The organism is Spongiivirga sp. MCCC 1A20706 (assembly GCF_046524175.1).
Lineage (GTDB): Bacteria > Bacteroidota > Bacteroidia > Flavobacteriales > Flavobacteriaceae > Spongiivirga.
In genome coordinates this window covers 173,014-288,356 of sequence record NZ_JBEFZF010000006.1, presented here as the reverse complement: position 1 = coordinate 288,356, position 115,343 = coordinate 173,014, and the positions used below count along the sequence as shown (strand labels likewise).

120 protein-coding genes and 1 tRNA gene (2 of these 121 only partly in view) are annotated in these 115,343 nt (G+C 36.4%); 59 read left to right on the top strand and 62 right to left on the bottom strand.

All coding sequences use genetic code 11. From position 1 onward, the window contains the following. Positions 1–27: the 5' end (the start) of a GPW/gp25 family protein gene (locus tag ABN763_RS15600; protein ID WP_410486426.1), read on the bottom strand. 405 nt of this gene lie to the left of the window's left edge; the window shows 27 of its 432 coding nt (coding positions 1–27); its start codon is at positions 25–27; the stop codon falls past the left edge of the window. Between the two features lie 180 nt (positions 28–207). Here ABN763_RS15600 and ABN763_RS15595 point away from each other — a divergent pair, with 180 nt between their 5' ends. Genes ABN763_RS15595 through ABN763_RS15585 form a run of 3 tightly spaced genes read left to right on the top strand, consistent with a single transcriptional unit; the run spans position 208 to position 2,641 of the window. Then, positions 208–846: a C40 family peptidase gene (locus tag ABN763_RS15595; RefSeq protein WP_410486425.1), complete on the top strand. Its 639-nt coding sequence runs from the start codon at positions 208–210 to the stop codon at positions 844–846. An 8-nt stretch (positions 847–854) separates the two neighbouring features. Continuing rightward, positions 855–1,778 carry a hypothetical protein gene (locus ABN763_RS15590; protein WP_410486424.1) on the top strand — a complete coding sequence of 308 codons (924 nt, stop codon included), beginning with the start codon at positions 855–857 and terminating at the stop codon, positions 1,776–1,778. Further along, positions 1,775–2,641, top strand: a complete 867-nt coding sequence (locus ABN763_RS15585; RefSeq protein WP_410486423.1) for a TssN family type VI secretion system protein — start codon at positions 1,775–1,777, stop codon at positions 2,639–2,641. The genes ABN763_RS15590 and ABN763_RS15585 overlap by 4 nt, the downstream gene beginning before the upstream one ends. 183 nt (positions 2,642–2,824) lie before the next feature. Here the strand turns inward: ABN763_RS15585 and ABN763_RS15580 are convergent, their stop codons facing one another. The 4 genes from ABN763_RS15580 to ABN763_RS15565 all read right to left on the bottom strand — a co-directional run bounded on the left by ABN763_RS15580 (position 2,825) and on the right by ABN763_RS15565 (position 9,123). Then, a complete protein-coding gene (locus tag ABN763_RS15580) occupies positions 2,825–3,922 on the bottom strand; it encodes a DUF4407 domain-containing protein (protein WP_410486422.1) in 1,098 nt (365 codons plus the stop codon). Positions 3,923–4,042: 120 nt separating this feature from the next. Then, positions 4,043–7,408, bottom strand: a complete 3,366-nt coding sequence (locus ABN763_RS15575; RefSeq protein WP_410486421.1) for a M56 family metallopeptidase — start codon at positions 7,406–7,408, stop codon at positions 4,043–4,045. Positions 7,409–7,410: 2 nt separating this feature from the next. Then, entirely contained in the window at positions 7,411–7,776 is a 366-nt protein-coding gene (locus tag ABN763_RS15570; RefSeq protein ID WP_410486420.1) for a BlaI/MecI/CopY family transcriptional regulator, read from the bottom strand. A 102-nt stretch (positions 7,777–7,878) separates the two neighbouring features. Continuing rightward, positions 7,879–9,123: a DoxX family protein gene (locus ABN763_RS15565; protein ID WP_410486419.1), complete on the bottom strand. Its 1,245-nt coding sequence runs from the start codon at positions 9,121–9,123 to the stop codon at positions 7,879–7,881. 167 nt (positions 9,124–9,290) lie between these two features. Between ABN763_RS15565 and ABN763_RS15560 the strand changes: the two genes are divergently transcribed. Beyond that, positions 9,291–10,880, top strand: a complete 1,590-nt coding sequence (locus ABN763_RS15560; protein ID WP_410486418.1) for a DUF4139 domain-containing protein — start codon at positions 9,291–9,293, stop codon at positions 10,878–10,880. A 25-nt stretch (positions 10,881–10,905) separates the two neighbouring features. On the opposite strand, the gene ABN763_RS15555 is transcribed toward ABN763_RS15560, so the two are convergent. Both ABN763_RS15555 and ABN763_RS15550 read right to left on the bottom strand, forming a co-directional pair. Then, positions 10,906–12,294 carry a dipeptidase gene (locus ABN763_RS15555; RefSeq protein ID WP_410486417.1) on the bottom strand — a complete coding sequence of 463 codons (1,389 nt, stop codon included), beginning with the start codon at positions 12,292–12,294 and terminating at the stop codon, positions 10,906–10,908. Between the two features lie 4 nt (positions 12,295–12,298). Continuing rightward, positions 12,299–13,702 carry a pyridoxal phosphate-dependent decarboxylase family protein gene (locus ABN763_RS15550; protein WP_410486416.1) on the bottom strand — a complete coding sequence of 468 codons (1,404 nt, stop codon included), beginning with the start codon at positions 13,700–13,702 and terminating at the stop codon, positions 12,299–12,301. 193 nt (positions 13,703–13,895) lie between these two features. Here ABN763_RS15550 and ABN763_RS15545 point away from each other — a divergent pair. From ABN763_RS15545 to ABN763_RS15535, 3 genes are all read left to right on the top strand, one after another. Then, positions 13,896–13,977 (top strand) — tRNA-Leu (locus ABN763_RS15545). 220 nt (positions 13,978–14,197) lie between these two features. Then, positions 14,198–14,962 (top strand): GNAT family N-acetyltransferase, encoded by a 765-nt coding sequence (locus tag ABN763_RS15540; protein WP_410486415.1) that lies wholly within the window; start codon positions 14,198–14,200, stop codon positions 14,960–14,962. 142 nt (positions 14,963–15,104) lie between these two features. Beyond that, positions 15,105–15,563 carry a pyridoxamine 5'-phosphate oxidase family protein gene (locus ABN763_RS15535; RefSeq protein WP_410486414.1) on the top strand — a complete coding sequence of 153 codons (459 nt, stop codon included), beginning with the start codon at positions 15,105–15,107 and terminating at the stop codon, positions 15,561–15,563. A gap of 49 nt (positions 15,564–15,612) precedes the next feature. On the opposite strand, the gene ABN763_RS15530 is transcribed toward ABN763_RS15535, so the two are convergent. The 3 genes from ABN763_RS15530 to ABN763_RS15520 are packed head-to-tail and all read right to left on the bottom strand — an operon-like array spanning position 15,613 to position 18,175. Then, entirely contained in the window at positions 15,613–16,602 is a 990-nt protein-coding gene (locus tag ABN763_RS15530) for an MlaD family protein (protein WP_410486413.1), read from the bottom strand. Between the two features lie 11 nt (positions 16,603–16,613). Beyond that, positions 16,614–17,360: an ABC transporter ATP-binding protein gene (locus tag ABN763_RS15525; protein WP_410486412.1), complete on the bottom strand. Its 747-nt coding sequence runs from the start codon at positions 17,358–17,360 to the stop codon at positions 16,614–16,616. Positions 17,361–17,392: 32 nt separating this feature from the next. Continuing rightward, positions 17,393–18,175 (bottom strand): MlaE family ABC transporter permease, encoded by a 783-nt coding sequence (locus tag ABN763_RS15520; RefSeq protein ID WP_410486411.1) that lies wholly within the window; start codon positions 18,173–18,175, stop codon positions 17,393–17,395. Between the two features lie 190 nt (positions 18,176–18,365). Here ABN763_RS15520 and ABN763_RS15515 point away from each other — a divergent pair, with 190 nt between their 5' ends. The 8 genes from ABN763_RS15515 (at position 18,366) to ABN763_RS15480 (ending at position 24,477) form a co-directional block, all read left to right on the top strand. Next, positions 18,366–19,178: a patatin-like phospholipase family protein gene (locus tag ABN763_RS15515; protein ID WP_410486410.1), complete on the top strand. Its 813-nt coding sequence runs from the start codon at positions 18,366–18,368 to the stop codon at positions 19,176–19,178. Between the two features lie 109 nt (positions 19,179–19,287). Next, positions 19,288–19,716 (top strand): hypothetical protein, encoded by a 429-nt coding sequence (locus ABN763_RS15510; RefSeq protein ID WP_410486409.1) that lies wholly within the window; start codon positions 19,288–19,290, stop codon positions 19,714–19,716. Positions 19,717–19,736: 20 nt separating this feature from the next. Beyond that, complete coding sequence (locus ABN763_RS15505; RefSeq protein WP_410486408.1) at positions 19,737–20,729, top strand: 2-hydroxyacid dehydrogenase; 993 nt, start codon at positions 19,737–19,739, stop codon at positions 20,727–20,729. Between the two features lie 23 nt (positions 20,730–20,752). Next, the gene (locus ABN763_RS15500) at positions 20,753–21,286 is read left to right on the top strand and encodes a DUF4136 domain-containing protein (protein WP_410486407.1); all 534 of its coding nucleotides are present in this window, start codon (positions 20,753–20,755) and stop codon (positions 21,284–21,286) included. Between the two features lie 64 nt (positions 21,287–21,350). Next, a complete protein-coding gene (locus ABN763_RS15495; protein ID WP_410486406.1) occupies positions 21,351–22,082 on the top strand; it encodes a sulfite exporter TauE/SafE family protein in 732 nt (243 codons plus the stop codon). A gap of 103 nt (positions 22,083–22,185) precedes the next feature. Next, on the top strand, positions 22,186–23,178 hold the full coding sequence (locus ABN763_RS15490; protein ID WP_410486405.1) for an Acg family FMN-binding oxidoreductase: 993 nt from the start codon (positions 22,186–22,188) through the stop codon (positions 23,176–23,178). Positions 23,179–23,273: 95 nt separating this feature from the next. Continuing rightward, positions 23,274–24,170: a DnaJ C-terminal domain-containing protein gene (locus tag ABN763_RS15485; protein ID WP_410486404.1), complete on the top strand. Its 897-nt coding sequence runs from the start codon at positions 23,274–23,276 to the stop codon at positions 24,168–24,170. A 10-nt stretch (positions 24,171–24,180) separates the two neighbouring features. Continuing rightward, positions 24,181–24,477 (top strand): chaperone modulator CbpM, encoded by a 297-nt coding sequence (locus ABN763_RS15480; protein WP_410486403.1) that lies wholly within the window; start codon positions 24,181–24,183, stop codon positions 24,475–24,477. On the opposite strand, the gene ABN763_RS15475 is transcribed toward ABN763_RS15480, so the two are convergent. Genes ABN763_RS15475 through ABN763_RS15465 form a run of 3 tightly spaced genes read right to left on the bottom strand, consistent with a single transcriptional unit; the run spans position 24,474 to position 25,342 of the window. After that, positions 24,474–24,758: a heavy-metal-associated domain-containing protein gene (locus ABN763_RS15475; protein ID WP_410486402.1), complete on the bottom strand. Its 285-nt coding sequence runs from the start codon at positions 24,756–24,758 to the stop codon at positions 24,474–24,476. The genes ABN763_RS15480 and ABN763_RS15475 overlap by 4 nt on opposite strands. 7 nt (positions 24,759–24,765) lie before the next feature. Beyond that, on the bottom strand, positions 24,766–24,945 hold the full coding sequence (locus ABN763_RS15470) for a hypothetical protein (RefSeq protein WP_410486401.1): 180 nt from the start codon (positions 24,943–24,945) through the stop codon (positions 24,766–24,768). A 16-nt stretch (positions 24,946–24,961) separates the two neighbouring features. Further along, a complete protein-coding gene (locus ABN763_RS15465) occupies positions 24,962–25,342 on the bottom strand; it encodes a hypothetical protein (protein ID WP_410486400.1) in 381 nt (126 codons plus the stop codon). 144 nt (positions 25,343–25,486) lie between these two features. On the opposite strand from ABN763_RS15465, the gene ABN763_RS15460 reads away from it, so the two are divergent. After that, positions 25,487–26,332: a universal stress protein gene (locus tag ABN763_RS15460; protein ID WP_410486399.1), complete on the top strand. Its 846-nt coding sequence runs from the start codon at positions 25,487–25,489 to the stop codon at positions 26,330–26,332. On the opposite strand, the gene ABN763_RS15455 is transcribed toward ABN763_RS15460, so the two are convergent. From ABN763_RS15455 to ABN763_RS15440, 4 genes are all read right to left on the bottom strand, one after another. Beyond that, positions 26,333–27,007 carry an ABC transporter ATP-binding protein gene (locus ABN763_RS15455; RefSeq protein ID WP_410486398.1) on the bottom strand — a complete coding sequence of 225 codons (675 nt, stop codon included), beginning with the start codon at positions 27,005–27,007 and terminating at the stop codon, positions 26,333–26,335. Positions 27,008–27,017: 10 nt separating this feature from the next. Then, the gene (locus ABN763_RS15450; protein ID WP_410486397.1) at positions 27,018–28,280 is read right to left on the bottom strand and encodes an ABC transporter permease; all 1,263 of its coding nucleotides are present in this window, start codon (positions 28,278–28,280) and stop codon (positions 27,018–27,020) included. A 2-nt stretch (positions 28,281–28,282) separates the two neighbouring features. Further along, positions 28,283–29,353, bottom strand: coding sequence for an efflux RND transporter periplasmic adaptor subunit (locus tag ABN763_RS15445; RefSeq protein WP_410486396.1), 1,071 nt, complete (start codon positions 29,351–29,353; stop codon positions 28,283–28,285). A gap of 70 nt (positions 29,354–29,423) precedes the next feature. Further along, complete coding sequence (locus ABN763_RS15440) at positions 29,424–30,533, bottom strand: site-2 protease family protein (RefSeq protein WP_410486395.1); 1,110 nt, start codon at positions 30,531–30,533, stop codon at positions 29,424–29,426. 129 nt (positions 30,534–30,662) lie between these two features. Here ABN763_RS15440 and ABN763_RS15435 point away from each other — a divergent pair, with 129 nt between their 5' ends. The 3 genes from ABN763_RS15435 (at position 30,663) to ABN763_RS15425 (ending at position 33,864) form a co-directional block, all read left to right on the top strand. Beyond that, positions 30,663–31,910: an ATP-binding protein gene (locus tag ABN763_RS15435; RefSeq protein ID WP_410486394.1), complete on the top strand. Its 1,248-nt coding sequence runs from the start codon at positions 30,663–30,665 to the stop codon at positions 31,908–31,910. Continuing rightward, entirely contained in the window at positions 31,888–32,940 is a 1,053-nt protein-coding gene (locus tag ABN763_RS15430) for a response regulator (RefSeq protein WP_410486393.1), read from the top strand. The genes ABN763_RS15435 and ABN763_RS15430 overlap by 23 nt, the downstream gene beginning before the upstream one ends. A gap of 84 nt (positions 32,941–33,024) precedes the next feature. Further along, a complete protein-coding gene (locus ABN763_RS15425; RefSeq protein WP_410486392.1) occupies positions 33,025–33,864 on the top strand; it encodes a universal stress protein in 840 nt (279 codons plus the stop codon). Between the two features lie 572 nt (positions 33,865–34,436). Here ABN763_RS15425 and ABN763_RS15420 read toward each other — a convergent pair. Next, positions 34,437–34,898 (bottom strand): DUF2267 domain-containing protein, encoded by a 462-nt coding sequence (locus tag ABN763_RS15420; protein WP_410486391.1) that lies wholly within the window; start codon positions 34,896–34,898, stop codon positions 34,437–34,439. 10 nt (positions 34,899–34,908) lie between these two features. Then, positions 34,909–35,520, bottom strand: a complete 612-nt coding sequence (locus ABN763_RS15415; RefSeq protein WP_410486390.1) for a WG repeat-containing protein — start codon at positions 35,518–35,520, stop codon at positions 34,909–34,911. Between the two features lie 111 nt (positions 35,521–35,631). Between ABN763_RS15415 and ABN763_RS15410 the strand changes: the two genes are divergently transcribed. Continuing rightward, the gene (locus ABN763_RS15410) at positions 35,632–36,468 is read left to right on the top strand and encodes a universal stress protein (protein WP_410486389.1); all 837 of its coding nucleotides are present in this window, start codon (positions 35,632–35,634) and stop codon (positions 36,466–36,468) included. Here the strand turns inward: ABN763_RS15410 and deoD are convergent, their stop codons facing one another. The 4 genes from deoD to ABN763_RS15390 are packed head-to-tail and all read right to left on the bottom strand — an operon-like array spanning position 36,469 to position 38,585. Beyond that, positions 36,469–37,167: a purine-nucleoside phosphorylase gene (deoD, locus tag ABN763_RS15405; protein ID WP_410486388.1), complete on the bottom strand. Its 699-nt coding sequence runs from the start codon at positions 37,165–37,167 to the stop codon at positions 36,469–36,471. Next, on the bottom strand, positions 37,164–37,817 hold the full coding sequence (gene deoC / locus ABN763_RS15400) for a deoxyribose-phosphate aldolase (RefSeq protein ID WP_410486387.1): 654 nt from the start codon (positions 37,815–37,817) through the stop codon (positions 37,164–37,166). The genes deoD and deoC overlap by 4 nt, the downstream gene beginning before the upstream one ends. Before the next feature lie 47 nt (positions 37,818–37,864). Next, on the bottom strand, positions 37,865–38,164 hold the full coding sequence (gene trxA / locus ABN763_RS15395) for a thioredoxin (RefSeq protein ID WP_410486386.1): 300 nt from the start codon (positions 38,162–38,164) through the stop codon (positions 37,865–37,867). A 4-nt stretch (positions 38,165–38,168) separates the two neighbouring features. Next, the gene (locus tag ABN763_RS15390) at positions 38,169–38,585 is read right to left on the bottom strand and encodes a hypothetical protein (RefSeq protein WP_410486385.1); all 417 of its coding nucleotides are present in this window, start codon (positions 38,583–38,585) and stop codon (positions 38,169–38,171) included. 166 nt (positions 38,586–38,751) lie between these two features. On the opposite strand from ABN763_RS15390, the gene ABN763_RS15385 reads away from it, so the two are divergent. From ABN763_RS15385 to cls, 7 genes are all read left to right on the top strand, one after another. Further along, positions 38,752–39,603, top strand: a complete 852-nt coding sequence (locus ABN763_RS15385; protein ID WP_410486384.1) for a universal stress protein — start codon at positions 38,752–38,754, stop codon at positions 39,601–39,603. Positions 39,604–39,618: 15 nt separating this feature from the next. Then, the gene (locus ABN763_RS15380) at positions 39,619–40,464 is read left to right on the top strand and encodes a universal stress protein (protein ID WP_410486383.1); all 846 of its coding nucleotides are present in this window, start codon (positions 39,619–39,621) and stop codon (positions 40,462–40,464) included. 50 nt (positions 40,465–40,514) lie between these two features. Further along, on the top strand, positions 40,515–41,357 hold the full coding sequence (locus ABN763_RS15375; protein WP_410486382.1) for a universal stress protein: 843 nt from the start codon (positions 40,515–40,517) through the stop codon (positions 41,355–41,357). A 12-nt stretch (positions 41,358–41,369) separates the two neighbouring features. Then, positions 41,370–41,792, top strand: coding sequence for a hypothetical protein (locus ABN763_RS15370; RefSeq protein WP_410486381.1), 423 nt, complete (start codon positions 41,370–41,372; stop codon positions 41,790–41,792). Then, positions 41,789–42,625, top strand: coding sequence for an ATP cone domain-containing protein (locus ABN763_RS15365; RefSeq protein WP_410486380.1), 837 nt, complete (start codon positions 41,789–41,791; stop codon positions 42,623–42,625). Before ABN763_RS15370 ends, ABN763_RS15365 begins: the two co-directional genes overlap by 4 nt. Before the next feature lie 3 nt (positions 42,626–42,628). Then, a complete protein-coding gene (locus ABN763_RS15360) occupies positions 42,629–44,008 on the top strand; it encodes an MBL fold metallo-hydrolase RNA specificity domain-containing protein (RefSeq protein WP_410486379.1) in 1,380 nt (459 codons plus the stop codon). Between the two features lie 63 nt (positions 44,009–44,071). Next, positions 44,072–45,496: a cardiolipin synthase gene (cls, locus tag ABN763_RS15355; RefSeq protein WP_410486378.1), complete on the top strand. Its 1,425-nt coding sequence runs from the start codon at positions 44,072–44,074 to the stop codon at positions 45,494–45,496. A 12-nt stretch (positions 45,497–45,508) separates the two neighbouring features. Here cls and ABN763_RS15350 read toward each other — a convergent pair whose 3' ends face one another. Continuing rightward, positions 45,509–46,342 carry a universal stress protein gene (locus tag ABN763_RS15350; protein WP_410486377.1) on the bottom strand — a complete coding sequence of 278 codons (834 nt, stop codon included), beginning with the start codon at positions 46,340–46,342 and terminating at the stop codon, positions 45,509–45,511. Positions 46,343–46,465: 123 nt separating this feature from the next. Here ABN763_RS15350 and ABN763_RS15345 point away from each other — a divergent pair, with 123 nt between their 5' ends. From ABN763_RS15345 to ABN763_RS15310, 8 genes are all read left to right on the top strand, one after another. Continuing rightward, complete coding sequence (locus tag ABN763_RS15345) at positions 46,466–47,194, top strand: energy transducer TonB (RefSeq protein ID WP_410486376.1); 729 nt, start codon at positions 46,466–46,468, stop codon at positions 47,192–47,194. Positions 47,195–47,458: 264 nt separating this feature from the next. Continuing rightward, the gene (locus ABN763_RS15340) at positions 47,459–48,052 is read left to right on the top strand and encodes a Crp/Fnr family transcriptional regulator (RefSeq protein WP_410486375.1); all 594 of its coding nucleotides are present in this window, start codon (positions 47,459–47,461) and stop codon (positions 48,050–48,052) included. A gap of 148 nt (positions 48,053–48,200) precedes the next feature. Next, entirely contained in the window at positions 48,201–48,845 is a 645-nt protein-coding gene (locus ABN763_RS15335; RefSeq protein ID WP_410486374.1) for a hypothetical protein, read from the top strand. 12 nt (positions 48,846–48,857) lie between these two features. Next, on the top strand, positions 48,858–49,415 hold the full coding sequence (locus tag ABN763_RS15330) for an NADPH-dependent FMN reductase (protein ID WP_410486373.1): 558 nt from the start codon (positions 48,858–48,860) through the stop codon (positions 49,413–49,415). A gap of 129 nt (positions 49,416–49,544) precedes the next feature. Next, entirely contained in the window at positions 49,545–49,895 is a 351-nt protein-coding gene (locus ABN763_RS15325) for a hypothetical protein (RefSeq protein ID WP_410486372.1), read from the top strand. Position 49,896: 1 nt separating this feature from the next. Beyond that, positions 49,897–50,394: a DUF1772 domain-containing protein gene (locus tag ABN763_RS15320; protein WP_410486371.1), complete on the top strand. Its 498-nt coding sequence runs from the start codon at positions 49,897–49,899 to the stop codon at positions 50,392–50,394. Positions 50,395–50,481: 87 nt separating this feature from the next. Next, positions 50,482–51,321 carry an NmrA family NAD(P)-binding protein gene (locus ABN763_RS15315; protein ID WP_410486370.1) on the top strand — a complete coding sequence of 280 codons (840 nt, stop codon included), beginning with the start codon at positions 50,482–50,484 and terminating at the stop codon, positions 51,319–51,321. A gap of 268 nt (positions 51,322–51,589) precedes the next feature. Next, on the top strand, positions 51,590–52,246 hold the full coding sequence (locus ABN763_RS15310; RefSeq protein WP_410486369.1) for a hypothetical protein: 657 nt from the start codon (positions 51,590–51,592) through the stop codon (positions 52,244–52,246). Between the two features lie 29 nt (positions 52,247–52,275). Here the strand turns inward: ABN763_RS15310 and ABN763_RS15305 are convergent, their stop codons facing one another. Together ABN763_RS15305 and ABN763_RS15300 are read right to left on the bottom strand one after the other, a co-directional pair. After that, positions 52,276–53,130, bottom strand: a complete 855-nt coding sequence (locus tag ABN763_RS15305; protein WP_410486368.1) for a helix-turn-helix domain-containing protein — start codon at positions 53,128–53,130, stop codon at positions 52,276–52,278. Positions 53,131–53,246: 116 nt separating this feature from the next. Next, entirely contained in the window at positions 53,247–54,359 is a 1,113-nt protein-coding gene (locus ABN763_RS15300; RefSeq protein ID WP_410486367.1) for a LytTR family transcriptional regulator DNA-binding domain-containing protein, read from the bottom strand. A gap of 260 nt (positions 54,360–54,619) precedes the next feature. On the opposite strand from ABN763_RS15300, the gene ABN763_RS15295 reads away from it, so the two are divergent. The 10 genes from ABN763_RS15295 (at position 54,620) to ABN763_RS15250 (ending at position 61,110) form a co-directional block, all read left to right on the top strand. After that, positions 54,620–54,985 carry a cytochrome c gene (locus ABN763_RS15295; protein WP_410486366.1) on the top strand — a complete coding sequence of 122 codons (366 nt, stop codon included), beginning with the start codon at positions 54,620–54,622 and terminating at the stop codon, positions 54,983–54,985. Between the two features lie 26 nt (positions 54,986–55,011). After that, a complete protein-coding gene (locus tag ABN763_RS15290) occupies positions 55,012–55,584 on the top strand; it encodes a YceI family protein (protein ID WP_410486365.1) in 573 nt (190 codons plus the stop codon). Then, entirely contained in the window at positions 55,574–55,969 is a 396-nt protein-coding gene (locus tag ABN763_RS15285) for a hypothetical protein (protein ID WP_410486364.1), read from the top strand. Before ABN763_RS15290 ends, ABN763_RS15285 begins: the two co-directional genes overlap by 11 nt. Before the next feature lie 22 nt (positions 55,970–55,991). Further along, positions 55,992–56,840 (top strand): DUF5777 family beta-barrel protein, encoded by an 849-nt coding sequence (locus ABN763_RS15280; protein ID WP_410486363.1) that lies wholly within the window; start codon positions 55,992–55,994, stop codon positions 56,838–56,840. 11 nt (positions 56,841–56,851) lie between these two features. Beyond that, positions 56,852–57,142 (top strand): heavy-metal-associated domain-containing protein, encoded by a 291-nt coding sequence (locus ABN763_RS15275; RefSeq protein ID WP_410486362.1) that lies wholly within the window; start codon positions 56,852–56,854, stop codon positions 57,140–57,142. A gap of 118 nt (positions 57,143–57,260) precedes the next feature. Further along, positions 57,261–58,454 carry a hypothetical protein gene (locus tag ABN763_RS15270; protein ID WP_410486361.1) on the top strand — a complete coding sequence of 398 codons (1,194 nt, stop codon included), beginning with the start codon at positions 57,261–57,263 and terminating at the stop codon, positions 58,452–58,454. 92 nt (positions 58,455–58,546) lie between these two features. Continuing rightward, the gene (locus tag ABN763_RS15265; RefSeq protein WP_410486360.1) at positions 58,547–58,972 is read left to right on the top strand and encodes an OB-fold protein; all 426 of its coding nucleotides are present in this window, start codon (positions 58,547–58,549) and stop codon (positions 58,970–58,972) included. Positions 58,973–58,974: 2 nt separating this feature from the next. Then, a complete protein-coding gene (locus ABN763_RS15260; RefSeq protein ID WP_410486359.1) occupies positions 58,975–59,520 on the top strand; it encodes a YceI family protein in 546 nt (181 codons plus the stop codon). Continuing rightward, complete coding sequence (locus tag ABN763_RS15255; protein WP_410486358.1) at positions 59,510–60,406, top strand: DUF5777 family beta-barrel protein; 897 nt, start codon at positions 59,510–59,512, stop codon at positions 60,404–60,406. Before ABN763_RS15260 ends, ABN763_RS15255 begins: the two co-directional genes overlap by 11 nt. 95 nt (positions 60,407–60,501) lie before the next feature. After that, positions 60,502–61,110: a hypothetical protein gene (locus ABN763_RS15250; protein ID WP_410486357.1), complete on the top strand. Its 609-nt coding sequence runs from the start codon at positions 60,502–60,504 to the stop codon at positions 61,108–61,110. Here the strand turns inward: ABN763_RS15250 and ABN763_RS15245 are convergent. The 13 genes from ABN763_RS15245 to ABN763_RS15185 form a co-directional block, all read right to left on the bottom strand. Next, entirely contained in the window at positions 61,107–62,201 is a 1,095-nt protein-coding gene (locus ABN763_RS15245) for a hypothetical protein (RefSeq protein WP_410486356.1), read from the bottom strand. The genes ABN763_RS15250 and ABN763_RS15245 overlap by 4 nt on opposite strands. Positions 62,202–62,204: 3 nt before the next feature. Then, positions 62,205–63,260: a hydrogenase expression/formation protein HypE gene (hypE, locus tag ABN763_RS15240; protein ID WP_410486355.1), complete on the bottom strand. Its 1,056-nt coding sequence runs from the start codon at positions 63,258–63,260 to the stop codon at positions 62,205–62,207. 116 nt (positions 63,261–63,376) lie between these two features. Further along, positions 63,377–64,474 (bottom strand): hydrogenase formation protein HypD, encoded by a 1,098-nt coding sequence (gene hypD / locus ABN763_RS15235; protein WP_410486354.1) that lies wholly within the window; start codon positions 64,472–64,474, stop codon positions 63,377–63,379. Between the two features lie 12 nt (positions 64,475–64,486). After that, a complete protein-coding gene (locus ABN763_RS15230) occupies positions 64,487–64,762 on the bottom strand; it encodes a HypC/HybG/HupF family hydrogenase formation chaperone (RefSeq protein WP_410486353.1) in 276 nt (91 codons plus the stop codon). After that, entirely contained in the window at positions 64,734–67,004 is a 2,271-nt protein-coding gene (hypF, locus tag ABN763_RS15225; protein WP_410486352.1) for a carbamoyltransferase HypF, read from the bottom strand. Before hypF ends, ABN763_RS15230 begins: the two co-directional genes overlap by 29 nt. Positions 67,005–67,009: 5 nt before the next feature. Continuing rightward, entirely contained in the window at positions 67,010–67,711 is a 702-nt protein-coding gene (hypB, locus tag ABN763_RS15220) for a hydrogenase nickel incorporation protein HypB (RefSeq protein WP_410486351.1), read from the bottom strand. 13 nt (positions 67,712–67,724) lie between these two features. Continuing rightward, positions 67,725–68,072: a hydrogenase maturation nickel metallochaperone HypA gene (locus ABN763_RS15215; RefSeq protein WP_410486350.1), complete on the bottom strand. Its 348-nt coding sequence runs from the start codon at positions 68,070–68,072 to the stop codon at positions 67,725–67,727. After that, positions 68,073–69,557: a hypothetical protein gene (locus ABN763_RS15210; RefSeq protein WP_410486349.1), complete on the bottom strand. Its 1,485-nt coding sequence runs from the start codon at positions 69,555–69,557 to the stop codon at positions 68,073–68,075. Beyond that, positions 69,532–69,798, bottom strand: coding sequence for a hypothetical protein (locus ABN763_RS15205; RefSeq protein WP_410486348.1), 267 nt, complete (start codon positions 69,796–69,798; stop codon positions 69,532–69,534). The genes ABN763_RS15210 and ABN763_RS15205 overlap by 26 nt, the downstream gene beginning before the upstream one ends. After that, positions 69,798–70,118 (bottom strand): hypothetical protein, encoded by a 321-nt coding sequence (locus tag ABN763_RS15200; protein ID WP_410486347.1) that lies wholly within the window; start codon positions 70,116–70,118, stop codon positions 69,798–69,800. Before ABN763_RS15200 ends, ABN763_RS15205 begins: the two co-directional genes overlap by 1 nt. Then, on the bottom strand, positions 70,119–70,598 hold the full coding sequence (locus tag ABN763_RS15195; protein WP_410486346.1) for a hydrogenase maturation protease: 480 nt from the start codon (positions 70,596–70,598) through the stop codon (positions 70,119–70,121). It lies immediately after the preceding gene. Between the two features lie 97 nt (positions 70,599–70,695). Continuing rightward, the gene (locus ABN763_RS15190; RefSeq protein ID WP_410486345.1) at positions 70,696–72,288 is read right to left on the bottom strand and encodes a nickel-dependent hydrogenase large subunit; all 1,593 of its coding nucleotides are present in this window, start codon (positions 72,286–72,288) and stop codon (positions 70,696–70,698) included. 16 nt (positions 72,289–72,304) lie between these two features. Beyond that, positions 72,305–73,264, bottom strand: coding sequence for a hypothetical protein (locus ABN763_RS15185; RefSeq protein ID WP_410486344.1), 960 nt, complete (start codon positions 73,262–73,264; stop codon positions 72,305–72,307). Between the two features lie 243 nt (positions 73,265–73,507). On the opposite strand from ABN763_RS15185, the gene ABN763_RS15180 reads away from it, so the two are divergent. Genes ABN763_RS15180 through ABN763_RS15170 form a run of 3 tightly spaced genes read left to right on the top strand, consistent with a single transcriptional unit; the run spans position 73,508 to position 78,634 of the window. Beyond that, on the top strand, positions 73,508–74,536 hold the full coding sequence (locus ABN763_RS15180) for a ligase-associated DNA damage response exonuclease (protein ID WP_410486343.1): 1,029 nt from the start codon (positions 73,508–73,510) through the stop codon (positions 74,534–74,536). Positions 74,537–74,567: 31 nt separating this feature from the next. Next, positions 74,568–76,169: an ATP-dependent DNA ligase gene (locus ABN763_RS15175; protein WP_410486434.1), complete on the top strand. Its 1,602-nt coding sequence runs from the start codon at positions 74,568–74,570 to the stop codon at positions 76,167–76,169. Next, complete coding sequence (locus tag ABN763_RS15170; protein ID WP_410486342.1) at positions 76,169–78,634, top strand: ligase-associated DNA damage response DEXH box helicase; 2,466 nt, start codon at positions 76,169–76,171, stop codon at positions 78,632–78,634. The genes ABN763_RS15175 and ABN763_RS15170 overlap by 1 nt, the downstream gene beginning before the upstream one ends. A gap of 5 nt (positions 78,635–78,639) precedes the next feature. Here the strand turns inward: ABN763_RS15170 and ABN763_RS15165 are convergent, their stop codons facing one another. The 4 genes from ABN763_RS15165 to ABN763_RS15150 all read right to left on the bottom strand — a co-directional run bounded on the left by ABN763_RS15165 (position 78,640) and on the right by ABN763_RS15150 (position 83,337). Next, the gene (locus ABN763_RS15165; RefSeq protein WP_410486341.1) at positions 78,640–80,043 is read right to left on the bottom strand and encodes an ankyrin repeat domain-containing protein; all 1,404 of its coding nucleotides are present in this window, start codon (positions 80,041–80,043) and stop codon (positions 78,640–78,642) included. Positions 80,044–80,177: 134 nt separating this feature from the next. Beyond that, positions 80,178–81,116, bottom strand: coding sequence for a hypothetical protein (locus ABN763_RS15160; RefSeq protein ID WP_410486340.1), 939 nt, complete (start codon positions 81,114–81,116; stop codon positions 80,178–80,180). Positions 81,117–81,201: 85 nt separating this feature from the next. Beyond that, complete coding sequence (locus tag ABN763_RS15155) at positions 81,202–82,683, bottom strand: serine hydrolase (protein WP_410486339.1); 1,482 nt, start codon at positions 82,681–82,683, stop codon at positions 81,202–81,204. 15 nt (positions 82,684–82,698) lie between these two features. Further along, entirely contained in the window at positions 82,699–83,337 is a 639-nt protein-coding gene (locus tag ABN763_RS15150) for a GntR family transcriptional regulator (RefSeq protein WP_410486338.1), read from the bottom strand. A gap of 425 nt (positions 83,338–83,762) precedes the next feature. Between ABN763_RS15150 and pdeM the strand changes: the two genes are divergently transcribed. Next, entirely contained in the window at positions 83,763–84,392 is a 630-nt protein-coding gene (gene pdeM, locus ABN763_RS15145; protein WP_410486337.1) for a ligase-associated DNA damage response endonuclease PdeM, read from the top strand. A 73-nt stretch (positions 84,393–84,465) separates the two neighbouring features. Here the strand turns inward: pdeM and ABN763_RS15140 are convergent, their stop codons facing one another. From ABN763_RS15140 to ABN763_RS15130, 3 genes are all read right to left on the bottom strand, one after another. Further along, positions 84,466–86,427, bottom strand: a complete 1,962-nt coding sequence (locus tag ABN763_RS15140; protein ID WP_410486336.1) for a tetratricopeptide repeat protein — start codon at positions 86,425–86,427, stop codon at positions 84,466–84,468. 147 nt (positions 86,428–86,574) lie between these two features. Next, positions 86,575–86,970: a hypothetical protein gene (locus ABN763_RS15135; RefSeq protein ID WP_410486335.1), complete on the bottom strand. Its 396-nt coding sequence runs from the start codon at positions 86,968–86,970 to the stop codon at positions 86,575–86,577. Positions 86,971–87,076: 106 nt separating this feature from the next. Further along, positions 87,077–88,318, bottom strand: a complete 1,242-nt coding sequence (locus ABN763_RS15130; protein WP_410486334.1) for a 3-deoxy-D-manno-octulosonic acid transferase — start codon at positions 88,316–88,318, stop codon at positions 87,077–87,079. Positions 88,319–88,377: 59 nt separating this feature from the next. Between ABN763_RS15130 and ABN763_RS15125 the strand changes: the two genes are divergently transcribed. The 4 genes from ABN763_RS15125 to ABN763_RS15110 all read left to right on the top strand — a co-directional run bounded on the left by ABN763_RS15125 (position 88,378) and on the right by ABN763_RS15110 (position 95,294). After that, entirely contained in the window at positions 88,378–89,511 is a 1,134-nt protein-coding gene (locus tag ABN763_RS15125; RefSeq protein ID WP_410486333.1) for a DegT/DnrJ/EryC1/StrS family aminotransferase, read from the top strand. A 9-nt stretch (positions 89,512–89,520) separates the two neighbouring features. Then, positions 89,521–90,546, top strand: a complete 1,026-nt coding sequence (galE, locus tag ABN763_RS15120; RefSeq protein ID WP_410486332.1) for a UDP-glucose 4-epimerase GalE — start codon at positions 89,521–89,523, stop codon at positions 90,544–90,546. Between the two features lie 77 nt (positions 90,547–90,623). Continuing rightward, entirely contained in the window at positions 90,624–91,898 is a 1,275-nt protein-coding gene (locus tag ABN763_RS15115; protein ID WP_410486331.1) for an amidohydrolase family protein, read from the top strand. Between the two features lie 123 nt (positions 91,899–92,021). Continuing rightward, a complete protein-coding gene (locus ABN763_RS15110) occupies positions 92,022–95,294 on the top strand; it encodes a PDZ domain-containing protein (RefSeq protein ID WP_410486330.1) in 3,273 nt (1,090 codons plus the stop codon). A gap of 19 nt (positions 95,295–95,313) precedes the next feature. On the opposite strand, the gene ABN763_RS15105 is transcribed toward ABN763_RS15110, so the two are convergent. The 6 genes from ABN763_RS15105 to ABN763_RS15080 form a co-directional block, all read right to left on the bottom strand. Next, on the bottom strand, positions 95,314–95,712 hold the full coding sequence (locus ABN763_RS15105) for a pyruvate kinase (RefSeq protein WP_410486329.1): 399 nt from the start codon (positions 95,710–95,712) through the stop codon (positions 95,314–95,316). Between the two features lie 227 nt (positions 95,713–95,939). Next, positions 95,940–96,440, bottom strand: a complete 501-nt coding sequence (gene lspA / locus ABN763_RS15100; RefSeq protein WP_410486328.1) for a signal peptidase II — start codon at positions 96,438–96,440, stop codon at positions 95,940–95,942. Positions 96,441–96,461: 21 nt separating this feature from the next. Further along, the gene (gene fabD / locus ABN763_RS15095) at positions 96,462–97,355 is read right to left on the bottom strand and encodes an ACP S-malonyltransferase (RefSeq protein WP_410486327.1); all 894 of its coding nucleotides are present in this window, start codon (positions 97,353–97,355) and stop codon (positions 96,462–96,464) included. A 72-nt stretch (positions 97,356–97,427) separates the two neighbouring features. Continuing rightward, positions 97,428–98,279, bottom strand: a complete 852-nt coding sequence (locus ABN763_RS15090) for a fructosamine kinase family protein (protein WP_410486326.1) — start codon at positions 98,277–98,279, stop codon at positions 97,428–97,430. 6 nt (positions 98,280–98,285) lie between these two features. After that, entirely contained in the window at positions 98,286–98,768 is a 483-nt protein-coding gene (locus ABN763_RS15085) for a dihydrofolate reductase (protein WP_410486325.1), read from the bottom strand. Then, a complete protein-coding gene (locus ABN763_RS15080) occupies positions 98,734–99,171 on the bottom strand; it encodes a 2TM domain-containing protein (RefSeq protein WP_410486324.1) in 438 nt (145 codons plus the stop codon). Before ABN763_RS15080 ends, ABN763_RS15085 begins: the two co-directional genes overlap by 35 nt. 45 nt (positions 99,172–99,216) lie before the next feature. Between ABN763_RS15080 and ABN763_RS15075 the strand changes: the two genes are divergently transcribed. Together ABN763_RS15075 and ABN763_RS15070 are read left to right on the top strand one after the other, a co-directional pair. After that, the gene (locus ABN763_RS15075) at positions 99,217–100,284 is read left to right on the top strand and encodes an aminotransferase class V-fold PLP-dependent enzyme (protein ID WP_410486323.1); all 1,068 of its coding nucleotides are present in this window, start codon (positions 99,217–99,219) and stop codon (positions 100,282–100,284) included. Positions 100,285–100,446: 162 nt separating this feature from the next. After that, a complete protein-coding gene (locus tag ABN763_RS15070) occupies positions 100,447–100,743 on the top strand; it encodes an isoamylase early set domain-containing protein (protein ID WP_410486322.1) in 297 nt (98 codons plus the stop codon). Positions 100,744–100,826: 83 nt separating this feature from the next. Here the strand turns inward: ABN763_RS15070 and ABN763_RS15065 are convergent, their stop codons facing one another. The 10 genes from ABN763_RS15065 to ABN763_RS15020 all read right to left on the bottom strand — a co-directional run bounded on the left by ABN763_RS15065 (position 100,827) and on the right by ABN763_RS15020 (position 109,978). After that, complete coding sequence (locus tag ABN763_RS15065; protein ID WP_410486321.1) at positions 100,827–101,108, bottom strand: DUF427 domain-containing protein; 282 nt, start codon at positions 101,106–101,108, stop codon at positions 100,827–100,829. Positions 101,109–101,117: 9 nt separating this feature from the next. After that, a complete protein-coding gene (locus tag ABN763_RS15060; RefSeq protein ID WP_410486320.1) occupies positions 101,118–101,672 on the bottom strand; it encodes a hypothetical protein in 555 nt (184 codons plus the stop codon). After that, a complete protein-coding gene (locus ABN763_RS15055; RefSeq protein ID WP_410486319.1) occupies positions 101,669–102,640 on the bottom strand; it encodes an L-histidine N(alpha)-methyltransferase in 972 nt (323 codons plus the stop codon). The genes ABN763_RS15060 and ABN763_RS15055 overlap by 4 nt, the downstream gene beginning before the upstream one ends. 13 nt (positions 102,641–102,653) lie before the next feature. Continuing rightward, the gene (egtB, locus tag ABN763_RS15050; protein ID WP_410486318.1) at positions 102,654–103,814 is read right to left on the bottom strand and encodes an ergothioneine biosynthesis protein EgtB; all 1,161 of its coding nucleotides are present in this window, start codon (positions 103,812–103,814) and stop codon (positions 102,654–102,656) included. Between the two features lie 83 nt (positions 103,815–103,897). Beyond that, entirely contained in the window at positions 103,898–104,761 is an 864-nt protein-coding gene (locus ABN763_RS15045) for an energy transducer TonB (protein ID WP_410486317.1), read from the bottom strand. A gap of 9 nt (positions 104,762–104,770) precedes the next feature. After that, entirely contained in the window at positions 104,771–105,595 is an 825-nt protein-coding gene (locus ABN763_RS15040) for a thymidylate synthase (protein WP_410486316.1), read from the bottom strand. A gap of 185 nt (positions 105,596–105,780) precedes the next feature. Then, the gene (locus ABN763_RS15035) at positions 105,781–107,538 is read right to left on the bottom strand and encodes a NupC/NupG family nucleoside CNT transporter (protein WP_410486315.1); all 1,758 of its coding nucleotides are present in this window, start codon (positions 107,536–107,538) and stop codon (positions 105,781–105,783) included. A gap of 10 nt (positions 107,539–107,548) precedes the next feature. Beyond that, a complete protein-coding gene (locus tag ABN763_RS15030) occupies positions 107,549–108,166 on the bottom strand; it encodes a bifunctional nuclease domain-containing protein (protein WP_410486314.1) in 618 nt (205 codons plus the stop codon). A gap of 80 nt (positions 108,167–108,246) precedes the next feature. Continuing rightward, the gene (locus ABN763_RS15025; protein ID WP_410486313.1) at positions 108,247–109,215 is read right to left on the bottom strand and encodes an electron transfer flavoprotein subunit alpha/FixB family protein; all 969 of its coding nucleotides are present in this window, start codon (positions 109,213–109,215) and stop codon (positions 108,247–108,249) included. A 16-nt stretch (positions 109,216–109,231) separates the two neighbouring features. Further along, the gene (locus tag ABN763_RS15020) at positions 109,232–109,978 is read right to left on the bottom strand and encodes an electron transfer flavoprotein subunit beta/FixA family protein (RefSeq protein ID WP_410486312.1); all 747 of its coding nucleotides are present in this window, start codon (positions 109,976–109,978) and stop codon (positions 109,232–109,234) included. Positions 109,979–110,148: 170 nt separating this feature from the next. Between ABN763_RS15020 and ABN763_RS15015 the strand changes: the two genes are divergently transcribed. The 4 genes from ABN763_RS15015 to ABN763_RS15000 all read left to right on the top strand — a co-directional run. After that, positions 110,149–111,126, top strand: coding sequence for a pyruvate dehydrogenase complex E1 component subunit beta (locus tag ABN763_RS15015; protein ID WP_410486311.1), 978 nt, complete (start codon positions 110,149–110,151; stop codon positions 111,124–111,126). Between the two features lie 133 nt (positions 111,127–111,259). Then, positions 111,260–113,782, top strand: a complete 2,523-nt coding sequence (locus ABN763_RS15010; protein WP_410486310.1) for a DUF5686 family protein — start codon at positions 111,260–111,262, stop codon at positions 113,780–113,782. A gap of 144 nt (positions 113,783–113,926) precedes the next feature. Further along, the gene (locus ABN763_RS15005; protein ID WP_410486309.1) at positions 113,927–114,454 is read left to right on the top strand and encodes an inorganic diphosphatase; all 528 of its coding nucleotides are present in this window, start codon (positions 113,927–113,929) and stop codon (positions 114,452–114,454) included. A gap of 165 nt (positions 114,455–114,619) precedes the next feature. Continuing rightward, a protein-coding gene (locus ABN763_RS15000) for a sodium-translocating pyrophosphatase (protein WP_410486308.1) crosses the window boundary here: on the top strand, positions 114,620–115,343 show its beginning. It continues 1,670 nt past the right edge of the window; only the first 724 of its 2,394 coding nucleotides appear in the window; it begins with the start codon at positions 114,620–114,622; its stop codon lies off the right edge, out of view.

The following is a 115,343-nucleotide window of genomic DNA, read 5'->3' as shown; positions in this document are numbered from 1 at the left end:
GGGAATTTGATAGTAGTTTGAAGCCATATAGAAAAGTCCTGTTAGACTGTATGTAACGCAATTTAATAAGATTTATTAACCAATCTACACAAAAAACTGCATATAGAATGATTACCTGTACTTTTATCGAAGCTTTTCATCAACATATCTTATCTTAACACTTGGTTTACAATGAAGTTTTATATTTGAGTTCCAAATTTTATGAAAATGAACAATAGATTTATACTGCTCTTAATAGTGGTGGGTTTGTGCATAAGCTGCGGAAATCGGAATTTTATTCCTGAGCCTGAAGAGGTTATTTCTAAAATCCCGATAAAACCAAAACAAGATACCGTTAAGCAAATTAAGAAGGCTCCTATTTTGCCTATACAAAAAAAGTATGCTAAGTCTTTAGGGGTTGAGCCAAATCGCGTAAAACCCGTTGCACTATATAATTTTATAGATAGATGGATTGATGCTCCTTATCGCTTAGGTGGTGAGGACAAACGCGGTATTGATTGTTCATACTTTACATTGTATCTATATCATGACGTTTTTAATAAGCTAATTGAACGTACTGCAAGTAAGCAATATCACGCACCTGATACTGATTTATTTATTGGGCAAGAGCATATTCGTATGGGCGATTTATTATTTTTTAATATAGAAGGGTCAGAATTTGAACCGATTACTCATGTTGGAATTTATCTGTCAAATGATCGTTTTGTGCATTCGACTGCAAAAAGAGGTAGCGACGGAAAAAATGGGGTGCAAATAAGTAATTTTAAAAGTAAGCACTGGCAAAAACTGTTTGTAGCAGCAGGCAGGAAACCAGGAATTGCAAAGGCGATACAATCGCTTAAATAGATGATTTAATGAAGGAGAAAGACCTGCAAAAAATGTACGATTCACTTCAAGCTGTTTTTAACAACTTGAAGGCCGAGGTATTGTTAGCAGAGTTAATGGAGAATACTGATCTGGATTTATCCAACTTCAATATTAAAAATCAAAGCACCTTTGCACGATCACATAGACGCGACGTGATGAACGTTAAGCTTGTTGAAAATACAGATTCACAACGCGTTCTCAATTTTGATCTTGCTCGTAATGGACTTTATGATAATTTACCAGAGGGTATATTTCATGACCCAATAAGTATTAAAAGTAACATTAGTTATAAAGCATTACGGCAAAAGCAAAAGAAACAAGAACGCGAAGCGCGAAGCTTTTTCGCACCATTAGAAAACGAATTTTTTACGCAACGCTTAAAAATTGAACAAAATGAGCGTGAGCTTAACGAGCAGTTTAGTAATCTGAAAAATGATTTTTTGGTCGATTTTTGGAAAATAGGAGGAAAACTGCCCAAAAAATACACAATCAAACTACTTAGTTTGCTTCCTCAAGCATATAAAATTGCTGGAAATCTCCGTTTAACAGCTCGATGCTTACAACATGCATTAGGTTGCAAGGTGCAAATGATAAGTTCATTTAAACATCCGGAGCAGAGCATAAAATCGGAGGCTGATGGCAAACAGCTGGGAGTCGATTTTGTATTGGCTCTGGAAACAACTCAGACAGCATACCCACATATAAAAATTATAGTGGGCCCAATAAACAATAAGGACATTTCAAAGTACGTTGAAGGTGGTGTGGCAAGAAAATTTATTAGTATCTTTTGCGACTATTTCGTACCGATTGAATATGATACTGAAATAGAGATTATTGCGGCTAACAATAAAAATACTTTTGCTTTAAGTCAAGAAGAGCAACCAGTAATGGGAATAACGACAACTATATGAAACTAGCTTTACTTTTTCTTATTGGGGCTGGACCACTAAAACTAGGAGTGATTGTATTCGCTCTTAGTGGGTTGATTATGGGACTTGTTGGTGGTTTGCGTAAGTTGTTTATGAAAAACAAAGGAAAGTTTTTCATATACCTATTAGTTACTGCGGTACTTTTTGCTGCAGTGGCACTTCTAAGTAACAAGAAAGTTTTAGATAATATTCCACTAAATAGTTTTATTGGGTTTCAAATAATACTGTTCTTATTAGGTTTTCTTCATGTGTTTGCAATGCGCAGAATTTTTCCGGATTTGTCTGAAAAAATTACTGATTTCTGGTTAGAGCTACTATATACCGTTGTTATCACATGTATTGCCCTAATTGCATTTATGTTGGTGGTCGATTTGTATAAGCCCGAGTTTAAGTATATGTTCTTGTCAGCTGGTATCGCTTTTCTCATTCCGTACTTTATTGTGAAGTTATATGAATATGCTATTGCGGTTCCTGTAGCTGTATATAAAAAATGGTTTTACCCAGTTGGTCAAAATATAAAAGACCCAAAGGAGGCTGAACTTCGAAATCCATTGGTCATCTCATTCCAATTTAGTAAAGATAAAGGTACTAATGAACTTAGTAACTTTAGATTGAAAGCCCCGGAGTCTATGGAGTTTGGAAAGCTTTTCTATTATTTTATAAACGATTATAACGATAGGCATCCCGAAGGAGAGATTAGTTTTGTTGATAGAAATAATGAGCCCTTTGGTTGGATTTTCTATCGTAAAACTTGGTTTGGTCTATTAAGACATGTAGATTTTGAACGCACAGTAAAAAGCAATCGTATTAAGGAAGATACTGTTGTTATTTGTCAAAGAGCTTGAGTTAAAGACGCTGTTAAGTGTAGCAGCTAGCAGTACTTAGCTTCTTAACATCTCACCAAAATCTAATTGATCAGTTACTTGTAAATTTCTGGAGAACCCATATATTATTTAAAGTAGCAGGGTTAACAACTACAAGCAAGAAAAAGTGCTTTGAAAAACAAACATTTTAATGCCCCGTTAGTCTCAAAGAATCTTCTTTTGATTCTCATAAAAGGCATCTGCCTGCAGTTGCATTAACTCGCGCGCTTTCTTTTTTTTGTAGTCGTACAGCTCATCTTCCTCAGCAATATCCTCGTATACCTTGTTATTTAACCCCGTATCTGTATTAAGTATTTGCTCACGCTGATCAATTTTTTGAGCTACCCATGTTTTAATTGAGTTTTCATGATCCTCTAATCGTAGATCGTATTCCCCTTTTGGAGCTAATAACTTTGCAATTATCGGAGCTGTTTCAATAGCAAGAAAAAGCAGGAAAATAAAAAATGAAGGTAACCATGGAAGTTTATCCAAGGCGTTAATTCTTGCCATGAGTCCGTCAAATCCATCTATAATGGGCTGAGAAGTTTTGATTTTGTCATTATATTCTGCCCCTATAGCGGCTATGCTAGCTTCGTTCGCCGCGATTTTTTGGTTATTAGCATTTCGAAGTTCTTGTAATGCCTGAAGTTCGGCATCGTGTTTTTCTCGTTTCTCTTTATATACAGGACCTTTTCCTAGTTTCATTGTTCCTGCTGTGCCTTCGGCTTCAGTGATATATGTGTTATATAGGGCATTTACTTCGGCTTCTTTATCTGTTACTTCTTTTTTAAGCTTTTCAATATCCTGATTTAACGCATCAATTGTAGGATTATATTGCAATGCAATTTGGGCCTTGTTATCTAGGGTGAGTTGATTTTTTTCTTCTAATAGAACTTGATCAATCTCCTTCTCAAATATTTTTAATTCTAAGGGTTTCGCTATTACAATAGCAATAATAATAGCGAGGAGTATTCTTGGTGTTGCTTGGAAAATTTCAGACCATTTACTGTCTCTTTTTTTGATAGTGGAGACTATAAATCGGTCGAGATTAAATATGAGCAGCCCCCAAACTAATCCGAAAAAAATTGCGGCAAAAATGTTATCAAAAACTGTATATAAAGCATAGCTGGCGGCAATTGTTGCCATGATTGCGGTGAAGAAAACAGTGCCACCAATACCAGCTTGTTTTATTTGTTCAGCTTTAGAACATTGTTCTAAAACATCTTGATCAGCACCGGAGCACATCCAGAAAAAACGTTTCATAGGGAGTAGTTTTTGATTGAGTAATACCTATGAAACGCTATTTTGAACATTTTGTTACACGTAAATACCGTGGAATATTAAGGTTTAACAACCCTTTGTGTTTTAATTCATCTCAGTTTGTTAAGTTCCTTCAACCGAAAATTTATTATTTAACGTGATCATGACCACGGCTGATGAAGATAATGCTTTAGGCTTTCCATCTTTAAAATAACGCTCCCATTTTTGTTTAGAATATAGGTTCACCTGATAATAATGTTTACCATAATTCTTTGCATTTTTCATGAGCTTACTTTCATGATAATGAACAAAGTAATCGCCTGCAAAGTCTGCAATTTTAATATTTGAGGTTGGTTTTCCATCTATCCAAATGCCATATTTTGTGTCAGAACTCCAATCATTCAGCTGTTTTTTAGATGGTTTTCTTTTTATGGGAGGTGGCGGAGGTAGTAAGAGTCGGGATTTTTCTTTAGGGGTCAATTCATAAAAGGTTTTGGTAATAAATTTACCCGGCTCCGTCTCAATTTTAAACGTTGCGTTTTTAAAGTAAGTTTCTACTTTTTTTGAGTCTTGAGTTAATGTACCAACATGGGACCTTGCTTTCTTTTTGCCATTTGATGAGGTTCCTTTAATTCCTACTTTGGGAGAATAAATATTTTTACCCTTTTTTCCAATTAATGATTTAATCTTAACAACTGGGGGTTCGATCGTTGAACTAACATCCCAATATGGATTTTGACGTACGCGCTTTAGTGCCTCTTTGTAAGTGATTTCGTCTTCATTAAAGTAAAATGTAGCGTTGTGCCGATTCATTACTTTGATGTGGTTTACCTTATTTTTTGCAGTAGGCTTTGATAAATTTTGTTGTATTGGCACTTCAATTATTTCTACTTTTCCATTTGAAGGCCCTCTGTTGTCAGAGTCTTCCAAAATCTCAATAACCTTTTTTTTCTTTTGAGATTTCGAAATATATACAGAGGGTCTTTGTGAGTTTATTTCTTTAGTTTTAAGCTGAAGGTGCTTATGCTCCTTTGCGTACTTAATGGCTTCATCAGAAGAAACTCTCTTTCCCTCAACATAGAATGTAGCCCCCTTTTTTGCCATATCAACAATATGATCTAAAGGGCTTTTCGGTGGTGGCGGTGGTGGAGTTTCTCTAATTTCTTCCGGTTCCTCAACAACTTCAATCACCTCAATATCTTTTATGTTTTTCAAGACTGAGTTTGGACTTTTTACCTTTTTTTTCTGCGAAGCATTCATATCGCCATACAATTTTTTTAAGTAGATGATATTTGCCTTTCTGTTTCTGGGAATAGTTTGAATCCGCCATGCTAGCCGGTTGTAGGTGAAAATAGTGTCCATTGGTGGCGGAGGTGGAATACTGGGGAACGGCGGCGCGTCATCCCGTTGTGAATGACTCATTTTATCATGAATTGCCTTAATCTTTTTAAAGTCTTTCATTTTGATAATCCGTTCGTTTTCGGAGACAGCATTTAGTTTTTGTACAATACGGTTGTATTCTTCAATTTCTGATGGAGTTGCTTTTAATTCTTCATACACATAAACAACTTCTTTATCAGAAGAAGGCATTGGCACCTCAATAACTTCTCCGACCTGAGACGGTGGTGGGGGAGGATCGGGAATGAGACCATGTTTTACAGGATTCGCTTTATATAATCTGGTTTTTTTGTATTCGATATTTAGTTTTTCCAGAAAATCGTCAGGAACATTTCGTAATTGTACATCTTGTTTAAAATTTTTCAATTCAGCTGCCGTCCAGTTTGCAGTAAGTTTATCGAGGGAAGAAGCAAATTTTTCAAGCGTTGTTGCTTTGCCATTAATAACGATCTTTTTTCCGTTAATTCGGATTCGGATCCATTTGGCTATAGCCTTCATACTCTCTAAATCTTTTTCATGGTGAAAGTTGTTTACACCATATCCATCCTGGGAAGGCCACCTCATAGGCTCATTACCCTTTGCACGAACAATCTCTTGAAAAGGTGTTACAATACGATGATACCCGTATTGTGCCATTACTTTTTGAATGAATTTTAATTCATCAAATTCGATTTTGGTATCCGTTTTAATATGCAAATTAATCACTTCATCTCGTTGAACTTTACTAAGATCCCTGTGGAGTCGTTGAAGTGATTTTAGTAAATTATTTTTTGAGACTTTTTGGCCATCAACTTCGATATCATCTTTGCTCAGTATTTTTAATTCTATGCTTCGGGCATATAAAGGTTCAGGTTCTAGCGTATTTATTTCTGAGGCATCCCATCTTACAGGGTCATTCCCTTTTGCACGAACGATTTCCTGAAAAGGAGTTACAATGCGATTGTATCCATATTGAGCAATTACATTTTGGATGGACCTTAGTTGATCAAATGGGATTTTATGAGTAGTCTTGATATGAAGGTTAATTAATTTATTTCGTTCTACTTTGGTAAGATCCGTGTGAAGACTCTGAAGAGCATTAGCAAAATTATTTTTTGAAATTTTAAGTCCGTCTATTGCATAGTGGCCGTGATCCAATATTTCTAATGTAATACTTCTTGCATATATGTTATTATGTTCCAGAGTATTCATCGTTGACTTGGGTAGCCGTTCTACGAGAGTCTCTTTATGTGAGCTGAAAGAATACAATAGCACTGTGAACAAGGGTAATAATAGGAATGTGAATACCCAGCGTTTCGCATTGTTTTTAGTTTTAGACATCATTTTTAATCGTTTTTTGGTGATGGAATAATTAATGGAACTACTTAAGTAGTGTGGACTTGATAAGCCAGCAATTTGGAGTAGTAGCAGTTGGTATCGATCAATCGAAATATTAGTATTCAAAACCGCTTGATCCGCAAGGAATTCATGGTTGAGTTTAATTGATTTTTTGATGAGATAGATAAAAGGGTTAAACCAAAATACAAGCTGTATTAACTCAATAAACAAGATGTCAATAGAGTGTTTTTGTTTTACATGTTCATATTCATGCAGTAAAAGTTCCTTTTCAATCTGATCTTGCTCGTATTCAGTTTTATTGATAAAAATGTAATTGAAAAAGGTATGTGGTACCAACGGTTTGAATAAAAGAATAAGGGATGCATTATGCCATTTTTTGCTAGGATTATTTTTGATGTTTTTCCCTAATTTAACCAAACCAATAGTGAAACGAACAGTTAACAGCGTCCCTATTATGAGATAAACAGCAAGCAGTAAGCGACTCCAGTTAAATGCTCTTTCTGTTTCAATAACAAGCGGAACATTACTCTCGGTGACAATGGTTGACATTGCAAAATCACTTTCAACAACAGGAATAGGATCTATATACGTAATGGTTTCAAAGGTGATCAGCGGAGCGGTTAATGCGAAGATGACTGCTGCTATTAAATAAAACCGGTTAAACTTAAATAGTTGTTCTTTTGATAACCAAAAGTAATATACCATCCAAAGCACGCCTAAACAAAGAATAGATTTTAAGATATATACCATCATAACTATTTCTTTTGAATTTGATGATCAATTAACTCACGAAGTTCTTCTAACTGTTCTTTGCTCAAATTGGTCTCTTCAGTAAAAAAGGAAGCAAACTGTGTGGTAGAGTTGTTGAAGAAGTTTTTAATCAATCCGTTAAGGTGCTTGGAGAAATAATCTTTCTTTTTCACCAACGGATAATACTGCCTTGACTTTCCGAAAACAGTATAGCCAACAAAACCCTTATCAGTCATTCTCTTTAATAACGTGGCAATAGTGGTATTAGCAGGCTTAGGCTCAGGATAGGCATCAAGCAAATTTTTCATAAATGCTTTTTCCTGTTTCCAGAGATGATTCATCAATTCTTCTTCAGTTTTTGAAAGCTGCATGTTCTACAATATTAGAATTATCTCTACAAATATAGAACAATATTTTAATTCTACAAATGTAGAGGTTTGTAATTCTGGAAATAATTTGAGTTAATACGGAATCTACTGATTTCGTGGATACTCATTAATCCAATGAAACCCTCTGTTTATCAGCTCGAATTTGGTGTGATCTTTTCTTGTGAGATGAATTTTCAACGAGTCGTAGTAAAACCAACCGTTTAGTATTAGGTAATCTTTACCTTTTCTCGTGTAATTAAAATAATGCCCATTTTCCTCGTTACCATCAACATTTATTCTGTTTTTAGTGGTATCGATTTCAAAATCATAACTGTTGATATGATCATTCATTGATTTTGTAGATGCTCTATTTTTATAATCAAGAATTAAATATCGCCATCGCTTATCATCGGTAATTAAGGGAGGTATGGTGTCATTGTTTTTTATAAATATTTGCGCTTCCCAAATTCCATATAGCGGTGATTTTTCTCTTTTATCTCCTCTAGATTTTTCAGTTGTGTGCATCTGCCAGCTTATGCCGCCCATAATCAAAACGGCCAATCCGATTTTTAACCAGAAAATAATTTTATGGTATAATCTGTCATCAATGGGGTGAAAATATTTATATGGTTGGGTGGCTTTATTTGTTATAAAAACGCTGACAAAACGTTTAATGTCTGTTATAAAAATGATTGCAGCAAATAGGATAAGATGTACGGAAAAAATCTTTACTGGAATATCAAACATAAAATTCATCATTGCGACCTGTAACATTACACCCATTACCACAAAAGCACCTAAAGTTTGTGTACGTCGAGGTATAAGAAGCAATCCGCCTAATACTTCCATGCCGCCAGCAAACAAGTTAAAACCTTTAGAGTAACCCATGTAAGTCCAAGCCAATCCCATGGGGGAGAATTCACCCAAAGGTTGCAGTAATCGCATCAATGAAGGACTTGGGAATTGAACTTTAAACACTTTTACAAAGCCATAGAAAAACATAAATAGCACAAGATAAATTCTTACAATAACTAAAAACCAGTAAAATAGCTTGTTGTATGAAGGCCTTTTTTTGTCAAGAATAGACCAAAGTGTACCAATAGTTAATGCACCAATAGCATTAATGAAGAGTGTCACATAAGCAAATGTAGTATCGCCACTACCACGACCATTCGCTACAAAATCATGACCTATGCCAAGAATTTGTTTACCAATTGAGACAATAACAGATTCTAAACTGCTGCTTACAAACATCAATAGGATATATAATATGACGTAGCTAAAAACAAATCGGAATAGAATTTTGCTAAATGGGCTCCAGTTATCCTTGTATTCTTGAGTGAGAATCATATGATTAAAATAGGTTAGCTTTCTATAAGAAGATGAAAAGAGTTTTTTGTTACAAAGTTTTAAATTCTATCGGTTGCCTCATCACTATGGTTGGTTTACTCAATATTATTATGTAGCGGTCAGCTACTTATTTATCTTTGAATTAAATAGTAACTAAACTTCTTCTCATGAAATATCTGTTGACCATTCTTTTCTTATTCACCTTACAAAGCAGTTGGAGCCAAGATAAAACTATAACAACAAAGCCGGTTGATGTTACGGTATACTTGCAATCGGCCAAAGTTACCGAACATGGTAGCGTTAACTTGTCTAAAGGTAAAAACATCTTGAAAATTTCTGGGTTATCTAATTTTATTGATACCAACACGTATCAAATTGGGTTTTCAAATGGTGCTAAACTACTTTCTGTTACTGCGGCTACCAATTATTTAAAGGCGGATGAATTCACGAAGGAAGAGCAAGTCTTAAAAGATAAAAAAGAAGAATTAGAACTAAATCTAGCTTTTAAAAAAGCGGAAGAACAAGCGCTTTCAGGGGAGTTGAATGTTATTGAAGAAAATAGAAAAATAGGGAATGCTGATCAAGGGTGGACAACGATACAATTGACCAATCTTGCTAATTTTTATGCAAGTCGAACTTTAGAAATCAATAAGAAACAGATTATTTTACAAAAGGAAATTAAGAAACTAAATAAACAGATAGCCCAAATTAGAAAGCAATTACAAGAAACAACCTCACAACGCAATGAGAATAGGCAAGAACTTATACTGGAAGTGGAGGCACCAGGAAGTATGACTTCAAAGCTTTCGTTGACTTATATAGTTCAAAATGCCGGCTGGCAACCTTACTACGATATTCGAGCAATATCATTAGAAAAACCGTTGACTATTGTTACTAAAGGAAGAATCTATCAAAACACTGGAAAAGATTGGAATCAAGTTAAACTAAAGGTTTCCACCTATTTGCCTAAATCTAATCAGAATCGCCCTATTTTAAACCCGTTTTTTGTTCGAGAACAACGAATAGTTGTTAGGAATGATATGGAATTAGAAGAGGTAGTGGTGGAAGATGCATCTCCTATTAATTCGATGCAAATGCGCAAAAAAAGTGCTTTAAGCGGAGTTCCGGTTACGCAAGTTGTCGAACAACAATTTAATGTTGCTTACAATCTTACTTCCAGTCAAACTATTACTTCGTCAGGAAAAGGGCAGACGGTTATTTTAGACAATAAAGAAGTAGACGCGGACTATGTATATCATACGGTTCCTAAGCTTACTGAAGAAGTATTTTTACTGGCCAATATCAAAAATTGGCAATCCCTTAATTTAATGCTTACAGAAGCCAATATTTATTTTGAAGGCAATTTTATTGGCAAGACTACGATCAATCCAAATTATACTAAAGAGGAGTATCCTTTATCCCTCGGTGTTGATGAGCGTATCATTGTTAAACGACGATTGTTAGATAACTTAAGGACCAAAAAGACATTGAGCAACAAGAAAGTAGATGTCTTTGCTTATGAGGTTAATTTGCGTAACAATGGTCCTAAAGCCATTAACTTAGAGATTTTGGATCAGGTGCCTATTTCACAAAACAACAGAATTGAGATCGAGAAGCTTGAACTTGCTGGTGGGGATTATGACAAAGGAACAGGGAGTATCCTTTGGAAAAAATCGATCCCCAGGGGTGGCAGCGATGTTTTTCGCTTTTCATATGAGGTAAAATATCCAAAGGATATGGTTCTACAGTATTATTAATGAAATTACTATACAGAAGAGTATGCTATTTGCTTAATTCAGTAAAATATTCGTAGAAATATGGAATGGTTTCAACCCCTTTTAGGTAATTCCAAACTCCAAAATGTTCATTTGGTGAGTGAATAGCATCACTATCTAAACCAAACCCCATTAAGATGGTTTTACTTTTTAAATTTTCCTCAAATAGAGAAACAATAGGGATACTGCCCCCACTGCGTTGCGGAATAGGCTCTTTACCAAAAGTTGCAGTATATGCTTTAGCCGCTGCTTGATAACCAATGCTATTTATAGGTGTAACATAACCCTGACCACCATGATGGGGAGTTACTTTTACCCGAACCCCGGCTGGGGCAATAGCTTCAAAATGAGACTTGAATAATTGGGTGATCTCCTCCCAATCTTGATTGGGGACCAATCGCATTGATATTTTTGCAAATGCCTTACTGGCGATAACGGTCTTGGCTCCTTCACCGATGTAACCTCCCCAAATTCCATTAACATCAAGTGTTGGTCTAATGGAATTTCGTTCATTGGTAGTATAGTCTTTTTCGCCATATACAGCATCAATGTCCAAAGCTTCTTTGTACGTATCTAACGAAAAAGGAGCTTTTGCCATTTGTGCCCGTTCATCAGTCGATAATTCCTCAACTCTATCATAAAAACCCGGAATGGTAATATGATTGTTCTCATCATGCAATGAGGCGATCATTTTGGTCAAAATATTAATTGGATTTGCGACCGCGCCACCATATAAACCAGAATGCAGATCGCGGTTTGGTCCGGTTACTTCTACTTCCACATAACTTAAACCTCTTAATCCGGTTGTAATACTAGGTACATCGTTGGCAATCATCCCGGTATCAGAAATTAGAATAACATCATTTGCCAGTTTTTCACGGTTATTCTGAACGAAGGTAGCAAGATTGGCACTACCGACTTCTTCTTCACCTTCGATCATAAACTTTACGTTGCACGGTAGCGTATTAGAGTTGGTCATAAACTCCAGTGCTTTAACATGCATATATAACTGACCTTTATCGTCGCATGCACCTCTGGCGAAAATTGCACCATCGGGATGTGTTGCCGTTTTTTTGATAATTGGTTCAAAAGGCGCACTGTCCCAAAGATCTAATGGGTCAGGTGGCTGTACGTCGTAATGACCATATACCAGAACTGTCGGAAGATTGGGATCGATTATTTTTTCTCCATATACTATGGGATATCCTTCGGTTTTACAAATTTCAACGATATCGCACCCTGCTTGTTCCAAACTTGATTTAATAGCGTTTGCCATGGTGCTCATATCATCTTTATAAGCGGAATCTGCACTTATTGATGGTATTTTTAAAAGTTCGATTAACTCGTTTATAAATCGATCTTTATTCTTGTTGATGTATTCTTTAATAACACTCATTGCTTTATACAGTTGTTTTTTTAGTTAATGATACCACGGCTTTTTCAAAGATATTGATCGTTTCGATAATATCATTTTCATCAGTCATCCAGGAGCAAATACTTAGTCTAATTGCTGATCGGTTGTTCCAAATGGTTCCTCCACACCACATCCTACCGGATTGTTGAACATAATCTAAGATGTTGTTGGTAGCTGTGTCCTCTTTATAACTTATTAAAACTTGATTAAACACCACCTCATTATGTATGGTAAACCCTATTTTTTTTAATCCTTTAGCTAATTGCTTAGCCCGCTCATTAAAACCAGTAATCATTTTGTCAATACCATTTTTTCCAAGATATTTCATAACCGCCCAGAGTTCTATTGCTCTGCACCTTTTCGACATTTCGGGACCGTATAAATACGGATCTTTTTGTTCGCTATGGATCAAATAATCACCTGTCGCATGAATAGCACTTACAAGAGCATCGGGGTGCTTGCATAATACGATACCACTATCATAAGGCGTGTTCAATGTTTTATGTCCATCTACCGCCCATGAAGAGGCCTTTTCCATTCCTTTGGTTAAATGGGACATTGATTCTGTAGCTGCGGCCCATAATCCGAATGCTCCATCGATATGGACCCATGCATTAGCTTTATTTGCCAAATCACAAACAGCATCGAAATTATCAAAAGCCCCAGTGTTTACATTACCCGCTTGAAGTAGTACCAGACAACTTTTATCAAGTTTGGGAAGTGCACCAACCACCACCCGGCCCTGATTGTCAGCAGGAACTTTTTCAACATTATCTGAGCCGAAACCAAGAATGATCAGTGTTCTTTTAATACTTGCATGAACTTGTTCATGGGCAATGACCCTTATTTTAGGTGCTCCATTAAGCCCTTTTTTATTAATATCCCAGCCCAGGTTTTTAAGAATCTGAAAACGCGCTGCTGCCAATGCACTTAGGTTGGCCATAGAAGTACCGCTTACAAAACCCGCCACTGTGCTTTCCGGTAGTCTTAGAATGTTTTTTAACCAACGCTCACAAACTGATTCTAATTTAGAATTAATAGGTGACGAAACATACAAACCGCCAACTTGATCCCAAATATCAGTTAACCATTTAACACCTAGCGAAGCGGGAATGACATTGCCATTTACAAATCCATAATAACGACCGCCTGTCTGGGCTACAGTAGCAGGAGACCCGTATGTATGCAATGTATCTAACAACTCATCTGCAGCGCAGCCATTATCTCTCAAAACTTCATCAAAATGATCTAATCGTTGAAGGTTTTCATCAGAAGGGAATACATCCATATTATCGATCTGATCAATATATTCGAATGCATGGTTTCTAGCTTTATTGAGGATTATTTTACTCTTTAACTCCGTTTGCATTTGGTTTTTTATGGTAGACATGAATAGGTTGATTTATTGATTACCAACGTTACTGAAGAACAGAGAATAAAAATATTAATTATTAGTCGGTTTTAAGGACTAATAATTTGAAATTAAAAAGGAATATGTATATTTGCACCCGCCTACAAATAAAGGCAATTCTATTGCGGATGTGGTGGTCCCGATAGCTATCGGGATGGTAGCCACAACAAACGCGGATGTGGTGGAATTGGTAGACACGCTAGACTTAGGATCTAGTGCCGCAAGGCGTGGGGGTTCGACTCCCTTCATCCGCACTTTAAAAGCCCTTCAACGAAAGTTGAGGGGCTTCTTTGTTTGATTCTGAGTCGAACCTCAAACACATCACCTTGTGCCTCGTTTCAAAGGGTTACCAAACCTTATTTGTTCGTTTAACTAGAATAACATGATCTTAATGACCATTGTCATTTTGTTATTATAAAAAATCATGTTCCTTTAGTAACTGGCAAAATGATTAATCATTTTATCAAATATCCTATGAACATTATAAGTGTTACACCGCAAAATGTTACTGAAGAAACCCTGTTTTGTATTAAAAACATAAAAAGCCCGGGATTTGAAAGAAAACGAAAATGGTTTGAAAAACGTTATGCTGAAGGCTTGCAAATCAAAATTCTAAAGAACGAATTAGATAAAATGGTCGGTTTTGTTGAATACGTTCCTTCAGATTCGGCTTGGAGACCTATTGAAGCTGCCAACTTTATGTTTATTCACTGTATGTACATTTATTCAAAAAGTGATCGTAACCAGGGTTATGGTTCATTATTGGTTAATGAAGCAATAAATGACGCGAAAAAGAATGGTATGTATGGCGTATGTACTATGACCAGTAAAGGTTCTTGGTTAGCAGGTAAGACACTTTTTGAAAAAAATGGATTTAGCCAAATAGCTAAAAAGGATAGGTTTGAACTATTATCGCTTAAATGGGATGCTAATGCTGAGAATCCCAAATTCCTTGATTGGACCTCAAAACAGACGGCATATAATGGATGGCACTTACTTTATGCAGATCAATGTCCTTGGCATGAAAAATCTGTAGAAGCGATGATCAATGAAGCCAAGAATATGGGAGTTAATTTGAAGGTTACTAAAATAACTACTGCTCAAGAGGCAAAAAACGCGCCATCAGGTTTCGGAGTATTTAATCTTCTGCATAACGGAAGATTGTTAGAAGACCACTATTTAAGCGCCACGCGATTTCGAAACATCCTTAAAAAAGAACTAACAAAAACCGATGCGTAGACATGAGTTTTTTTGAGTTTAGATTAGGGTATTTGAATCGACATTTTAAAAAACAATAAATGTTTGTAGTGACCGATATCATTATTTTTTGAGTTTTGACTAGCTAGTTTAGCAACAACTCGTTAACAAAATTTTGCATGAAATGATTAGAACATTAAATGAAGATGAAATGTATCAAGTACTAAGTAATAATTATATTGGTTATTTAGCATATATCTATCGAAACAGACCTTTCATTAAGCCAATTACTTATTTTTTTCAGAAAAAAAATAACATAATTATTTCTTATTCAGGTAATGGTCATAAAGTACATGCAATGCGGAAACATGGGGAAGTTGCATTAGAAGTTGCTGAAATTGATTCTGTAAACAATTGGAAGTCGGTATTAGCGCAGGGCACTTATCAAGAACTTTCTGGAAGCGAAGCAAAGGCATATTTGCATGATTTTTCGATAGGGATTAAAGATCTAGTGATTAGAAAAGAAGGAAGAACGCTCGATTTTATAAGCGACTTTTCAAGTAAGATTTATAACAATGATGATTCGCCCATTGTCTATATTATAAAAATAGAAGAAGTAAGTGGCAGGCTAAGAATTCATTAGTTAATAAAACTTTACTATTATCAAAATACCTAAGAGCAAGATGCTAAAATCAATTACTTTTTTTCTTCGATTTCTTTTCCTGACGTTCTATTTTTCTAAAATAACCTCTTGTCAAAAAATTGTGTTTTAGTGCTTCCATATTTTGGTTGAACTTACTCGCACCTTCATTAATTTCATTAAATGTGGCCTTTAAACTATTGACCAAAGCTGTATCCTTTGCTATATAATGGTATGTACCTTGGCTCGAATTTAAATCATCTACCACAATATTAACGTCTTTAATGAGATGACGAATTTCTGCACTACCTAACTCCAAGTTGTGAATAATATCTTTCATTTTTTTTCCTGAAATAGTATCGTTTAAAAGCATTCCTAAAACTGCCTCATCCTCTGATTTTAATGAATTAATTATGGTGTTTAAGTCTTCAAAAGCAAGTGAAGCCTTATTTGTTGCTAATTTTAGATTGGTAACAGATTGTTTTAAATCATATGCCATAATCGTATCGTTTAGTAAAATACCAAGCGTGCCTTTACCTTCGATAATAGAATTGGTAATAGTTAAAAGATCAGAAGTAAGTATTGCAGCATTTTCATTGGTTACACTTAAGGTATTTAAGATATCATCTGTGCCAATTTTGCTATACGATTGTATGGTGTCTCCATCTGCGATGGATGGAGATATACCTTTTCCAGGAACAATATTTACTATCATATTACCTACTAATCCATCAGATCCAATGGTAGCGATGGCATTTTTCCTAATATGCTTTATGATTTTTTCATCAACTCCCATCTTTATTTTGATGGTCGAATCGTTTATCATGGTAATGTCGGTAACGGTACCTATGTTAATTCCTGAATACCTTACGTTATTTCCTTTTTGTAGGCCACTAATGTTTTGAAAGTGGGTGTTAATAGTGAACTTGTTTTTAAACATATGTTGTTTATCGCCAATAAGGTAAACAGCGATTACAAAGAGTATTGTACCAGTAATAACAAATATTCCTAGTTTAAGTCGTTGAGGCATGGTTGTTTTCATTGGTAAAAGATTTATTGTTTAAAAAATGCCTGTACTTTGGTGTCGTTTAAAGCATTAAGCTCGTTAAATGTACCTGAAGCGTAATCGACACCATCAATTAGTAGTATCATTCTGTCAGCAATTACCCTGGCACAGTCTACATCATGGGTAATAATTAAAGACGAGGTGCTATATTTTCTTTGAACCTCTTGCATTAAAATGATAATTTCTTTAGCGGTTATTGGGTCAAGACCACTGGTAGGTTCATCATACAGAATAATTTTAGGTTTTAATATTAGTGTTCGTGCTAAAGCTACACGTCGTTTCATTCCACCTGAAAGTTCAGATGGCATCAAATCAATAGCATGTGCTAATCCAACATTTTCTAGTGCTTCGAGAACCAAAGTTTCCGTATTTGTTAGGTTGTCAAACTTATTCTTATGTCTTCGTAATGGAAATTCCAAGTTTTCTCTTACTGTCATTGAATCATATAAAGCACTGCCTTGGAATAAGAACCCAATATCTGATCGTAGGTTGTCTAAAGTCTCTTGGTTTAAGGTGGTGATGTCGTTGTCCATAACTCTAATAAGACCTTTGTCAGCTTCTATTAAGCCCACTAGGCACTTAATCATTACTGATTTGCCAGAACCGGATTTACCCATGATTACAAGATTCTCACCCTGATAAAGCTGCATATTGAAGCCTTTAAGTACATGGTTATTACCAAAACTTTTGTGTAGGTTTTGTATTTCAAGAACAACCTGTGGTGATTCTATCATGTCTTTTTGCGTAGTTATTTTTTGATCTGTTATCATAACTCATAAAAAATATCAGCAATAAAAACGGCTATAAAATCTATCACAAATAGCAGTAAAGAGGTAAAAACCACCGCTGAGTTTGCAGCTTTACCAACTCCTACAGTACCCTTTTTACAATAATACCCTTTAAAGCACCCCACAAGACCAATTGCAAAACCGAAAAAGAAAGATTTAATAGTTGCGGGAACAATATCACCGTATGCCAATGCATTAAAAACTTTATTAAAATATAGCTGGAAGGATACATCACCCTTTAGGTTCTCAACTAGGTATGATCCGTATAAAGCAATGGCATCTCCAACAATTATTAGTAGCGGTACCATTAAGGTTGTAGCAGTTATACGGGTAACGACAAGATATTTAAACGGATTAGTGCCAGAAACCTCCATAGCATCAATCTGCTCAGTCACTCGCATCGATCCTAATTCTGCGCCTATACCGGAGCCTATTCTTCCGGCACAAACTAAAGCTGTGATCATTGGGCCAATTTCTCGTACTATAGAAATACCAACCATTGATGGCATCCATGATACCGCTCCAAACTCGGTTAAAGTGGGACGCGTTTGCAAGGTTAAAACAAGTCCGATAATGAATCCTGTAATACCGACTAGCAACAGCGATCGATTACCCATAAGGTAGCATTGCTTCAGTAATTCTTTAAATTCAAATGGAGGTTTTGTACTTTCTTTAAAGTACTTAAGCGTAAAATAACTGAGTTCACCTATCTCTATAAAAAAAGCTTTAAGCCCGGTATTTATAGTGTTTATTAATACCATATCAACTATTTACAAAACCAAATGTATGCTATTACCAGTATGAGTAAAATGATAATAATCATGCCATTGAGCTGACCATTATCATTTTAAGGTAGCTTGTAGTTACGAACTTTAACGACTGTAAATGTTGAGTGCGGTTAAAAGTTTTTATACCTAAAAATCTTTTCAGAGCTCTTTTGAATTTTATGTAATGAATATTGGTTTGGTATTGTCAGGTGGTGGTGTACGCGGGGTAGCGCATATAGGTGCTATTAAAGCCCTTGAAGAAGATGGTATTGTTCCTACTCATATTTCTGGTTCGAGCGCTGGTGCGGTTGTAGGCGCCCTATATGCTAGTGATTATAGCTGGAAAGATATCTTGACCTTTTTTAAAGGAATTCAGCTATTTGACATAAAGAAGTATGCAAGAAAAAAGCCCGGTTTTATTGATGCAGAAAAGTTTTACTTTGATTTTAAACAGTATTTGAAGAAAGATACTTTTGAAGCACTTGGAAAAAAGCTTACTGTAACGACAACCGATATCTTAAATGGCGAACTCACAATTTTTAACCAAGGTGAGTTAATTAAACCCGTAATTGCTTCAGCCGCCTTTCCAGGTATTTTTACACCTGTACAAATAGGTGACTCTTATTTTATTGATGGAGGTGCTTTAGACAACTTTCCCGTAGCGCCCATTAAAAACGATTGTGATATGCTAATTGGTGTCTATGCGAATTGGTTTAAGAAAGTAGCCATACATGAATTGAAACACTCATACAACGTTGTTGAAAGGGTTTTTAAAATTAGGTCGGTCATTGACGATGTATCCAAATTTTCTGAATGTGACCTGGTAATAGCACCTGTCGATTTGGGGGATTATGGCACTTTTGATAAAAAGAAACTTGACGAGATATTTGAGCTAGGCTATAATGCAACCAAGGAAGCACTAGTAAAAACAGATTTTTTAAAAATCAAAGGCCCTAGTGAAAAATCATTCGACAGGACTTTGGAGACCTCCAGCTAAAAAGGACATGGCTTTGACCAAAACCTAATGATTTTAGTCATTTTTTAAACACCTTCCCTGCGGTAGATTTGAATAACGTATTAATTATTTAACTCTATAAATACATAGCATGAATAGTCACAAATATACAGTTTGGTATAGTGCCGAAGATATGTATGCGCTTGGTAAAAGTTGGTTATCGGAAATCAGATTTCACATTGACGAACATGCATTTCTTGAAAAACTATTAGCACAACATTTCGTCAAATTATCTACTCAAGATTATTTTCATAAAACACAGCAATGGATCACCGAATTATCACGTAACCAAGAACGCGCTAAGAAATTACATACCACCATTAGAAAGCATCAAAATAAAATTGAAGTACTCATAGATAATGAAAATCAATTTGAAGAAGAAGCAAAAGTGAAGGCAACTTTTAATCAATTAATTCAAAAGTATAATGAATATCATCAACAGTTTCGGAATCTTAAACAGAATATCTTCGACCTTATTTCATCACTGATGAAACAAGAGCATACCATACTGCTTAATTAAATCAAATAACACCCTGTTCAATGAAAGTTCTGGCATACAGCTCAAAATCGTTTATAAAACCTTATCTCGAGAAGGCTAATAAAGGCAGGCTCAAAATTCATTACATCAATGAAAGGTTGAATTATGAAACGGCACTTAAAGCGGCAGGATATAGTGCGATTACCATATTTTCAGCAGACGATGCTTCTGGATTGGTTATAGAAAAATTAGCTGATCTTGGGGTGAAGTTTATTGCAGCCAGATCGACAGGTTATGATAATATTAATTTAAGAACCGCTTCAAAAGTAGGTGTCAAGGTGACAAATGTTCCTAATTATTCACCTGACGCCATTGCAGAGCATGCTATTACATTAATGCTTGTTTTAAATCGTAAGCTCATTAATAGCTATCAGCGTTCTGTCAATTTAAACTTTGACCTATCTGGACTTGTAGGAAATAACCTTTTTGGAAAGACGGTTGGTGTTATCGGTACCGGTAATATAGGCAGTAGGGTGCTGAAAATTTTGCACGGTTTTGGCTGTAAAATACTAGCTAACGATATTTCACCACATTATCGGTTTTCATCAATGTATGATGTTGAATACGTCGACCTGAATACGCTCTATTCACAATCAGACATCATTACCATACATACACCCCTTAATCGAGAGACGCATCATATGATAAACGCGACCTCAATTAGTAAAATGAAACGAGGGGTTATTATCATTAATACTGCTCGCGGAGCTATTTTAAAATCCCAAGATATCCTTCAAGAAATTATCCATGGGCAGATTAAAGGTTTGGGGATCGATGTTTTTGAAGGGGAAGACGAGATTTTTTTCAATGATCATTCTGCTACCGGAATCGCAAACAAAACCCTGAAAGAATTTATTGCGCATCCTAATATATTAGTAACCGGACATCAGGCTTTTTTAACTGATGAGGCCTTACAAGAAATAGCAAACACAACGATCGAAAACCTAATTGCGTGGTTTGAAAATGAACAATGTAAAAACGAAGTAACATATTAATAATCAGTTTAAATACATCAATCATGAAATCTAAGCACCTATTTTATTTGTCCATATTTGTTGTGGGATTGTTTTCAAACTGCAGTGTCTCAAGGGTAGTGTCCGACTACGATCCGCAATCAAATTTTCAAGAGTTTAAAACGTTTGTTATTTGCGAAGACGATCTTAAAGTACAAAATCATGACTTTCTCGAATACGATACCGCTTTAAACCGCATGCGTATTAAAAATGCTTTAGAAAATGAAATGCAAACGAGAGGTTATATTATAAATAATGAACAACCCGAATTACAAGTTGGGTTTAAATTAAATATTGAAGACGAAATTGTTGAAATTTACCATTGTAGCTCAGACATCAGAACACCTTATTGGGAAGACTGCAAGTTCGAGCAGTATGAATTTACTGAGCAATATATTCTTGTTTATGTAACCGATCTTGCCAAAGACCAGATAATATGGCAAGGGTCACTCGCAAAACCCTTGGAAGTATCTCCTAAACGAATGGCGGGCGAAATTCAAAAAGTAGTACATCGGGTTTTTAAAGAATACCCAATATAAGAATGATTATTATCATTTTTATTAAGCGACTTTGAGCTTACATTGAGGTTAGAAAATCATACTAATGATTGAGCGCTACCTACCATTGTTTATCATACTATCACTTATTGCTGAGGTATTGGGTACGGTAGGCGGGTTTGGTTCATCAGTTTTCTTTGTCCCTATTGCCAATCAGTTTTTAGATTTTCAATCGGTCCTTGGCATAACGGCACTATTTCACTTAGCTAGTAACATATCTAAGATAACGCTATTTAGAAAAGGGTTTGACAAACGATTGTGTTTAACGATCGGTATACCCGCTGTGGTGTTAGTATCTGTAGGGGCTTACTTAAGCAAATTTGTGAATACACTTTTACTTACTTATGTACTAGGTGTCTTTTTGGTTGTATTAAGTTTGGCGTTCCTTATTTTCAAAAAGCTAGCAGTTATAGCAAACGATAAGAACGCTATTCTTGGTGGAAGTTTCGCGGGATTGTTTGCTGGTTTATTGGGCACGGGAGGGCCAATACGTGGGATTACACTTGCAGCATTCAATCTTAAAAAGGAAAAGTTTATCGCGACCTCGGCAATTATCGATTTGGGTATTGACTTAAGCCGCAGTGTTGTGTATACAATGAATGGATATGTGCATAAGCATGACCTGTATCTAATACCTATACTAGTCGTAATCAGTTTTGTAGGCACATACGTGGGCAAGCTGTTGTTGGCAAAGATTACTCAAGAACAATTTCGATGGGTTGTGCTTGTGTTAATACTTATAGTTGGTTTGCTGACCATCGCTAATAATTTAATGTAAATAAAATAATTGCCATGAAATGAGCCGTACGAAATCTTGATACCAACTAAGATGATTATTGGTGAATTACATCTGACCTTTTAATAACAATAAAAATAAACAGATGAAAACTAAAATAAATGATAACAGAATCGCTTTTCAAAATTTAATTTATTACGCTACAAAGGCGCCCTCAACACATAACACGCAACCGTGGAAATTTCGGGTAGACGAAGAAGGTATTTTGATTTTACCCGATTTAAGTCATGCATTATCAAAAATAGATGCTTCCCACAGAGAACTGTATATTAGTTTAGGCTGTGCGCTTCAAAACTTATTAATTGCTGCAAGAGAGTTCAATTTTAAACCCTCTTTTGAATTTATTACCACCTATACCAACACCATTAATATAAAAATAAGATTAGAAAGAGAAGGGCGTGATACTTCGGCGACGTTGTTTCAATTCATTGATGAGCGTCAAACAAACAGAACCATCTATAATGGCACCAAAATTCATCCAATAATCATTGATAAATTGGTCAATATCAAAAAAGAAGAAGGAACACACATTTATAGTTTTGAAAAGGAAAGCGAATCCTTCAAAAAACTAACTGACCTTATCATAGAAGCCAACAGTATTTTAATGAACGATGATGAATATAAAGAAGAGGTAGTAGACTGGATTCGGTTCAACATGAAAGATGCCCTAGAAACCAAAGATGGGTTAAACTATGAAACGGTAGGGACAATACCAGTACCTAAAGTACTAGGTAAAACTATTGCCAAATATATAATGAATGAAAAACGGCAGAATAAATACGACCTCAAGAAGATTGACTCTTCATCACATATGGTCTTATTCACTGCCGACGAGAATAACGAAAAAGCATGGATTAAACTAGGGATGACCTTGCAACGATTTTTACTGCATACTACCAAAAAGGGAATTGCTGTTGCGTTTATTAATCCACCTTGCGAAGTTCACGAAATGGCAGAAAAGATGAAAAACACACTCCCAATAGGTAATCAATATCCTAATATATTGGTTAGAATAGGCTATGCCGAAAGCGCCCCTTATTCTAAAAGGAAAGACATTAAGAATGTAATAATTCCTTAATAGAACGAGGCGAATTAGTAGAGATTTTAATATTGATATTCGGAGTGTTTTAAAGCGGAAAGACAAAACTGTCAATTAAAATAATTGATATGATTATGAATTATATTGACTATTATAAGATACTTGGAGTAACCAAAAATGCAACCGATAAAGAGATCAAAAAGGCCTATCGAAAATTAGCTCGAAAGTATCATCCTGATCTCAATCCAAACGATACGGAAGCGGAAAAAATGTTCAAACAGCTTAACGAAGCTCATGAGGTACTAAGCGATTCTGAAAAGAGAAGTAAGTATGATCAGTATGGTAAAGACTGGATGCATGCGGATGAGATTGAGGCTGCTAAAAAGAGACAGCAACGTGCAAAAAATCAGGCATATTATAGCTATCCCGGGGGGCATCAGGAAAGTGATTTTTCTGATTTTTTTGAAGCCATGTTTGGGTCAGAAGAGTTTGCTAGATCTAGGCGTAGTAGTGCTAGGTTTCGAGGGGCTGACTACAATGCAAGCCTTACCCTAAATCTGTCAGAAGTATATAAAACGCATAAGCGCACACTTACCATCGATAACAAAAACATACGGATAAGTATTCCCGCAGGAATAGAAAATGAGCAGACCATACGAATAAAAGGATTCGGAGCTCCCGGTATTAATGGCGTGCCGGCTGGTGACTTATACATTACATTTCATATTATCAATGATACTGTTTTTGAGCGAGATGGGGCTAATTTGTTTAAGGAAGTTAAAATTCCTATTGCTACTGCCGTTTTAGGAGGAAAGATCACTGTGGAAGCTTTTGAGGGTGAAGTTCGGTTAAGTATTGCACCAGGTACACAATCAGGGACCAAAGTAAAATTAAAAGGGAAGGGGTTTCCTAAATATAAGAAACAAGGGGTTTATGGTGATCTATATGTTACCTATAGAATTGAAATACCAACAACCATTACTGATGAGCAAAGAAATTTGTTTCAAAAGCTTGCAAATTTGAATACTTAGTGTTTTGACAATGAAAACGGAATACCACATAATTATAAAAGACTTTTGCGAGACTCATCAAATAGAAGAGGCTTTTGTATTGAGATTGCATGAGTACGATGTGATTGATTTGGCAATTGTAAAAGATCAATATATGATTAGTGATGAACAGCTTCCGAAGCTAGAGCAAATGGTTCGCTTACATCGTCAGTTATTTATTAATGTAGAAGGTTTGAGTGCTGTTGATCATTTATTGGAAAAGATCAATACCTTACAAGGTGAACTTCTTTGGTTAAAACGAAAACTGGACCGCTTTAAGGAAAGCTAATCTTTAGCATGTACTTCGTGCAGTCTTCCAACTGCACAACTCACATATGATTTTGCTTTTTGAGAAAATGTAGATCCGTTTTCTGTACAAGGGTACCCCAGTTTAGCTAGTTGTCGCTTCGCTAACAACACTTGATTTTTTGTGTTATGATCAAAACTAACGGCTCCTTTTTCGATATCAATGGTTACATTTTTTAAAAATTCATAACCTGATAGTTTGCGTGCAATTGTCGAAGCACAGCCTTTGCATTTCATATTTAAAAGATATAGTGTTGATCTCATGTTGTTATTATTTATACAAAAATTGAAATAGTTCATAGGTAATAATAGCTGGCCAGACAACGGCTTTTAGGATTCCTAAAACACCCATCCAAAATCCGGTAGCTTTACTAATAAAGTAGATTATACTGCCAATTACACCTAAGCCGTAAACTGCATTGCAGTTAGTGGTTTCTTTTATTGTTTTCATATTCGTGTAGTTTAAACTAAAGATGATGACTTAAAAAAAGAAAAAACCTTCGTTTTAACTCGTTATAAATGGTTTTTCTGATATCAAAGCGATCTCTAAAATTGATATGACGTTTCATATAAACACGATCTATTGCATTTTCATTAGCAGCATATTGTTTTGCAATAACATGCTCGTGTTCATTAATTTCCTTTTTTAATTGATTTATCTTCTCAAGATTATATTGAAATTGATTAATGTATTGTCCTAGCTCAGCAAGTACATCAGGATTGGTCCATTTATGCTCTATTTCTTTAATGCGACTTTGAAAAGTTTTAATTTCATCACACCAAAAATCAATCTCTCCTAACCATTGCTTATGTTCAAAATGAAGAATTTCATTATCTACTACCTTCATAGTTCAAGTATTTTGGTATTGATAAATGTACCGACAAATGAGTCTTAAGAAAATGATCAATATCAGCTAGATCGGATGATTTTCATCATTTTTTCAAGATTGAAATGATGCTATATTAGGTTGCAATTATTAAAATCACTAATCATGAAAACTCTTTTGTATGCAACCAACTGCAAGGCTTCGACTTCAAATGCACTTTCATACGCTTATAGTTTAAGTCAAAAACTAAATGCTACTTTGATTGTTCTTAAAGTGTTTGACTTGCCACCTTACGATCATGCTATACTCTCTAAGCCGTTAGAGAATGTTCAGAAATTAGCAAAACAAGAGCAAGTTGATATGGTTGCTAATTTTTGTAAAGAGCATATTGGTGATGATCTTGAAAAGATGAATATACGTCCAGTTGCACGGTTAAATCAGTCAATTATAAAGGGGATTCTATTTGCATTAAAAGAATTTCAAGCTGACCTGTTGATGGTTGGTGTAAAGGGTGAGCAATCAAATAGAGGTATCTGGGCAAGTGATATTGCCAAAAAATTGATAAGTAAGGCATCTACCCCTGTAATGGTAATTCCGGAATACCCTTTTAGAGAGAGCATTCAAAGAATACTCTATGCTTCTGATTACGAAGAGATGGATATTACGGGAATCCGAAGATTAATTCCGTTGGCTAAGGCATTCGATGCGTGGATTCACATCATTCATATATCTGAAGAAGGCGAATATGCTGCAACAGAACAAATGGAATGGTTTAAGCAAATATTACAAGAACGGGTTGATTATGATAAAATAAAATATGAAATCGTAAATTCTGAAGCCTTATTCTATACCCTCATTATGCAGATTATTGAAAATGATGCAGATATTATTGCAATGTTAGAACGTAATGAAACTAGTTTTTTTAAAGGAATCTTTCACCAGGACCTGGTGAAAAAAATGGAAGATCATTTAATGACTCCGCTCATCAGTTTTAATAAGAACATTATATAACTAGCTAATAATCCGTCCATCTTCCATTTGAATAATACGGTCTGTTCTTTCAGCAAAATCGGGGTCGTGCGTAACCACTAGCAACGAAAGTCCTTGCTCTTCTTTAAGCCGTTTAAAAATCTGAAAGACATTTTCTGAGTTATGAGTATCTAAATTCCCTGTGGGCTCATCGCCCATAAGTATTAAGGGGTCGTTGATAAGTGATCTGGCAATCGCTACACGTTGTTTTTCTCCACCAGAAATGCGGTTGGCTCTTTTTTTTGCCAAATGATCAATGTGTAACATTTTCAATTTTTCTATGGCATCATACTCAATTTCTTCTATCGTTTTTTTAGCCAGTTTTTTTGCTGGTAGCATAACATTTTCCAAAACACTAAATTCAGAAAGGAGATAATGAAACTGGAAAACAAAACCGATCCATTCATTTCGTATTGCCGATAATTCTACCTTAGGTTTACCGGTAACCAGTTGTTGATTGATTATTAGCGACCCCTCATAATTGGTGTCTAAGGTCGATAGTATATATAATAAGGTTGATTTACCAGACCCTGATTTTCCCATTATAGAAACGAATTCGCCACTATCAATTTTCAAATTAATATCTTTTAAAACATGAAAATCAACAGGTTTTCTAAAGTGCTTATCAATATGTTCACAACGTAGTACAGTACTCATATATGGCAATTTAATCACCCCTAATAATGGTTACAGGATCAACTTTTTTGGCTTTTCTAGATGGTAAGTATCCTGCCAAAATAGTTGACAACAATGCAAAAGTTATTCCGATAATATAATACATGGGATTATGATTTACAGGGTAGGTGTCTATTAAGGGTAAGGCTTCGGTTTCGAACTTAATATTATCAATAATATGTGACAGACCAAACCCAAGTAACAGTCCTGATAGTCCTCCCAAAAGACCAATAATCATTGCCTGACTCATAAATATTTTAAGAACGTCATTGCCAGAAAAGCCAGTTGCCTTCAGTATGGCGATATCTTTCATTTTTTCATAGATCAACATATTTAGTATGTTATAAATACCAAAACCGGCGACAGTAAGCAGGGTAATTGAAACCGCATAAGTAATTAAATTGCGTATGGTGGTCCCCGTTTCAAATTGGGCATTGGCTGTATTAATATCAATGGCTTTTACATTAAATTGCCGCTGTAGTTGTTGGGTCATTACCACAGCATCTTCCATGTTGTTTAATTTAATATTGATGTCCGTTATATAATTATTAGGCTGCCCTACAATTTTTTGAACGGTTTTGATTTTAGAAAAGCTTTGTGTATTATCAACATCGGCAATACCACTTTGGTAAATACCAACAATTTTAAGCGAAAAGACATCACCTTTAGCAGTGCTTATTTGTACTCGATCGCCAAGGTATAATGACATTTTTTTTGCCAAACCGGCGCCCAATAAAATCCCATTATCAGAATTGTGAAGGGCCTGTACGCTACCTTCAACGATATAGTTACTGATATTGAATAATCGCGACTCTTCTAATATTTCTACTCCGTTTAATGCGCCGCCAATTTCAATAGAACCAGAAATATAAAAAATTTGACTTCGTAATTGAGGTGCCACGCCAAGTACGCTATTATCTTTTCTTAAATAATGAATGATTGGTAAGGCATTGTGAATTTTCCTTTGTGTCCTTTTAGGCTTTATGGAGTGTATTTGATGCAATGCATCTTCAAAAGATTTATATAAAGAAACCGGTTGTCGTGTTGAAGGCTCGATCTCATTATAAAGATGGATATGAGGAGTTTGATTCAAAATAAGATCATCTAACATTTTATTTAAACCAGTCATGAAGCAAACCAATGTGATGTAAGCACCAATACCAAAAGTAACCCCTAGCGCTGCGGTAATGGTCGACTTCATTTTAGTAACCAAATGGGTCCTTGCTATCGATAAAATGACCTTGTAGTTGTTCATAATTAAGGTTTTATGACCCGTGTGTTCTCATCGATGCCTTTTAAAATCTCTATGTATTCCAGATCTTCAACGCCGGTTTCGACAGTAATCTCGCCTTCTTCAGTCAAAACTTTAGTACTGTTTACAAGATAGGTTTTAGGTATTGTCAGTGCATTTTCGCGTTTACTTATTATAATGTTCCCTTCTCCAGATAAACCAGCATAAATTGTTTCAGGAGCATTAATAAAAAGAGCCTCAACAGTAAATGTTTGGGATCGCTGGTCTTTTTGAGGTAGTATTTTGTGAATCTTTCCTTCAAATATCTGATTGCTATAAGCATCAAGGCTTATGATAAGTTGTTGGCCTAATTTCACCTTAACAATATCGACTTCATCCACCAGTAGCTCGATGATAAAAAATGAGCTACTACCAATACTCGCTAAAGGCTCTCGTGTTGATACTATTTCTCCAGGATTTTTCGAAATACTATATACTTTTCCATTAATGTTACTTTTTACTACAAAATCACTTCGTTGGGTACGTGCACTTTGATAGTTTACCTTAGCCTTTTCAAATTTGGTCTGTAATTCTCTTTCGGTTTGAATTAAATTAGATTTTAGGTTTTCTAATCTTGTTTTTGATAGTTGAAAAGCCAGTTTCTTTTGATCGTAGGTTGCTTTAGAGCCAATATTTTGAGACCAAAGATTTTGTTGCCTGATAAAGTTCGTCGAATCATTTTCAAAAGTGATCACAGCTGCTGTAATCTCATTTCGTATGGTTGCTAATAAGTCTGCCTTACCTTCAAGTTGATCTCGCGCAAGATCATAGGCTAAACGCGCATTTTCTTCATTAAGCTTTGGGGTGGTATTGATCACTTTTGCTATTAAATCGTTTTTAATAACAATGTCGCCTTCTTCCACGTAGTTCACCTCAAGAATTCCGTTTACAGCCGCATACGCATCATAAAGACTATCTGGTTGAACAGTTACTGATGCATACACAGACTCTGTGATGGCGCGTTTTATTGGTAAAATAGAGTCTTCAGATGATGAGCATCCTGCAAAAATTAAAGCTAAAACAAAAAGTCTTTTCATAGTAACGCCTTCTAATGAACAATAGGTCAAATTTCTCTTTTACAATTCATGGTTTGAGTCTGTTTGTATTTTATGAATTGCTTAAGGTTGGTGAATACAATGCTTGTTTAAGGGTAATAAATTCCGTTATATTTTTCATGTCAATGGCACCCACAATCTTCTCATTTTCAACTACCGGGTAAAACGATTGTTTACTATTCGACAATAGGTCAAGAAAATGTGGTAGTTTCATGTCAGGTGAGATGATTTTAAATTCTGTAAGCATGATTTCACCGACTGTTAAATTTTCTTTTTTAGCGTTTTTGATAATAATATTCATTGGTAAGACACCGACAGGTTTATGATACGCGTCAATAACGATAAAATCTCGTTCGGTCCCCGAAATAATCAAGTCAATTACTTCGTATAAATATTGATCAGATTTAAGAAGCGTAATGTCGGTCAACAAGGCATCGATAACCGTGTTTCCCCTTAAAGTATTTGTCATCTTTTCTCTTTCTAACTCACTGGTGGCACCGAAAAAAACAAAAACGGCTATGATTGCTAAAAAGGGATTGTACAACACACCGAATACAAAGAATATGACCGAGATAAATTGCCCTAAGCCGACAGCTATGGCAGTTGCTTGTTGCCTAGTTCTAAAAAAAGCGAGCATAGCTCTAACCACACGGCCCCCATCCATCGGAAAGGCAGGTATCATATTAAAAAGTAACAATATCGCATTGGCCATTAAAATATATAGTAAAAAATTGGCTGCAGTAGGCAGGTTGATCATAGTTTCGATTTCTTCTTGACTTAACCGTGAATATGAGCTAATGGGAACAAATAGCAATAGAACGACTACGATAAGAAAATTGACGAATGGTCCGGCTAAAGCGACTAGTAATTCTTCTTTTGGTTTTTCAGGATTTCGTTCTAGATGTGCAATTCCACCGATGGGTAGCAGCGTTATTTTTTTAGTGCCAATTCCAAAATACCTAGCCATTAACGCATGACCAAGTTCATGTAATACTACACAGGCGAATACAACGACAATGATCGCTATATTCATAAATATGAGCTCAGTACTATTTCCTGCCCTGATATTGGCAATCGCAACCCATCCTATTAGAATAAGAAAAGTCCAATGCATTTTTATTTCAATACCAAATAAACGACCTAGTTTCCAGGAGGCTTTCATTCTTATTGTTTTAATGCCTAAAGTATGTTCGTAAAGATTTTAATACAATGATAAAAATCATTCTACAATGGTAATTGGAAGCTAGTTTTGTAATTTTACATTGAACATTTTAACATCCTATAACCTTATATGTTTGAGTCTAAAAATGACATTTTCGAAACACTTGCAGAAGCTATTCCTGAAGGTGTAATAGTGGTCGATAGCACCCAAAAAATTGTGGGCTTGAATAAATCTACTTTGGAAATGTTTGGTTACGACCGAGATGAATTGTTAGGCCAACTTTTGACTGTATTAGTTCCAGTAAAGCACAAGTCGGTGCATGGGTCCCATTTTGAAGGGTTTTATAGGCAAAGCGAGCGTCGCGAAATGGGAAAGGGTCGGGATTTGAATGGACTAAGAAAAGATGGTGTTGAGTTTCCGCTAGAGGTGGGCCTAGCTCCATTTACGTATAACAACAAGAAATATGTAATGGGCTTATTGGTCAACATTACCGAAAGAAAGAAAATCGAGCAACGTATTCTGCAACTTAATGATGAGCTAGAGATAAAAGTACAGGAACGTACCAAAGCCCTTAATGAAACTGTAGAGACGTTACAAAAAGAGGTTAAAAAAAGAAAAAAAGCAGAAGTGAAAGCGCTGGAAAGTTTGAAAAAGGAGCGCGAACTGAATGAATTAAAAACAAAGTTTTTGTCTTTGGTATCACATGAGTTTAAAACCCCCTTAAGCGGGATACTCACTTCGGCATTGCTGGCGGGTAAATACGAAAAACAGACAGAACAAGATAAAAGGCTAAAGCACTTAGAACTTATAAAAAATAAAGTACATTATTTAGATAATATATTAAACGACTTTTTATCTGTAGAGCGCTTAGATAGTGGTAAAGTAAACTATCGTTATAGCACTTTCGAGTTAAGTAAGGTGCTTAACGAAGTAATATATAATGCCAATATGCTTTTAAAAAGCGGGCAAACCATCAATTATCCTGATGATGCAGATACCATGCTACTTGACTTTGATGAACAGGTACTAACCTTGGTAATTTCTAACATTTTAAGTAATGCTATTAAGTACTCACCTGAAAATACCATAATTGATATAAGGATTAAACAAGGTGAAGAAATGATATCCATTGAGATAGAGGATCAGGGAATGGGAATCCCTGAGCACGAACAAAAGCATATTTTTGATCGATATTTTAGAGCAGAAAATGCTATAAATGACCAAGGCACAGGTATAGGACTTAATATTGTGAAGTCACACTTAGACAATTTAGGCGGATCAATTAATTTTATCAGTGAAGAAAATAAGGGAACCACTTTTATTATACAATTACCAACTGCGATAAAGCAAAAGAATGAAAAAAGTACTATTAATTGAAGATGATTCAGCTCTTCGAGAAAATACAGCAGAGTTACTAGAACTTTCAAATTATAGTGTTGAGACAGCTCCCAACGGTATAGCAGGTGTTGAAAAAGCTAAGAAAACATTACCAGACATTATTGTATGCGATATTATGATGCCTGAACTAGATGGGTATGGAGTATTAGAATCTTTAGCTTCAAATGAAAATACCCGCCAAATTCCATTTATTTTTCTGTCTGCAAAAACAGAACATAAAGATATACGGAAGGGTATGGATATGGGAGCCGATGATTATCTTACAAAACCTTTCCTGGAAGAAGAACTAATTAGTGCCATTGAGAGTAGACTGGCGAAAATGGCAATTATGAGAGATCATCAAACACAGGTTGAGCCTGTATTTGTGGAAAAAACGAGCCCATTGAAAACGCTAGATGATCTCAAGCAGTATTTTAAAAAATATGGGCAGTTTTCTATTCAAAAACCGAGTAGTTTTATATATGAAGAAGGGAATCACTCTAATTCTATTTACATGCTCGATAGTGGGGTAGTTAAAACCTGTCGTATGGACGAGTATGGGAAAGAATTGACCACAGCTTTATTCAAAAGTGGCGATTTTTTTGGCTACACTAATTTTGATGAAACCGCTCCATATCAAGAATCAGCTACAGTAATTGAAATTGCAGAAGTGTATAGTGTGGGTAAAGAAGAATTTAAGAAGCTACTGGAAGACAATTATGCATTAAACATGGTCTTCATTAACTATATCGCTAGCAATCTTTCTGTTTTAAAAGAGCAACTTATCGATATGGCGTATAATTCTGTAAGAAAAAAGACAGCTTCTACGATACTGTTGTTCGTTGATAAGTTAAAGCTCGATGATGTTAAAACTATTAGAATATCAAGAAGTGACCTTGCTAGCGTGGCAGGAATTGCTACTGAAAGTTTAATTAGAGCGTTATCCTCAATTAAAAAAGACGGTCTTATTGAGATAGAAGGACGATCAATTACTGTACTGGATCAAAAAGGACTTGAACAGGTGGTTTAATACCTGTGCTTCTTATAGTCTCCTGATAAATGTCATTTTTTTCAGCTAGGCATCAAGTTACATTTGTTTCAAATGATTGCCTACATGAAAAATATATTACTCCCTACGGATTATTCTGAAAATTCGCTAAATGCGATACGCTACGCGATATCCTTTTTTAGAAAAACGCGTTGCAATTTTTTTCTTTTTAATGCGGTGCCAATTTCAACATTGATTAGTGGAGATATGGTATATGCAGCCAATACCATTCAATTAGAAAAAACGATTACGGAGTCAGCGAAGCTTAAAATGAAAAACCTTGTCAAACGCATTGAAAAGGAAGATTACAACCCAAAGCATAATTTCGTGAGTTTAGTAGAATACGATCATCTGGTTTCGGGAATTAAGCATATGGTAGCTGACAAAAACATCGACTTGATTGTAATGGGGACCAAGGGCGCATCGGGATTAAAAGAGGTGGTTTTGGGTAGTAATACAGGGAGTGTAATTACCAGGGTACAGTCTAATGTATTAGTAATACCAGAAGAAGCTAAGTTTATCCCACCTGAGGAAATAGCATTTGCGACTGATTATAATCTGTTATACAATGCCAAAATACTAGATCCACTGCTCGAAATAGCCAAAAAAAATGAAGCGATGATCAGGGTGCTACATGTAAGTAGAAGAGATGAGGTACTGAGTCAAGAGCAAAAAGAAAATAAAGAGTTATTAGGAGAGTATTTAAAAGATATTGATCATCATTTTCACAGTGTAACTAATAAGAAATTGGAGGCCGCAGTAGAATGCTTTGTGCAAAGTAGAGAGGTGCAGATGATTGCAATGATTGCCAAAAATCTCAATTTTTTCCAGCAAATACTTTTTAAACCTACTATTGAAGAGATTAGTTATCATACAAAAGTTCCGTTTTTAGTGTTACACGAATAAAAAGACAATAATTGACTAATGTCATTTTTTGAGCTTTTTCTCTGATGTACTTTAGTGCAGATTTAAAACAAAACGTGTTCTTTCAAATAAAAAAAAATTCAATGATACTAGTCGTATCCCTGCTTAGGGAAACAGGATAGTTTTGTCACTAAAAGTTAGTTAGTAACGTTGAATACCTTTGGAAGTAGGAATTTAAGTTTCCTACTTCCTCTTTTCTTAGCTGGTATTGAATAAAGTAAAGGTTTTAAATATGTCAAACCACACACGAATCTTAAAAAGATTCATTTGCTTTAGTTTGGTATTGACAATGATGATTTGGCGAGCTAAGGTATAGCTTGAGATAATCTAATTGCTTAAGTTATTATAATAACTTAAAATCAGGTAGAGCATACCTTTGATAATAGGTAGTTAGTTGGTTTTTTATCTAGTTTTTTTGCCAAATATAATCAGGGTACGTTTTTATCGATTAGTCGTTAAAATGACCCTTCATTGTGAATAGTGAAGTGCATTAATGGTTTGAGAAAGGGCATCTTTTAAAGATGCCCTTTTTATTTGTATTATAATTGATCTTACTATAAGTTGAAATATGAATTCGTATAGATCAAATCTTTTAGTTCTTTAGGTAGTGTCGACTTAATATCTTCCAATTCACCAATAGACAAGTAGTACTTACGCAGCAAAATGAAAGTAACATCGAGATATCGCTCTGTAAGTTCTTTAGTTTCAAAATCTTTATCGGCGGCAATACGATCATATTTTTTAATTAAGGCGATAAAATCGTCTAACGATTTAATTTTTTTATCAGATTTGGTTTTGACCGACCATCCATTTACATAGACAGCCTTTAAAAACATAGGGAGCTGAGCGATTAACTGCAACGATTCTTCAAAAGGGATAATATCTCTTAATGCATGTAAGATGGCTGATAAAATGCGTCCTGCCTTAGCAGTTTCATGATCCATGTTAAGTGCTTTTGCATAATCACTCAAAAAAGAGTTTGCCTCAATTGCGTATTTCTCAAAATGTAGTGCCATGATAGCTTTGTTATAGATTAATTATTTTCCAACTTCCATCAGCTAATTGTGCTGCAATTTGCTTAGGTCCTATGAAGTGTGAATTTGAAAAAGGCTTTTTGTACTGCTTTTTAGTTAATCGTACATAGGATAAGTCCTTTATGAATTTTACCAAATTGCCATTTTCGTCAATTATGATTTCTGAAAAACTTCGTTTAATAATATCCTTATTCAAATATTCATTTCGTCCCTTTTTTGTGGTTTTTGAAGCTATTACCAGAGCATAACCATTGCTAAAGTTGGAAGCATTCAAAAATTGACAATCAATTATTAGCTTCCCGGTTTTATCAATATATCCATAGTAACCAATACCATCTTTTAATTGCAACACTAGGGCTTTTCCTTCTTTAAAGACAGGCGATTTACTTTTGCTATTTATGGTATAGTTTTCTGCTACAATATCACTTCTAAAATCAATAACTAAAGAGTTATCAAGATTTGCGAATCCCCATTTTCCATCTTTTTCTACAGCAATAAGCTCTTCTGAGAGTGTACCTATCTTATCAAAAGTAACCGACTCTTCTTGGGCGGGTAATATGTATATGCTACATAATGCACATACGAGTATTATAAGTGGTTTCATATTTATTTTTTTTCAAAATACATATAGTAAGAACAGTTACAAATGATAATGATCATGTTACAAAACACAAGGCGTTCTTAGCTTTGAATATCACCATATTCCAGCATTATTATGAAACAAATATTGGTCCCAATCGATTTTTCTGAAACCTCTTCATATGCCTTAGAAACTGCTGCAAATATTGCAAGAGAACACAATAGTCATATTATTTTGTTGCATATGTTACGGGGCGTACAACTTGATTTTGATGATAGTAAATTTGATGGCTTTATGGAAGCTTCATACTATAGAGATATGGTTAAAAAGAGAATTGACGGGTTTCTGGAAAATGGGTATTTGAAAGATGTTTCGTATCGAACGATTATTCAGAATTATCGCATATTTAAAGAGGTTGGAAACGTGGCCTTAGAACATGAAGTCGACTTAATTGTAATGGGGTCTCATGGTGTAAGTGGGATCTTCGATCAATTTGTTGGTTCTAATACCGAAAAGGTAGTTAGAAGTGCGGAGGTGCCTGTTTTAGTTATAAAAAAAAGTAGACCTGAATTTAAACTTAACAATGTGCTGTTTGCTTGCGATTTTAAAAAAGAGAGTCTAGAGGCATACAATAAAGCAATGCGCTTTTTTAATGATATTAATTGTCACGTTCAGCTGTTATATATACACACAGCGAACGACCGATTTACTAGTAGTGTGGAAATTGAAAATGGGGTAGATGAATTTTTAAGATTAGCGGAGAATTCGTATTATCATTCTTCAAAAAACACATGTTACCGGGTTGATCATACTGTCGAAGATGGCATTTATAACTATTTAGCAAGGGAAAAGTTTGATGCTATTGCTATATCAACTCATGGCAGAAAAGGACTGTCTCATTTTTTTATGGGAAGTATTGGCGAAGATATTGCTAACCATACAACTAGTCCCGTAATAACATTTAAAATGTAATTAGACAATGCCCAGCGCTATTTCTACCATAGTGCTAAAGCTGTTTTCACGTTCTTCTGGTGTACTCTCTTCTTTAGTAACCAAGGAATCTGAAATGGTCAAAATAGATAAAGCCTCAATCCCAAATTTAGCCGCTAGGGTGTACAACACGGCTGTTTCCATTTCCACACAAAGCACACCGTACGAAGCCCATATTTTATAGTGATCTGGGTCTGATTCGTAAAATGTGTCAGAGCTAAGCACATTTCCGGCTTTAAAATGAATAGCTTCTTGCTCACAATATTTTACCGCCTTGTTGAGTAAGTTAAAATTTGCGGTAGGGCAGAAAGTAACGTTGGAAAATAAGTCATTGTTAAAATTTGAATTGGTTGATGCTGCCATTGCAATTATAACATCTCTTAAATGAATATTGGGTTGATAGGAGCCCGCGGTACCCACCCGAATAATTTTTTTAACGTTGTATTCATTGATGAGTTCATGAAAATAAATCATTGCTGACGGAATACCCATACCGCTGCCTTGTACTGATATTGGTTTTCCATTGTAAAGTCCCGTATACCCTAACATCCCTCTTGTTCTGTTGTAGCATTTAGAATTTTTGAAAAAGGTGTCGGCAATCCATTTAGCTCTTAAGGGGTCGCCAGGTATCAGCACTGTGTCTGCAATCTCTCCTGGTTTTGCATCGATATGTATACTCATAATCTTGCTTGTTTGACAATATCTAAAGCTGATGAAGTACCTATTCTTTCAACACCATGATCAATATATAGCTTAGCAGTGTTGTAGTCTTTTATCCCTCCTGAAGCTTTAATCTTTTTTGAGTTGCCGATTACACTTTTTATAAGTTTAATGTCTTCAATAGTTGCACCTCCAGTACCGTAACCGGTCGAGGTTTTTATAAAATCAGCTTTAGTTTTAACCAGATGCTTACACAACGTTACTTTTTCTTGATTGGTAAGGTAACAGGTTTCTATGATTACTTTAAGTATGCTTGTTCCTATAGCTTCTTTTATTTGTGCTACTTCGGCTTTAATCTGGTCATAGTGTTCTGATTTTACGTGGCCAATATTAATTACCATATCAATCTCATCTGCACCATCATTAGTATATAATGTAGCTTCTTGGACCTTACTTTTGATTGATGAAAACCCCAATGGAAAACCTACCACAGTGGCCACCTTCACCCGGCTTTTTTTAAGATAACTTGAAGCGGCTTTTACAAAGCAACCTGGTATACAAACTGCATAAAAGTTTTCCTTAATAGCTTCATCACAAATGCGTAAAATATCTTTTTCAACAGCCGTCGGTTTTAACAGTGTATGATCAATATATTGTTCAATTTCTTTCATAACATAATCGATGTTTAAGCAACTATGTACCCAATGCTTGATTGTTACTATTGGTGCTGTTCTACTATTTGAAGAATGTGATCTTTTGGTAAAACTCCTGATTGTCGCCAGAGTTGTTTTCCATTTTTAAACAACAACAATGTAGGAACACCGCGAACCTGAAATTTGTTTGCTAGAGGTTGATGTTTGTCTACATCAATTTTAATGATCTTGATGGTGTCACCCAAAGTTGCCTTGACTTCTTTCAGTATAGGAGCCAATGCCTTACAGGGTCCACACCAGTCGGCATAAAAATCAACTAAAACTGGCTTTGGACTGTTGACCAAGCTATCAAAGTTTCCTTTCATAAAATTATTCTCTAAACAAGATATTCAATTTTGCCAATATTATCAACTCGGCCTTATTCTTACCAGCAAAGGAACCCGCTATGGCATTGGCGGTTGATAAAATCATCGACTTGACCTTGGGTGTAAATAATGCAGGATGCTCTTCATAAAATGTCACAAACTCGTCAAAACATTCTTGTCCATCTGGTTCATTTTCTTGTAACCAATCAAAAACAATTTCCATTTGAAAGGCCATGTCGGTTTCATACTCATCATGCATGTCATCAAGATCGATCCAAACTTCATCAATTTTTTCCTTGATCTTTTGAACCTCTGCGGGACGAATTACTTTGTCAGCAATCGCAACGGCATAAAACAACTTACCCAATGATTGATAAAAGTGCTTTCTAGTAGTTTCTGAATATGTAGGATGATTGCTCATAACCATAATTTTAAAGTTAGGATAAATAAGTTAAAAACGCTTATGACAAAAGTTTTATTTAATCATTGAATAAACCATGACATGTATCAGCTTTCGTGACTGATAATTATCATAGTGTTAGCAAAATTGCAGTACTAGATTTGTAAGAGACCTAAAGTTAAAAACGATGAAAAGTATTTTGTTGCCTACTGATTTTTCTACAAATGCATGGAATGCCATTTCATATGCTTTGCAGCTATTTAAAGATGAAGATTGCACTTTTCATGTGCTTCATACCTACACTCCGTCATTGCAACGTGTTGATTATGCGGTGGGTGGTCCAGTCTACAGCGGAATTCCCGATCCCTTAGTCGATAAGGCTTTAGACGGTGTCGAAAAAACCTTGCTTAAAATAGAAGAGAATTATTCAAACCCTCGCCACCAATTTGTAACACACACAAAGTTTAGTTTGTTGGTAGATGAAATTAAAGAAATTACTTCCAAACACCATGTAGATTTAGTGGTAATGGGTACGCAGGGAGCTACCGGAGCAAGACGTGTCTTCTTTGGGTCTAACACAGTAGCAGTTATTAATAAAACAGAAGTTCCCGTTTTAGCAGTTCCGTTAGATTATAAAAATCGGCCACTGAGGCAGCTATTATTTGTAACGGATTTCTTGCAGAATTTTAACAATGACTCTATAAAAATTCTGCTGCATGTTATTGAAAAAACGAAACCACAAATCACCTTACTTCATATTACAGATGGAGTGCATGCGTTGAACAGTAAACAAATTCAGCACAAGCGACAGCTTGAAGAGTTATTTGATCGATATAGTGGTAACGAGGTGATTAACCTTGAATTTCAGGGTTCGATGCCGGATTCACTTTTTGATTTTGTAAAACAAAGTGACTATCAACTATTGGCTATGATCAACAGAAAGCACAGCGTTTTAGAGCGGTTGATTCGCAATCAAAATATCGATCAAATTGGATTTGAAACGAATTTGCCATTTCTGGTAATACCACCTATAGGTTAACAATAAACAAATACTATGAAAACAATATTATTGCCTACAGACTTTTCTGATAATGCAACGAATGCCATTCATTATGCGGTTGAAGCCCATAAAAACCAGGACTGCAAGTTTTACTTAATGCATTCATATGCACTTGATTTGTTTTTTACTAATAAAGAGCTGGAGTCGGACTCGGAATTAGATCAAGAAATGCGAAGTCAATACGAAAAAGAATTAGAATGGATGATTATTGAGTTGCGCAGAAGTTACAATAATTCAAAACATAAATTTGAGTCAGTTGTCAAAAGTAACTCCTTGTACGGAGCCATAGTTGAGGTAGTCGCCGAAAAGGCCATTGACTTAATCGTCATGGGTACTCAGGGCAGCAGTGGTTTACGAGAAATTTTCATGGGGAGTAACACGGTTAGTGTATTAAAACGCATCAGAAACTGTCCTATTCTTATAATACCAGCAGATACTGTTTACAAAGGTTTTTCTCAGATTGTGTTTCCAACAGATTTTAGGCAAGCATACTACCGATCTGAATTATTACCACTACTTGATTTAATTAAATACAACGATTCAAAGGTGGATATGATTAGGATCGTAGGCTATGTGAACTTAGATGATGCGCAACGTAAAAATAAGGAGCAGTTATCCAATTTCTTGGGTAAAGATCAAGTTACTACTTATGTAGAACTTCCCATAAATGTTACTGTAAGAAAGGAGATAGAGCAATATGCGCAACAGGTAGAAGCTGATTTAATTGCAATTATACAATACAAGCACAGTTTTCTTGAGAAACTTACACAAGAGCCGATAATAAAGAAGTTGGCATTTCATACCGATACGCCATTATTAGTGCTGCCAGAACTAGAATGACCTGTTAGGATGAGTTGGCCGATTAATGTTAAACCTCAAACTTGTAAAAAATGAAACGAATTTTAATACCCACCGACTTTTCAGAAACTGCACAACATGCAATTGACTATGCCATTACCCTTTTTAAAAACGAAGACTGTACATTTTACCTGTTAAATGTATTTTCTGTTGACAATTACTCTACTAGTAATTTAGGAGTACCTGAACCGGGAAACCCGGCTTATGAAGCAAAGTTGAATGCGGCTCAAAAAGAACTTAAAAAAATCGCCGATTTATTAGATACCAAGACTAATGATAATCATCATTTTGAGATCATAGCTTCATATAACGTCATTTTACACGAAATAGAACATTTGGTTGAAAAAAGAAATATCGATTTAGTTGTAATGGGTACTAAGGGGGTCACTGATAACTGGGATAAAATTTTTGGCAGTAATGCAGCCAATATTATGGATCGATTGATTAGCTGTCCTGTGATTGCAGTTCCTAAAACCGCAAGTCTTGAAAATCCTAAGGAAATTGTTTTTCCTACTTCTTTCAAGTTACCGTATAATCGTCAGGAAATAGTTCCTATGCTTAACATAGCAAGGAAAGCCAATGCTACATTACGTATACTACACGTGATAGAAGAGAATGAACTTAGCGATCTACAAAAGAAAAATAAAGCGTTGTTAGAAGAAGATCTTACCGTTTTATCTTATACCTATCATGAACTTACAAATCTTGATGTTGATGCGGCTATACATTGCTTTGCGGAAAGTAGGGATGCTGATATGATTGCCTTGATTCATCATAAGCATGGGTTTTTTGACCGTTTGCTAAAAAAATCAGTAACCAAAAAAATTGGAAACGCTGCTAAAGTACCCATGTTAGCAATGCACTTGTTTAATTAAAAATGTAAAACGATGAAAGAAATAGGAATTTGGTTGGATAAACAAAAAGCATACTTGCTAATCTTTGAAAGTAATGATGAACATTTTATTACTATAGAATCTGAAGTCGAAGATTACCGTATACATGGTGGGTCGCGTTCAAAAACTCGTTGGGGACCACAGGATGTTGTACAAGACAGTAAATACCTTGAACGAGAAAAGCACCAGCTTAGAAATTATTTCAAAAAAATCATTGAGTTTTTAAAAAACGCGAACAATATCACTATTAATGGACCAGCAGAGACCTATTTAAAACTAAAATCAGAAATAGACTCAAATTATAGAGATATTGCTGAAAAGGTTTCAATGGTCAACAATGCTGATAGCATGACCATTAATCAAGTAAAAGCCCTACTTAAAGAACAGTTAGGGCGCGCGCCTGAGCGAGGTAGATGAAAAATCAAACGATTGATATAAAGGTTGTCAAGGCGTCTGGGGATATCGTTGATTTTTCTTTTTCTAAACTTAGAAAGTCGCTACAATCATCAGGAGCCAGTAATACAACCGTCGAAGAAATAATCAATACCATAAAAGATGAGGTTTACGATGGTATAAGTACTAAAGAAATTCATAAACGTGCTTATACCATGCTAAACATGAAGAATGAGTCTTATGGTTCGCGATACAAGCTAAAAAAAGCCATTTATGAACTGGGGCCTACCGGTTTTCCGTTTGAAAGGTTTGTATCGTCTTTACTAGACTACTCGGGTTTTGAAACTTCAGTGAATGTTATAGTTAAAGGGTATTGTGTGGCCCATGAAGTGGATGTGATGGCAATAAAAAATCATACCGCTAATATAGTGGAGTGCAAGTTTCATAGTGATGCTAGTAGAAAATGCAACGTTAAGGTGCCCCTATATATTAACAGTCGCTTCAAGGATATTGCCCGTAATTGGCAAGATAAGCGCGCAGTATTAGCTAATGGCTGGGTGGTCACAAACACTCGGTTTACCAAAGATGCGATGGATTATGGGACTTGTGCTAATCTTTATCTCCTAAGTTGGAACCATCCGAAAGGGAATTCTCTTAAAGAGCGAATAGATAGACTTGGGTTATATCCTATAACCACTTTAAGGTTGTTTAATCAGTATGAAAAAGAATGGTTACTTGAAAAAGGAGTTGTTTTATGTAGGACCTTGCTAGACAGAAAGGAATTACTTAACGAATTGAATATAAAAGAACCAAGAAAAGGTAGATTGTTTCAAACAATAGAAAAGCTTTGTACGTAAAATATGTCTGATAATACCATTGATGTTGTTTTTTTAGGTGGTGCCGGTTCGGTAACAGGATCAAAGTTTTTAATAAAGACAAGTCATCTTAATGTACTTGTTGATTGTGGAATGTTTCAAGGTGAAAAAAAACTAAGACAGTTAAATTGGGAACCGCTAACTATCGAACCTTCTTCAATCGATTTAGTAGTGTTAACTCATGGGCATTTAGATCATGTAGGATACCTTCCTAAACTTGTAAAAGATGGCTTCAACGGATCAATCATCGGAACTGCACCAACCTTAGCTATTGCCAGAATAGTATTGCTTGATAGTGCTAAAATTAATGAAGAATATGCCGAAGAGTCAAATAGAAAGGGTTTTAGTAAGCATCAGCCTGCATTACCTTTATACACGATCGAAGATGCCGAAAATGCAACCTATCGTTTTCAGCCTCAACCTAAAAACGAGGCTTTAAAGGTTGATAATGCTATTTCTATAACATTTAGATATAATGGTCATATTCTTGGAGCATGTTTTGTCGAAATCGAAATTTATGGTAAAGTCTTAATTTTTTCTGGTGATGTAGGTCGTAATGATGATCTTTTATTATATGAACCAGAGAAACCAGAGAAAGCAGATTTTCTCTTTTTAGAAAGTACCTATGGTGATCAACTTCACCCGCTAGAAGATGTGAGTCAAAAACTAACGGCTATTGTCAATGAAACAATAAGTAATCAAGGAAGTTTGATTATACCAAGTTTTGCGGTTGAACGACTTCAGATACTAGCATACTTGCTTTGGCACTTAAGAAAACAAAATCGAATTCCAAACATTCCCATTGTCGTCGATAGCCCAATGGGAAACAGTGTTTTTTCATTGTTTAAACGTTTTGGACATTGGCACAAATTAGCGATTAATGATTATGAATCGATACAGAAGGAAGTCATTTTTGTTGAAAATTATGGCGAAACTTGGGATATTATTGATGATACGCGATCTAAAATTATAATTGCAGGAAGTGGTATGGTAACTGGAGGTCGGGTACTTACCTATGTGAAAAAGCTAGGGTCAGATTTGAGAAATGCAATTTTGTTGGTAGGTTATATGGTAGAGGGTACAAGAGGCTATGATCTTTTAAATGGAGCCAGCACTTTAAAAATGTTTGGCAAGTATTATCCTATAAATGCAAAGTTATATCACGTTCAGTCATTATCAGCACATGCCGATCAGCAGGAACTAATACAATGGCTAGAAAAAATCAACTCAAACCCTACTATATTTCTAATCCATGGAGAATCAGATGCACTTAATGTACTTTCAAAGAAGATCAAAGACACTTATCAATGGAACACCTATATTCCTAAACTTAATGAAAGGGTGCGGCTCTTTCCGAACAACTGATAATGATCATCCAAAGAAATTATAAAAAGTAATACCTTTTCTGAACTATAAATAACATCAGCTATGCTCAATCCATTGTTGATTATTCATGCTGGGATTGCAATTTTATGTATTATTCACTTAATACTATACGGTACCAGGCCCACTAAATCATTTAGCTGGCTTTTGGTATTACTGCTACTACCTTTTATTGGTTTATTGTTATACATATTATTTGGAATTAATCGTCACAACTCAGGTTTTTTTCAGTTACATGAGCTTAAAAAAAGAAAAGTGTATGATACTTCTAATGCTAACAGCTTAAAGTCCGATTTTAAACATGTATTTACTGATGATGTCGCAAGTCAAATATCACAATTAAATGAAATTAATGGAGGGATGTCAGCTACCAGTGGTAACTCGTTAGAGATATTGGATGATGGAGAAAAGGCATTTCAACATATTTTTGATGAATTAGCGCAAGCAAGATATTTTATTCATATTCAATTCTACATTTTTGAAGAAGGAACCGTTCTTGAAAGGTTATTTCAATTATTTGAACAGAAGATAGCTGAAGGTGTCGAAATAAGGGTGATTTATGATGCTATAGGTAGCTACCAATGGAGAAGGAAGTCAATAAAACGTTTTAAAAAAATAGGAGTAAAAATACATGCTACAATGCCATTGCGATTTGGAAGTCTTTTGTTTACGCTAAATCATCGTAACCATCGGAAAATTATAGTAGTAGATGGTGTGGTCGGTTTTACAGGAGGAATTAATATTTCGGATAAATATATAGAAGCTTCTGATGGTCTTGGGGTGTGGGACGATATGCATATAAAGATCAAAGGCCCAGCGGTAAAAAGTCTTAATACTGTTTTTATTAAAGACTACTATTTTGCCAGTGGTGACGAGGGAGTGTTGAATGAAGAATATGTTGTTGAAAGTAGTGAATTAGGGAATAAAATAGTGCAGATTTTAGCTAGTGGACCGGACACTGCCAATCCTTCAATTTTACAATTGTATATTAAACTAATTAATGTGGCCAGAAAGAACATTTATATCGCTAATCCGTATTTCATACCAAGTGCTCCGCTTCTAGAGGCTTTAAAAATTGCTGCTTTGTCAGGAGTCTCTGTAAATTTGTTAGTGCCTGAAAAGTCTGATATTAATCTGGTAAAGCACAGCATGTTCTCATTTTTTGATGAGTTACTCCAAAATGGAGTTCACATTTACCTACATCCTGAGAAGTTTTTGCATAGCAAGTTTATTGTGGTAGATAATGAGATTACCTCAATAGGTTCAGGTAATTTTGACAACCGAAGTTTTGAGCAAAATTTTGAGGTCAATGCGGTGATCTACAATAAAGAAATCGCTAAAAAAGTTGGTGATGACTTTTTAAATGACTGCTATAACAGTAAAAAAATCTCACTCAATATCTTCAAAAAAAGATCATTAGGTCAACGTTTTGTGGAGGGGTTTGCTAGGTTATTCAGCCCCTTGATGTAATGCACCTAATAACTACATTTTGACAGTTAAAACTGGTACCGGAGCATCATCAACAATAGATTCGCCGACACTGCCCAATAAAAAGTGAGCGAAGCCTTTACGACCGTGCGTTGCCACCGCTATTAAATCGGCATTTTTATCATCAGCTACATGAAGAATCCCGTTTTCAACACCGTAATCATCATAATGGTTGATCTTTATCAGAGCTTTTTGATAAGGCTCTTGTAAATGGGTAGCAAATTTTTCTATTTTATTCTCTACCTCATGTGTGCTTTTAAAGCTCTCTGAAGGCTGATTTACATGTACTATTTCAACATCAAAATTTAGTGCGTTGCAAAAGTCGATTATCGTCTTAAAGCTCTCTGCACTTTCAAGGCTAAAATCGCATGCTACAATGGCTTTTCCCGTATTTAATTGGGACATTTGTTTTTTCACCGCCAAAATAGGAACAGAAGTATTACGTGCTAATTTTTGAGTATGTGTGCTGTTAAAAAATTCTTCAAAACCCTTACTGTCATGGGTTCCCATTACAATTAGATCAGGTTGTTGCTCATTAATTACACTATCAATGTGATCAAAAAACCTGTGATTCTTAATTGCATATGAAATTCGTAATCCCTCCAGATAGTCTTTATCCAAAAAATCCGTTAACTTTTTTTCAACAAGTTTTAAATGATATATTCCATCATTCCCTGAATAAGACTCTTTCGTTAAAAATCCATCTGCAATTCCCATCATATGTACCAAAAGAATATCAGCATCGAATTTCTTAGCTATTTCACTTGCAATTTTTAAAGCACTTTCCGAGGATGGACCAAAATCAACTGGGACTAATATTTTTTTCATGATTAACAATTTTAAGGCTTAATATTTAGTAAAACTAGTTGTAACTGTCCTTTTAAACCCTGATAAATATCATGTTATACCTAGCAACTGGTAACTACATTTAAAACAATAAAACTAGAAGCCATGAAACCAAAAAAAAATCCTAAAGTCGATCTTAATAGAAATAGTGGTTTATACTTTGTAATTGGATTAACCACAGTATTGTTCTTTACCTGGAGAATGCTCGAGATTAAGACATATCCGCAACAGGATGAGGTTGTTCAATCTATCATTAATCAAGAAGAAATAGAAGAACTAATACCGCTAACTAGACAGTTAGAATTACCCCCGCCACCGCCTCCAGCTAATGTAGCTCCGGAAACCATACAAGTTGTTGAAAACGAAAACGAGATTGAGGAAAGTACTATTCAATCTAGTGAGTCGGATCAGGATCTTGAGGTAAGCGATGTGGTTGCTGTTGATGATGTTGAAGTAGAGGAGGAAGCAGAAATTATTGTAGTCCCTTTTGCTGTAATTGAAGAGGTGCCTATTTTTCCAGGCTGCGAAGGAATGTCAAGAAATGAACAGGTGCAGTGCTTTAACCGGAAGATGCAAGAGCATATTAAAAAGAACTTAAAATATCCCAAGATTTCGCTAGAAATGGGTGTTCAGGGTAGGGTATTTGTTCAATTTACCATCGATGAAACTGGGCAACCAACTAATTTCAAATTTAGAAGTCCTGATTTGAACTTAGAGAAAGAATCACGACGTATTATGAAGTTACTTCCAAAAATGAAGCCCGGTAGACAGCGCGATAAAAATGTACGTGTAAATTATGCGTTACCAATTAACTATGTGCTGCAGTATAATTAGTAGTATATACTTCTAGAAATTATTATAATTTTTGCTTTTTTGAACGGGATAGGAGGTGACTCCTATCCTGTTTTTGGTTCGCTAGATTTCTTGTTGCATGGTAATACCCCATACGCCAGTCGCTGCTGTTTTTGAAAGGTAGGAGTGATTTATGAAATGGGTTTTTAACTTTTACTAAGTTTATATCACTATTGAAAGCAAAATATTCTCTTTTTTAATTATTGATAAATTCTTTAATTTAAATCTATGCAAATACTTTAAGAATTGAACTTTAAAGAATCCCATAATCTAATACTTGATAATGTATCTCGATTTATAGACTTAACTGAGTTAGAAAGGCGGAAATATATTTCTTTACTAACGGAAATTAAGGTGAAGAAAAAAGATTTTCTTCTGCAAGCAGGTAAGACGGTTAAATTTGAATTTTTTATTACTAAGGGGTGTTTGAAGGTATACACTTTGAATGAGGAAGGGGCGCCTCATATCTCAATGTTTGCGGTTGAAGATTATTGGACGGGTGATTTGTCGAGTTTTATGACAAAAGAACCGTCTAGGTATTTTATAAAAGCAATTGAGTCCTCAGAACTATTGGGAATTTCAAGAACGAACTATGATGTCCTATTTCAAGAAATTCCAAAATTTGAACGGTTTTATCGCATCCTATATCAAAAGTCTTTAATCAGTTATATCAGGCGTTCAAATCATGGTATATCATTAACCGCCGAAGAAAGGTACATTGAATTCAAAAAGAAATACCCGCAAACTGTAAATCGAATTACTCAAAAAGATTTAGCTGCATACTTAGGAATTACACCAGAATTTATGAGCAAAACTATCTCCAGGGTTAACCGAAAGTAAATAACCTTGGGAGGAGCCTATGGGTATTAAAAGAAAAAATTCACATTAATTTCGACACAAGCATCGGAATATTTTAAATCTCGATTATCGAGTAAAAGTCTTAAACTAGTTCATTTTTTTTCACACCGCCCCATCGGAATTTTGAAGTGTGAAAAGAATAAGACTCATAGCGACAACATTCTTCTTTGGTTTTGTAAGTACGTTACAGGCACAATTTACTCAATTGGAATTGTTTTCAGGGTTTGAGAAAACAGACTTTACATTACTCTCCAATTACTACATTGATTCCAATAGTTCTGTAAGTATCGCTACCCTTGCTTTCTTTCAGAAATACAGAGAAAGAGAAAATCAAGTTTTTGATGAAATAGGCGTACAGCCTACGCTATTCTGGAATATCAATAAGAAGATTGCTATTGGACCTTCACTATACTATAATAGTTTTGGAGGATTCTCAGAAAGACTTTCAGGTAAGTTTACACTTAAAACTTCCAATGTTCTATTGGTGGTCATTCCTACCGTAGCATATTCAGAACAGAAAGATGCAAGCCTCGGTGAGTTATTTGCACAATTTCAGATACAAAAACCATTTCATGAAAATCTATCCCTGTGGCTAAATGGACAGTTTTTAACGGTTTGGGATAAATTCAAATCACATTCAAGAAGTTTTAAGCAATTGCGCACGGGTATCGCATATAAAGGCTATCAAGTTGGGATTGGACTAGACTTTGACCAATACGGAACTGAACCCATTCAAAAATCAAGTTTTGGAATCTATTATCGTAACACATTTTAAATCTTATATATTATGAAAAAAGTAATCACCATTGCCGGTAGCAACAGTCAAAAATCAATCAACAAAGCTTTAGTAGGTTACACGGCGAGCTTATTGAGAAATATAGAAATCGTGTCTATCGATTTAAATGATTATGTACTTCCTATTTATGGGGAAGACTTCGAGGCAGAGAATGGCATCCCCACAGCAGTTAAAAGATTAGATGAATTAATTAATACAGCAGATGCTTTTATCATCTCCTTAGCGGAACATAATGGTTCTTATGCTGCGGTATTTAAGAATGTGATAGACTGGTTGTCACGCTTGAATATGCAAATTTGGAGAGAAAAACCTATGCTTTTGATGGCTACTTCACCTGGAGGAAGAGGTGGTGCTACCGTTTTACAATCAGCAGCGACTAGTTTTCCATTTCTGGGAGCTAAAATCATTCAGACCTATTTGCTCCCCTCATTTTATGACCATTTTAAAAACGGTAAAGTAGTAGAAGAACACTACCAAAAAGAAATTGAAGATAAAATAGCTACGCTTTCTAAAGTGTTGCAAAAGCAACCTGTGGAAGCTTTAAAGTAGCCTCTTCACAACTTAAATTTTGAAAATAGTTTAATGCACTTTTCGAACAAATCATACTTCCGCTCGAATAAATAATTGGTGGCATATCTGCGCAACTTTGTGTCATCATAATCAATAACACTAATGATGATGACAACACTAACACAATTCATAATTGCTTTAAGTCTTTCTTTTTTCGGAGAAAGTAACAATGAGAATTACTTGGTATATAACTATGTAGAAATAGAAACAAGCAACCGTGTCGTAAGAGATTCATCCCAAACAAGGGCATTTGAAATTCTTACCAATAAATGCAACGTCTGTCACGTAAAACGCAATCGTATACGTGTCTTTACAAAAGATAATATGAACAATTGGTCTGCTGACGTGTATAAGCAGGTTTTCATTAAAAAACGAATGCCCAGAGGCAAGAAAATTAAGCTTACTAGCGAAGAATATCAAGATTTATTAACCTGGATATCATCCGTAAAAGAACAATAAAATGGACATTAAAATTCAAACAATCGTATTGATGCTAGGCATCTTATTTACTGGACTTACAGCAGGCTTATGTTTTACTTGGTCCAATGCGGTAACTCCAGGGCTAGGAAGATTGGATAATCTCACATTCCTTAAATCGTTTCAATCGATCAATAGAGCCATCATTAATCGAAGTTTTCTATTCGTATTCTTTGGACCAGTGATACTACTTTTTTTGAATGCATGGTTTTTCAGAGGGGCGAACCAGATTAGTTTTTTAACCTTTTTAATTGCCGCATTGGTGTTTTTTGTTGGCATCGGTCTCATCACTATTTTCGGGAATGTACCGCTCAATGAAATGATCGATAAAGTCAACCTTGATACGCTCTCATCCATTGAAATAAGCGATTTGAGAAGGCGATTTGAAAAACCTTGGAACCGCTGGCACCTTAAACGCACCATTGCCTCTTCTGCATCTTTTGCGCTATTACTCATAGGATTGATCTATTCAAAACTTTAAGTGCGAAAATAGAATAGGAAAAAAATCTGTCAAAAAAGCCTTCAAGAGTTGAAGCACTAATATTTATCAATTCAAAAACAAATAATAATGAAAACAGAGAACATCGTAGTTATCGGAGGAACTGGAAAAACTGGTAGCCGAGTAGCAAAAAAATTAAAAGAATCTGGATACAACGTTCGCGTTGTAGGGCAAAAGACTAGCCCCGCATTGGATTGGGAAAACCCAGAAACCTATGACGCCGTGCTAGAAGGTATGGATAGAGCATATATCGTGTACTACCCAGATTTGGCTGTGCCCGGATCAAAAGAAGCAATAACTGCCCTAACAGAAAAGGCTAAAAAAGCCGGACTGCAAAAAGTAGTATTGCTTTCTGGCAAAGGCGAGACTGAGGCGGAGGCCTGCGAACAAATAGTAGCTAATTCGGGATTGGCCTATACGCTGGTTAGAGCATCTTGGTTTAACCAGAATTTTAGCGAAGGTGCTTTTATAGATTTTGTGTTAGATGGCGTGGTGGCGATGCCTATGCCGGAGGCAAGAATTCCCTTTGTAGATGCCAATGATATTGCAGAAGTTGTCTCTAGGGTTTTAGTAGATGATACTTATAACGGACAAACGATAACGGTTACAGGTCCAGAAATGAGAACTTTCGAAGAAGTTGTGAGAATTATGGCAAAAGCTAGTAATAGGGAGTTACAATACGTGCCTATTTCTATCGATGAATTTAAGGAAGGAATGAGAAAAGCTGGATTACCAGATTCTTATGTTTGGCTTTTTGGTTACCTATTTAAAGAGGTATTAGGAAATCCAGACAATCAAGAAATTTCTTATGACTTGGAGAAAGTGCTAGGTAGAAAAGCTATCGACTTTACAGAGTACGCTGCCAAAGTTGCTAAATCTGGAGTTTGGAGTCAAAAAAGCTTGGTCTAAAAATTAAGAATTATAAATACTGAGGATGTCTAACATATTAGACGTCAGGTTGAGCGGAGTCGAAACCCTATAATATTAGGAATTTGAAGATTCTTCTCTATAAATCAGGGCCCGAATTTACCTAAAAACAAGGCGTCAGACGTCCTCAGTTATCTACAACGAAAAAGAAATAATGCTTATATCCTATCCATTAATCAAACCGAAATATTACAGGTCTTTAATAAAAGATTTGATAACTTTTATTAAGTCCCCTAATTATAATCCTACTATGGAAAAAACCATAAAAAATAGAGTCTATGATACTATAGGGCTCTTTTTTATAAAGGTTGTATTCTCAGTAGTGGTGGCATCCTTATTGCAATTTGTGTATGACCCTGAAAATCTGACTTCAACAAGTATGGTAGAACGTTTTTCTCCGCTGGTTTTACTGCTAGTTGGTGGGGTTGTATTGCCGCTATTTGAAGAGATGACCTTTAGACTTTCATTAAAATTTAATCCAATGTATCTTGCCCTTACTGTGGCGGGATTTACTTACTACTTGCTCACTAAAGCCATTTTTAAAAGCCGATTATCAGCGGTAGATGAAACATTTTGGTGTAGAGTAGTTTCCGCTGTATTAATAGCCCTGATTGTATATGCTTTTTGCAGTAGAAAGAACAACCAAATGGCGTTAAGACGATTCTGGGAGAAGCACTTTAAAAAGTTATATTATTTCTCTTTTATAAGTTTCGCTTGGCTTCATATTTTCAATTTTGAGTTAAGCTTAAGCAATCTGTTGTGGATGCCTATTCTGACACTTCCGCAATTATTTAGTGCAACTATTGCTGGATATACACGTGTAGCTTTTGGGTTTCAGTATCCGCTTTTTGTACATATGATAACCAACATTTTCTTTCTGAGTCTAACGTTTTTACCGATTGATTAACTAAGATAGGATAATGAAAAAAGTTTTAACTATTTAATTTGGCTAGGTCGGTAACCAAATTTTTTTGCAAAGGCATTTGAGAATGAGCTTAGGCTGTCATAGCCTACCTGCCAAGCTGCTTCTTGTACAGTAGCTTCTTTCTGACTGATAAGTTTGTGTGCAGAAGTCAGCCGTTCATTTTGTAGGTATTTGAAAACGGGAACACCGAAAATAGCTTTGAACTCTTTTTTAAGTCTTGTAGTATTGAATCCAATGGCTTTTGAAAGTTCCGAAAGTGAAGGAGGGTTTTCCAAATTTTCCAATAAAATGTCTCTAGCTTTGTTGAGTTGCTCTCTGTGGCTTGGTTTAGAAGCTTTTTCTTGTTGTAAAGCAAGTTGACCAAAAAAGTGAGATAGCAATGCGGTAATCTGGCTCCTAAAAAACATCATTTTAGTCTTACCTGAGTAGTTGTTTGAGAAAAAGGCATCAACGATATTTTCCATCTCGGGGGTCATGAAGAAACTAGGGCCCTCAACATAATGTTCTTTAGGATGTACTAATTCTTGCAATAAGTCACTAAAAAGTTCGCCTTCTTGATTCGGCAGCTGTTCCAAATTCCTAAGTTTGGTAGCAATAACAATACATTTTAAACTTTTATTGGCGCTAACCGCATGTTCAAATACTACTTCTTGGTCGGCATAAAAAGAAAGTGACAAGCCCTTGGTGTATTGAAAGTCTTTGCGCTTTTGACCGTATTTTACAGCTAAATCGACATTACCCGAACCGTAAAAAGCTACAGCTACTATTGGTTCATCAAATCCGCAGGAATCAATTTCTAATGTGGTTGTATTAGCTTCCTCAACTAATATTACGAAATCATTGATATGAATAAAATCACGGGTCATTTCTTACTTTAAATTTAAGAAAATTCAGGATTTTGAAGCGTGTTTAAATTGGTTACCTTCCTGGTGACCCTCAAATAACAAGGCTATCATAAAAAGCAACATAAAAGATCGGTTTTCTACATATTAAGCCATTGCTTAAATTGTGAAGCTCTGTTTTTGCTTATAATAATACTAGTATCAGAATCGGGTTTAACCAGAATTTTTAATTGGTTGTTCCCATATTTAACGATTTTATCAATACTTGAAATAGCAATAATAAACTGCCTATTCGCCCTAAAAAAATAAGATTCATCTAGCTGTGAGAAGAGCTCGTCAAGACTTAAATTGGTTGTTGAGCGTTTCCCATCTATGCAAATTACATAGGTAATGGTATTTTCGGTATAACAATAGGCCATTTCTTCAATGGGAATGGGAACTAACTCATTACGAACGTATGTTAAAATCCTTTTCTTATTGGTATTTGTAGTATCTGTTTCTGCAACGGTTTCCTTCTCTGTAACTTTTTGTTGATATTCTCCAACCGCCCTATTCAGCTTTGAAAGATTGATGACCTCATCTTCCAATTTTTCATTTTTTAACTCCAAACGTTTTTCGTATTTACTACCTAGCAATCGCAATACAATAACCGATGATAAGACCACTAGGGCACCCATCATTAGAAAAATGATTAGAAATTGCCTTTTAAATTCACTCATTTGAGCATCAATACTATCAATATTTGCATGGGCCGCTACAATCCAATCAGAGTTTTCAACCGGTTGAGTCGCAATCACTTTTGATGTTTCAGCCTGGTCTTCGGTGGCTGAGACCTCCCTATTCTTAATATCGGTTAACAGTGATTTATAAAAAGTTTCAGGGTTTAGATCATCAGTAACCGATGATACATAAGAATTATTTGGACTTGCAAATTGCCGTACGTTATTAATATCAGGATGCGCAATTATTTTACCGGACCAATCGTACATGCTTAAAAAACCCATTTCGAGATCAGTGCCTGTTAAACTTTTTTGAATGTTATCGACAATTGAATCTTTGGAAATTCCATAATCCATTTGCTGACCAACCAAAATGGAAAAAGATTTGGCTTCTTTCTTGCTAAATTCTAAATGCGTCTCTAGCAAACGATAACTACTTTCTTTTACTAGATATTGAAACGCGATACTAGCGATGATTATATAGATCACCGTAATTGATAAAAAAGTGAAAAAATAGAGCCTATCTTTTCTCATAGATCCATCTGAAAATTTCATCTAAGATAGCAAATAGCTTTACAAATTAGGTTGCAATTTCCGCCTCATCCCAAATCACTCCATTTTACCAAAAAGTGGATTCCTTTCACGTCAAAATATTCCCTTTTAAGTACTAAAACGTCCCTTTCGCATAGGTTTTTAGTATAAAACAGATTTTTTGGTAGTTGCTTTGTGGTGTAGAAATAACAAGGGATACGACAGTTTTAGAAGTCTCTTTTTCCTGAAAAACTCAACTAAATATGAAAAACACATTAAAAACAACTTTCGCTCTTGCGATTTTACTGCTAATAGGATGCAGTAATGACAGTGAAAGTGATTTAATTGAACAAATTGATGAAGAAACGGTAGTTTCTTATAACGCGACGATACAATCAGTCATTAATAATAATTGCGTTGCTTGTCATTCTGACCCCACCCAAAACGGAGCACCATTCCCACTAACAAATTATAATCAGGTTTTAATACGTGCCGAAAACGGGCAGTTGCTTAGATCAATAAGTAGACAAACAGGAGAGGCAAGAGCAATGCCCCCTTCGGGTAGATTACCTCAAGCTACAATAGACATTATTGAAAAGTGGATCAACGAAGGTGCAGTTGAAGAATAATAATACTCAAACTAAAAACAAAACAAATGGAAAAAATCAAAAATCAGTTAGTGCAATTTATTATGTGGTTTGCATTGCTTTTCGGGGTGGTGATCTTCTCATCGGCCGTCGCGCAAACCAAATACCTGGAAAAAAACGGAGTACTCATCTTTGAGGCGTCGGAGAAACTTTTTGAAGAGGTTAAAGCGGTTAACAAATCGACTACGGTCATTTACAATGAAGCGACCAATCAAATAGCAGCATTGGCATTAATGAAGGGGTTTCGTTTTAAGAACTCCTTGATGGAAGAGCACTTTAATGAAAATTACATAGAGTCAGGAAAGTATCCCAAGGCAATCTTTAAAGGCGAACTTCTAAATTTTGATCCCACCAAAAGTAAGCAAGCAACAGTAAAGGGTATCCTTGAAATACGAGGTAAGAAGAAAGAAGTAGAGACGGTATTAAATGTCCAACAAATAGGAGGGACAATTTCAATGACCGGAGAATTTGTGGTGACGCCACAAGATTTTGATATCGAAATACCTAAAATCGTCCGCAACAAGATTGCAAAAGAAGTGAACGTGAAGTTAGACTTTAAACTGGTAAGCAATGATTCTTAGAAAAAAGTATAGCATTGTTGGTTTTATGGCATTACTAGCTGCCATCATTGGATTTTCAGTCTACAATTATATGTATCAAGATCATAGGGATATTGCATCAGAGCGAGTTGATTTTGAATTAGAATCTTCCTTCTTAAATAGTGTAATGAGTAATACTGACAGCGCTCAGAAATATGTAGATAAAGTAATTCAAACCGACGGCAAAATTACAGCCATTGAGCAAAATGCATTGGTTCTTGACAATGAGGTACATATCAATTTTGGCAAAGGATTTTTGAACAGTCTAACTGTCAATGATAAAGTAACGATAAAGGGCAGGTGCGTTGGTTATGACGATCTATTAGAACTTGTCAAGATCGACCAAGCAACCTTAGTAAATAACTAAATAACAATTAGCATCAACTAACATGAAAAAATTAGTATTCATACTATTGATAATTCCATCATTCATCATAGCACAAGATGATCTGTTAAATGAGATAGACACATATGATGCATCTGATGAATTTGAAACAGCAGCATTTAAAGGATTAAAAATTGTGAATTTCGAATCGACAAAAATGGTTTCAAAAAAAGAACTCTACTTTGTTGTCTCGCATAGATTTGGATCCATTGAAACTGGGATAAAAGACTTTTTTGGCCTCGACCAGGCGGTTACCCGATTAAACTTTATTTACGGCTTAACCGATGGGATCAATATAGGTGTTTCGAGAAGTTCTTTTCAAAAAACATATGAAGCTTCTTTAAAGCTTCGACTTTTAAGACAGAAAAGGGAAGGGATGCCCATTAGTTTGGTACTCTTTAATAGCGTATTAATAAATACATCGTTAGACAAAGATGAACTTCCAAAATTAGAGTTTGATAATAGGTTGGGTTATGCAGTGCAGGCCTTAATCTCCAGTAAGTTGAGTGATAATCTATCACTTCAGTTAGTACCAACGTTATTTCACGATAACTTGGTTGCGTTTGAACCACAAGAAAACACACAGTATGCGCTGGGCCTTGGGGGCAGGCAAAAACTGACTAAAAGGTGGTCACTTAATGTTGATTATGGTCTGCATTTTAACAGGGCATCAGATTCTCCATTTACCAATCCGTTATCAATCGGGTTCGATTTAGAAACTGGCGGACATGTTTTTCAACTTCATTTTACCAACGCACAGCCTATGAATGTGAACACATTTTTGGGTCAAGCCACCGGTGATTGGAGCGATGGTGATATTTTCTTCGGATTTAATCTTTCAAGAATTTTTTAAATCTGCTGATTATGAGAACAGGTATTGCAAAAATTCCAGTACAAAATTCATTTTGTGAGGGTTGTGCAGAAGTAATTAAAAAAAGAATATTAAAAGATCAAGGTGTTCAAAATCTTATACTATTTCCAAGTGAATCGCTTATCGTATTCAATTTCAATTGGGCAAATCAAGTTTCAGAAGTATTAAATATTCTAACAAAACTAGGGTACCCGCCTGAAGGTGATGAGGTGACTACTTCAAGTTATAGGTTGCCCTTCTGCACATGTAAAAGTAAAGACAACAAATATGGCTTAGCTTCTTAAAAAGATAAGATGGCAAAGCAACAATAATAGAAGGATTAGTGGTCTTCCCATCGATCCGAAAAGGCTTCGTAATTGAGGCAAGAATTAATAAAAACTTTAAACACTAATAAAAAAAATCATGAAAAATTTAATTGTATTTATTTTGACTTTAGGACTACTTTATAGTTGTAGTGATGATGATTATGGTTCTGATCCGGTTGATCCCGTAGATCCGCCAGTGGCAGAGAACAATGCTGTTCGATTACGAACAGATGGTAATTTTGGTAATGTAATGACCAATTCAGATGGATTTACATTATACTTCTTTGCACCTGATACTAAAGACGGATCGAATTGTAATGGATCATGTGAAGGTGCGTGGCCCGCTTTTTTCGCTGATAATTTAACACTAGACAATGGGCTAAGTGCTAGTGATTTTGGTGAGATAACAAGAAACGATGGTTCTAAACAAACCACCTACAAGGGCTGGCCATTGTACCTTTTTGCAAATGATCCTAGTGCTGGTGACATTAACGGTGATGGTTCTGGAGGTGTTTGGTTTGTTGCGAAACCGGATTATACTATAATGATCGCTCGATCACAATTGGTAGGTAGAGATATCGATGGTAATGAAACCAACCTCACAAGTACATATGAGGAAGGTGATGAGGATACTTTTTATATCACTGATGCAGAGGGGAACACACTGTATAGCTTCATAAATGACAAGGAAGATACCAACAATTTCACCGCCGATGATTTTAGCAATAACGGTGTATGGCCCATTTTTGAGGCGACTCTGGAGAATGTTCCTAGCGTTCTTGACAAAGCTGATTTTGGAAAAATTAGTATTGGAAATAGAGAACAGATAACCTATAAAGGATGGCCGCTGTACTTTTTCGGGCAAGATGTTGAACGTGGCGATAACTATGGTGTGGGCTTCCCACAGGCAGGAGCATGGCCTGTGCTAAACCAAAACTCTAATCCTGCTCCTGAAGCGTTGGAACCTCCAACCAAAAAGTATTCGATTACAAACCAGGGAGCTACGGCCTATGTTTTTAATGGAGAAGACTTGACTGATGAAGTAAACCCTGATATCACTTTAAAAAGAGGTGAAACCTATGAGTTTACCGTAAATACACCAGGGCATCCACTGTTTATAAAGTCGGCTCAAACTACCGGGACAGGAGATCAGTATAATAATGGGGTTACCGATAATGGAGCTTCGCAAGGGGTGATCAAATTTGTAGTGCCAAATGATGCACCCAATACCTTATTTTACATTTGCGAATTTCACAGTCCAATGACTGGGACATTCACAATAGTAGATTGAAAAAGAGAGAATTAATTTGATTTAGCTTAAAACCTAGGGCAATTTTAGCTCTAGGTTTTAGTAATTTAGCTACTTGATCACGAATTATCAGAATGAAGAAAAATAGGATTTTAATTGGTATTCTGCTTTCATTAATTGGTATCTGTGCTATGATATATATGATGATATCCTACTTAAATAGTCCTGATGTTGTTGATCTTGCACGAGTAGAGCCTACCTACCGATTAGAAGCACAAACTATTATAGACCTGGGTAAAAATCAGGATAACAATTACTTAAAAATCGAAAATGTAGTTGAGATAAACGGAGTTGTAAAAGAAGTGAACAATCTCAATAACCGCATCACAGTGTTGTTGGGGACCAATAAAGATGAATTGTCATGCATTATTTGCGATATGCAAAGTGATCAAAAAGATAAAATAACCAAACTAAAACCAAACGACACCATTAAGATTAAGGGTATTTTTAAAGGATTCTTACAAGATGCCATTTTTTTAAATTGTGTCATTTCTGAATAAAGATGAACAAACTAGTAATTATACTATTACTACCTTTCTTAATCAACCAGCCTTCCACTGAAAAGGTGATTGCCAAACAAGGTCAAGTATCCTTTTTCTCCTATACCTCGGTTGAGCATATTAAGGCAGAGAACAATCAAGTATCTAGTGTTATAGATTTAAAAACTGGGGAAATTGCGGTAAGCATGCTTATGAATGCCTTTGTTTTTGAAAAGGCATTGATGCGCCAACATTTTAACGAGAGTTATATTGAGTCTGATATTTATCCGAAAGCGATTTTTCAAGGAAAAATTTTTGATTTTGATCCTAATATCGAAGGTATACAAACAAGAATAGTTAAAGGTAAGTTCTCTATGCACGGTGCCACAAAGGAGTTAGAGATAAAGGCCAAAATAGAGAAGACAGAGAATGATGAGTTCGTTGTTACTGGTACTTTTGAAGCAATGGTAAGGGACTATGGTATAAAAATCCCACCATTGTTAAAAGGAAATATTGCTAAAACAATTTCGGTAGATTTTAATTTTAAATACGAACCTTATGAAAGCTAAAAAAATACTATTCTTTTTGTTTTTAGGTATGACCGCGTCGTATTTGAAAGCTCAAGATTTACTAGAAATATTAGATAAAGAACAAAAAGACACTCCATTGTACGCGAACTCCACCTTCGCATTCTCAAGAATTAGCATTGGTCATTCCGTTGAAACGCGAAAAACAGGAACGCTTGATATTTTTACCACCAACAGATTTTGGAATCTTCCTATAGAGCGAACTCAAAGTTTTGTAGCTGACCGTATGAGTTCGCGAATTGCTTTAGAATATGGTATTTCAGACCGTTTGTTATTCGGGGCAGGATTTACCACTTTTGAGGAACGCTATGATGCATTTTTAAAATACAAACTGGTAAGAGAAAGAAAAGATGGCAAAGGGTGGCCGTTTAGTGTTTCATTGTTTCAAAATGTAAGTTATTACGACCGGGATTTTTCAAGATTTGGTTATAATGAAACCCTTTCGGAAAGACAGGGATTCACTTCACAATTGTTGATTGCAAAGAAAATTACACCTCAGTTCTCTTTACAGATTTCACCAACTTTTATAAAACGCGGATTGGTATTTCAAGAAACAGATGACCAGGATCATTTTGCGATTGGCTTCGGGGCTCGTTTTAAGCTTGGCAGCCATGTCTCTTTAGTTTCTGAATACTATTATGTTGCAAATCCGGTTGATGGAATTAATACATACGGCCCTTTCTCTCTTGGAGTGAACTGGGAGTTAAGTGACGTCATGTTACAGTTTATGATGACCAATACACCAAGTATGGTGGAGGATGCTTTTATTGTTGAAACACGTAATAATTTCAATTTTAAACCGCCTAATTTTAATTTCGGTTTCAATTTTACTTATACGTTTCATTTGAAGAATAAGCTAAGAAATTAAATAGCACTTCAAAAAAATCATTTTAAGCCTTGAAAAAAGAGGTTGTATAGAGCTCTTTTGTTTTCCTAAATAAATAGTATCTTTCTTTAGTGTTAGTGTTTCCCATTTTTTCAGGATTGATCGCAGCCTTATTACACGTGGTTACAGGCCCAGATCATTTAGCAGCTGTAACGCCGATCGCTTTGGATATGAATAAAAAGCAGTGGAAGGTTGGCTTTCTTTGGGGGTTGGGTAATTTGGGCGGTATGTTGATGATCGGCTTACTATTTCTTTTCTTTAAGGAGTACATTCCGGTAGAGACAATCTCTGTCTACAGTGAACAACTAGTTGGTATTGTATTGCTTATTGTTGGAGGATGGGCGCTGCTAAAAGTATTCCGAAAACCGAAAATCAAAGTAAGTGAAAGGAACACTGATTTTGGTAAATTATCTACAATCGGTATTGGCTTCCTTCACGGGTTGGCAGGTATAGCCCATTTTATTTTATTATTGCCGGTACTTGGTTTTGAATCACAGACAGAAAGCATTCAGTATATAATAGGATTTGCCTTAGGAACTGTTGGCGCAATGACCCTATTTACTGTAGTTCTTGGCATCATAAAAAAGATAAACAAAACTTCGGCTAATTATAATAATAGTATTCGCGTAATTGGAGGTGTATTTGCAATTGTAGTTGGAATTTATTGGCTGTTTACCACCATCTAAAGATTGAGCTTACTTAAAACCAATCGATGATTTCCGGTGTCTGCAATTACTAATTGATCTTTGTAGGTCGAGATTGAAAATGGCCAATATATGGCGCTTTCTGTACCTAATAAATTGCCTTTGTATTCACTACTGGTATTGAAATCAGGTCTACCAATAATTGCTTTTGCAGCTTGATTATTGGTTTTGGGTACTTGGGAATGCCAAAGAATTCTGCTATTTCCGGTGTCATTTACCAGAATACCATTTTTGTAAAAACAGGCGTCATATGTCCAGTTTAAAGAACGTTGATTGGGAGATAGTCCGTATTGATTTTGCCCGCAGGCATCAAAATCAGGTTGGCCGATGATAACATCTGCTTTATGGTAGAATGCTGTTTTCCAATCATACCAAATAAGATTTCTATAAAACTGAGTGTCAGCGACAATCATTTGGCCCTCCACATTAATCTTAACTGAATAAGGCCATATGGGTTCATGATTTTCGTAATCTCTGGTTTGTAAGTCGGGTTTTCCGACGACCTTTGTCGCATTGGTAAAGTTTTTTGTCGGAATAGCATCAAAGTAAAGAATACGGCGATTTCCTGTATCTGCAATCCATATATGCGTACCGTCTGACCATACTCCATAAGGCCAGTTTAAGGTATTTGCATCAGGGTTTGCAGATTGTCCCTCAACATTCGGTTGGTTACCCATAAAATCAGGTTGCCCAATAACGACATCAGCTGCTTGTCCGTTTTGCGTGGGAAGTTCATGCCAAATAAGTACACGATGATTCCAGGCGTCACATATAATCAAAATCGTGCCATCACTCCAGATACCAGATGGGTAGAGTAAGGTAGCTGCAGAAACTGCCCCACCCTGATTACGTTCAGAAGCTTCAACTTCAATTTGGCCTAAAATAACATCGGGTTCTTCATATTCAGTTTGTGGAATTTTGTGCCAAATAAAAACCCGATTTTGCCCAGTGTCAGAAACGAATAGTTTCTCTTTAGCTATGTGAACACCTCTAGGCGCAAGAAAGGGTTTTCTGGCAGATCCTTTAAATAATCGTGCATCATAAACATGCGGACCTAAACTACTAAAATCCATATACTAGCAAATTCTAGGTAGTTGTTGTCCTGGTAACATGCTCACCACACGCTTACCTCCGATGGCACTTTCGCATATTACTTGTTTTGGGTGTGCGGCAACAACTTCGCCTATAATGGCTGCGGGTTGCTCAGGGTTTAGTTTGTGACAAGCGCTAATAAATCTGGTTGCTATATCCTTATCAACCATTGCAATAAACAAACCTTCATTTGCGACATATAGCGGGTCCAAGCCCAATAATTCGCACGCATTGGCAACTTCAGAAAGTATTGGTAAGTCGTTTTGCCTGATGTCAATGCCAAGATCAGTGGTATTGACCAATTCTTTCAAGACAGTAGCTACGCCACCTCGTGTAGGGTCCGTTAGGTATTTAATACTGCCACCAAATTCTTCGATAAGTTGAATAATTTGGTGGTTCAGGTTTTGCGTATCACTTTTGATGGTGGTTTCAAATTCTAATCCTTCGCGAACAGACATGATGGCCATGCCATGGGAAGCGATATTGCCGGATACGATAATTTGATCGCCAGGGCAAATATTTTTGGCAGCAATGTTTGCTTTCGTATGAATACTGCCAACGCCGGAGGTATTGATAAAAATTTGATCGCCTTTTCCTTTTTCGACTACTTTGGTGTCACCAGTTACAACTTTCACTCCAGCCTGCTCGCAAGCCAGTTTTATGCTGACTAGTATTTCCCAAAAATCAGCTACCTTTAAACCTTCTTCAATAATAAAACTAAGCGATAGGTATTTTGGCACCGCACCGCACATGGCTAGATCATTTACGGTACCGTTTACAGCCAATTCACCAATATTACCACCGGGAAAAAAAATAGGAGATACCAAAAAGCTATCGGTCGAAAATGCTGTCTTGCCCGAAAGTTCCAGGGTTGCGCCGTCATGACGCTCATCTAAGATATCATTGCTTAGTAAATCGAAAACTCCGCTATCGAGTAGTTTATTAGTAAGTATACCCCCGCTTCCATGCCCTAGTGTAATGACATCAAAATCTAATTTTGGCATGGGGCATTGAAGCTTCATTTTTATATTTTTTTTCATACGAATTCTAAAAGTAACGCATTATGGATTACAGTGAAATTCCTTTTTTGCAAAAAAAGATTGTAACCAAAAGCTTGACCCTCTGTCACCTTAGTGAAAAAGGGGAATGCCCAACCTTATGATGCTTCAATTAATCCTGAAAAATGGTAGTATGCAGCACAAGCACCTTCGCTACTAACCATAGGTGCACCCAACGGATTGGTAGGTGTACATTTTTTACCAAATTGTGCGCATTCAAACGGCTTTTTTAAACCTTTCATGATCTGACCAGAAATACAATCAGGATGTTCTGGCGCTTCTTCAATTTGAATGTTAAACTTTTTATTAGCATCGAATTGGGCAAATTCAGGTCTTACCTGGAATCCGCTTTCAGGAATTTCACCAATTCCTCGCCATACTTGATTTTTCACCTCAAATATTTGGTTGATTACTTTTTGGGCATCCGGATTTCCTTGCTCCCGAACGATGCGAGCATATTGATTTTCAACTTTTGAAACACTTTGTTCTAATTGCCTAATAACCATTAGGATACCTTGTAAGACATCAAGAGGCTCGAACCCAGTGACTACGATCGGTACCTTATACACTTCTGATAATGGATGATATTGCGAATTACCCATAATGGTGCATACATGACCGGCTGCTAGGAAACCATCTATTTTACTTTCTTCATCATCAATAACAGCCTTAATAGCCGGTGGTACCAGTACATGTGATGCTAAAATGGAATAATTTTTCAACCCTTTTCGGTCTGCATGTATAACAGAAAGGGCATTTGCAGGTGCCGTAGTTTCAAAACCAACGGCAAAAAACACCACTTCTTTATCCGGATTACCTTCAGCAATTTTTACCGCTTCTAAGGGGGAATACAACACACGCACATCACCTCCTTGGGCCTTGGCCTCCAATAGATTTTTCTCTGAACCTGGAACCCGAAGCATATCACCAAATGAACATAAAATGACATTTTTGTCGAGTGCCAAGTGAATAGCTTTGTCAATTAAATGTAAAGGTGTTACGCACACCGGGCAACCGGGACCATGAATCATTGTGATATCGTCAGGCAGCATATCAATGATCCCATTTTTGACCAGACTGTGTGTTTGCCCGCCACACACTTCCATGATCGACCATGGTCTGGAAACTGTTTTTTTTATCTCTTCTAAGTATTGTTTCGCTAATTCAGGATCGCGGTATTCTGATATATACTTCATAGCTTTAATCTTTTATTGTTCCTCCGGTAAATATTCATCAACATCGGTGAGTTCGCCTAGTTCGCCTAATTCTTCTAAATATTTAAAAGATTTTTGCGCTTCTTCTTCATCGACTTTACTAATGGCAACCCCCACATGAACGAGCACATAATCATCAACGTCTACATCGGGTAACATTTCTAAGCTAGCTTCTTTTACAATACCGCCAAATGCCACTTTTGCAAATCTAACGGCCCCGTCATAACGGGTTTCAATACTTTTAATTTTTCCAGGAATCGCTAAACACATAGGTCTCTTTTTTTATATGTTGGACGTACATGAGTTGCCCAAACGAGATATTCTCGTCGTTGCAAGACAACGCACGGTTCAACAATAGTTCTATATTTTCTTTTTCTGTCAATGCTATCAGTTGCTTTACAAGTTGCGCATTTTGAAAGACACCACCGCTGCACGCTACGGTGCTTATTCCCATTTTTTTTGCTTGTTTTATAATGCTATTTGCAAGCGTAAAATGAATACTCGCCGCCAATCGTTTTTTTGGTACTTGATCTTTTAATGAATGAATGCAATTGGCTATTAATGCCTTGCCACTAAAATTATTCTCTGGTAAAAGGTCAATGAGGTCTTTTTCATCATAGGTAGATGCCAGCGTTTCTAGCTGCATAGGTGCTTCACCTTCGTAGGTGTTAAAATCTGCATCACAAAGCAGGCTGGCCAGCGCATCAAAAAGTCGACCTACAGAGCTGGTTTGAAGCTCTTTTTTTTCAATAAGTTTATTGTAAACAGCCAATTCTTGATTACTGAATTTTTCTTTTATAATGGCTAAATCATTTTTGTTTATCAAGCTCAATAATGACAGGCGTGGTTGTTTAGCCATATTATCTCCAGCAATCCACACAAATGGTTCAAGTTGTGTCTTGTGTTTTATTTCATACTTATGGTAGGTGAAAAACTCGCCACCCCATATCGTATCGTCTTCGCCAAAACCAGTACCATCCCAAATGACACCTAAAATCGGTTCTTTGACGTTCCAGCTATTATGTTCACTTAGCACACTGGCAAAATGCGCTTTGTGATGTTGTACTTCATATAGCTCAGCGAGATATTGGTGTTGTAATGACCTTCCTAAAACCGTACTTGCGTAAGTCGGATGTTTGTCTACAATAAGATGTGACGGCTTGGTCTGAAAGATTTCATTATAGGTTTCAATAACTGCTTCTAATCGAACTTGTACTTCATAATGATCAAGATTACCTAAATATGGACTTATATAGCAGTTACTGTATGGAATATAAGCAATAGTACTTTTTAAATGAGCTCCTAAAGCTAACATAGCTGATTGCTTACCAGTGTAATCAAAATAGTTAGGTGCTAGACCTCGACCTCTACGAATAATTATTTTGTAATCTTCAACAAAGCGAACTACGCTATCGTCTTGCGGATGTTCAATGTTCAAGTTGTGATGTACAAAAACATCAGCAACCTTATTTAGTTTTTCGATTGCCTCATGCGCATCTGAAATAATCGGACTTCCATGAATGTTTCCACTGGTTGCGATCAAAGGTTTACCAAAGTGTTGACTAATTAAAACTAATAGTGCTGACGAGGGAAGCATCACACCATGGTTGTTTAGTTTGGGCGCTACATTTTGAGGATGAATCTGTTCATTTTTTGGCTTTAATAAGACAATTGGTCTAAGGACACTTTCTAAGCATTGCTTTTCAAATATACTACAGTCAAAATCAGCTTCAATTGAATTGATATCGGGATATAGTAATGCTAACGGTTTGCTAGGTCGTTTTTTGCGATCACGTAATTGTTGAATTGTAATTGCATTGGACGCATCGCAGAGCAATAAATAACCACTGGTATTTTTTAAAGCTACAATCTTTCCATTTTCCAATGCGTTTGAAACTGATAGCATTTGGTCTTGATTACCATTAATTTCTTCGCCTTTAGCATTGGTAATTTTCAGTTGGGGTCCACAGGCTGGGCAGCTATTTGTTTGAGAATGAAAACGTCTGTTTTCGGGATTAGTGTATTCTTCTTGACAAACAGCGCACATATTAAATTCGCTCAAGGCGGTATGCTCCCGTTCAAAAGGGAATTTCTCCGTTAGTGCAAAACGCGGTCCACAATGAATACAGGTGGTAAAAGGATATTGAAATCTCCTATTTTCAGGTTCCTGAATTTCATCTGCACAGTGGAGACAAATTCCAAAGTCTGCGGTTAGCGCAGAATGTATTTTTCTGCTTTTTTCGGACGGGATAATCTTAAAATCGGAAAACTGCTGCGGTTCTATTTTCTTAACATCCCAGTTTTGAATATTCGCAACTTCCGGGGCTTTGGTAATTATTTCCTGCGTAAAGGTTGTGCTTAGATCTTTGTCAGCATTTACTTTGATAACAACACCCGTCCCATCATTACATACGGTGCCTAATAACCCATATTTTTTGGCTATATGAAATACATGAGGTCGAAAGCCAACCCCTTGTACTTGCCCGGTGATATGTATTTGATGGGTTTGCACCTATACTAATGCTGTTTTTTAGCAGTTACTTTTTCAACCAACCAGTCGCACCATTGATCAATACCTTCTCCATTTAAAGACGATACTTGAAAAACTTCTAACTCATGATTTACCTCACGAGCATCTTTGGTTACAGCTTCTACAGAAAATGGTAAGTAGGGTAGCAGGTCACTTTTACTGACCAACATCATGTCGCTCGTTAAAAACATCCGTGGATATTTTTTAGGTTTATCATCACCTTCGGTAGTTGCCATTAGGGTTACCCGATAATCTTCACCGAGATCAAAGGATGCCGGGCACACGAGATTACCAACATTTTCAATAAATAGAAGGTCAATGTTTGCCAGATCATATTCTGGCAATACTTGGTGGATCATCTGTGCTTCTAAATGGCAAATTCCACCAGTCACAATCTGTAACGCTTGAATACCAGTCTCGCGAATGCGGTCGGCATCTCGTTCAGTTTCTAAGTCACCAACCATCACAGCCATGTTTAATTTATCTTTTAGTTTTTCGGCCGTTTTTTGCATTAAAGTGGTTTTTCCACTACCCGCAGAACTGGTAATATTGACTAATAGCGTTTTGTTTTTTGCCATTTCTTTTCGAATACTGTCGGCAACAAAATCATTCGCTTTTAACAAATTAATATTGGTGTTTTCACATTGCACGGTACCCCGCGCTGTTTGTGTTGATTTAGCTATACTCATTTTCTTTTTCGTTTTAATCGTCAAACTCGACTTTATGAATTAACATTTCTTCTCCTTGGATCAGATTTTTGCTAGGACGTTCACAATTGTCACATATAAACCTATAGTTTTTTACCGTTGTGACATGGTTACATATTTCACATTGTATTTTAATTGGTGTCGATTCAATATGTAAGTCTACTTTTTGATAATGCGGATTCATCATATGCGAGGCTTGGTAGGCATTATGTAGTAAGCGTGGCTCGATGTTAGAAAGTAGTCCTACTTTAAGGTGAATGGCTTTCATTTTTTGAATTTTTTCAGCCTCAAACTCCATTTCTAAGGTTCGCATAATGCTATGTACAATAGATGTTTCGTGCATTTAAATTAAGGTTTTTAATTGTTCAATTCTAGTTAAATGCTCATTAGCTTGTGTGAGCAATTGTCGGTCAGTTACCAGTGTTTTTATTTCTTTTGCCATTTGTTCCATCTCAGAAATTTTGACTTGTTCTTGAGCACTATTCTCATTATGTGATCGCCAAGCCAGTTCTAGCTGATTTAATCTGGTAAGTGCTCTTTCAAACGGAAAACTCTCTGCTGTTCGAACACTTAACGCATCTTTAAAAAGTCTGTTTGCTTTTGCTAGGTTATCATGAAGTTTCGCTTCTGGAAAATCGATGAGTGCTGTAGCGTAATTATGACTTGCCATGGCAAACTCATACGGATATTCCTTTTTGTTATAAAAAGCTAATACCTCTTTAAAAGATGAAGCACAGAATGCTGTCCATATTGGTTTTTCTTCTGGTGAAACAGGAATTTCAGAATAGATAAGTGCTAAGTTATGATGTATGTCAGCAAATTTTCTAGGATGAGTATCCCGCTTAAATACCTTCAGTGAATCTTGAAATGCGTTGATTGCTGCTTTGTAATACTGGGGACTCCCATTTTTAGACCAGGTATATAAAAGGATCGCTTTTTTTAAAGTAGCTTCGCCTAAAAACTCCGGGATCTCAGCATTTCTAAAATGAAGAATCGCTTTATTAATTAATTCTTTGGCTGTGATAAAATCCGATTTGTAATTCGCCATTTCTGACGCATCGACAGCTAGTAGCGCAGCGTTAATATTCAATTGTTTTTCTTCATAAAATTCAATGCCATCTTGTAAAATATTTAAAATAGCATCGAGTTTCTCGGTATTATATGGTACTAATAATTGCCCAATCATTGCATTCGCTTTTTGTATGAGCAATGCATTTTTTGCTTCATTACTTAGCCCTTCTGTTAAATATGCTTCGGCAACTGTTTCGGCCGATTTAAAATCACCAGCATCCAGCAAAAAATTGACATAGTGTTTCGAAGTAAATGCTTTCACTTCGTCACTAACATTATCTTTTAGCGCACGTTCATATTTCGCCTGAGCAGTTTCTAGGTCACTCGGGGTTTCTTGTGCACCATAGTGATAAACTACTGCTGCATTGTGTAAGGATGTTTTTTGAATAGCTTCATTGAGTGGTTGACTAAAAGCATATTCATACTGTAAATAGGTGCCAGCAAGCAATTCGTTATGTAAGGGATTATCATTTTGAATAAACTCGAAAGCCCGTTGCTGATTACCTAGTTTATAATGAACTATTGCTAAGAGATTACCTTCATTTAATGCATGATCCTGAAATAAAATGGGGACTTCGGTATCATGCCAATCAATATTACATTGTATCGTATTATTTTCAACAGTAATCAATTTTTCAGATGCCTTCACTTGCAGTCCCCCAGTTGAGACGGTAACCAACTCATCTAAACGATCGACCGTTGCGATCATCTTTTCGATGGAAATTTTATGATCAATTGTTGTTAATATTGTAATCATCTTTATTTACTTTTTGAGTACCGCGCTTATCTTTTTCCGCAGTTTGTTTCATTGCGTTGGCACTAATTTCAGCTAGTCGCTTTGATCTATAACTGTTAATGTATTTGATCAAAATATGCTTCGGATCATGGGTGTCGATAAATACTAATGAAACTTCCCATCGCCCTTTCACTTCTTCAATGCGATATTGTACTTCTGCGTCGAGAAGCCATTTGCTGTCTGGGTTGTTCCGTTTATTCATTACAAATACACTTTTATAAGCTTTGTTTTTTCTATTAATTCATAGTCCAATATTCTATCACTGGAATCTAAATCATTATCGATAAATATTTCTCGCACCGCTAACGTTCTATCGCCTTTTAAATTTCTGTTCTTCAAAAGAAACTGAGCTGGGTCATGCATTTTTACAAACCATTGACTACTTACGGGAGTAATAAGTAGTTGCGAGTTCGCTTCTACAAAGGCAACATATGCGTAATGAATATTACCAAAAACTTGATCGACCAATACATGATCAAGATAAATATGAGATGATTTTAATTGGATCCCACTTCCATTCATTTAAGCAACAGTACTTTTCAAATCTTCTAAAATGTGTTTCACTACCTTGTCACCAGCAATTTTTGCGTCGTCACTAAGGTCAACTTCTAACTTGGTGTTTTCAACGGCAATTAGGTATACCTGTATATCATCAGGATAATCATCCTGTAATATCTTTTTGGCATACGACAGCGCTTGATCCCATTTCATACCGTGTAAAAAAACCATCGGATCTTCCTGAGGTGCCCTAAGCACTTCTTCAGCTGGAAGCTTAAACAAAGTCCCTACCGGTTCATTGGTGTTAATTACGGCATCGACTAGGATAATTTTGTCATGACCCTTTAAGCCAAACAGTACCTCGAAGGCGGCAGTACCCATGTCGAAAATGCTGATATCACCCTGATTGCCAATTATATTCTTTAATTGCTCGATCACATAAATACCGACAGCATCATCACTCCGTACCGGATTACCAAAACCCATAATAGCAGTTTTGCTCATAAAAGATTCTTTTTAGTCCTTGAATAAGGAAACCTGCTAAGCACTTTGTGCTTAACAGGTCTCTTTTTTTGGTTATTTTGTTTAACGTTTTTTACATCTATAACTTGAATCTAGAGAGTTCAATGCCACTTTTTTCGTCATGTGCATGTACGGTACATACCAAACATGAGTCGAAAGAACGAGCCACAATTCCTACTTCAACAGGATCTGCCGGATCTTCAATATCGATACCTTGCAAGGCGGCTTCGATAGGTCCAGGATTCCCTTCTGCATCATTGGGCCCTACATTCCAAGTGGTTGGTGCCATCACTTGATAGTTTTTGATAACCCCATCTTTAATTTCAATCCAATGAGCCAAGGCGCCGCGAGCAGCTTCGGTAGCACCAAAACCTTTTCCATCTTTTTCCACTGGTTTGATATAAAACTCGCCATCAAGATCAATTTCTGATAGCCACTGTTCTATAAACTTATAAATTCTAGGAGCTTCGTGTACTCTGGCTAGTACTCTGGTAAATACAGAGGGCCCCATTTTCTTAATAATATCACCGAATAGTGGATCTTGAATTTGATGATCTTTATTGTTAGGGTTGGCATTCATGATGCAGCGTGCCAAAGGTCCTGTTTCGGCAGCATGCCCGTCATATCTCGGTGACTTTGCCCAACTGTATTGACCATCAAAATTGGTGTCATGCAATGTTTGCGATTTTGCTGGAGTCGGTAATGGTTCTTCCCATGGGTGCAAACCATCTTCTTGATTGTCATACCAAGAATGCTTTACATGCTCACTTACTTTCATATGGTCGAACTCATGCCAGTTTTCGCCGTCAAAAAACCCGCTTGAACTAATTAAAGCATCATTTCTTCCCTCAATAGTTGGGTTGTTATATTTGTCTTTATGCAAATACGTGCCTGTTGCCAAAAACTTACCAACACCTTGGCCGAATTTATCTAATCCGAATTCTAAACCGGCACGAATAAGCAGTCCGAGATCACTATTTTTTTGTGATTCGTTTTCTTCAACCCAGGCTAACATATCATCCCAAGTTTTAATTTCCATATAACGCTCGATGGAGCAACCTAACCAAACTGGTTCTAGCCAATCGTTTTTAAACTGAGCCAAAATTGCATGTGCTCGCGTAATGTCTTTTAAGGTTGGTGCACACATCACTCCACCTGGAACCATATAACTTGAGTGAGGCCATTGGCCACCGAATAAAGCATAAATCTGCACGGGGAGTGCGCTTGCAGTTAAACCTATTTGAAAGGTCTCACCGACGTAAGCCGACCAGCGTTTTACCACTTCCTGATACAGCGGTTTATCAGCAAACTTTTTATTGGCGAGATCAGTCGCAAAAATTGCATAATACCATCTTGGGATACTTTGTAGGGTCTCTGATGCTTGTCCAATTGCTCTTAACAATAAGGCATTGGGCGAAAGCTTGGTTCCCCAAGCGGTATCAAGTGCTGAAGAAGCACAATATAAATGTGATCCTCCACAAATACCACAAATTCTGGGAGTTACGATCAACCCGGACTGAGGGTCTTTCCCAGCCATGATTTTTTCGAAACCGCGAAACATCGCTGCTTGCGTATGTGCTCTGGTCACTTTACCATTGTCTATGTAAACCTTTACATCAAGATCGCCTTCTACGCGACCTACTGGGGATATATTTAATTCTTGTACTGACATTGTATTTAAAATAATGTTATTTGGAAGCCTCCATGACTCGTTTGTTAGTTGGCATTACTTTTTGGAAGCCCGCTTCCATATAATATGCCAATTTTGTTCTTCCTGTGGGAACTTCTTTTGGGAATACTCCCATGTATTTCATGGTTTTAAAAACACTTCCTTTTTGAAGGTCGTTATGAGGAAAACCAGGTTCGGTGCAGCCTAAGCAAGGATGATTCGATCTTGTTTTACTTGACTGTCTATTCCAAAGAATATTGTTACAACTCGCTCTGGTCATTGGACCTCTGCAGCCAACTTCATAGAACAAACAACCTCCACGTTTACCAAAATTACCATCTACTTTTTGAGCAAAATTCGTCACATTGGTACATCCGTCTTGTACAAAATTTGTAAAGAAGGTTTTAGGTCGATGGAAATCATCAATTTGAACATCACCAATTCTTCCTACCGCAATAGCAACTAAAATTTGAGTAATCCAATCGGGGTGTGCAGGACAACCTGGAATATTAATAACGGGTAGCCCACCTTTGGAAACAAAATTAGCTCCTAAAAAACCACCTTTTTTCTTTTTATGGAATTGCAATCCGGTAGATTCACTGGGATTTGGCGGTACTGCAGGAATACCTCCCCAAGTGGCACAATCACCGATGGCAACTACATAACCAGCTACTTCGGACAATTCTTTGATCCAATCTTTCATAGGGCGATCAGCAAAATAATTCATCGAACCTGTGTTGTTTGGTCCTTGAATTAATGAACCTTCATATACAAGAATATCCATTTGAACTTTTCCTGCAATAATGTCTCTTAACAAGTCTTGAACTTGATCACCAATTTGAAGACCGGTGGTAGGATGCCAAAGAATGTTTAAACCAAAGTCCGTGATTAACTCGACAACGGTGGGTTCTTCGGCATTCAAAAAGGACATCGTATTGCCGCTACAAGCACCTCCTTGTAACCATAAAACGTTTGCCATAATTTTTGTTTTTGTTGTTTAATGCTTTTGGTTGAAACTGAAACAAAATTGAAAAATGTTTAAAAAAATGAGCTAAAAATTTAAACAAATATTGAATTTTGGTTAATTTCTTATCAATATAATAATTATCTGATGCTATGCAAATTACGATTTCGGTGATAATGAAAGATTTTTCTTATTTAAAATGAATCTAATTAATTTAAGACGAAGAAAGTTCAATATCTTTAAAGGAAAATTAGGTTATTGAAAACTCCACTTCTACAATTTACAAACAAGGGTATTTATTGCAAAGCTGCCGATGTATACATTGATCCTTGGAGGCCAGTAGATAAAGCGTTTATTACCCATGGTCATGCCGATCATAGTAGGTGGGGGCATAAAAAATACATTACCTACCGTAAAAATGTTCCTATCATCAAACATCGATTGGGCGATATCAATGCCTCAGGGGTTGATCATAACGAGTCGATTCTCATCAATAATGTAAAATTCTCGTTTCACCCTGCAGGTCACATTCCTGGAAGTTGTCAAATTAGGGTGGAACATAAAGGAGAGGTATGGGTATTTACGGGCGATTATAAAATAGAAGACGATGGAATTTCAGCTCCCTTCAAGCCTTTACGGTGCAATACTTTTATTACTGAGTGTACCTTTGGGTTACCAGCTTTTAAGTGGACTCCCCAGAAACACGTAATGAACGATATTAACACATGGTGGGCGGAGAATAAGGCTGATGGTCAAACCTCCATTCTTTTTGCATATAGTTTAGGTAAAGCACAACGAGTTTTGAAGCATTTAGATGTAAATATTGGTAAGATCTACACCCATGGAGCCATTGAAAATATGACGAATGTGATTAGAAATATGGTTGATTTTCCTAAAACAGAATTAATAACGAAGGACACCAAAAAGGAAGATATAAAAGGGAACTTGGTACTCGCTCCACCCAGTGCACATGGTAGTACATGGATTCGGAAAATGGTACCATATGTGACAGCATCGGCAAGTGGTTGGATGACTTTTCGCGGAGCCAGAAGAAGACGTGCAATTGATAAAGGATTTGTGTTAAGTGATCATTGTGATTGGGATGGACTGTTGAATAGCACTAAGGCCACGGGAGCCGAAAAGGTTATATGCACGCATGGCTACACTGACATATTTTCGAGATACTTAAAAACTTTGGGATATGATGCGCGAACGGAGGAGACACAGTATGAGGGTGAACTTCCAGAAGGAGAATCTACTAAAGATGATTTTTTAAATGTCGGCTAATTCAGAAATTAAAGAAGGAGGAAGTAGAGGGATGGTGCTATTTGCCGAGCTCATTAGAACTTTAGACAGTACCAACAAAACCAATGTGAAAGTAAAGGCCCTGGCTCAATACTTTGAACAAGCGATTGATGTGGACAAGGTATGGACTATTGCTATTTTATCACATCGTCGTCCACCTCGCCCAGTTAATACCACCTTGCTTCGAGAATGGGCGAGTGAATTAGCCAAAATTCCACTTTGGTTATTTGAAGAAAGCTATCATATTGTTGGCGATCTTGCTGAAACCATTGCTTTGGTGGTACCAAACGCTGTTGAAGAGACCACAAAATCGTTAACGGACTTTTTGAAAGAAATGATCTGGTTAAAAAAGCAGGAAGAAGACGAGAAGAAGCAATATTTATTTGAAAATTGGTCGAAGTTAGATTACTATCAGCGGTTTGTGTTTACCAAATTGATCACAGGTGGATTCCGAATAGGGGTAAGTCAAAAATTAATGACTAGAGCCCTGTCAAAAGCGACAGGTATTGATGAAGATGTATTGGCCTATAAATTAATGGGTAATTGGAATCCTGATACCATTAGTTTTCAGGAACTTATTTTAGAAGAAAACGAAGCCGATTATTTATCAAAACCTTACCCATTTTATCTAGCCTATGCCATCGGAGGAGCGGTTGAAGATCTGGGTAATGTGACAGATTGGTATGCTGAGCATAAATGGGACGGTATTCGAGCACAGCTTATTGTACGCAAAGACGAATTATTTGTTTGGAGTCGAGGTGAAGAGTTGGTAACTGATAAGTACCCGGAATTTCATCCATTTATGAAATCATTACCATCAGGAACGGTCATCGATGGTGAATTACTTCCGTATCCAAATGGTCAGATAGGAACCTTCAATGATTTGCAGACTAGAATTGGCAGGAAAAATGTGAGTAAAAAATTGTTAGAAACCACTCCAGTAATTCTAAAAGCGTATGATATTTTAGAATGGGAAGGAAATGATATTAGAAATCGGTCTTTTTCGAAGCGTAGAGAAAAACTAGAGGCTTTATATGCTCATGTGAAATCAGATAATCTACCGCTACATCTTTCTGAGAAAATGGAATTTAAATCATGGGAAGAGGTTGAAAAAGAAAGAGCATTGTCTCGTGAAAAACGGTCAGAAGGTTTAATGCTTAAACGAAAGGATTCTCCCTATCTGGTAGGTCGTAAAAAAGGAGATTGGTGGAAATGGAAGGTGGATCCATTAACGATTGATGCGGTGTTAACCTACGCAATGAGGGGGCATGGAAGGAGAAGTAATCTTTTTACCGATTATACTTTTGGTCTGTGGAATGATGATAAGACCGAGTTAGTCACCTTTGCTAAGGCCTATTCAGGTTTAACCGATAAGGAATTCAAAGAGGTGGATGCCTGGATTAAGAAAAACACTTTAGAACGATTCGGTCCAGTTCGAAGTGTGACTCCGCATCATGTATTTGAGATTGCTTTTGAAGGTATCGCGCTATCCAAAAGACATAAAAGTGGAATCGCCACACGTTTTCCTCGTATTTTAAGGTGGCGAAAAGATAAAAAAACCGAGGATGCGAATACGTTAGATGATCTTAAAAGTTTAATTCCTAATAGGGCGTAGTGAATAGGAGCGAACTTTTACATATTGCCGATGATTGGTTTGAAAAGCAACAGTGGACACCTTTTAAATTTCAAAAAGATACATGGAAGGCTTTTCTGCAAGGCAAAAATGGCTTGTTGAACGCACCTACGGGAAGTGGAAAAACCTATGCGCTTTGGTTTCCTATTGTGTTGGATTATATTGACAGAAATCCAGATTATAAGACGAAGCATAAAAAGGGACTAAAGGCTATTTGGATAACTCCGTTAAGAGCACTTTCTAAAGAAATTGAGCTTTCCGCACTGCGCATTACTGAAGATTTAGATACGCAAATGACTGTTGGTATTCGTACCGGAGACACCTCTCAAAAAGAGCGTGCTGCGCAAAAAAGAGCGATGCCTGATCTGCTGATCACCACCCCAGAAAGTTTGATGCTGTTGCTAGCATCAAAAGGATACGATAAAGTGTTTAAAGATTGCGCGGCTATTGTTATTGATGAGTGGCATGAGCTGTTAGGAACGAAAAGAGGTGTTCAAGTAGAATTAGCGTTGTCAAGACTAAAAACCGTGGCGCCGCAAATGAGAATTTGGGGCATATCTGCCACCATTGGTAATCTTGAGGTCGCAAGACAAGTTCTTCTGGGACCAACATCAGAAGCTTGTGAGAATTCAATTTTAATTCGTGCTAATATTAAAAAGAAGATTACTGTTAAGAGTATTATTCCAAAAGAGATGGAAACCTTTCCTTGGCGAGGCCATTTAGGACTTCGTTTGTTAGATGAGGTAGTTCCTATTATCAATAATAGTAAGACAACTTTGTTATTTACCAATACTCGAAGTCAATGTGAGATATGGTTTCAAAAAATACTAGAAAAATATCCTGAGTTTGCTGGTGAAATGGCTATGCATCATGGAAGTATTAATAAGGAAACTCGGCTTTGGGTAGAGCAAGCTATTCGCAACGAATCATTAAAAGCTGTGGTATGTACTTCTAGTCTCGATTTAGGGGTAGACTTTGCTCCGGTAGAGACCATTATTCAAATTGGAGGACCAAAAGGGATTGCCAGATTTTTACAACGCGCAGGTCGAAGTGGTCACAGACCGGGCAAAGAAAGTGTTATTTATTTTTTACCGACGCATGCGGTTGAGTTAATCGAGGCATCGGCCTTGCAATGTGCTGTGAAAGATAAAGTGGTCGAAGACAGAATGCCCTATTTAAACAGTTTTGACGTGCTGGTGCAGTATTTATGTACTCTTGCCGTGTCCGACGGATTCCTTCCTAATGAGATTTTTCCTGAAATTCAACAAACCTTTTGCTACCAAACTATTACTGAAGATCAATGGCGCTGGTTATTGAACTTTGTTACCCTTGGCGCACAATCGTTGCAAGCCTATGACGAATACAAAAAGGTGGAGGTTCTAGAAGATGGTAGATTTAAAATTAATAATCGCAGCATTGCCATGCGACACCGATTACAAATCGGGACCATTGTAAGTGATACTAATTTGATAGTAAAGTATCAAAAGGGCGGTTATATTGGTATGATCGAAGAGTATTTTGTGAGCAAATTGGAACGTGGAGATGTATTCACTTTTGCAGGGCGTAATTTAGAGTTTATTCGTATAAAGGAAATGCAGGTACATGTTCGTAATAGCGGTAAAAAAACAAGTAAAGTACCTGCATGGATGGGAGGGAGACTAACCCTATCTTCCCAGATGTCTAAAATATTACGTGAAGAAATGTATCAGGCGAATGCTGAATTTAAAGAGCAATCCCCAGAAATTAAAGCCCTGAGACATATTTTTGATCAACAGCGTAAGGAAAGTATTGTTCCTAATCAAGAACAGCTGTTAATCGAAACCTTTAAGACAAGAGACGGATATCATCACATATTTTATCCATTTGAAGGAAGGTTTGTGCATGAGGCCATGGGTAGCTTAATAGGATATCGGGTAAGTCTACTTTCTCCAATTTCATTTTCATTGGCATTTAATGATTACGGCTTCGAGTTATTATCTGATAAACCAATAGATATCGAACAAGTAATAGACAATGACTTATTTACGACGGATTATTTGCTAAGCGATCTTCAAAAAAGTTTAAACTCAACTGAAATGGCGAGACGTAAATTTCGAGATGTTGCAGTGATATCTGGATTAGTTTTTACAGGATACCCTGAAAAAGTAATTAAAATGAAGCACCTTCAAAGTAGTTCTCAATTAATATTTGATGTATTTCGGGATTATGAACCTGAAAACCTTTTATACCAACAGGCTTACACTGAAACCTTTGAACATCAGCTAGAAGAAGGTAGGCTTCGTATTGCCTTAGAGCGTATTGCTACTCAAGAAATTATATGGAAACAGTGTAATAAACCTACACCACTAAGCTTTCCAATTATTACCGATCGACTTCGGGAAAAAATGAGTAGCGAAAAACTCGCAGATCGCATTCGAAAAATGACTGCGATTTTAATGAAAAAGTAGTCCTGTTACTTATTTAAGTTGGATTTTAGCTCATCGATAATAGTAGTACTCACCCAATAAATATCTTGATTGCTGGTAAAAAACAGATACTTGCCATCTTTGGTAACAAACGGACAATATTCATAGCCATTGCTGTTAATATTATCACCCATATTGACCGCTTTTGTCCATTGATTAGTTCGGTCTTTAAAGCTAATATATAAGTCACCGCGACCTAGACCGCCTTCACGAGTCGAGCAAAAAATAATGTAGGACTCATCAGGTGCTACAAAAACATCGGCTTCGTAGGAATCTGTATTGATTGCACTACTAAGTCTATTTGGTTTTTGAAATTGACCGTCTTTAATAGTTGAGGTGTAAATATCATGATCGGCGTTTTCATCTTTTTCGCTATCCTGTCCGTTTGATGCAAAATACATGGTGTCATTATTTGCAAACGAAATATAGTATTCGTCTTTATCTGTGTTGATATTGTTTCCAGCATTGATTGGTTTTGACCAGCCATTTTCGGTTCTTTCAACATACCAAATATCGATGTCTTTTGGTTTGCCTGTCCCATGTAGCGGTCGACTAGATATAAAGTATAACCGTTGCTCATCGTTCGATAAAAATGGGTCGTTGTACCCATATTGATCATGAACCAAAATAGTTTTTGGAGTGGTCCATGTATTATCAACACGTGTTGTAAACTTAATTTCGCTTTTACCATTAATATGCGCTCCATAATAAAATTCATTTCCAGCAGTATTGAAAACGGAACCAAATTCTTCTTCTTCTGTCGAGATAAAATTAGGGGCAAATAATGCTCGTTTGGTTCCGGGTGGTTTTTGACCCATATATGCACCTTGCAAATTAATATTGCGGACTAGTTTTTCATCTGCTCCATGCTCAACCAAATAGGTTGCAATATCATTGGCTCCTATTCGTTTTGCGGTTTCTAAAGGGGTACTTCCTCGTTTGTTTTTGCTGTTGATGTCCAATCCGTAAGTCAGTAGTTTTTGAAGCTGCTCCATGTTTTTATTAACGATTGCTGAGGTTAATAAAGATGCCCCATATCTCGTTTTCCAGATCTCATTAGGTTGAAGTTTTACCAACATATCAAAATAAGGACTATCACTTTTTTGCCTAGCAGCAATGTGCAAGGCTGTTTGGTTTTGATAATCTTCAGCGTTAAAATCCAAACCTCTTTCTAATAAAGTTGCAATTATTTCATCTTGCTTGCAAGCTACCGCCCAATGCAATAGTGAGCGGCCTCGGTCATCTCGAACATCAATTTTAGTATTAACCAACATACTATCAAGTCGGGCTAATTTACCCTTACAGACAGTTCGGAAAATGTTTTGTGAGGTTAGCTGGGGAGTGAAAAAAAGTGATAAAACGACGGCGATAATAAGTTGATGTAATTTCATATGTTGAAGTTACGAATCGTACGTTATTTCTTTATATAAATTATTACTAATGAACTCATCAAAGAATTAACTTTTGCTTATTAAGTTTAGAACCTTGAAAGTATAACACTGTAATGATTATTAAAATTTGATAGTCATTTTCTATTCCTTTTCCGCTTGATCAGATAAAAAGTAAATCCGAATACAGACAGAAGAAATGCAGCTATTGTGATGTTTTCCAATAAGAATGAAGCTTCGTTTGTCAATTCTGTTTTTGGAATTTTTCTTATTCTAACTGTGCCATTAAGGGAACTCTCCATAAGCCAAAGATTCTGTTCATTGTCAAAAACTCCATTTATTGGAGACCAAAAAAAATCAGTTTTCAAGACTCGACTAACGGTTCCATTTTGATCAATTTTCTTAACCTCTCTACCACCATAAATAGCTACATAAAAGTTCTCCACTTTATCTTGCCATATTCCGTAGATATTGTGGTCGTCTCCTTGAATAGAAAAGGGAAATCTTGAAGATGAAATATTTGTTACAATTTCTTTCAATTCCTGATTTTCAAATGAGTATATTTTTGGATAATCTACAAACAGCAGTTGATTGTTTTTAGTTAGGTACTTCCATGTGGGCTTTTTTAGTGTTTGCGAATACAACAAAGTCTTACCTGAAGAGTCTTTCTTTACAATGTGGTATGATCCCTTTTTTTGATGAATCTCATAACTTGCAAATGATGCGTCTCGCACAAATCCAAAATCAGTATTCTCTCCATACTGGTCACTTCGAATTTTTCTAAAATGACCACTTTTTGTCAAACACCATATATAGTTTTTGAATTTCTGCTCATTTGCTACATACCAATAATGCTCACCATAAAGGGTTCCTTTTTCGTCAAGAAAGAGCTCATGAGTGTGAATATTCTCTAATGCAATCTCCTTCACGCCCGTACTAACGTTTATTTTCCAAACATGGGATAAGTCGGTGAAATAAACAGTTTCATTTCCATCGTAAACAATACCAATTCCCGGGTGCGCAGTAGTGTAACCAAAGGTTAAAATCAGGATAAAAGTAAGGTACAAGCTTTTCATCTTATTTATGACGAATAAGGAGAAAGTTTGTTACCTAAAATTGTTCTACGCGGGTTAATGATATGAATTGTAGTCAATAGTTTTTTTATTGTTTTAATAATGCATTTATTTTGTCAATTTTAACTTTACTACCATCATTGTTGGGGTTCAATTCAACTGATTTTTTGTAATTAGCAAGTGATTTTTTAAAGTCTTTAGCCATGAAATATGCGTCTCCAAGACTGTCATACAGGTTGGAATTATCGGGATCTTGTTCTATGGCAAATTCAAACATTTCTATTGCTTTTTTTATTTCTTGCTTGTTAAGCAATTCATAACCGATCATGTTCAAGCACCAAGATAAATTTGTATTGTAATAGACATCCTCTTTTTTCTTAAGCTTATTAAACTTAATTAATCCTTTTTCTTTGTTTTTAAGGAAGTCAGGTTTGGTTAAAGAATATAGATTGATTTTAGGGTATTTTATTAATTCTGTTTCTATGTTATTAAATAATTGCCCCCAATCATTGTTAGCGGCTTCGGTTTGATTATTCATAATCACGATCTGACCATAATTACTGTCTGGACAAAGTAACATTCCGCTTTTTATCCCATTTGCATCTCCGGTTTTTGAGTAATAAAAACCCTCTTCTTTAGCAACACCCATATCTTGCCATAAGTAGCCTATAACATTGCCATTCTTGTCTTCAAACAAAGTTTTGGTAGCCTCTTTTATTAATGGATTGTCGCTTTCTAGCTGAAACTTCATAAACTTCATTAAATCCGGTATAGTAGTTATTATTCCTGCACTGCCTCCTAGTAAAGGGTTTTTGTCAAAAGGCGCTTTATTACCCGTTTCATCATATCCGATGGCAACTAATTTTTGGTATTTTTCAAAGTCTTGTAAATATGTTTCCTTCATGTCTAATTCATTCAAAAAGTGCTGTAGTTGATCCTGGTATGAACGCTTATTTACTTGTTCTAAGATATACGCTGCGAGTTCAGAACCAACATTGTTGTAATCGTAAAAAGTACCAGGTTCATGTGTTAATTCAACTGTTTTGAGTTCTTCGAGTAGGCTATTCATATTATAATCAAGTTCCCTGTTAACATAATACCCTCTTGATATATCATCATAAGTATTTCGCAGTTGGGGTGGTGTGTTAAATCCAATAGTATGCGTTACTAAATGTCTAATAGTAATAGGAGTATCGTTAAAGGATAAATTGGGATAATCGCCCTTAAGATATTTTCGTATATCATCGTCTAATCTGATTTTATTTTCTAAAACAGCTTGTGCAATTAACGATCCCAAAAAAACCTTCGAAATAGAAGCAATTTCAAAAAGTGTACTATCGTTTGGTTTTTGTTTTCCTTCTTTATTGAGCACACCATAATAGTTGTAATATGTAATACCATCACGGTAAATTGCTACACTTATCGAGTTGATGTTGTCGTTACTTAAGATTTCATTGGTATATTGATCTGTCAATTTTATTAGTTGTTCAAAAGGTTTTTCCGTTTCGTTTTGAGATACTTGACATCCTAATAGGGTTATAAGGGAAATAGCGAATACTACAATTTTCATCTAGATAAGTTTTGTTTATTGAATTTGTTTTAGCCAATTAATAAGAGAATCTATACCAACTAAATTGTTTTCAGCAAAAATCTCTACTGCTTCATTAAGTTGATTTTTTTGTAAGTGGGCGATAATATTTTCATGTTGAACAATAGATTTTTCGATGGTATTGTTCATAGCCATATAAGCATATTCATATCGCTGGGATTGTCTGTGAAGATTTTTTATCATTTTCAGTAATCTTCCGTTTTGACAATTAGAAATTAATAATAGGTGCCAACGTTCATCTAATGCTACTATTTTTTTTGACGATTTAGCTTTTGATAACTTAGAATTAATATCTATCAGCTCATTTACTACCTCTTTTGTTGGAATTCCAGATAGTTCTAAAGCAAATGATTCTAAGCGGGCTCTTAACGGATAAATCTCAAGAATGTCTTTTTCAGAAAATTTAGCCAGTTTAAACCCCTTTCGAGGTTCTGAGACGACAATATTTTCCCATTCTAATTGTTGAAGCGCTTCTCGAAGCGGTGTTCTGCTTATGTTGAGTAAGCTGGCCAAATGTGTTTCTCGCATTGGGTCATCTGGCTTTATCCGGCCTTCAATAATCAATTCCCATAAAGCTTCTATTATTTTACTTTTTAAAGATTCTTGATCTATCATACATTTTAAATATTGCACATTGTATACAATGTGCAATATAGTAATATTTGCATAACTTTCTATTTTCTCCAATGAAAAAAATGTTTCTAACAGTTAAGTAATTAGCTGGTATATCATTTTAATTAAAATAGTTTGAGATAAAACCACTAAGTATGGCATATTCGATTACCTAGATTAATAGTAGTAGATTTAAGAATTGGATGTCGCTCGAAATGAATGCGAAAGAATAGTGCTTAGTCTTGTATGATATTGTTAGCAATATCAAGGATTAAAAAAACAATATCTTAATTAAAATTTCTATATAGTAATTTTTTTTATCGCTGGTTACTGACTTTTTAAGCTCAACCTCTAACAGAGGCACATCAGTTTATTGGCAAAAATCCATTTTAAAAAGCGGTTCAAAAAAATCCCTATTTTCGTTTACTGTGCAAATAGAAATTTCAGATAACACTTTTACACTTCATCAACTAGGAGCAGCCTACTGGCATGAACAACAAATGCTTTTAGTGGCTGATGTACATTTTGGGAAAATTGCGCATTTTAGAAAATACGGGAGTGCTATCCCCAAAAAAGCAATTGTTCGAAATTTTGAACGACTCGACCAGTTGATAAAAGAATTTAAACCATATAAAACCTGTTTTTTAGGAGATTTGTTCCACTCTGCATTTAATAGCGAATGGTTTTATTTTGAAGATTGGGTGAAGCAGCACAACTGTCAATTTTCTCTTATAGTGGGCAATCATGATATCATTTCTCCTTCAAAATTCGAATCACTCGGATTTTTACTTTATGAAGAGCTCATCATCGATACTTTTTTACTTACTCATCACCCTGAAGAGCGTGACCGTTATTTTAACTTTTGTGGGCATATTCACCCTGGGGTAAAACTTGCAGGGCAAGCAAGGCAAACGCTTAAATTGCCATGCTTTTTAAAGAAATCTAATCAGCTTATTTTTCCTGCTTTTGGTGAGTTTACTGGTAATTTTATCGTGCAACCCGAAGATGACAATCAAATATTTGTTATTACACCTGAGGAGGTAGTTCTGATCGAATAGTATTACATCATAGGTTGAGCTTGTAACTTGTCGGAATAAGGTTGTTTTTCAATTATATTGTATCTCAAAACAACTATTTCATGGGAATGCGAAGCACCACTTTAGTACCAGTAGGTTGCTGAGCATCATCAAAAAGATCCAGTATTGAAAGTGAATGCATGTTTTTGAAGTGCCGGAAGAAATTGCGAAGGCGTTCCTTGGTTAAGTTAATTCCAATAGATTTTCGATTCTCGATTCCATCTTTGATTTTAACTGTGTTTTGACGGCCAATGCCGTTATCAATGATGGCAATCTCAATAAAATTCTCTTCTTCCTTATTAACATTTAACTGCAATGACTTTGCACCATCTTTTCCTGAAAGTCCATGCCATAAAGCATTCTCTATAAAAGGTTGTAGTGTTAGTGAAGGTATTTTTACATTTTCCAAAGCAATTCCCTTATCTACATTCACCTGATAATCTACCTCATTATTTAAGCGGATGTTCTCAATGTTAACATACAGTTTCATGGTCTCCAGCTCTTCTTTTAAACTAATTTCTTTTTCAAGAGAGGTGGCAAGAATGGTACGTACTAATTTTGAGAACTTATTCAGGTATTCTATCGCACTATCTCGATCATTATTCAACATATATATCTTTATTGATAATAAAGAGTTGAATATGAAATGAGGATTCATTTGGGTGCGCAGTAGTTTTTGCTCGATGGTGAGTAAACGTTTTTGGTGCTCTAGTTTACGTTGTCTATAAAGCAAGAACGTTAATACAGCGACCATTAAAAACAGCAACGAGCCGTAAAGAAATATTCGCTGATTTTGGTCAAGTTTAATTTTTACGATCTCATTTTCTTTTTCAAGTAATTCTATCTTCGCTTTTTGTTTGTCACTCTCATATTTTATAAGCAGATCGGAGATATATCTGCGATTGTCTTCGTTTAAAATCTTGCCTTCTTCTTCTTGATAAAACTTGTTGTATTGTAGTGCACTATTAAAACGTTGTTGTTTTTCCATTAGCCTGGACAACTGTTTGTAGGCTTCTGAAGTCAATGCACGCAGCCCATGTTTTTGAGAAACCAAAAGCCCTTTTTTTAAATAAGATTCAGCTTTTTCATAATTTCCTAGCTCAGTATTTGCCCAACCTGAGTTAATGGTAGCCATGGCGACATAATTCTGGTCTCCCAACTCTTTAAAAATGTCAATCGTAGGGACAATTAGTTTAAGTGCTTCGGTAGCATTATCCTGTTTTAAATAAACTTGACCAATACTGTTATTACAAATAGCCTTGCCCAGTTTAGAGTTTATTTCCTTGTTGTACCCCATTGACTTACGGTAATTGGTAAGCGCCTCATCAAAAATATTGCGCTGCTCATAACAATAACCAATATTTTGGTAGTTAATGGCGAGTCCTAACTTATTGTTAAGTTCTCTCTCAAGTACCATAGCTTTAAGAAATTCAGCCTCCGCAAGTTCATATTGTTTTAGTGATATATAGATGTTTCCAATACTATTTAATGAAATAGCAGTGCTATATTTTATTTCATTTGATTTGTTCTCAATTTTCTCTGCGATACTCAACGCCTGTTGATGGTAATCCAATGCAGATCGTACAGCATCCATGCGTCTATAAACGACTCCCATACCATTTAAGGCTCTTATTTTTTGTGATTGATTATTGGACTTTTCAGAGAGATCGATAGCGGCTTTATGGTTTTCAATTGCTCGATCGTACAACGATTTATCTCTAAAATAATGGCCCAACGCATTATGACCATAGATTTGCCCCGGAAGGTAATTATACTTAGCGCTTATTTCAATAAGCAACTTCATTTTCACTGTATCTCTTCGGTAATCTCTAAACTTTTTATTGATGTTTGGTCCAGAAGTGTCTTTTTGTTTTACGTAGTTTTCTACAAAACTTTGATAGGGGTCTTCCTGAGCGACAACCATAAGGCAAGTACCTATTGATAGCAGCCAGAACAATCTTGTATGACGCCAAACAGCTGGCCACATTTTGTTATAGAGAAAGTAATATAGACTCATTTAAGTGTTTTGTTTGGGGTAGGTGCTGAGGGTGGTACAATATACTAAATTTCCGAACGATAGGATGGTAGTTTTGCTATTGATAAGCATAGAAAAAGCCTTAGGTAATTAATTACCTAAGGCTTGATTCTGTTAAGGTGATTTAGTCTACTGCTTTGTATCGTTTTTGATTTCTTCAGCAGTTTTCTTAATCTCGGCTCCGGTTTTTTTCAAAGTTTCCTTTGCCTTTTCAGCACCTTCTTTAACTTCTTTTACCGTTTTTTCTGCTCCTTCTTTTAGGTTTTCGGCAGCTTCTTTAACTTCACCTTCAACTTTTTCAGCACCTTCTTTCAACTCTTCAATTGCGTCGTTAGTTGCTTCTTTAGCATCTTCTAAAGTCTCTCCAGCTTTGTTTGCAAGCTCTTCTGCTTTTTCAGCACCTTCTTCAATTACTTGCTCTGCACCTTCTACAACTTCATCTGCTTTCTTTTTTGTTTCTCTACAAGAAGTTACGCTTAAACTAATTGCTGCTACTAAAACAGCACACATTGCTAGTTTTTTCATTTTTTCAAATTTTGTTAATTGTTATACCGCCAATATCAGATGTATTTCACTTTTTCTCTGATTCCTGAATATTCAATAAAGTTAAAGTGTCAAAATAATCGACGATTTACAGTAATGTACGAATGTAGTCTAAGATTTGGATGACAGCCCCTTTGTTTTTCTGTACATATTCTTTGGTAACCAGTGATTTTTGCTGGTATAACTCATCAAAAGCACTTAAGCTATTAAAGGCTTTATTCAATGATGATTGGTTAGAAATCACCGTAATGCCCTCTAGTGACACTAAGTCAAATACTTCTTGGAATTTGCCATAGTTTTTGCCGATTACTATTGGAATCCCAAATGTGGCAGGTTCTAAAGTATTATGCAGGCCGCTATTGCCCATACCACCACCAACATAAGCAATGTCAGCGTAACTGTAAATTTTGGTGAGTAAGCCTATGGTATCAATGATTAAAACATCTAATTTTTTTAGGTCTAGCTGTTCTCTTTCAGAATATAGCCCAACTTTTTTTATGATAGATTTTTTAAGTTGCGATATATTCTTGGGTTTCATTGTATGGGGAGCAATAATATATTTTAACGGCTTTTGATCTTGATTATTAATGTAATCAACTATAAGTGCTTCATCTTCTGGCCATGTGCTGCCGCAAACAATACAGCGATAGTTTTGTTTAAATTCTTCAATAAAACCCAAGGTGTTGTCTTGTTCTAGTATTTTTGCAACACGATCAAAACGCGTATCTCCGCTTACTGTAACCTGTTTGATGTGTTTAGACAGTAAAAGTTGTTTTGAATCTTTGTTTTGAACAAAAAAATGATCAAAAGTATGCAGTGATTTTAACATCCAGCCACCATACCGCTTGAAAAATGCTTGCTCTTTTCTAAAAATAGCCGATATCGAAATCGTTTTAATCCCTCTATACTTTAATTCCTTTAATATGTTTGGCCAAAACTCGTATTTTATAAATATGGCAAGCTCGGGATGAACAGCATCTAAAAAACGTTTTGCATTTTTCACGCTGTCTAATGGAAGATAGGTTATAACATCTGCGGTAGAGCTATTTTTTTTTACCTCATATCCCGATGGACTAAAAAAGGTAACTACAATTTTATGTGACGGATAGCTCTTATTAACAGCTTCCATTACTGGCAAGCCCTGTTCAAATTCACCTAAAGAAGCGCAATGAAACCAAATGGTGCGATCGCCTGGATTTATTTCTTTGTTAAGAATATCAAAAGTGGACTTTCTTCCTTCAACAAATAGCTTAATTTTTGAGTTGAATAATGCAATCAGTTTTAACAGTCCCGAAGCAATAAAAATCACAATGTTATAAAGTAAATACAAGCGCTATAATGTTTATTGCAAACATACGTTTCTTTGCCTTTATTTCGTAATTTCGTGACATGCGAAAAATCCAAATGGTCGATCTTCAAGGCCAATATAAAGACATAAAAGAACGGGTAGATGCCTCCATTATGGAGGTTATTAATTCTGCAGCTTTCATAAACGGACCCGAGGTACATGCATTTCAAAAAGAGCTAGAAGAATACTTAGGTGTGAAGCATGTAATACCGTGTGCAAATGGGACCGATGCGCTGCAAATAGCAATGATGGGCCTTGGGTTACAACAGGGAGATGAGGTTATTACAGCCGATTTTACATTTGCTGCTACTGTTGAAGTTATTGCGCTTTTAAAGTTAACCCCAGTGTTGGTTGATGTCGATCCTGTTAATTTTAACATTGATCTTGAAGCCCTTGAAAATGCTATAACACCAAAAACTAAGGCAATAGTACCCGTTCATTTATTCGGTCAATCGGCCAATATGGAAGCAATTATGCAGCTGGCTGAGAAACATAATCTATACGTAATTGAGGATACTGCTCAAGGTATTGGTGCCAATTATACCTATAAAGACGGATCGAAGAAAAAAGCCGGAACAATTGGCCATGTAGGCGCAACCTCGTTTTTTCCATCAAAAAATTTAGGTTGTTATGGTGATGGGGGTGCCATTTTTACCAATGATGATGATTTGGCCCATACCATAAGGGGAATTGTCAACCACGGAATGTACACGCGCTATTATCATGATGTAGTCGGAGTAAATTCAAGATTAGATTCTATTCAAGCAACGGTTTTAAGAGCTAAACTTCCCAAGCTAGATGAATATAATAGGGCACGACAAGATGCTGCTAGGAAGTATACTGCGGCATTTGCTGATAGCGATAAAATAATAACTCCTTTTATTTGCGAAAACTGTGATTGCCATGTATTTCATCAATATACGTTGCGATTAAAAGATGTTGATCGTGATGCTTTGGTCAAGCATTTAAATGAACAAGGAATCCCTTGTGGAGTGTATTATCCGGTACCTTTGCATTTACAAAAAGCATATGCCGATGATCGTTATGATGAAGCGGATTTTAAGGTGACCAATCAACTAGTTAAAGAAGTAATATCGCTCCCAATGCATACTGAGTTGGATGATGAGCAAATTGAATTCATCACACAAAGCGTGCTCAAATTTGTAAATAACTAATCAATAATAATGGCTAAAATTCTAGTAACTGGAGGGCTTGGTTTTATAGGTTCTCATACTGTTGTAGAACTTCAAGAAGTCGGTTTCGACGTGGTGATTATCGATAATTGTTCAAACTCATCTGAAGATGTCCTGGAAGGAATTACCAAAATTTCAGGTATAACTCCTGAATTTGAAAAACTTGATCTTCGTGAAAAATCTAAAGTAATCGATTTCTTTTCAAGACATCATGATATCGAGGGTATTATTCATTTCGCAGCAAGCAAAGCGGTTGGCGAAAGTGTCGAAAAACCATTGTTATATTATGAGAATAACATAACAACACTAGTCTATATCCTTCAAGAATTACAGAAAAAGAATAAAGCCAATTTTATATTCAGCTCATCATGCACCGTATATGGTCAAGCGGATGAGTTGCCAATAACAGAAGATGCTCCTGTTAAACCGGCAGAATCACCTTATGGAAACACAAAGCAAATAGGAGAAGAGATCATTTCAGAAACCTGCAAGGTAACGCCAAGTTTAAATGCGATAGCCTTAAGGTATTTTAATCCGATTGGAGCACATGCTAGTGCAAATATTGGCGAGTTACCATTGGGGGTTCCAGCCAATTTAGTGCCATTTATTACCCAGACAGGGATAGGCCTTCGAGAACAATTATCTGTATACGGCAATGATTATGAAACGCGTGACGGAACTGCAATTCGAGACTATATTCATGTCGTGGATTTGGCAAAAGCCCATGTAGTGGCATTACAACGTATCATTGAAGGGAAAAACAAGTCGAATTACGAGGTGTTTAACGTAGGTACTGGAACAGGCAGTACTGTTTTAGAAGTGATCAATTCATTTGAAAAAGTGTCAGGTGATTCCCTTAAGTATAAAATTGTGGGAAGACGGGAAGGTGATATTGTTGCAGCCTATGCAGACACCAATAAAGCAAATAATGAACTAGGTTGGTCAGCACAGTCTACTCTAGATGATGCTATGGCATCGGCTTGGAAATGGGAACAAAAAGTGCGCAATAAGAGCTAATCTTGTAACTGACAAAAAGAAATTTAAGTCTAGCGTATATGCTGGATCTCATAAACCAATAATCTAAAACAGAATATATGAGAATGTTACTTCTTGGGTTATCATTGCTAATGATGACTATTGTAAATGCGCAACAAACTTATTTGCACTGTGGAAAATTAGTCGATGTTAAGAGCGGAAAGGTCTTAAAAGAACAAACAATTATTGTTGAAGGTAATGTAATTGTTGATGTTCAAAAAGGATATCTAAATCCACGTTCAAAAGATATTCGACTAGTCGATTTAAAAAAGAAAACGGTAATGCCTGGTTTTATCGATATGCACATTCATATTGAAGGTGAAACGGGACCAAACAAATATTTAGAACCTTTTACATTAAATGATGCAGATGTGGCTTATAATGCTGCAGAAATAGCAGAACGCACCTTAATGGCTGGTTTCACAACGGTGCGAGACTTAGGGGGTAGCGGGGTAAATGTTTCTCTTAAAAAGGCAATCGCTAGGGGTAAAGTTAGAGGGCCAAGAGTGCTAACTGCTGAAAAGGCCTTGGGTACGACTGGAGGTCATGCTGATCCTACCAATGGGTATAGAAAAGAACTAATGGGTGACCCAGGACCAAAAGAAGGAGTAGTTAACGGTGTTGACGATGCGAGAAAGGCGGTTCGCCAACGGTATAAAAATGGAGCCGACTGGATTAAGATCACAGCGACTGGCGGAGTATTGAGTGTTGCTAAAAATGGACAAAATCCGCAGTTTACGGCGGAAGAGATTTTGGCAATAACTACTACCGCTAAGGAATACGGTATGCAGGTGGCTGCTCATGCGCATGGGGATGAAGGAATGCAAAGAGCTATTAAAAATGGTGTTAAGACTATCGAGCATGGAACATTGATGAGTGAAGAGACAATGGAATTGATGAAAAAGGAAAACGCCTACTATGTGCCCACTATTTCTGCAGGAAAATACGTGGCGGAAAAAGCGAAAGTTAAAGGTTTTTATCCTGAGATCATCGTACCAAAGGCACTAGAGATAGGACCTCAAATTCAAAATACATTTAAAAAAGCCTATAAAAAAGGGGTATCAATTGCATTCGGTACAGACGCGGGTGTATTTCCACATGGAGAAAACGGCAAAGAATTCGGTTATATGGTGGAAGCAGGAATGCCCGAAATGGAAGCTATTCAGTCTGCAACGATTACCAATGCTAAAGTACTAGAAATGGAAAGATTAGGGCAATTGTCAAAAGGGTTTTTAGCTGACATTGTTGCAAGTGATGACGACCCTACTAAAAACATTAAAACATTAGAAAGTATCTCATTTGTAATGAAAAATGGGAAAATTTATAAGAATTAGATAGTTTATAAAAACTGTTAGGTTGTAAGCCTGATAGGCAATTAACCAAAAAGATAATCCCCATATTAAACAGTCTTGCAGATTGTATGTGGGGATTTTTATTAATCATCAAACTCAAAGAACATGAAAAAAATTAAGATTCTAATTGTTTGCTTACTGCTAAGCTTTATTTCGAGTAACGCTCAAGGCACTCGACTACTAAGGCAACCGGATATTAGTAAAAATAATATTGTATTCACTTATGGTAGCGATATATGGATTTGTGGTATTAACGGAGGGAAAGCCACAAGGATTACCAGTACACCCGGTGTTGAAAGCAATCCTACTTTTTCCCCTGATGGAAAGTGGATAGCTTTTAGCTCTAATCGATCAGGGGGTAATTCAGTATATATTGTCTCTATCGAAGGGGGTACACCTAAAAGACTAACATGGCATCCAAGTTCTGCTAACGTGAGAGGTTGGACTCCGGACGGTAAGCATGTGCTTTTTGCATCTAGCAGAGAAACCGCACCAAGTGGTTATAATCGGTTGTGGACAGTCTCTGTTGAAGGGGGCTCTGCTAATTTACTTCATAAACAATGGGGTAATGATGGTTCATTTTCACCGGATGGAAAGCAGCTTATTCTTGATAGGGTAAGCAGATGGGATAGCGAATGGAGAGCCTATCGAGGAGGACAAAATACCCCATTGACTATTCTCAATCTAGAAACAAGTGAAGAGGTATTGCTTCCAAATGAAAAAACAACCGATATTAAACCTATCTGGTTAGACCAAACGATTTATTTCTTATCAGATAGAGATTACGTTGCTAATATTTGGTCCTATAATCCATCTTCTAAACAACTAAATCAAATCACTAAGTATACCGGATCGGATGTAAAATCACTTTCAGGAATTGATAATACGCTTATTTTTGAGAGAGATGGGTATTTGTATCTTTTTGATCTTATCACAAATGGCGAAAAGCAACTTTCTATCGAAGTAAAAGGCGATTTCCCTTGGGCAGAAACCAAATGGGAAGATGTTACAAACCGGGCAAGGTCCGTCTCAATTTCTACTACTGGAAAACGTGCTATCATGGAGTCTAGAGGCGAAATTTTTACGGTGCCCGTAGAGTTTGGCGATGTACGTAATATTACCAAAAGTAATAATGCTGCCGATCGGTCTCCTGTTTGGTCTCCAAAAGGCGATAAAGTTGCCTGGTTTTCTGATGTTAACGGAAAAGAATATGCTTTAATGATCGCTGATCAGGACGGGCTATCAACTCCAAAAAGTTATGCAATAGGCGAATCAAAACTTGGTTGGGAACCTTCCTGGTCACCCGATGGCAAGCATATTGCATTTGTTGATGATGATGTTAGAGTTCGAGTATTAACTGTTGCTACTGGTGCGATAAAAACAGTTGATGTTGGGAATACAAATATGGAGCGTGGTAGAATGGGACTAAGCTGGTCTCCTGATTCTAAGTGGTTACTATATGCAAAAAGCGCCACCAATAGTTTTAGACAAATCACCGTCTGGTCAATGAATAGTGGGCAGGTCACAACCTTAACTAACAATTTTGCCGATTCTTTTTCTCCTGTATGGGATAAAGATGGTCGTCATCTATACTTTTTATCAAGCACTGATCTCGCATTGCGATCTGGTTGGGCAAACACAAGTGCAATGACCGCAAGACCGGAATATAGTGCCTATGTGATGAACTTGCGCAAGGATGATAAATCTCCTTTTGTTCCTAAAAGTGATGAGGAACCTCCGGCTAAAAAAGAAGTACCAGCAAAAGATAAAAAGTCATCTAAAAGCAAAAAGAAAAAGAAATCAGATAAGAAAGAAGATACCGCTAAGAAGGAAGTAGAGGTAAAAATAGATTTTGAGGGAATCGATAGGAGAATTATCCCGTTGACAATTCCAGAACGAAGTTATGCCTATATGGTTACAGGTCCTAAGGGAGTTGTTTTTGTCGCTGAGAGAATTCCTAATAGTAGAGGTTTAACGCTACATAAATACAATTTAGAGAAACGAGAAGCTAAGGAGTTTATTTCTGGTGCGGGCGGTGTTTCAGTTTCGGCTGATGGGAAGAAAATGCTAGCTCGTATAAACGGTAGTTGGAAGGTAATTGATACCGGAGGCCCTAATGGTAAAAATGGAAAATCGGTTAAAGTCGACCTTAAAGTAAAGTTGGACCGCTCTGTAGAGTGGGCTCAAATGTTTGAAGATGCCTGGAGATATGAACGTGATTACTTTTATGACCCGAATATGCACGGACGAGACTGGAACGTGGTTCACGAGAGGTATGCACCGCTTATTCCATTTGTAAAGCATAGAGCTGATTTGACTTATGTTTTAGATCAAATGAATGGAGAACTTTCAGTGGGTCATAGTTTTGTTTTCGGCGGTGATTATCCCGAGACAGAGCGATCATATGTCGGATTACTAGGAGCAGATTTAAAATCGGAGAATGGGTATTGGCAAATACAACGAATCTTTACAACCGAAAGCTGGAATCCAGGTTTATCAAGCCCACTAGATAGACCTGAACTTAAGATAAATGAAGGTACTTACGTTGTTGGGGTTAATGGGGTAGAGTTAAAGGGTTCTGATAATTTGTATAAATTATTTGACGGTACGGTTGGCGTACAAACAACATTACACGTAAATTCAAAACCTAGTTTCGAAGGGTCTAGAAAAATTATTGTAGAACCCATACGAAGCGAAAATGCATTGCGACAACGTGCGTGGGTTGAAGATAACAGGCGATTGGTCGATAAATTATCGAACGGAAAATTAGCCTATATATGGGTTCCAAATACCAGCACTCCAGGATTTGTATCTTTTAATCGATACTACTTTGCACAACAAGATAAGCAAGGCGCAGTGATTGATGAGCGTTTTAATGGTGGTGGATTATTAGATGATTATATGGTTGATTTAATGACCCGTAGTTTAAGAGCTGCGCTGACCAATGAAGTTCCTAATCCAAAATCGATGCGCCTTCCAGCTGGAATTTTAGGCCCAAAGGTATTATTGATTAATGAAATGGCAGGATCTGGAGGTGATTTCTTTCCTTGGGTTTTTAAACAACAAAATGCGGGCCCATTAATTGGCGCAACAACCTGGGGAGGTTTGGTAAAGTCCTCGGTTCACTATGGGTTAGTTGATGGGGGCGCACTAACCGCACCTGATAACGCTGTTTTCGATCCGGTTAATAAAAAATGGATCGCTGAAAACGAAGGTGTTGCACCTGATATTGCAGTCCGACAAGATGCGAAGTCTTTGGCTCAAGACAAAGATCCACAGTTAGAAAGAGCGGTAAAAGAAGCATTGAGATTATTAGAAAAACAAGGTGAAATAAAGGTGAGTCCACCATCATTTTCAACACCTGCTATAAAGAATTAAAAAAATAAAGTCTAATTCCTTAACCTGCAAGGTCACACAGACCTTGTAGGTTTTTAATTTCGGTTTGATCCCCTTCAGTATTTGCAAGATTCCTGTAAATAAGTAATTTTTCTTGAATAGTGAATTCTTTGTTTTGAAACCAGTCGTGTGCCAATATTTTTTCGTTTTCTATTTGAGCTTTTCTAATCGCTTTTATTGATGCTAAATGCCAATGTACTCCACGTTTTCTGTATACGTTATAGCCAATATCTTCTACTAAATATGATATACATGGTCGGTTGTATAAACGCACACCGTTTTTTAAAACAGCCAATGTTTTCGTTAATCTAACTACTTCGGAAAATGAGTAACGCCGAAAGTCATCAAAACCATCCTGGGTTACGTTATATACCTTGTCGCCAATTTCAAGTGCTCTCATACTATTCATAAGTGCACTAAAATAATTGGAATACTACCCATTTTTAAATGGTTTCAAAATGAATTATTAACAATGCTTTTGTAAAAAAAATGATATGGATTTTAAGAGCCTTCTCGTATATTTATTCCGTATTCTTGGCATGTTTTAAGTTATCAAAGTCAACGTCCTTTTATTTGAAGTAACTAAGATTACGGAATGTCAGCTCTCTGTTAAAACTGCCTACCGATTCAGAGCCCTAAACTTTGTTTTTTGATCAGCGTGCTGTACAGTACAAATCCAATTCCTACCATAACAGAAACGTCAGCCATATTAAAAATTCCAGTTTTGAATACACCACCGAGATCAATATGAAAAAAGTCGGTTACTTGTTTGTACATAAATCGATCATAAATGTTCCCGATACCTCCACCAAGTAAAAAAGCGAGCCCTATTATTGCGGTTACGGAAAGATCTTTTTTAATAAGCAAGTGTCTTAGTACCAATATGAGTACAATGGAAGGTAAAATGAGTAAGAAAATGTATTTTAAGGTTGGTGACATATCAGATCCGGCACCTAAAAAAGCTCCGTAATTGTAAACATTGGTCATTATAAAATACTCACCAATCAGCTCGATATTGGCATTTTTCTCAATATTATTTCTGACCAAAACCTTAGAAACTTGATCGCAGCTAATATTTAGAAATATCAGCAAAAAAATAAAAGGGATTCTGTATTTTTTGATATTCAATTACAGTGAAACTTTATGGTTTTAGCTCTCAACCTCAAAAATCGCAGAAGCAGTATGTGCTTCTCGATTAATCTTTTTTACCAAACCTTGCAATACCTTTCCTGGTCCGACTTCGGTAAATGAAGTAGCACCGTCAGCAATCATGTTTCTCACCGATTGGGTCCATTTTACCGGAGCAGTTAGTTGAGATATCAAATTTGCTTTTATCTCATCAGCTTCCGTCACTGCGGTGGTCGATACATTTTGATAAATAGGGCAAGACGGAGGGTTAAAAACAGTGTCTTCAATAGCAGCGGCTAGCTCTTCTCGCGCTGGTTCCATAAGTGGACTATGAAAGGCCCCACCAACTGGTAAAACCAAAGCACGTCGCGCACCTTCTTCTTTTAACGCTTCGCACGCGTCGTTTATGGCCTCCACTTCACCAGAAATTACAAGTTGTCCTGGACAGTTGTAATTAGCAGCAACTACAATGCCTGGGGTTACTGCACATATTTTTTCAACAATATCATCATCTAACCCCAATACAGCAGCCATGGTACTTGGTTGTAGTTCACATGCTTTTTGCATAGCCATTGCTCGTTTAGAAACTAGTTGCAAGCCATCTTCAAAAGTTAACGTATTGTTAGCAACCAGTGCAGATAATTCGCCTAACGAATGCCCCGCTACCATATCTGGTTTAAAAGAATCTCCTAGCGTTTTAGCAAGAATAGTTGAGTGCAAGAAGATTGCAGGTTGAGTTACTTTAGTCTGTTTTAAAGCTTCGGCTTCGCCTTCAAACATGATGTCTGTAATATGAAAACCGAGTATATCATTAGCTTGTTCAAAAAGCGCCTGTGCTTCATGAGATTTCTCATAAAGATCAAGTCCCATACCTGTAAATTGAGCTCCTTGCCCGGGAAAAACATATGCGTTCATAGGTTGCTGTTTAATAGTTGGTAAAAATAGAAATAATTTTAGTGATACTCGAGAATTTATAATCAAGCACAATTAGCTATATCTTTTAATAACAGTATTTACTTGGTGGTAATAGCTACGCCCAAAAAGGTTTAAATGAACCAATAAATAATACAATTGCCAAATAGCTACCCGATCTTTCCAAGCAGGAGGTAAGGCATAGTTTTCATTATAACTGTCAAAAACAGTTTGGGAAAAACCACCAAACAAATGCATCATGGCAATATCCATCTCGCGCGATGCGAAACATACAGCAGGATCGATGAGACACGCCATACCATCGGAAGCAATCAGGAAGTTGCCGTTCCATAAATCACCATGAATTAGTGATGCCGGTTCGTTGGGTATTTCGTCTATTATGTTGGCATAAAATCGCTCTAAATGATCAAATGAATATCCGTTTTCCTTGGCGAGTTTAAATTGAGGTATCAACCGTTGTTCAACATAAAAATCTGCCGCTGTATCTTTTTTATTGTTGTATTGAGGAAGGCTACCGATGTAGTTGTCTATATCAAGACCAAAGTAGTTGGAATGATGTTGATGTAATCTTGCTAAGTTGATTCCGAGTCCTGTTGAGAAATTGCTTGCATTCTCGTCAGGTTGTATATATTCCAATATAAGAAAAGCTGTATTCTGATCGGAACCAACCGCTTTTAATTTTGGAATTACAAAGGTTTTGGTGTTTGAAAGCAATCTTAATCCAACTTTCTCCGCTTCGAACATACCGGGAAATCGATCTGCAACATTTACTTTAAGAACAAGTTTTTCGTGTTCTGTTTCAATAAGATAAACATCATTGATGTCACCTCCTGAAAGTATGTTTTGTGAGATGATGGAAGCATTTAAAAGTGATTCGATATGTTGTTTTAAAACTAAAGAAAGCACCGGTACCTATTTGCGGTGATAGGTTAAATAGGTGAAATCGAAATTATGTCGATCATCTTTCGGGTGAAATTCTTCTTTCACTAATTCCCATTTTGAAGGATCGATCTTCGGAAAAAAAGTGTCAGCCTCCACAGATCCATGTACACGGGTAAGTTCAATAATATCGGCAACTCCCATTCCTAATTTATAAATTTCTCCACCGCCAATAATAAACGGATTAGGATCATCTTCAGATACTTCAAGAGCTTTTTCTAGGGAATGTACCACAATTGTGTTTTCGGGTTGGTAGTCTTTTTGCCTGGTTATAATCACATGGGTGCGATTGGGTAGTAGTTTAGGGAAAGACTCAAATGTCTTTCGCCCCATAATAATAAAATGCCCAGTTGTAAGTTGTTTAAATCGCTTAAAATCGTCCGGTAAATGCCATACTAAGTCATTATCTTTTCCTAGTGCATCATTTTCGGCCGCCGCCGCTATCATTGTGATCATTCTTTTTTTTTTTTAAGCTATCAGTAGACAATGGGAGTTCACTTTCTATTTGTTGTTGCAGTTTAGCAATTTTTTGTTTTTGTTTTTTTACAAGTTTCGCACGCTGTTTTTCTTCCCACTGCTTACCCATAAATTTTTGTGAAAATAATACATTCAGTGCATGTACTAGAAACAGAAATAACCAGATTAAGATGGCCCACACAAACCAAGGTGTATCAAAAGGTGTGAAATCTTTGCCGTAGCCTAGAATGACATTAAGTAGGATTAGAAAAACGCAACCAACAAGAAAAATGACAAAATGCTGTCGTAATCTTTTCTTTTGGTTGATTCGCATTTGCGCATGCTCAAAAAGTGCCTGCTGATCCCGATCTACCGTAGATTCATCATCAGTTTTAGAAAACATCTTGTACTTTAGTTTCACATAAAATTACATAATTAATTTAGTAGTATGTTGCTCGATCCTAAAGAAGATTATCCCATTTTAAACAATTGTACGTATCTCAATACCGCCCGTTCTGGCTTACTTAGTAAATCACTTAAAAAATGGCGAGCCGAGCACGATGACTGGTTTTTAAAAGAAGGAAGCAAATTCAGAAAAAATCAAGAAGATTTTCTTTCAGCAGTACGCCATACAATTGCTAGTTTATTTGATGCAGTTAGAGATAGGGTGGTTCTGGTTCCTAATGTTTCCATAGGAATAAACATATTTCTCGATCGTTTGCCAAAGCAGATGAGTGTTCTAATGATTGAGGATGACTACCCGTCAATTAATAATGCGATAGAGGTAAGGAATTTCAATCCTTATTATGTATCACTTGCCGATAATTTGGAAGAAGTGATCTATGAAGCCATTAAAACAAATAGTCCCGATATGCTGGCGGTTAGCTGGGTGCATTATAAAACGGGAATTAAAATTGAGAAAGACTTTTTTAAAACATTGAAATCTGATTTTCCCGAACTTCTAATCGTAGTAGATGGCACGCAATATTGTGGAACAGCACCGGTACATTTTGATTTTTCTGGTATCGATGTTTTAGGTGCGAGCGGTTATAAATGGCTGTCGGCAGGTTACGGAAACGGATTTATGCTTTACAGTGAAAAAGCAATCGATTTACTAAGTATTCACCATGTAACTAAAATGAGTGCTACCTATAACCAATATGAAAGTTTATTGCAATTTTATAATCAGCCAGGGCACTTAGACACTATGAATTTTGGAAGTTTACAGTTTGCAATCCGTCAACTGCGATATAATGAAGAACCAGTAATTTATAACAAGATTAAAACACTGTCAAGTTTAGCTAAATCCTGTTTTTCTGAAAAAGGACTACTTGATGATATCGTGATGAAAAGAAAATCACATAGCAGTATTTTTCTAATCAAGGGAGGAGAAAAGCTTTACTACAAATTGGAGGAAAATAGGATATTAACATCATTATGGCAAGATAAAGTGCGAGTGAGTTTCCATTATTATAATACCGAAGAAGACCTCAACAGTTTACTTAAATTTTTGTAACAGCTTATTGTCAAACTGTTATTTTTTTAATAAAGAAATTACCATATTATTTTTTTGTAACCGCTGTATTATCAAAGTCATAATTCTTTAATTGATAATTGGTTGCCTGAAATTTATTGATTTAGTTTACTGTGTAATTCAATCATTAAAACCTCAAAAGTTATGGCAATTTCAAAACAGTATTTAAAGTCAAAACCGATTTGTAAAGTAACATTTACTGTCCCCGCAAAAGAAGCTTCTAAAGTATCAGTTGTGGGCGATTTCAATAAATGGGATACTACAGCAGGATCGCTAAGAAAATTGAAAAATGGAACTTTCAAAGGTATTTTAAACCTTGATAAGGACACTACTTACGAATTTCGTTACATTGTAGATGGGCAATATATTAATGAAGAAGCTGCAGATCGTTTTCAGTGGAACGACTATGCAGGAGCTGAAAACGGAGTTTTAGAGTTGTAATTTCTAGTTAGTCTCCTCGAGCACAGTCGAGAGGTTTTCATTGTTTTATGAGGGTCTTAACTGCGCTCGAGAAGACGCTATTTTTAATCCACTACCTGAACACCTTTCCAAAAAGCTACGTAGTTCTTAATTCCTTTGGCAAGTTCGCTTACTTCTGGATAAAACCAAGCGGCATCAGCATTTTCCTTTCCATTGACGTCTAATGTGTAGTAATGAGCTTTACCTTTCCAAGGACACACTGTATGCGTACTTGAAGGTTTGTAAAATTCTTTTTTTATTGAATCATGTGGGAAGTAGTGATTGTTTTCTACTACGATCGTATCATCACTTTCGGCTATTACGATATCATTCCAAATTGCTCTCATAAGTATGTGTTAAACGTTGTTCTTTAAGTCGATATAAGTCAGCTTTCCTTCCAAATCAATATGAATTTGATGGTCAGTATATCGATCGGCTATAGGATCATACATGGCATATTGAAAAACCATTTTTTCCTTTGATGATGCTATTTGGTTCAACCAAACATATTGCAATATTCTAGATTTATTAGCGGTTTCCAGCGGTAGTTCGACATAAGCTAATTGATTATTATCCTTTATTACACTTATTGATGAACTAAACTTTCTATAATAGGTTTCGCTACCACCATTAATAATCAAATCTTTTTTTATGATTGATTGTTGCATCAGGCTTTTGTACCTAATTGTCACATGAAAGCCACTTGCCAAAATAGTATCGGTTACACTTTCGGTATACTCATTGGGCAAGAAAGCTGTTTTTGTAAATACTTGATTAGTTTTTATAGGTCCGGCATCAAGTTGTGGAAATTCATTAGATATCACTTCTTTTTTACCGTCATTCATAATCAGAAATAAAGCAGCAAACACTGCAATAATTCGGATAATATTTTTTAGGAATCGGAACTTCATTTTACTGTAAAAAGATAATTGGCATAATAGTTCTTATTGTCAGAAAACTGATCTAGTACCTTTAGATTTGATTCATCTGCGAGCCACTTAATTATTGGGTGATCATATTTTTGTGAGATTTCAGTATGAATACTTTCCCAGGCATCAAAAGAAATTTTTAAATCGAGGTTTTTAATTTCGACATCCTGTCTCTCGGTACTTACCAAATAGCTTTTGGCAGTACCGGTTTCGGGATCGTAGGTTTCCCAATGCTTAAACTTGGAAGGATCAAAATTTGCCTTTAATTCTCTATTAATCCTCACTAAAACATTTTTATTGAAGGCTGCGGTGATTCCAGTAGAATCGTTGTAAGCATCTAGAATAGTTTGAGGATTTTTTTTAAGATCAAACCCCATAAAAAGAAGGTCGTCAGGGTTCATCGCTTCTTGTATATTTTTCAGAAAATCGATTGCCTGAGGGTGTAACAAATTCCCGATATTCGATCCCAAAACCATGATCACTTTCTTTCGAGTACTCATGGTCTTTAGTTGTTTTAAAATATCGAAGTAAGTACCTCGTTGTGCTTGTACTTTTAAATCAGGTATTTCATTTTGTAATGAGTTGGACAATCCATTTAGGGCATTCTGACTAATATCGATAGGCATATATTGCACATCATATTTGTTCGCAATAGCGTATTTCAATAGTATTTTGGTTTTTAATCCGTCTCCGGCCCCTAGTTCAATGAGGTCAAAACCCTCTTTTTGGCTATCAAAAGCATGTAAAATTGGTCTTGTGTGTAGTGATAATACTTCATGTTCACTATTGGTCAAGTAGTATTCTGGCATTGCCATGATATCTTGAAATAGTTTATCTCCAGTTTTGTCGTAAAAATATTTTGAAGAAAGGTGCTTTGGGAAATCCGTTAATCCTGTATATACATCTTCTTCAAATTGGGTGGTAAAGGTCACCGTATCGTCAGTATTCATATGCGTTTTTTGATTATTTGGCAAGTCTAATTCCCGTAAATTGCCAGCGTAGTTCTGGTTGAAAAAAGTTTCTGTATGTAGGGCGTGTGTGTTTTATAGGGGTAGCAACTGATCCTCCTCGAAGTACTTTTTGGTTAACCATGAATTTTCCATTGTATTCTCCTAAGGCTCCGTCAGCCTTAGTATAACCCGGATAAGGCAGGTAGGCGCTTTCCGTCCATTCCCAGCGATGCCCCCATTTAAATTGATGTTGAGCGATTTCCCACTCAAACTCTGTTGGGAGTCGGAAACCTTTATACTGCGCATAGGCAAATGCTTCAAAATAAGAAATATGTGTTAGCGCAGCGTCAGGATCAATTGGGTGTAATCCATTTAGCGAATATTGTTGCCACTGTTTACTAATTTGATGCCAATACATTGGAGCCGAAATCTTGTTGGTTTGAATCCAATCCCAAGCTTCTGCATGCCAATAATTATGGTTTTGATAACCACCAGCTTCTATAAATTGAAGATACTCAATATTGGTAACAAGCCGATTGGAAATACAAAAATCATCAACGTATACTATGTGTCTTCCCAATTCATTGTCGTAACAAAAGTTAGTGTTGTTATGGCCTATTTCATAGTTGCTAGCTTCGATCTCAATCCACTGATGGGAGGCATCAAGAGATTTATTTTCTTTAAACGAGTTGGAATAAACCGGTAAAAGAGGATTGTGTCCAAGAATATATTTAATATCTGTAAGCAGTAACTCTTGATGTTGTTTCTCATGATGTATACCTATTTCAAGAAGTGATGCTAGCTCACTATCGATACCACTTGCTAAAAGCTGTTCCATCGCCTTGTTAATATAGTTTCTGTATTGATAAACTTCATCAACAGTCGGGCGTGATAAATTACCTCGATCGGTTCTGACTACGCGTTTGCCCATACTTTCGTAATAACTATTAAAAACAAATGCAAAGTTTTGATCAAACTCTTGGTAGTCAGATAGATGTTTTTTCAGAATAAATTCCTCAAAAAACCAAGTGGTATGACCAAGGTGCCATTTAGGAGGTGATACATCTACAATCGGTTGTACCACATAGTCTTCAATTTGTAAAGGCTGACATATTTCTTCGGTTTTTTTTCTGGTTTCCAGAAAAAAATCGAGCAAGGTGTCTGTAACGACCATGAATTGATTTTTGGCTTATGTTACAAGTTACTAATTTTTAGATAAGGGTGATTTTGATCGAGTTAAATGAGTGTTAAATTCAATTATTGAAGTTGGAAGTTAATAGGAATAGAAAATGGTGTCTTGATCGGCTTACCATTCGATTTCCCTGCTTCAAACTTTGGAAGTAATTGAACGATACGTTTGGCCTCTTCTTCTAAAATAGGGTGAGGTCCTCGCATTCGTATATTTTCAACATCCCCCTCTTTACTAACCGAAAAATTGACATAAACCTTTCCATCAATTCCATTCCTGAGTGCTTTTCTAGGATATTTGAAATGGATTCTAATGTGTTCTTGCATTTTTTGGTTGAAACAGCGTTTAGCTTTTTCTTGAGGAAAGAATTCGTTGCAACCTGGGAACATCGGGATTTTTTGAATGACTGCGCCTTCATAAGGAATTTTATCTCCAATGTGTTCTACTCTATTTTCATTTGAAGGATCAACTTTATATAACAATAAAACCCGGTGTTGAGGATTATACTTTAATGATTTTTTGTTCAGTATTTTGATGGCTGGGATTTTTGATAAAACTATACTAACGCTATCATCCAGTATTTCATTGGCAGTTTCGTATTCTTTAGTTTGGAATTTCTTTGTATATATATAGGCACTGCCCCGTGAATCTTCAACAACTAGTTTGTTTTTGTCCTGAATTTCTAGATGATAATATAATCTGATAGTATCATTTACTGTGAGTGCAGGAAAGTGTGTTTTAAAATCGAATTTCTTCAGTACTTTTTCCGATTCTTCCTTAATCAAGTTCACTAAGCAGTTGCTGTTTTCTTGATCAGCACACTCTTCCAAAACAATTTTCTCTAGCGGGAAATATGGAATTTCATCATCTGATTGCCCATATATTGAAATGCAACCAAAAAAGAATAACAGCGCTATTAATTTTTTGACCATCACAACAGTTTAAACAGCAACAACCCCTTTAATATGAGGGTGTGGATTGTAGTCGACCAGTGTAAAATCTTCAAAAGTGAAATCAAAAATATTCTTTACCTCAGGATTCAAGATCATCTTAGGAAGGGGTCTTGGGTCTCGACTAAGCTGCGTTTCTAGTTGTTCCATATGATTGTTGTAAATATGGGCGTCACCAAACGTGTGTATAAAATCACCCGGCTGGTAACCGCAAACCTGGGCCATCATCATCGCAAATAATGCATACGAAGCAATGTTGAATGGAACACCCAAAAAGATATCAGCACTACGTTGGTATAATTGACACGACAGCTTTCCATCTGCAACATAAAACTGAAAAAATGCGTGACAAGGCGGAAGGGCGGCTTTTCCATTGGCAACATTCTCTGAAAAAGATACTGATGTGTCGGGTAATACACTGGGATTCCACGCTGAAACCAACATACGTCGGCTATTGGGGTTATTTTTAAGCGTTTCAATAACTTCTTTGATTTGATCAATTTCATCACCGTTCCAATTACGCCATTGGTAGCCATAAACGGGACCTAGATCACCATTTTCATCTGCCCATTCATTCCAAATACGAACCCCATTTTCTTGTAAATACTTCACATTGGTGTCACCCTTTAAAAACCAAAGTAACTCATAAATAATAGACTTTAGGTGTAACTTTTTAGTGGTTACCATAGGGAAACCTTTACTTAAGTCAAATCGCATTTGATAACCAAAAACACTCTTGGTCCCTGTTCCTGTTCGGTCTCCTTTTTCATTTCCATGTGCCAACACATGTTTCACTAAGTCGTGATACTGCTTCATTATAAATGGAATTTAATGATTGGCAAAGTATTAAAATGCTAGAAAAAGAAAGGCTTTTTTAGGAGCGATTTATTCAGAGGTTATTAACTTTAGTTCAGAGTTCAGAGTTCAGAGTTCAGAGTTAGCTGTGGTACTAAAGCTAGAATAAAGAATCAGACTGAAAACTGTTGACTGAGAACTGCAGACTATCCTATAATCATTCCCGCAATGGTTGCAGAAAGTAACGAAGCAATTGTGCCTCCAATCATGGCTTTTATACCGAATTCAGAAAGCGTCTTGCGTTGACCCGGAGCAAGCGAACCAATGCCTCCAATCTGTATTCCTATTGAAGCGAAATTCGCAAATCCACAAAGCATATAGGTCGCCATGATCACTGATTTGTTATAGTTTAAATGAAGAGCATTCCCAATATTTTTAAGTTCAGCTAATTGAATATAACCAATGAATTCGCTTGCTGCTAGCTTAATACCTAACAGTTGTCCCATTAAAGCCATGTCTTCTTTAGCTACTCCAATAAGCCACATCAGTGGAGCGAATATATAACCCAACAAAAATTCTAAGGACAATTTATCATAAGGAGTATTGGCCGCAATTATCTCATTTAAGGAGGTGAAGTGCCAATTGATATTGAGCGCTTCTATGGTGATACCATCAAAGCCGGCAATACCCCCTAAAATACCATTGATCATGGCAATAAAAGCAACAAAAACCAAAAGCATAGCACCCACATTTACTGCTAGTCTTAAACCTTCAGTAGTGCCGTTTGCAATGGCATCCAAAATATTGGACCCTATCTTTTCCTGAGATACTTTAATGTCATTATTAATAGGTTCTGTTTGCGGATATAAAATTTTAGAAATCACAATCGCACCTGGTGCTGCCATAACCGAGGCAGCTAACAAATGCTTTGCGAACGTAAGTTGCAGTACAGGGTCATCTCCGCCTAAAAATCCGATATAGGCAGCTAAAACAGCCCCTGCTACAGTAGCCATACCACCGATCATAACCAGTAGGATTTCAGACCGATTCATTTTTTCTAAATATGCCTTTATTAATAAAGGAGCTTCTGTTTGTCCTAAAAAAATGTTTCCAGCGACGGAAAGACTTTCCATGCCGGAAATGTGCAACACTTTGGTGAGTATCCAAGCCATAGCTTTTACCACCTTCTGAATGATTCCTAGATAGAACAGTACGGAAGTTAGGGCGGAAAAGAATAAAATTGTGGGGAGTACTTGAAAGGCAAAAATAAAGCCGAAGGTACTTACATCCATTAGTCCTTCGAACAAAAATGTGCTACCTGCTCGCGTAAATTCTAATACTTGAATAAAAATGCCTCCAACAAATTCAAATGCCCCTTGAATAAATGGGACACGCAGCACGCCGATGGCAATCAATAGCTGAAACCCCAACCCAAGTCCGACAGTTTTCCAATTAATTGCCTTGCGATTGCTACTTAATAAAAATGAAATGACAACTAAAACAAACATACCGAGTATCCCTCTAAGTAAACTGTTCGTAGTAAATCCCTGACTTGGTATCATTCCTTGAGAATCCGCAACCGATGAGGAGATAGTTTTTTCTTTATTTTTTTCGGCGGTAAACTTGTAGACGGTTCCTCCTTCTTTAAAAATTAAAGTAGAATCAGTGAACTGTGTAATCTTATAGGTGCGAACGGTATCAGTTGGTTGTTCGTAGTAAAATAGCAGTAATTTATTTTGATGTATGTAATTACCTGAAGCTTTTAAATTGTTCTTAGCCTGCAGTTCATAGCTAAAATCACCTTTTTCAAATGTTAAAAAATCAGTTTCAGGATTGATCGTTATGGAAGATCCTTCTTGTTCATTTTCAATGGCAGTGAAGGTCCATTTTTTGTCTAATTCCTGCGCAGTGGTTAATGCAAGTCCGCATAACACCAATACAGTGGATAGTATTTTTTTGATCATTTAAAAGGAGTTAGTTTTGTTCTCGGCGTGAGATTTCATCCCGTATGCTAGCGGCCTTTTCATAGTCTTCGTTGGCCACTGCATTATCTAAACTATTATAAAGTTCTTGAAGAGACAATTTTTTGTAATCGGTTACCTCTTGAGCACTTTCTGAAAAAACTTCGTCGGCAACAAGTGCTTCATCAGCTTCCTCTTCATCTTCCTTTTTAGGATTTGCTTTTAAGTAAATACCTGCTTTATCAAGAATGGTTTTGTAGGTAAAAATAGGAGCATTAAATCGCAGGGCTAAAGCAATAGCATCTGATGTTCTTGCATCAATAATCTCTTCGGCTTGCTCATTTTCGCAAATAATACTGGAGTAAAAAACACCGTCTACTAACTTATGAATAATGACCTGCTTTATCTTAATCTTAAATCGATCGGAAAAGCTTTTAAACAGATCGTGTGTTAGTGGCCTTGGGGGTTTAATTTCTTTTTCAAGTGCTATAGCAATCGATTGAGCTTCAAATGCACCTATGACGATAGGAAGTTTTCGTTCGCCATCGACCTCACTTAAAATCAATGCATACGCCCCATTTTGGGTCTGGCTATAGGAAATTCCTTTTATGTTCAGTTTTACTAGACTCATTTAGCATAAAAAAAGGGCCGACAAAATTAGGGGGAATCCCAAATTTTGCAAGCCCCATTTACCGGCACAAGTTAGCAAATTTATGCGTTTTGCGCTTTAAATTGTTTTAATTTTTCAATTAGAGAAGGTACCACTTCAAAGGCATCGCCAACAACACCATAGTCAGCAGCCTTAAAGAAAGGTGCTTCGGCATCGCTATTGATAACCACTTTAACTTTTGAAGAGTTGATTCCCGCCAAATGTTGAATAGCTCCTGAAATACCTATGGCAATGTAAAGATTAGATGCAACAGGTTTTCCTGTTTGACCCACGTGTTCACCATGAGGTCTCCAACCCATATCAGAAACGGGTTTTGAGCAAGCGGTTGCGGCACCTAGTACATCAGCCAATTCTTCAATCATTCCCCAATTTTCTGGTCCTTTCATTCCACGGCCAGCTGATACAACGATTTCAGCATCTGCAATAGTTACCTTATCAGTTGCTTTATCAACCGATGTGATTTTAACACCAAAATCTGCATCTCCCAATGAAGGTTCAAAAGATTCTTCGGCAGCAGTACCATTGGCTTCGACTAAACCATATGCATTTTTAGAAAGCCCTACTACTTTTACATCGGTATTAATCTCAGTAAAACTGAAGGCTTTATTGGTAAATGCGGTTCTTTTTACAACAAAGGGACTAGCACTTTCAGGGGCTGCAACCACATTTGAAGCGTATCCGGCATTCAATCCTATCGATAATAGCCCTGCCAAATACTTACTGTCTGCACTCGAGCTAATAACAACGATTTTTGCACTTTCTTTTTCAGCGGCTTGTTTTAAAACACTTGCATATGCTTTTGCATTGAAATTGGCTAGTTGATCATTTTTTACATGTAATACTTTATCCATACCGTAAGCGGCAAGATCCGATGTATTATTTGCGTTAAATGCAACAGCTGTAACTGTAGTGCCCAACATATTGGCTACTGCTTTTGCATAAGAAGCAACCTCAAAAGCTGATTTTTTGAAAGCACCGTTTTCTGTTTCTGTATATACTAAAACTGACATATTTTTCTTTGTTGTATTATATAACCTTTGCTTCGGTATGTAATAGGTTAACTAACTCGTCTATATTGCCTGCATCAACTAATTTAACAGCACCTTTAGGAGCGGGTTTTTCAAATTTAGTAGCTTGAGAAGCTGCGCCTGCATCAGCGGCTTCAACCACATTTAAAGGTTTTTTGCGTGCCATCATGATTCCTCTCATATTGGGTATGCGAAGATCACTTTCTTCTACCAATCCTTTTTGCCCACCAATTACAAGTGGTAACGACGTAGTTGAGGTTTCCTTACCTCCATCAATCTCACGAGTTGCAGTTGCACTGGTTCCTTCTATGTCTAAACCAATACACGTATTCACAAAGTTTGCACCAACAAGTTCAGCTAACATACCTGGTACCATTCCACCGTTGTAATCAATAGATTCACGACCAGCAATGACTAAATCGTAGCCGCCATCTTGCACAACTTTTGCCAACTGTTTTGCAACAAATACGCCATCAGTAGCTTCGGCATTTACACGTATGGCGTTATCTGCTCCAATTGCTAGCGCTTTTCGAAGCGTAGGTTCGGTTTCGGCACCGCCTACATTAACAACATCTACAGATGCACCTTGTTTTTCTTTGAACCACATTGCTCTGGTCAATCCAAATTCATCATTTGGGTTTATCACAAATTGAACACCATTTGTGTCAAATTTGGTATCGCCATCAGTAAAATTGATTTTGGAAGTAGTATCAGGAACATGGCTAATACAAACTAGTATTTTCATTATGTTCTTTTTATTAAATTGACAATTTTTGAGGGTGCAAATTACGAATTTCTTTACTAAAATACTATGCATGCATAATATTTTTTTAAATTATTTCTGTTCATTTTTTGTTTCTTTAATTATTATTTTTGCTCTTCGTTTTTACACCGACTAATCTTTGAGAATACTGTATGAGAACAATACAATTTAGAGAGGCGATCGCCGAGGCAATGAGTGAAGAAATGCGCAAGGATGAGCGTATTTATTTAATGGGTGAGGAAGTTGCCGAATATAATGGTGCTTATAAGGCATCAAAGGGTATGTTAGATGAATTTGGCGAAAAGCGCGTTATCGACACACCTATTGCAGAGCTTGGTTTCGCAGGCGTAGCTGTAGGGTCGACTATGACTGGCTGTCGACCTATTGTCGAATATATGACCTTTAACTTTTGTTTGGTTGGGATAGACCAGATAATTAACAACGCCGCAAAGATTCGTCAAATGTCAGGAGGTCAGTTTCCATGCCCCATTGTTTTTAGAGGGCCAACCGCTTCTGCAGGGCAGTTAGCGGCAACGCACTCTCAGGCTTTTGAAAACTGGTTTGCAAATACGCCAGGTCTAAAAGTAATTGTTCCTTCTAACCCTTACGACGCTAAAGGACTATTAAAAGCTGCTATACGTGATGACGATCCAGTTATTTTTATGGAGTCTGAACAAATGTATGGTGATAAGGGCGAGGTGCCTGAAGAAGAGTATGTATTACCAATTGGCAAAGCAGAAATAAAAAGAGAAGGTAAAGACGTAACTATAGTTTCATTTGGTAAAATCATCAAGGAGGCTTACAAAGCCGCTGACGAGTTAGAAAAAGAGGGGATTAGTTGTGAAGTTATCGACTTGCGTACCGTAAGGCCAATGGATCATAAAACAATTCTTGATTCAGTTAAAAAAACAAATCGTTTGGTAATTCTTGAAGAGGCTTGGCCTTTTGGTAATGTAGCTACTGAAATTACCTATCAGGTGCAGTCACAAGCTTTTGATTATTTAGATGCGCCAGTAGAAAAGATAAATACTGCCGATACCCCTGCACCGTATTCACCAACCTTATTAGCCGAATGGTTGCCTAATAAAGATGACGTAATCAAGGCAGTAAAAAAGGTTATGTATCAATAATAAAAGAAGACTCGTTATATTTATAAACTTCATTGGCATTGTTGTTGATGAAGTTTTTTGCTTTAAAGGCCATGTATGTTTCTTAATTTAACCCGACTAAGATTCATGTTTTGTCAAAACCAAAAACCAATTAATGCAATTTAAAAACATAATAACCTACTTATTCATTTTATTTAGCACCACCATTCTTTGGTCTCAAACTAAAGTAAGTGGATATGTGTTTGATGAATTCAATGAGCCAGTGCCTTTTGCCAATATTTTGTTTAAAGGGTCTACTGAGGGTACAACGAGTAATGAAGATGGTCGGTTTTATCTAGAATCTGATACAACCTATGATACCCTGGTCATTTCTTTTATCGGCTTCGATACCGTAGAACTTCCGCTTGTTAAAAAGGTAAATTACGACTTAAAGATTACGCTTACTGCTGGAGGTGAACAACTAAAGGAGGTGGTTGTTTATAGTGGAAAACAATCTAAAAAAAATAATCCCGCTATTGATATACTTCGTAAAATTTGGAAGCGAAAACGACTCAACGGACTTCGGCAATTTGACCAGTATCAATACAACAAATATGAAAAGGTCGAATTCGATCTAAATACTATTGACAGTAGCGTCATAAAAAGTAAGCTGTTTAAGGGGATGGAATTCATATTTCAGCAAGTAGATACCTCAAGAATTACGGGAAAAACATACCTGCCCATTTTTATTAACGAAGCAGCTAGTGAAGTGTATGGCGATAATACCATTAACAAGGAGAAGGAAAATCTTATAGGTAATAAAAACTCCGGCTTTAGTAATAATCAGGTAATCATCGGATTCATTAAAGATCTTTACAATGAATACGATGTATACAATAATTACATTAAAATATTCGACAAGAGTTTTACGAGTCCCATTTCACGTACAGGAATTGACACGTATAATTATGTGTTATCTGATAGTGCTTTTATTGATAACAAATGGTGCTACAACATTACGTATTACCCTAGGCGTAAAAACGAATTGACTTTTAAAGGTGATTTTTGGGTGAATGATTCTACTTACGCTATAAAAGAAATTAATATGCAAGCCACTAAAAGTGCTAATATTAATTGGGTGAAAGAACTGTATATCGAACAGGAATTCGATGTACTGAATGATTCTGTTTTTTTGATAAAACGAGATTACATTCTTTCGGATTTTGTTTTGAATAAAAAAGAAAAATCACGTGGGGTGTATGGTAAGCGAACCACGTTATATGACCAGTATAAGTTTGATATTAAAAAGCCTAAAAAGTTTTACGAAGCGCAGATCGACCCATATAATGAGACAGTTTATAATCGTGATGACGCTTTTTGGGAGAATAAGCGTCTAGAAGAATTGAATAAGGATGAGCGTGGTGTTTACAAGATGCTCGACACCCTAAAAACAGTACGAAAGTTCAAAAACTTGTATAATATAGGTTCCATTTTAGCTTCTGGTTATATTGAATTTGATAAGTTAAATTTTGATTACGGACCCATATTTTCCAGTTTCGGATTTAACGATGTAGAGGGTATTCGAATTCGCGGAGGTGGACGCACCTATTTTGGCCCTAATGATCCATGGCGAATTGAAGGTTTTGGAGCCTACGGTTTTAAAGATGATAAATTTAAATACGGAATTTCGGCTAAGTGGTTGCTGGACCGAAAAACACGATTAACCATATCGGCTGGTACACGGAGAGACATAGAACAAACAGCGTTAAACTTAACCCCGACGACTGACGTTTTGGGACGAAGTTTTGGATCATCAGCACTCTTCGCCCAAGGAGATAATAGCAGGTTGACCAATATCAATTTAACAAGGGTTCAGGTTGATTTCGAGCCTTGGAAGAACTTTCAGGTGCAGTTTGGAGGCTCATATAGAAAACTAAAATCAGCTTCACCACAAACTTTTAGTCTTGATTATTTAGATCCTTCTGAACCAGGCGGAATTTCTTCAGAAATTAATCAGGGAGAGCTCACCGCGTCATTGACCTATACGCCAGGAAGGGTAAACATAGGTTATGGGGTAGAACGTCGAATTTCAGATGATGACTATCCGACAGTATTTATTAACTATGCGAAGGGAGATCGGTCATTATTAGATTCTGATTTTGATTATGAACGATTACAACTATTTTATCGGCAACCCCTGTTAATTGGTGGTTTTGGTAGAACTTGGTTTACAATGGAAGCTGGAAAGACATTTGGAGAGGTCCCTCTCGGTTTGTTGTCGGTTATCCCGGGTAATCAATCGTATTTTTCGGTTTTTAATACCTTTCCTACCCTCAATTTTTATGAGTTTATTACGGACACATACACCACTGTGCATTTAGAGCATAACTTTAATGGCCGACTATTTTCGAGAATTCCATTTCTAAGAAAGTTAAACCTTCGGGAAATCATTGGTATTCGAGGTGCATGGGGGTCTATTTCTGATGAAAATGTAGCCTTAAATCAACCAGCTTTTAATACTCTGATGTTAAATCCAGATGCAATAGCGCCTGATGACAAAATATATTGGGAATATTCAGTGGGGATAGGCAATATTTTTAAGCTGCTTCGTATTGACGTGAATTTTAGAGGTAACTATTTTGATAATGTTGATGCTAGAAGTATAAGTGTAACTGGCGGTATCGGATTCTACTTTTGAATTTTGGAGATGTTTAAATTAATAAAAACTTAGTCGGTTTTTATTGCCACAACGTGCATAAATATGTACTTTTGCACCCCTTTAAATAAAATAATTAAGGTCTTGATAATGAAGTCAAGACAGCTAACATTATAGAAGCATATCATGGCGAAAAAATCAAGAAAGACATTCGATGTATTGATTGAAATACCCAAAGGAAGTAGAAATAAGTATGAATACGATTTCGTGTTGAAAAAGGTACGGTTCGATCGTATGCTGTTTTCTTCTATGATGTATCCGGCTGACTATGGCTTTATCCCTGAAACATTGGCGTTAGATGGAGATCCTTTAGATGTATTGGTGTTAGGTTCGCAACCAACATTTCCAATGTGCGTAATGGAAGTTAAAGCAATCGGTGTGTTCCATATGGCAGATGAAAAAGGCCCAGATGAAAAAGTGGTGTGCGTACCGGTTTCTGACCCTATTTGGAATAAGCTTAACAAGCTTGATGATATGAACCCGCATTTAAAACATGAGATTACGCATTTCTTTCAGGTGTATAAAGACCTTGAAAAGAAAAAAGTTGATGTTGGCGGGTGGAGCGATGTTGATGAGGCTTATAGCATTTACGAAAAATGTAAAGAACGTTACGAAGAAAGCGAGCATAAAGCAAAGCGCAGTTTTGCAATTTAAGATGCGAGAAAATAGTATACTAGAAGCCTTTAAAATCTACTAATTTTATGGGCTTTTTTAATTTTATAATGGCACTAATTTAGTTGTGTCGGTTGCCCTTTTTATATTCATATCGATTTTACTACATTTACGCCCACTATATAAAAAAATCAAACTAATTAATTTATGGAATCAAACATGATTTTTGTGCCAATTGCGTTAGCAGTTGTTGGCTTATTATTTATGCTTGTAAAAATGTCATGGGTAAAAAAACAAGCTGGCGGAAATGAGAAAATGCAAGGCATCTCTAAAGCGATAAAAGAAGGAGCGCTTGCCTTTTTAAACGCTGAATACCGTTTACTATTAATCTTCGTGGTGGTTGCGTCTATCGCTCTTGCAGTAATATCGTATATCGTTCCAACGACACCAATAATAATTATTGCAGCATTTGTTTTAGGAGCATTTTTCTCAGCGTTGGCAGGAAATATCGGAATGCGAATTGCAACCGATTCCAATGCGAGAACTGCGGAAGCCGCCAAAACAAGCTTACCTCAGGCACTTAAAGTATCATTTGGAGGTGGTACCGTAATGGGACTTGGCGTAGCAGGACTTGCGGTTTTAGGATTAAGCTTGCTATTCTTCATTTTTCTAAAAATGTTTGTAACCGGAGAAGGCTCTTTTTACGATGAAATGACCATAGCGTTAGAAGCACTTGCAGGTTTCTCGTTAGGAGCAGAATCTATCGCATTATTCGCTCGCGTTGGTGGTGGTATTTATACCAAAGCTGCTGATGTTGGCGCTGATCTTGTGGGCAAGGTGGAAGCAGGTATTCCTGAAGATGACCCTCGCAACCCTGCTACCATTGCAGATAATGTAGGTGATAATGTGGGTGATGTTGCAGGTATGGGTG

What these genes read in the sequence shown, in the direction of transcription:
- ABN763_RS15595 (WP_410486425.1), top strand. Translation starts at nt 208, where the DNA reads ATGAACAATAGATTTATACTGCTCTTAATAGTGGTGGGTTTGTGCATA.
- ABN763_RS15590 (WP_410486424.1), top strand. Translation starts at nt 855, where the DNA reads ATGAAGGAGAAAGACCTGCAAAAAATGTACGATTCACTTCAAGCTGTT.
- ABN763_RS15585 (WP_410486423.1), top strand. Translation starts at nt 1,775, where the DNA reads ATGAAACTAGCTTTACTTTTTCTTATTGGGGCTGGACCACTAAAACTA.
- ABN763_RS15580 (WP_410486422.1), bottom strand. Translation starts at nt 3,922, where the DNA reads ATGAAACGTTTTTTCTGGATGTGCTCCGGTGCTGATCAAGATGTTTTA.
- ABN763_RS15575 (WP_410486421.1), bottom strand. Translation starts at nt 7,408, where the DNA reads ATGATGGTATATATCTTAAAATCTATTCTTTGTTTAGGCGTGCTTTGG.
- ABN763_RS15570 (WP_410486420.1), bottom strand. Translation starts at nt 7,776, where the DNA reads ATGCAGCTTTCAAAAACTGAAGAAGAATTGATGAATCATCTCTGGAAA.
- ABN763_RS15565 (WP_410486419.1), bottom strand. Translation starts at nt 9,123, where the DNA reads ATGATTCTCACTCAAGAATACAAGGATAACTGGAGCCCATTTAGCAAA.
- ABN763_RS15560 (WP_410486418.1), top strand. Translation starts at nt 9,291, where the DNA reads ATGAAATATCTGTTGACCATTCTTTTCTTATTCACCTTACAAAGCAGT.
- ABN763_RS15555 (WP_410486417.1), bottom strand. Translation starts at nt 12,294, where the DNA reads ATGAGTGTTATTAAAGAATACATCAACAAGAATAAAGATCGATTTATA.
- ABN763_RS15550 (WP_410486416.1), bottom strand. Translation starts at nt 13,702, where the DNA reads ATGTCTACCATAAAAAACCAAATGCAAACGGAGTTAAAGAGTAAAATA.
- ABN763_RS15540 (WP_410486415.1), top strand. Translation starts at nt 14,198, where the DNA reads ATGAACATTATAAGTGTTACACCGCAAAATGTTACTGAAGAAACCCTG.
- ABN763_RS15535 (WP_410486414.1), top strand. Translation starts at nt 15,105, where the DNA reads ATGATTAGAACATTAAATGAAGATGAAATGTATCAAGTACTAAGTAAT.
- ABN763_RS15530 (WP_410486413.1), bottom strand. Translation starts at nt 16,602, where the DNA reads ATGAAAACAACCATGCCTCAACGACTTAAACTAGGAATATTTGTTATT.
- ABN763_RS15525 (WP_410486412.1), bottom strand. Translation starts at nt 17,360, where the DNA reads ATGATAGAATCACCACAGGTTGTTCTTGAAATACAAAACCTACACAAA.
- ABN763_RS15520 (WP_410486411.1), bottom strand. Translation starts at nt 18,175, where the DNA reads ATGGTATTAATAAACACTATAAATACCGGGCTTAAAGCTTTTTTTATA.
- ABN763_RS15515 (WP_410486410.1), top strand. Translation starts at nt 18,366, where the DNA reads ATGAATATTGGTTTGGTATTGTCAGGTGGTGGTGTACGCGGGGTAGCG.
- ABN763_RS15510 (WP_410486409.1), top strand. Translation starts at nt 19,288, where the DNA reads ATGAATAGTCACAAATATACAGTTTGGTATAGTGCCGAAGATATGTAT.
- ABN763_RS15505 (WP_410486408.1), top strand. Translation starts at nt 19,737, where the DNA reads ATGAAAGTTCTGGCATACAGCTCAAAATCGTTTATAAAACCTTATCTC.
- ABN763_RS15500 (WP_410486407.1), top strand. Translation starts at nt 20,753, where the DNA reads ATGAAATCTAAGCACCTATTTTATTTGTCCATATTTGTTGTGGGATTG.
- ABN763_RS15495 (WP_410486406.1), top strand. Translation starts at nt 21,351, where the DNA reads ATGATTGAGCGCTACCTACCATTGTTTATCATACTATCACTTATTGCT.
- ABN763_RS15490 (WP_410486405.1), top strand. Translation starts at nt 22,186, where the DNA reads ATGAAAACTAAAATAAATGATAACAGAATCGCTTTTCAAAATTTAATT.
- ABN763_RS15485 (WP_410486404.1), top strand. Translation starts at nt 23,274, where the DNA reads ATGAATTATATTGACTATTATAAGATACTTGGAGTAACCAAAAATGCA.
- ABN763_RS15480 (WP_410486403.1), top strand. Translation starts at nt 24,181, where the DNA reads ATGAAAACGGAATACCACATAATTATAAAAGACTTTTGCGAGACTCAT.
- ABN763_RS15475 (WP_410486402.1), bottom strand. Translation starts at nt 24,758, where the DNA reads ATGAGATCAACACTATATCTTTTAAATATGAAATGCAAAGGCTGTGCT.
- ABN763_RS15470 (WP_410486401.1), bottom strand. Translation starts at nt 24,945, where the DNA reads ATGAAAACAATAAAAGAAACCACTAACTGCAATGCAGTTTACGGCTTA.
- ABN763_RS15465 (WP_410486400.1), bottom strand. Translation starts at nt 25,342, where the DNA reads ATGAAGGTAGTAGATAATGAAATTCTTCATTTTGAACATAAGCAATGG.
- ABN763_RS15460 (WP_410486399.1), top strand. Translation starts at nt 25,487, where the DNA reads ATGAAAACTCTTTTGTATGCAACCAACTGCAAGGCTTCGACTTCAAAT.
- ABN763_RS15455 (WP_410486398.1), bottom strand. Translation starts at nt 27,007, where the DNA reads ATGAGTACTGTACTACGTTGTGAACATATTGATAAGCACTTTAGAAAA.
- ABN763_RS15450 (WP_410486397.1), bottom strand. Translation starts at nt 28,280, where the DNA reads ATGAACAACTACAAGGTCATTTTATCGATAGCAAGGACCCATTTGGTT.
- ABN763_RS15445 (WP_410486396.1), bottom strand. Translation starts at nt 29,353, where the DNA reads ATGAAAAGACTTTTTGTTTTAGCTTTAATTTTTGCAGGATGCTCATCA.
- ABN763_RS15440 (WP_410486395.1), bottom strand. Translation starts at nt 30,533, where the DNA reads ATGAAAGCCTCCTGGAAACTAGGTCGTTTATTTGGTATTGAAATAAAA.
- ABN763_RS15435 (WP_410486394.1), top strand. Translation starts at nt 30,663, where the DNA reads ATGTTTGAGTCTAAAAATGACATTTTCGAAACACTTGCAGAAGCTATT.
- ABN763_RS15430 (WP_410486393.1), top strand. Translation starts at nt 31,888, where the DNA reads ATGAAAAAAGTACTATTAATTGAAGATGATTCAGCTCTTCGAGAAAAT.
- ABN763_RS15425 (WP_410486392.1), top strand. Translation starts at nt 33,025, where the DNA reads ATGAAAAATATATTACTCCCTACGGATTATTCTGAAAATTCGCTAAAT.
- ABN763_RS15420 (WP_410486391.1), bottom strand. Translation starts at nt 34,898, where the DNA reads ATGGCACTACATTTTGAGAAATACGCAATTGAGGCAAACTCTTTTTTG.
- ABN763_RS15415 (WP_410486390.1), bottom strand. Translation starts at nt 35,520, where the DNA reads ATGAAACCACTTATAATACTCGTATGTGCATTATGTAGCATATACATA.
- ABN763_RS15410 (WP_410486389.1), top strand. Translation starts at nt 35,632, where the DNA reads ATGAAACAAATATTGGTCCCAATCGATTTTTCTGAAACCTCTTCATAT.
- deoD (WP_410486388.1), bottom strand. Translation starts at nt 37,167, where the DNA reads ATGAGTATACATATCGATGCAAAACCAGGAGAGATTGCAGACACAGTG.
- deoC (WP_410486387.1), bottom strand. Translation starts at nt 37,817, where the DNA reads ATGAAAGAAATTGAACAATATATTGATCATACACTGTTAAAACCGACG.
- trxA (WP_410486386.1), bottom strand. Translation starts at nt 38,164, where the DNA reads ATGAAAGGAAACTTTGATAGCTTGGTCAACAGTCCAAAGCCAGTTTTA.
- ABN763_RS15390 (WP_410486385.1), bottom strand. Translation starts at nt 38,585, where the DNA reads ATGAGCAATCATCCTACATATTCAGAAACTACTAGAAAGCACTTTTAT.
- ABN763_RS15385 (WP_410486384.1), top strand. Translation starts at nt 38,752, where the DNA reads ATGAAAAGTATTTTGTTGCCTACTGATTTTTCTACAAATGCATGGAAT.
- ABN763_RS15380 (WP_410486383.1), top strand. Translation starts at nt 39,619, where the DNA reads ATGAAAACAATATTATTGCCTACAGACTTTTCTGATAATGCAACGAAT.
- ABN763_RS15375 (WP_410486382.1), top strand. Translation starts at nt 40,515, where the DNA reads ATGAAACGAATTTTAATACCCACCGACTTTTCAGAAACTGCACAACAT.
- ABN763_RS15370 (WP_410486381.1), top strand. Translation starts at nt 41,370, where the DNA reads ATGAAAGAAATAGGAATTTGGTTGGATAAACAAAAAGCATACTTGCTA.
- ABN763_RS15365 (WP_410486380.1), top strand. Translation starts at nt 41,789, where the DNA reads ATGAAAAATCAAACGATTGATATAAAGGTTGTCAAGGCGTCTGGGGAT.
- ABN763_RS15360 (WP_410486379.1), top strand. Translation starts at nt 42,629, where the DNA reads ATGTCTGATAATACCATTGATGTTGTTTTTTTAGGTGGTGCCGGTTCG.
- cls (WP_410486378.1), top strand. Translation starts at nt 44,072, where the DNA reads ATGCTCAATCCATTGTTGATTATTCATGCTGGGATTGCAATTTTATGT.
- ABN763_RS15350 (WP_410486377.1), bottom strand. Translation starts at nt 46,342, where the DNA reads ATGAAAAAAATATTAGTCCCAGTTGATTTTGGTCCATCCTCGGAAAGT.
- ABN763_RS15345 (WP_410486376.1), top strand. Translation starts at nt 46,466, where the DNA reads ATGAAACCAAAAAAAAATCCTAAAGTCGATCTTAATAGAAATAGTGGT.
- ABN763_RS15330 (WP_410486373.1), top strand. Translation starts at nt 48,858, where the DNA reads ATGAAAAAAGTAATCACCATTGCCGGTAGCAACAGTCAAAAATCAATC.
- ABN763_RS15325 (WP_410486372.1), top strand. Translation starts at nt 49,545, where the DNA reads ATGACAACACTAACACAATTCATAATTGCTTTAAGTCTTTCTTTTTTC.
- ABN763_RS15320 (WP_410486371.1), top strand. Translation starts at nt 49,897, where the DNA reads ATGGACATTAAAATTCAAACAATCGTATTGATGCTAGGCATCTTATTT.
- ABN763_RS15315 (WP_410486370.1), top strand. Translation starts at nt 50,482, where the DNA reads ATGAAAACAGAGAACATCGTAGTTATCGGAGGAACTGGAAAAACTGGT.
- ABN763_RS15310 (WP_410486369.1), top strand. Translation starts at nt 51,590, where the DNA reads ATGGAAAAAACCATAAAAAATAGAGTCTATGATACTATAGGGCTCTTT.
- ABN763_RS15305 (WP_410486368.1), bottom strand. Translation starts at nt 53,130, where the DNA reads ATGACCCGTGATTTTATTCATATCAATGATTTCGTAATATTAGTTGAG.
- ABN763_RS15300 (WP_410486367.1), bottom strand. Translation starts at nt 54,359, where the DNA reads ATGAGAAAAGATAGGCTCTATTTTTTCACTTTTTTATCAATTACGGTG.
- ABN763_RS15295 (WP_410486366.1), top strand. Translation starts at nt 54,620, where the DNA reads ATGAAAAACACATTAAAAACAACTTTCGCTCTTGCGATTTTACTGCTA.
- ABN763_RS15290 (WP_410486365.1), top strand. Translation starts at nt 55,012, where the DNA reads ATGGAAAAAATCAAAAATCAGTTAGTGCAATTTATTATGTGGTTTGCA.
- ABN763_RS15285 (WP_410486364.1), top strand. Translation starts at nt 55,574, where the DNA reads ATGATTCTTAGAAAAAAGTATAGCATTGTTGGTTTTATGGCATTACTA.
- ABN763_RS15280 (WP_410486363.1), top strand. Translation starts at nt 55,992, where the DNA reads ATGAAAAAATTAGTATTCATACTATTGATAATTCCATCATTCATCATA.
- ABN763_RS15275 (WP_410486362.1), top strand. Translation starts at nt 56,852, where the DNA reads ATGAGAACAGGTATTGCAAAAATTCCAGTACAAAATTCATTTTGTGAG.
- ABN763_RS15270 (WP_410486361.1), top strand. Translation starts at nt 57,261, where the DNA reads ATGAAAAATTTAATTGTATTTATTTTGACTTTAGGACTACTTTATAGT.
- ABN763_RS15265 (WP_410486360.1), top strand. Translation starts at nt 58,547, where the DNA reads ATGAAGAAAAATAGGATTTTAATTGGTATTCTGCTTTCATTAATTGGT.
- ABN763_RS15260 (WP_410486359.1), top strand. Translation starts at nt 58,975, where the DNA reads ATGAACAAACTAGTAATTATACTATTACTACCTTTCTTAATCAACCAG.
- ABN763_RS15255 (WP_410486358.1), top strand. Translation starts at nt 59,510, where the DNA reads ATGAAAGCTAAAAAAATACTATTCTTTTTGTTTTTAGGTATGACCGCG.
- ABN763_RS15245 (WP_410486356.1), bottom strand. Translation starts at nt 62,201, where the DNA reads ATGGATTTTAGTAGTTTAGGTCCGCATGTTTATGATGCACGATTATTT.
- hypE (WP_410486355.1), bottom strand. Translation starts at nt 63,260, where the DNA reads ATGAAAAAAAATATAAAAATGAAGCTTCAATGCCCCATGCCAAAATTA.
- hypD (WP_410486354.1), bottom strand. Translation starts at nt 64,474, where the DNA reads ATGAAGTATATATCAGAATACCGCGATCCTGAATTAGCGAAACAATAC.
- ABN763_RS15230 (WP_410486353.1), bottom strand. Translation starts at nt 64,762, where the DNA reads ATGTGTTTAGCGATTCCTGGAAAAATTAAAAGTATTGAAACCCGTTAT.
- hypB (WP_410486351.1), bottom strand. Translation starts at nt 67,711, where the DNA reads ATGAGTATAGCTAAATCAACACAAACAGCGCGGGGTACCGTGCAATGT.
- ABN763_RS15215 (WP_410486350.1), bottom strand. Translation starts at nt 68,072, where the DNA reads ATGCACGAAACATCTATTGTACATAGCATTATGCGAACCTTAGAAATG.
- ABN763_RS15210 (WP_410486349.1), bottom strand. Translation starts at nt 69,557, where the DNA reads ATGATTACAATATTAACAACAATTGATCATAAAATTTCCATCGAAAAG.
- ABN763_RS15205 (WP_410486348.1), bottom strand. Translation starts at nt 69,798, where the DNA reads ATGAATAAACGGAACAACCCAGACAGCAAATGGCTTCTCGACGCAGAA.
- ABN763_RS15200 (WP_410486347.1), bottom strand. Translation starts at nt 70,118, where the DNA reads ATGAATGGAAGTGGGATCCAATTAAAATCATCTCATATTTATCTTGAT.
- ABN763_RS15195 (WP_410486346.1), bottom strand. Translation starts at nt 70,598, where the DNA reads ATGAGCAAAACTGCTATTATGGGTTTTGGTAATCCGGTACGGAGTGAT.
- ABN763_RS15190 (WP_410486345.1), bottom strand. Translation starts at nt 72,288, where the DNA reads ATGTCAGTACAAGAATTAAATATATCCCCAGTAGGTCGCGTAGAAGGC.
- ABN763_RS15185 (WP_410486344.1), bottom strand. Translation starts at nt 73,264, where the DNA reads ATGGCAAACGTTTTATGGTTACAAGGAGGTGCTTGTAGCGGCAATACG.
- ABN763_RS15175 (WP_410486434.1), top strand. Translation starts at nt 74,568, where the DNA reads ATGGTGCTATTTGCCGAGCTCATTAGAACTTTAGACAGTACCAACAAA.
- ABN763_RS15165 (WP_410486341.1), bottom strand. Translation starts at nt 80,043, where the DNA reads ATGAAATTACATCAACTTATTATCGCCGTCGTTTTATCACTTTTTTTC.
- ABN763_RS15160 (WP_410486340.1), bottom strand. Translation starts at nt 81,116, where the DNA reads ATGAAAAGCTTGTACCTTACTTTTATCCTGATTTTAACCTTTGGTTAC.
- ABN763_RS15155 (WP_410486339.1), bottom strand. Translation starts at nt 82,683, where the DNA reads ATGAAAATTGTAGTATTCGCTATTTCCCTTATAACCCTATTAGGATGT.
- ABN763_RS15150 (WP_410486338.1), bottom strand. Translation starts at nt 83,337, where the DNA reads ATGATAGATCAAGAATCTTTAAAAAGTAAAATAATAGAAGCTTTATGG.
- ABN763_RS15140 (WP_410486336.1), bottom strand. Translation starts at nt 86,427, where the DNA reads ATGAGTCTATATTACTTTCTCTATAACAAAATGTGGCCAGCTGTTTGG.
- ABN763_RS15135 (WP_410486335.1), bottom strand. Translation starts at nt 86,970, where the DNA reads ATGAAAAAACTAGCAATGTGTGCTGTTTTAGTAGCAGCAATTAGTTTA.
- ABN763_RS15125 (WP_410486333.1), top strand. Translation starts at nt 88,378, where the DNA reads ATGCGAAAAATCCAAATGGTCGATCTTCAAGGCCAATATAAAGACATA.
- galE (WP_410486332.1), top strand. Translation starts at nt 89,521, where the DNA reads ATGGCTAAAATTCTAGTAACTGGAGGGCTTGGTTTTATAGGTTCTCAT.
- ABN763_RS15115 (WP_410486331.1), top strand. Translation starts at nt 90,624, where the DNA reads ATGAGAATGTTACTTCTTGGGTTATCATTGCTAATGATGACTATTGTA.
- ABN763_RS15110 (WP_410486330.1), top strand. Translation starts at nt 92,022, where the DNA reads ATGAAAAAAATTAAGATTCTAATTGTTTGCTTACTGCTAAGCTTTATT.
- ABN763_RS15105 (WP_410486329.1), bottom strand. Translation starts at nt 95,712, where the DNA reads ATGAGAGCACTTGAAATTGGCGACAAGGTATATAACGTAACCCAGGAT.
- fabD (WP_410486327.1), bottom strand. Translation starts at nt 97,355, where the DNA reads ATGAACGCATATGTTTTTCCCGGGCAAGGAGCTCAATTTACAGGTATG.
- ABN763_RS15085 (WP_410486325.1), bottom strand. Translation starts at nt 98,768, where the DNA reads ATGATCACAATGATAGCGGCGGCGGCCGAAAATGATGCACTAGGAAAA.
- ABN763_RS15080 (WP_410486324.1), bottom strand. Translation starts at nt 99,171, where the DNA reads ATGTTTTCTAAAACTGATGATGAATCTACGGTAGATCGGGATCAGCAG.
- ABN763_RS15075 (WP_410486323.1), top strand. Translation starts at nt 99,217, where the DNA reads ATGTTGCTCGATCCTAAAGAAGATTATCCCATTTTAAACAATTGTACG.
- ABN763_RS15070 (WP_410486322.1), top strand. Translation starts at nt 100,447, where the DNA reads ATGGCAATTTCAAAACAGTATTTAAAGTCAAAACCGATTTGTAAAGTA.
- ABN763_RS15065 (WP_410486321.1), bottom strand. Translation starts at nt 101,108, where the DNA reads ATGAGAGCAATTTGGAATGATATCGTAATAGCCGAAAGTGATGATACG.
- ABN763_RS15060 (WP_410486320.1), bottom strand. Translation starts at nt 101,672, where the DNA reads ATGAAGTTCCGATTCCTAAAAAATATTATCCGAATTATTGCAGTGTTT.
- ABN763_RS15055 (WP_410486319.1), bottom strand. Translation starts at nt 102,640, where the DNA reads ATGAATACTGACGATACGGTGACCTTTACCACCCAATTTGAAGAAGAT.
- egtB (WP_410486318.1), bottom strand. Translation starts at nt 103,814, where the DNA reads ATGGTCGTTACAGACACCTTGCTCGATTTTTTTCTGGAAACCAGAAAA.
- ABN763_RS15045 (WP_410486317.1), bottom strand. Translation starts at nt 104,761, where the DNA reads ATGGTCAAAAAATTAATAGCGCTGTTATTCTTTTTTGGTTGCATTTCA.
- ABN763_RS15040 (WP_410486316.1), bottom strand. Translation starts at nt 105,595, where the DNA reads ATGAAGCAGTATCACGACTTAGTGAAACATGTGTTGGCACATGGAAAT.
- ABN763_RS15035 (WP_410486315.1), bottom strand. Translation starts at nt 107,538, where the DNA reads ATGATCAAAAAAATACTATCCACTGTATTGGTGTTATGCGGACTTGCA.
- ABN763_RS15030 (WP_410486314.1), bottom strand. Translation starts at nt 108,166, where the DNA reads ATGAGTCTAGTAAAACTGAACATAAAAGGAATTTCCTATAGCCAGACC.
- ABN763_RS15025 (WP_410486313.1), bottom strand. Translation starts at nt 109,215, where the DNA reads ATGTCAGTTTTAGTATATACAGAAACAGAAAACGGTGCTTTCAAAAAA.
- ABN763_RS15020 (WP_410486312.1), bottom strand. Translation starts at nt 109,978, where the DNA reads ATGAAAATACTAGTTTGTATTAGCCATGTTCCTGATACTACTTCCAAA.
- ABN763_RS15015 (WP_410486311.1), top strand. Translation starts at nt 110,149, where the DNA reads ATGAGAACAATACAATTTAGAGAGGCGATCGCCGAGGCAATGAGTGAA.
- ABN763_RS15010 (WP_410486310.1), top strand. Translation starts at nt 111,260, where the DNA reads ATGCAATTTAAAAACATAATAACCTACTTATTCATTTTATTTAGCACC.
- ABN763_RS15005 (WP_410486309.1), top strand. Translation starts at nt 113,927, where the DNA reads ATGGCGAAAAAATCAAGAAAGACATTCGATGTATTGATTGAAATACCC.